We start from the raw sequence: 115,343 nt of genomic DNA on the forward strand, positions 1-115,343 counted from the left end.
CGCTCGCACATGCGGGCATCCGGGCGATCGAGTCCGATCTCGCGGAGCTCATCGTCCAGCTCGCGGACGACACCCCCTCCCACATCCTGGTCCCCGCGATCCACCGCAACCGTGCGGAGATCCGCGAGATCTTCCTGGCGGCGATGCCGGATCTCGATCCGTCGATCACCGACGACCCGGCCGAGCTCGCGGAGGCGGCGCGCCGCTTCCTGCGCGAGAAGTTCCTGGACATGCCCGGCTCGGTCGCGATCTGCGGGGCGAACTTCGCGGTCGCCGAGACGGGCACGCTGGTGGTCGTGGAGTCCGAGGGCAACGGGCGGATGTGCCTGACCCTGCCGCGGACCCTGATCTCCGTGGTCGGGATCGAGAAGATCGTCCCCACCTTCCAGGACCTCGAGGTGTTCCTGCAGCTGCTGCCCCGTTCCTCGACCGGAGAGCGGATGAACCCGTACACCACCCTGTTCACGGGCGTGCACGAGGGCGACGGCCCCGAGGAGTTCCATCTGGTGCTGCTGGACAACGGGCGATCGTCGGTGCTGGAGGACCCCGAGGGGCGCAGCGCCCTGCATTGCATCCGCTGCTCGGCCTGCTTGAACGTGTGCCCGGTCTATGCGCGCACGGGCGGCCACGCCTACGGCTCGACCTATCCCGGCCCGATCGGCGCGATCCTCTCCCCGCAGATGACGGGCATGAGCGGCACCGACGACCCGAACTCGACGCTCCCCTACGCCTCGAGCCTGTGCGGCGCCTGCTACGACGTGTGCCCGGTGAAGATCGACATCCCCGAGATCCTCGTGCACCTTCGTGCGAAGGACGTGGACCGGCGCCGCGAGGCGCGCGGCGAGTTCCACGGCAGCTGGGACCTGGCGCTGAAGGGTGCGAGCCGCCTGATGTCCTCCCCTCGCGCCTACGACCTCGCCGTCCGCTCGGCGAAGCCGCTGTCCTCGCTGCTGCCCGGCGCGAACATCGGACGGCTCCCGGGGGCCCTGCCGATCATCCCGGGCTGGACCGACCACCGCGATCTGCCCAGTCCCCCGCAGTCCTTCCGGTCCTGGTGGGACGAGCGCGAGAAGGAGCGCGTCGCTCGGGGCCCGGAGGGACCGGCGTCCGACGGGCCCGGCGAGAACGGCCGCGCACGGTCGGCCGACGGACCCGCCCCGGACGGTGACGCCTCGGCCGCCGGCACCCCCGACGGGGAGGAGCGGCCGTGAACGACTGGACCGATGCCCGCCCCGCCCGCACGCCGGGGATGAGCGCGAAGGACGAGATCCTCGCCCGCGTTCGCACCGCGCTCGCGGCCCCGCGCCGCGATGCGGTGACCGGCGCCGAGGACGTGCCCCGCGACTACCAGCGCTCCGATGACAGGCAGGAGCTCGGCACCGCCCCGGAGAAGGTGCGCGACGTGCTCGTCCAGCGGCTCCAGGACTACACCGCGGTGGTGCACCGCACCACGGCGTCGGAGCTCCCGGCCGCGATCGCCGCGGCGCTCGGCGACGCCGACTCGGCGGTGGTCCCCGCCGGTCTGCCGCCCGAGTGGATGCCTCCGCCCGGCGTCGCTGTCACCGTCGACGACGGCACCGCCTCGCCCCGCGAGCTCGACGGGATCGACGCCGTGCTCACCGGCTGCCACACCGCCATCGCGCTGACCGGCACGATCGTACTGCGGGGCGACGACCTCGGCGGCAGGCGCGCGATCTCGCTGGTCCCGGACCGGCACGTCGTGGTCGTCGAGGCCGAGCAGGTCGTGCTCGGGGTGCCGCGCGGCATCGAGCGCATGGCCGAGGATCCCCGTGCCGCGTGGACGATGATCTCCGGGCCGAGCGCGACCAGCGACATCGAGCTCGACCGTGTCGAGGGCGTCCACGGCCCCCGCCGTCTCGAGGTCGTGCTCCTCGAGCCCGAGCCGACACCCGAGCCGGAGCCGTCGCCCGCACCCGCACCGGAGCCCGGCCCCGACGCCCCCGCCCGCCCTCCGGCCGACAGCGGCCCCACCACCCCCACCTCCCAGGAGAGCAGCCGATGACCACTCCCCTCACGCCCGCCGACCTCGGCTCCCCCGCAGACGCTCCCGGGGACGCGGGCCGTGCCGCCCGCGATCGCGGCGACCTGCTGGTCCTCGTCGCCGGGGACTACCGCGCCGAGATCTCCACCGTCGGCGCGACGCTCGAGTCCCTCACCGTCGGTGGTCGGAATCTCGTGCTCCGCAGCCCCGAGGAGGGGCCGATGCTGTTCTACCGGGGCGCGATCGTGGCGCCCTGGCCGAACCGGATCGGGGACGGCACCTACGTGTGGGACGGCGAGGAGCTGCGCACCCCGCTCAGCGAGCCCGAGCGCGGCAACGCCCTCCACGGGCTCGTCTCCTTCCAGTCCTTCACCCCCGCGTCGGTGGACGAGGACGAGGTGGTGCTGCGCACCGAGCTGTTCCCCACCCCCGGCTATCCCTTCCACCTGCTGCTCACGGTCCGCTGTGCGCTCTCCCCCGAGGAAGGGCTGACCACCACGGTCACCGCCCGGAACCTCGGCCGGAGCGATGCCCCCTACGGGGTGTGCCCGCATCCCTATCTCGTCGCCGGCCCCGAGCCGCTGGACGAGTGGTCGCTGCAGGTCGCGGCGGGAACGGTGCTGACGGTGACCGAGGATCGGCTGCTGCCCACCGGCACCGCGCCGGTCCCGCCCGGCGATCCCTTCGACTTCTCCGCTCCGCGCGTGCTCGGCGACCTGTTCATCGACCACGCCTTCACCGACCTCACCCGGGACGCGGAGGGGCGCCTGGAAGTCGCCGTCACCGCTCCCGGCGGCACCGGGGTGGAGCTCACCGCCGGTCCCGAGTGCCCGTGGCTCCAGATCCACACCGGGGACCGCCCGGAGCCGGAGCACCACCGCCGCGGCCTCGCGGTCGAGCCGATGACCTGCCCGCCGGACGCCTTCCGCAGCGGCACCGACGTGGTGCGCCTGGCCCCGGGCGACGAGCACGCCGCCTCCTGGAGCATCCGCGGCTGGTGACCGGCTGATCGGCGCGGCCGGCCCGACGGCGGGCGGGGGACGCCGCGCCGGCGCGCCGCACGAAGCGCGGCCCAGGACAGGACGAGGGCCCGTGACCGTCATGGTCGCGGGCCCTCGTCGAAGGCGTCGGCGGCTCACGGCCGCCGGGCGGGGATCACTCCCCGTGGGCCTCCTCGTACGCCTTGCGGATCGCGCCGGAGATCCGGCCGCGATCGGGGACCTCGTAGCCCGCCTCACGCGCCCACTCGCGGATGCGCGAGGAGTCGTTCGAGCTCGCACGGGAGCCGGAGGCGGTGCCGCGGGTGCGGCGACCCCCGACGCGGCGCGCCTTGCCGACCCACCCGCTCAGCTCCTCGCGGAGCTTCTCCGCGTTCTCGGCCGTCAGGTCGATCTCGTAGGCGACGCCGTCCAGGGCGAAGCTCACCGTCTCCTCGGCCTTGTCACCGTTGATGTCGTCGATGAGCTCCACGTAGGTCTTCCGTGCCATAGGGGTTCTCCCTCGCTGGTGGTTTCCGGACTTCATCATGAACACATGGGGTGTTCACGATATCGCCCAGTATCCATTACGAGGCCGGTCATTTCAATCTGATTACGGGGCGTGTGGACGAAGGGGCATTCCTCGTCACTCGCGCCGCCGTCTCAGGGATCTTTCCGGGGCTGCTTCCGCTCGAGCAGCTCCTGCTCCGCCTGGCGCTCGGCCTCCCGCTCGCGGCGGTCGGCCCGCAGCAGCGAGCGGATCACGAACCAGAACAGCAGCCCCACGCCGATCGAGGGCAGCAGCGCACCGGCCTCGAACCAGAACCCGGAGTCCATCTCAGGCCCCCGGCTTCACGAGCGGGAACAGGATCGTCTCGCGGATGCCGAGCCCCGTCAGGGCCATGAGCAGGCGGTCCACGCCCATGCCCATGCCTCCCGTCGGCGGCAGCGCGTACTCCATCGCCTCGAGGAAGTCCTCGTCCAGGCGCATCGCCTCGTCGTCGCCCTGGGCGGCGAGCTCCGCCTGCTGGGCGAAGCGCTCGCGCTGGATGACGGGATCGACCAGCTCGGAGTAGCCGGTGGCGAGCTCGAAGCCGCGCACGTACAGGTCCCACTTCTCGACCACGCCGGGCGTGCTGCGATGGGCGCGCACCAGCGGGCTGGTCTCCACCGGGAAGTCGCGCACGAAGGTCGGCTCGTGCAGGTGGTCGCCCACGCGATGCTCGAAGAGCTCCTCGACGAGCTTGCCGTGGCCGTACTTCGGGTGGTCGAGGTCCAGCTCGAGCGAGCGGGCGATCTCCCGCAGGCGCGCCGGGGTGGTCTCGGGGGTGATCTCCTCGCCGAGGGATTCGGAGAGCGAGCCGTAGACGGTGATCTTCGCCCATTCCCCGGAGAAGTCGTATTCGGTGCCGTCGGCGAGGGTGACGACCTGGGAGCCGGTGGCGGCCTCGGCGGCCTCCTGGATCAGCGACTGCGTGAGCTCGCCGATCGAGTCGTAATCCCCGTAGGCCTGGTAGGACTCGAGCATCGCGAACTCGGGCGAATGCGTGGAATCGGCGCCCTCGTTCCGGAAATTGCGGTTGATCTCGTAGACCTTCTCGAGCCCGCCCACCGCGGCGCGCTTGAGGAAGAGCTCCGGCGCGATCCGCAGGTACAGGTCCAGGTCGAAGGCGTTCATGTGGGTGACGAACGGCCGTGCCGCCGCACCCGAGGGGATCACCTGCAGCATCGGGGTCTCGACCTCGACGAACTCCCGGCCGCGGAAGGACTCGCGCAGGGAGTGCATGACCTCGGAGCGCAGGCGCACCGCGTCCCGCGCCTCCTGGCGCACGATCAGGTCGACGTAGCGGCGGCGCACCCGCGACTCCTCGGAGAGGTCCGCGTGGAGCACCGGGAGGGGGCGCACCGCCTTCGCGGCCATCTGCCAGGAGTCGGCGAAGATGCTCAGCTCGCCGCGACGGGACGCACCGACCCGGCCGTGGAAGAAGACGTGGTCGCCGAGATCGACGTCGGCCTTGAGATCGGCGAGGCGCTCCTCGCCGATCACGGCCTGCGAGGCCATGATCTGCAGACGCTCCCCGGCGCCGTCCTGGAGGGTGACGAAGGCGAGCTTGCCCGTGTTGCGCTGGAAGACGACGCGACCGGAGACGCCGACCTCGTCGTCCGTCTCCACGCCGGCCTCGAGGTGGCCGTACTCCGCGCGGACCTCGGCGATCGTGGCGGTCACGGGGACGGAGACGGGATAGGGCTCCTCCCCGCGCGCCAGCAGGCGCTCCCGCTTGGACCGTCGGACCGCGATCTGGTCGGAGCTGTCGGTCACCTCGGAGGCAGGGGGGTTCTCGCTCATGGCTGCGATTGTCTCATCACCGCGCGCGTGACGTCCTCAGGGATCAGGGTGCTGTCGCCACCGCCACAGCGGCATCCAGCAGCCGGGTGCCCTCGACGCGTCCGGCGAGCACGACGAGCACCTCGCCGCGGTGGTCGGGGCCGGCGGGCTCGAGGGTCGCGGGGTCCAGGGCGAGCGCGTAGTCCCAGTCGATCTCCGCCCGCTCCCGCGCGGCCTCCAGCGCGTCCTGGATGCCGGCGAGGGAGGGGGCGGCCGCGAGCGCCGCGGCGATCGTGCGGGACAGGGCCAGGGCCTGCTCCTTCCCGGCCGCGGAGAGATAGGCGTTGCGGCTGGAGCGAGCGAGGCCCGTCTCCTCCCGCTGGATCTCCACGGGCTCGATCCGCACGGGCAGGTCGAGGTCGGCGACCAGGCGCTGGATGATCGCGAGCTGCTGGGCGTCCTTGCGCCCGAACACGCTCAGGTGCGGGTCCGTCAGGCGCAGCAGCTTCGCGACGACGGTGACGACGCCGTCGAAGTGGCCGGGCCGGGCGGCGCCCTCGAGGACCGTGCCGGCGCGGCCGGCGCTCACCGAGACCGTCGGCGGCATGACGGGGTACATCTCCTCCACGCCCGGGGCGAAGACGAGGTCGACGAGCCCGTCGACGAGGGCGAGATCCGCCTCGAGGTCGCGGGGATAGGCCTCGTAGTCCTCCCCCGGTCCGAACTGGAGGGGGTTGACGAAGTCGGTGAGGATCACGTGGTCGGCGAGCTCGCGGGCTCTCTCGACCAGGGCCAGGTGCCCGGCATGGAGGGAGCCCATGGTGAGCACTGCCGCGACCGTCCCGTCCATCGCGGCGCGGTGCTCGCGCAGCGCGGACTTGGTGGTGACGAGCGTGGTGCGCGGGGTGCTCTCGGGCACGGCGGGGTCCTTCCTCAGCTCTCCTCCGGGGGCGGGGCCGCCTCCAGCAGCGCCCGGATCGTCTCCCGGTCGCCCTCGGGGAGTCTCGCACGCGCGAGCGCCGCGAGGGCGAGGGCGCGGTAGGTGTCGCTCACGTCGCCGGGCTCGAGCGGGGCGGCGGTCGCGTCGAGATCGGCGAGGGCGTCGAGGTGGGCGGCGACGGTGCCGGCGTCCCCGCGGACCACCGGTCCGGTCAGCGCCCCGTTCCCCCGCTGCAGCGACTCCTCGAGCGCCGCCTCGAGCAGCGGGCGGAGGTAGGCGCCGGGGTCCTCGATGCCGAGCCGGGCCAGCGCCCTGCGGGACTGGTCCACGAGGACCACGAGATGGTTCGCGGCGTGGGCGAGGGAGGCGTGGTAGAGCGGGCGGTCGCCCTCGGCGATGACGACGGCCTCGCCGCCCATCTCCACCACGAGCGCGGCGGCGACGGGCAGGAACTCCTCGGTGGCGGTGATCCCCATCGGGCATCCGACGAGCCGGCGCAGGTCCGTGCGGGTGCCGGTGAAGGTCATCGCCGGGTGGATCGCGAGGGTCGCGGCGCCGGCGCGGGCGAGCGGGGCGAGCACCTCGGTGCCGTAGCGGCCGGAGGTGTGGACGACGAGCTGCCCGCCGGGGGCGAGGCCGGTCGCGGCGATCCCGCTCGCGAGCGGTCCGAGCTGGTCGTCGGGCACGGCCAGGAGCAGCATCTCGCTGCGCTCGACGAGGGCGGGGACGTCCAGCAGCGGCACACCGGGCAGGAGCTCGGCGGCCCGCTCACGGGAGGCGTCGGAGACGGCGTAGGCGCCGGTGAGCGCGTGCCCCTCGGCGCGCAGCGCGGCGCCGAGGACGGCGCCGACGCGTCCGGCGCCGATCACACCGATGCCGAGGCGGGGCGGGGTCATCGGGTCTCCCGCCCGTCGGGGCGCGGGCCGGGGGCGGATGCGGCGGGCCGCTCCTGCTCGGGGGCGTTCCCGGGGGCGGCGCCGGCTGCGATGCCGGTCGACCGCGCGGCGGTGCCGACCGGCGCGAGCGCGGGGCGGGGCCAGCTCTCCCGGTCCCGGTAGCGGCGCAGGGTGCGGGCATCGGCGGCGAGCACGGCGTGCACGGCGAGGGCGTCATCGCGGCGCAGGTTCTCCAGCAGGAGCGAGTCCCCGGCCCCTTCGACGTGGAGGTCCAGCACGCCGAGACGGCGGGCGAGCGGGCCGTCCTCGAGCCTCAGCTCCTGGATCCTCTCGCGGGGGACGATGCTGAGCTTGCGGGACACGAGGCCGCTGCGGTGCACGAGCGCACCCGACAGCAGGATGCTCACCTCGGTGCGGCGGGCGATCCAGTACCAGCGCACCGGGGTGCGCAGCCCGGGCAGGTCGCGGGCGCGGGCGGTCAGCAGGTGCTCGAGGGTCGCGAGATCGTCGTCGGTGCCCAGCGGCGCGCTGAGCCGGCCGAGGGTCTGCCGCAGCTCCTCGCGGGTGCCGACCGGGAGCACGCTGGTCGCGCCGTTCTCGTCGTCGTCATCGATCCCGGCCACGGTCGCGGAGACGGCGGTCCAGCCGGGGCCGCGCCACAGGAAGGGTCGGCGCAGGTCGAAGCGCTGGATGCGACCGGCGGCGATGTTGTCGGTGCGCGTGTTGGCCAGGCCCCGCCGCATCCGCAGCCCACGCTCGCTGAAGCGGGAGACGAAGCCCCAGCCGGAGTCGATCCGGCCGAAGACGTACTTCGGCACCGCGATCGCGGTGGGTGCCAGGGCGACCAGGATCGCGATCGAGAAGCCCTCCTGCCACAGGGCGAGGAGCACCGCGACGACCACGCCGACGACGCTCATGACGATCCCGGTGAGGAATCCGAGGTCCCGCACGAGGGAGCGGACGAGCCGCTCGGTGGGGATCCTCGCGATGAGCTCGCCGTCGGTCACCCCGTCGTACAGGACCTCCTCGAGACGACCGCCGCGCTCGCGCGCGACGTCGCCGGAGTCCTGATGGCCCGCCGCGGCGGAGGAGCCCGCGGTCGGGCCGCCGGCGAGGGCTGCGCGGGCCTCCGCGCCCGTCTCGTCGGCCGGAGCGCCCTCGACGGAAACGGCGGAGGAGCTCGCGGCCGACGTCCCGGCCGCGACCTCGAGGATGCCCAGGCGCAGCTCCTCGGCGCGGGCGGAGGAGACGTACTCGATGTCGAGATACGACTCGCCGCCGCCGGCGACCTCGACGCGCACCTTCGCCAGCCCCAGCAGTCGGGCCAGCAGCGGGCGCTCGATCGAGACGGACTCGATGCGTGCCCGCGGCGCGTACTCGCGGGAGCGGCTGATCATGCCGCTGTGGACGGAGACGCCGTCCTCGTCCACCGCATAGGTGGTGAACCACCAGCTGAGGGCCGACAGGATGATCGCCACGAGGACGACGACGAGCAGGATGCCCAGTCCGATCAGCGCGCGACGGATCGTGAACTCGTTCGCCAGCTGGGCGATGTTCTGGGCGGTGAGCACCGCGATGATGCCCACGACGACCTTCCAGCCGGTCACCAGCGGCGTGATCGGATGCGTGCGGTGGCGGGGCGCTCCCGGGACGGGATCGGGATCGGGATCGGGGCCGGGGGCGGTCACAGCGCCGCCATCAGCTCGACGCCGCGCGCGGTGAGCAGGGCGCGCAGGCGCTCGGCCTCGTCCTTCGGCAGGCCGGGCAGGGTGACGCCGGCGCCGTCATGGGCGGTGCTGAGCGTGAGCTTCGCGAGGCCGTAGCGGCGGTCCACCGGCCCCTCGTCGATCTTCACCGACTGCACGCGGCCGTAGGGGATCGTGTGCACGGAGCGGAACATGATCCCGAGGGCGACGGTGAGGTCCTCCGCCCCCTCGCGATAGCCGATCGCCCGCACCCGTCGCGGGGTGAGCGCGAGGCCCTGCACCACCAGCACCAGCGGCACGATGGCCGTCAGCCCCAGCCACCACCACCCGGTCAGGACCGCCGCGACGATCGCGCCGATGGTCAGCAGCACCCCGATCAGGTAGCCGGGGATCCCTGCGAGATAGCGGGCCGGGACGAGCTTCGGCGAGACCGGCTGCAGACCCTGCTCGCCGAGTCGCGCCCCGGCGGCGTCCGAGACCTCGGTCGGCGGGGCGTCGTGGGGCATCGCCGTGGGGAGCGGCGGTCGGGCATCGTGCGCGGAGGAGGTCATGGGGACATCGTGTCATCCCGGACCGGAGGCGCTGTGCGACGCTCGGCGCTGTCCGCCCCACCGAAGGTCGGTCCTCGCCCGTGCCCCGCTCCGCCGACCGACAGGTCGCAGGCCCGTCTCCCGGCGGAGTCGGAGGGCGCGGGGCGAACGGTCAGGACCCGGCTTCCGCGCCTTCGGCGGAGCCGTCGCCGTCGGGTGGGAGCTTTCCCCATCGCTCCACGATCACCCCGAGCACACCCAGCACGATGCCGGAGACCGCGGCGGCGGCGGTCGGAAAGATCGCGCCGAGCAGGTCGCCGGTGCCGGTGATCAGCAGGAAGAGCGCCTGGCCGGCGAAGAACCCGCCCATGATCGCGCCGGTGTAGGCGCAGGCCCGGGCCAGCAGGACCGTGCGATAGGCGGTGGGCAGGTCGATCTGGTGACGGCGCGGTGCGTAGGAGGGCTTGTCGCGACGCTCCTCGCTCTCCTGGAGGTAGCGGCGCATCGGGAGGCCGTAGGCGAGCAGCACCGCGGCCAGGGCCAGCAGCACCAGGGTGGTCAGCCAGCCCGCGATCGGGAGGGAGTGGCCTCGGGCGGCGAGGGTCTCGAGCATCTGGGCCCCGAAGCCCGCACCGATCACGAGGATCAGCACGAGCACCGGGATGTTCAGGGGCCTCACGACTCCGCCGCTCCCTCCCCCGTCCGGGAGGGCGGGTCGTCGAAGCCCTCGAGGGCCGGGCCCGGGCGCAGGTCCTCGCGGTCCGCGGCGCGGGCGAGGAGCGCCTGGACCGGTCCGTGGCCGGGCAGCTCGGCGGCGGGGTCCGCGGCATGCCAGGGGCCGAGCACGAAGGCGCGCTCGTGGGCGCGGGGGTGGGGCACGGTGAGGTCGGGGTCCTCGCTGCGCCAGTCGCCGTAGGCGATCACGTCGACGTCGAGGGTCCGCTCGCCCCAGCGCACCAGTCGCTGCCGTCCGGCGGCCCGCTCGGCGCGGTGGGCCAGGGCAAGGAGGTCGTGGGGACCGAGCTCGGTGGTCACGCCGACCACGGCGTTGAGATAGGCGCCCTGGCCGTCCGGCCCGCCGACGGGGGAGGTCTCGAGCACGGGCGAGGTCCAGGCGATCTCGGTGCCCGGGTGGGAGCCGAGCACATCGAGCGCCCCGCGCAGATACGTCTCGCGGTCGCCGAGGTTGCTGCCGAGCGCGAGCACGGCGAGGACGGGGCGCGCGTCGCGCTCGATCGCGACGGCCACCCCGCCGACGGGCAGTCCGACCGGGGCGGCGGGCTTGTGCACGCGCACGCCGACGCGGCGCACCAGCGGGTGGCCGGTCTCCTCGAGGATCCTCTCGGCGATCCGCTCGGCGAGGGTCTCGACGAGGTCGTGGGGGCCGGCGCCGATCTCCTCGTGCACGGCCGTGACGACCTCGGCGTAGTTCACGGTGCGGGAGAGGACGTCGGTGCGGCCGGCCGCGGCGGTCGAGAGGTGCAGGACGACGTCGACCGCGAACTCCTGGCCGATCTCCTTCTCCGCGGCGAGGACGCCGTGATGGCCCCAGGCGCGGATGCCGGTGACCTCGATGCGGTCCAGGCGTCCGATCGACGCCGGCGCGGAGCCGTGATGCGCGCTGCCATCGTGCGGGTTCATCGGTGCCTGCTCCGACGCAGCCGGTCCCCGACCCGCACCGCGGCGAGGTTGGAGGGGACCTCGTGGACGCGCACCGCCCAGGCGCCGTGCTCGGCGCTGTAGGCGCTGATCGCGGCGGTCGCCGCGTCGCGGTCCACGCCGAGGGCGCTGACGAAGCGCTTGCGGGAGGCGCCGATGAGGACGGGCAGGCCGTGGGAGGCGATCGCGTCCCAGTCCGCCAGCAGGTCCCAGTTCTGCTCCCCCGTCTTGGAGAAGCCCAGGCCCGGATCGGCGACGAGGAAGCGGTCCTCGATCCCGGCCTCGCGCAGCGTGCTGAGGCGGTCGCCGAGCTCGGCGGTGCTGTCGTGGGCGACGTCCTCGTACCGGGCGAGGTCATTCATGACGTCGCTGTGGCCGCGCCAGTGCATCGCGATGAACACCGGCGGGGTGCCCAGACGCGTGCGCAGCTCGGCGACCTGCGCGCCCATCCGCACGTCGGCCTGGCCGGCGGAGACATCGTTGACGATGAGGGCCCCGCCCGCGATGCTCGCGGCGGCGACGGAGGCGCGCATGGTGTCCACGCTGAGCACGACGTCCTCGGCGGCGAGGGCCTCGACCACGGGGATCACCCGGCGCAGCTCCTCCTCCTCGGGGACGCGCGGGGCCCCGGGGCGGGTGGACTCCCCGCCGATGTCGATGATCGCGGCGCCCTCGGCGACCAGGCGGCGGCCGTGGGCGATCGCGTCGGGGGCGCTGTCGTGCTCCCCGCCGTCGGAGAAGGAGTCGGGGGTGACGTTCAGGACCCCCATGACGAGGGTGTCGTCCCCGCCGAGGCGGTCCGGCAGTCCCTCGGGTCGGCGCACGGGGATGGTCACGACCTCACCGTCCGTTGATCAGGGCCATGGCCTCGCCGCGGGTGCTCGGGTTGTCCCGGAGCATGCCGCGCACGGCACTGGTGATGGTGCGGGCCCCGGCCGCGCGCACGCCGCGCATCGACATGCACATGTGCTCCGCCTCGATCACGACGATGGCGCCGGCGGCGCCGAGCTCGTCCATCAGCGCATCGGCGATCTGGAAGGTGAGCCGCTCCTGCACCTGCGGGCGTCGGGCGTAGACGTGGACCAGGCGGGCGAGCTTGCTCAGCCCCGTGACGGCGCCGCCGCCGGGGATGTACCCCACGTGCGCCATCCCGTGGAAGGGCAGCAGGTGGTGCTCGCACATCGAGTGGAAGGCGATGTCGCGCACGAGCACCAGCTCCTGGTGCTCGATGTCGAAGGTCGTCGACAGCGGCTCGTGCGCGTCCTGGTCCAGCCCCTCGAAGACCTCGGCGTACATCCGCGCCACCCGCGCGGGGGTGTCCAGGAGGCCGTCGCGGCCCGGGTCCTCGCCGATCCCGGCGAGGAGCTCCCGCACCGCCGCCTCGACCCGGGGCCGGTCCACCGCCATCTCAGCGCTCCGTCTCGTCGTGGTCGCCGTAGCCGTAGCCCTGGCCGGGACCGGGCTGGCCGGAGCCGCCGGGGGCACCGCCGTGCGGGGCGCCGGGGATGCCGGGGCCGTCGCCGCCCGGATGGGGCAGCTCGGGGGCGCCGGGCTGCAGCGGCTCGCCCGCGTCGTGCTCCTCGGTGCCGGTGCCGGTGGTGGTCGAGCCGACCGACGGCGCCTCGAGGGAGGGGCGCTCCTCGCTGGAGACCCACACCTCGCGCGGCGGCAGCTTGGTGACGTCCGCGAAGATCGCGGCGAGCTCGTGCTCGTTCAGCGTCTCCTTCTCCAGCAGCTCCTCGACCAGGCGGTCCAGCACGTGCCGGTTCTGCACGATCACGGACCAGGCCTCGTCCAGGGCGTTGTCCAGGAGCGTGCGCACCTCCTGGTCCACGATGCTCGCGGTCTCGCCGGAGAAGCGGGGGCCCTGCCCCTGCTGCATGCCCACGAACACCTCGTCCTGGTCGCCGGAGAGGGCGACCTGGCCCACGGCCGCGCTCATGCCCAGCTGCATGACCATGGTGCGGGCGATCTTGGTGGCGTTCTGGAGGTCGGAGCTGGGGCCGGTGGTGACGTCGTGGAAGATCGACTCCTCCACCGCGTAGCCGCCCATCGCGTAGGCGAGGCGGTCCAGCAGCTCGTTGCGGGACTGGTAGTTGCGGTCCTGCGTGGGGACCACCATCGTGTAGCCGCCGGCCTGGCCGCGCGGCAGGATCGTCACCTTGGTGACCGGGGCCGAGTTGTTCATCGCCGCGGCGACCAGGGCGTGGCCGCCCTCGTGGTACGCGGTCATCTGGCGCTCGCGCTCGGTCATCACCTTGGAGTACCGCTGCGGTCCCATGGAGACGCGGTCGATCGCCTCGTCCAGGGCGCGGTTGTCGATGATCTGGTTGCCAGAGCGGGCGGTGAGCAGCGCCGCCTCGTTGAGCACGTTGGCGAGGTCCGCACCGGACATGCCGATGGTGCGCTTGGCGACGGCCTCGAGGTCCACGTCGTGGGCCAGCGGCTTGCCCTTGGCGTGCACGCCGAGGATGTGCAGGCGGCCCTTGAGGTCCGGGGCGGTCACCGCGATCTGGCGATCGAAGCGGCCCGGGCGCAGCAGCGCCGGGTCGAGGATGTCCACGCGGTTGGTGGCGGCGATGAGGATGACGTTCTGGTTCTCGTCGAACCCGTCCATCTCCACGAGCATCTGGTTCAGCGTCTGCTCGCGCTCGTCGTGGCCGCCGCCCATGCCGGCGCCGCGGTGGCGGCCGACGGCGTCGATCTCGTCGATGAAGATGATCGCCGGGGAGTTCTCCTTCGCGGTGTTGAACAGGTCGCGCACGCGGCTCGCGCCGACGCCCACGAACATCTCCACGAAGTCCGAGCCGGAGATCGAGTAGAAGGGCACGTTCGCCTCGCCGGCGACGGCCTTGGCCAGCAGCGTCTTGCCGGTGCCGGGCGGGCCGTAGAGCAGCACGCCCTTGGGGATCTTCGCGCCGACGGCCTGGTAGCGGCCCGGGTCCACGAGGAACTGCTTGATCTCGTCGAGCTCCTCGACGGCCTCCTCGGCGCCGGCGACGTCGGCGAAGGTGACCTTCGGGGCCTCCTTGTTGAACAGCTTCGCCTTGGACTTGCCGAACTGCATCGCCCGGCCGCCGCCCTGGGCGTTCATGATGAGGAACCAGAACAGGCCGATGAAGATCAGCAGCGGCAGGAAGGACAGCAGCAGAGTGGACCACCACGAGCTGGTGGCGATCTCGTCGGTGTAGCCGCCGGAGGGGGCGGACTCCTCGACCGCGGAGACGATCGACTCGCCGCGCGCGTCGACGTAGGCGAAGCGCACCCGGGTGCCCTTGTTCTCCTCGCCGTCGGTGAAGTCCTCGGTCAGGACCAGGTCGACGCGCTGCTGGTTGCCGCCGATGATCTTCGCCTGCTCGACGGTGTCGCCCTGCAGCAGCTCGAGGCCCTGCTCGGTGTCGATCTGCTGGTAGCCGTCACGGCCCAGCAGGGAGAACAGCGCCATGCCCAGCAGCAGCGCGACGACGATCCAGAGGGCGACGGAGGTGAAGGGGCGGCGCTTCCTGCCGCCCGAGCCGCGGCCCGTGCTCTTGGGGGAATCTGCCACCGGTTCAGTCCTCGTAGACCGAGCGTGCGAGGACGCCCACGTAGGGAAGGTTGCGGTAGTTCTCCGCATGGTCGAGCCCGTACCCGATGACGAACTCGTTGGGGATGTCGAAGCCGACGTACTTCACGTCGATCTCGACGCGCGCGGCCTCGGGCTTGCGCAGCAGCGTCGCGATCTCCACGGACTTCGGCCCGCGGGAGCGGAGGTTGGCCAGCAGCCACTTCAGGGTCAGGCCCGAGTCGATGATGTCCTCGACGATCAGGACGTTGCGCCCGGTGATGTCGCCGGAGAGGTCCTTGAGGATCCGCACCACGCCCGAGGACTTCGTGCCCGAGCCGTAGGAGGAGACCGCCATCCAGTCCATCTCGACCTTGAGGTCGATGGAACGGGCGAGGTCCGCCATCACCATCACCGCCCCCTTGAGGACGCCCACCAGGATCGGGGGCTCCTCGGCGTAGTCCGCGGCGATCTGCGCGCCGATCTCGGCGAGCCGGTCACGGATCTGCTGTTCGTCCAGCAGCACGCGGTCGACATCGGGGTGGGGGTGCGTCTGGGGCACGCGGATCTCCTCCAGGTGATGTGGTGGGTGCGTCCGCCGCGGCTCACGGAGCGGGACGGCGCCACACCAACAGGCCGTCACGGCGAGCGACCTCGATCCTACCCGGAACGGGCACCGCTGCCTGACCGTGCCATGAGACGACCAGCGCATCCAGCGCGAGCACCTGCCTGCGCAGCAGCGATTTCGTGGATCCACCTGCGTCACCTGCATCGATTGCGCGCTGAGCGGAACGGGAGGCGTCGCGCAGCACGCGGGTGCGCACGGGGGCGGGGACGGCGGCGAGGGCGTGGACGTCGAGGTGCAGCAGGTCGCCCTCCTCGGCGAGCTCCCCGGCGTCGCGGCGCAGGGCGGGCAGCAGCGCCCGCGCCTCCTCGTCGAGATGGTCCACATCAGGGCGGACCAGGTCGGCGCTGCGGGCGAGGTTCTCGTCGATCTGCTCCCCGAGGATCTCGCGCAGCAGCGGCAGGGCCCGGTGGCGCACCCGCGAGCGCAGCAGCTCGGGATCCGCGTTCATCGGATCCTCCCACCACTCGAGGTCGTGGAGGGTGCAGATCTCCTCGGTGTCGGCGCGTCGCAGGGCCGTGGTCTCGTCCCGGCCGGTGCCGAGGAAGGGGCGCAGCAGGTGGCCGCGGCTGCGGCGGATCCCGGCGAGCGCCCGGGGCCCCGCGCCGCGGGCGAGGGCCATCAGGACCTGCTCCGCCTGGTCGTCGAGGGTGTGGCCCAGCAGCACGGCGAGCGCACCGCGCTCCCGGGCGAGGTGCTCGAGGGCGTCGTGTCGGGCGGTGCGGGCGGCGTTCTCGAGACCGCCGGGCGTGGCGAGGTCGACGGACGGCGTGAGCACGTGCGCCTCGGCGCCCAGCCGCTCGGCCTGCGCGGCGGCGCGCGCGGCGACGGAGGCGGAGCCGTCCTGGAGCCCGTGGTCGACGATCGCGGCCTCGGTCGCGAGCCCCATCCGCTCCCCCACCCAGCAGGTGGTCGCCAGCAGCGCGAGCGAGTCGGCGCCCCCGGAGACGCCGACCAGCAGGCGCGGGGAGAGGTGGCCGGAGCCGGTGTCGTCGGCGAGCTGCTCGAGCCGCTCGGCGAGGGCGGCGCGCACGGCGCGGCGGGCACGGGCGACCACGGGAGGAGGGCCGGCCATCAGTCGACCTGCACCATCTCGGCGGCGACGTCGTCGACCGCGGCGCGGGCGGCGTCCGCGTCGGCTCCGTCGAAGCCGTGGACCACGATCGAGTAGCCGACGGTGCGACCGTCGGGGAGCACGGTCACGCCGGCGAGGGTCGCGGCACCGCCGAGATAGCCGGTCTTGCCGCGCACCTGCCCGGCGGCGGCCGGGTCGTCGCCGTGGCCGAAGCGGTCCGCGAGCGTGCCCGAGAGCGCCGCGACGGGCACGTCGTAGAGGATCTGCTCGAGGGCGGGCACCTCGCCGGAGGCGACCTGGGCGAGCACCGCGGCGAGCAGCGCCGGCGGGACCCGGTTCTCCCGCGAGAGGCCGGAGCCGTCGCGGAGGTCGAGCCCGGCGAGGTCCTCCTCGGGCAGTCCCATCTCGGCGCCGAGCTCGCGGATCTCCGCCTCGACGGCGGCGGCGGCGCCGGCGGGGGTGGTCTCCTCGCCGCGGGAGAGCGCCACCAGGTGCGCGAGGAGCTCGGCGGTGGTGTTGTCGGAGATGAGCAGGGTGTGGCGCACGATCTCCGAGAGCGGCTCGGAGGAGATCTCCGCGGCGGGCGCGCCCTCCGGGGCGGCGGCCGCGGTGATCCCGCCGGTCACCTCGAGGCCCTCCTCGCCGAGCAGCTCGGCGAAGCGCCGGGCCGCGTCGCCGGCGGGATCGGTGGACTTCGGGCCGTACTGCTCCCCGTCGAGCCATCCCTCCTCGAGCGCGAGGGAGGCGGTGGGCGTGACCCAGCCGCCCGCCGTGCCGTTGTCGCCCCAGGCCGGGTTCGCCCCGCCCACGAGATACGAGTCGTCCAGGGCGAGGGAGACGGCGGTGGTCCCCTGCTCGGCCGCCAGCGCCGCCGTCTGCGCGGCGAGCTCGCGCAGATCCTCCTCGGTGAGGGTCATGTCACCCTCTCCCGCCAGGGTCACCACGCCGTCCTGGACGGTCGCGCGGGTGACCAGCACCTCATCCCCCGTGTACTGCCGCAGCACGGCCGCGGCGGTGAGCAGCTTGAGGGTCGAGGCGGGCACGAGGGCGCTGGACGAGTCCCGCTCGGCGAGCACCTGGCCGTCCTCGGCCGCGACGACGCTGAAGGCCAGGCCGCCGCCCACGACGGGCAGCTCCGCCTTCGCGGCCATGCGCTGCTGCAGGTCGGCAGGGTCGACCGGGGAGGGCGAGGAGCCGACGGGGGCCACGGCCCCGGCCGGATCGACCCGCTCCCAGTCCTCCGCGACGGCGCGGGGGCCGGAGCCGGGGTCCTCCTCGGCGCTGCGCACGGTGAGCACGCCGGGGAAGGCGTCCATCAGGTCGCCGAGGACGTAGAAGCTCACGGGCAGTGCCGCGCACATCACGACGGCGACGGTGCGCCACATGCGCTCGGTTGCTCGAAGGGCCATGCCACCACGATATGGTGTCCCGGTCATCGGAAGCGGCCCCTGGGGCCGGAGGAATGAAGTGGCCCACGGGGCCGGAGCAATGGAGCGGCTGTCGTGGAATTCGACGTGACCATCGAGATCCCTCGCGGGAACCGGAACAAGTACGAGGTGGACCACCACAACGGGCGGATCCGCCTGGACCGGATGCTCTTCACCGCGACGCGCTATCCGGACGACTACGGCTTCATCGAGGGGACCCTCGGCGAGGACGGCGACCCGCTGGACTGCCTGGTCCTGCTCGAGGAGCCGACCTTCCCGGGCTGCCTGATCCGCTGCCGCGCGCTGGGCATGTTCCGCATGCGCGACGAGGCCGGCGGCGACGACAAGATCGTCGCGGTGCCCGTGGGCGATCGCCGTCAGGTGCGCCGCCAGGAGCTGACCGATGTCTCGGAGTTCCACCGTCTGGAGATCCAGCACTTCTTCGAGGTCTACAAGGATCTCGAGCCGGGCAAGAGCGTCGAGGGCGCGCACTGGGAGGGCCGCAGCGACGCGGAGGCGGAGATCCGCCGCTCCTACCAGCGTGCGGTCGGCACCGAGCACGCCAACGAGTTCACGCAGGAGGTCTGAGCGCGGTCCGTCCGCGCAGGACGCACGACGACGGGGCCGGTCCTGAGGGACCGGCCCCGTCGTCATGTGCGGGCGGGGCCGCGGGCGCGACGCCCGGGCCTCCCGCTCAGCGCCGGGTGAGCTCGCCCTCGAGGCCCTGCGTCCCCTGGCCGAAGATCTCGAGCATCGCCTCGACCACGGAGCGGGCCACGACGCGGGCGCCGAGGCCGCCGAGGACCGCGCCGATCCCGAAGGGCACCAGGCGTGCGAGCCACAGACCGCCGGTGCGCGCGACGACCCGACGCCGCACGTACTTGTTGACCTGCTTGGTGACGAAGCCGGGCAGGAGGCCCCCGCCGCCGAGGACCGAGTTCCAGCGCATGCCCTGCCGGCCGAGCGCCTTGCCGATGATCTCGGCGCCGCGCTCGCCGCCGAGCACGCCCAGCAGCACGAGACGTCGGGTCTCGCGGTCGGTCATGTCGACGCCGTGGATGTCGGCGGCGGCGAGGGTGAGGAAGGCGCAGGACTCCGCGAAGGAGAGGCCCTCCCCCACGGTGAGGCCGATCGCGGCGGCGGTGCCGAGGCCCGGCAGCGCCGCGACGCCGCCGATGCCGGCGCCGGTCGCGGTGGTCAGCGCGGTGAAGCGCGTGGTGACCTTCTCCAGCAGCTGACGGTCGCTCGCCTCCGGGTGCTTGGCGCGCAGGTGCTCGACGTAGGTGCGGGCCAGCGGCGCCTGGACCTTGAGCGCGGCGTCGATCAGCGAGAGCCAGCGCTCGTCGAGCTGCTCGTCGAGGGTGCCCTCCTCGAGGGGGAGGTCGTCGGGTCGCGTCGCGGCGGCGCCGTGGTCGCGCGGGACGGGCTGCGGGGAGTTCGTGGCCACCTGGGCCTCCATTCGTCGGGGTCCTGAACAGGGCAACGGTATCGCGCACGGGGCCGCGCTCCTGGACGGCGGGTGCGCACGGTGGGCGCCCGGCCCCCGGTCGGCTCCCCGCCCGACGGGGACGGGGCGACACCGCGAGCGCCGGACACCCCCGGCGCGGACCGGGCAGTGCGGAAGGGGCGGCGCGGACGGGGCGGCGCGGACGGGGCGGCGCGGCGCCTCAGCGGCGCAGCACGACCTCTCCCTCGCCGAGCTCGGTGATGTCGCCGCTCAGGCCCAGGCGGCGCACGGCCTCGCCGAGGTCGGCGTAGTGGTGGACGTAGCCGGCCTCCACGAAGGAGCGCGCCACCATCCGGTCGTGGCAGAGGGTCCCGCCCAGGTGGTCCGTCTCGTGCTGGAGGATCCGCGCGGTCCAGCCCACGTGCTCCTCGTCGACCTCGCGCAGGGAGCCACCGGGCAGCAGCTCCAGGGCGCGCAGGCGCACCCGGCGCGAGCGGGGCACGATCGACTGCCAGCCGTCGACCGAGAGGCAGCCCTCGAAGGCGAAGACGGTCTCGTCCCCGACCGGCTCGACGACGGGGTCCAGCAGGGCGCGCAGCGCGAGCGGGCGGCGCTCGAGCAGCTCGTCCTCGGGATCCTCCCCGTCCTCGGCGGCGAAGGGGTCCTCGACGACGTAGAAGCTCATCGGCAGCCCGATCTGCGGGGCGGCGAGACCGACGCCGGGGGCGTCTCTCATCGTCACGGTCATGGCGTCCGCGAGCTCTGCCAGGAGCGCGGGCTCGAGGCGGTCGCGGGCGGCGACGGCGGTGCGGCGGAGGGCGGGATGCCCTGCCTGCACGATGCGCAGCGGGGCGCCCTCGCGGGGGCGCCGGTCCAGGATCTTCCGGGTCAGCTCAGCAGTGTCCACCACCCCAGTATCCCGTGCCCGGCGCTGTGCACGGGAGTGCGCCGGGCCGGGTCCTGCCGAGCAGCGGACGCGGCGGAGGGACGGTCCGGTCGAGGCGCGGCCGGGACGACGGCGCGCCGCTGGCGGCAGGGCGGACCGGGAGGGTGAGACGTGCGATACACTCTGCCGTGCCGGTGCGATGGAGCACCCCCGAGGAGCTCCCCGAACCGGTGTCACAGTCACTTCACAACGGATCGTCCGGCACGTACCTGCCGGTGAAGGAGAACCACCATGGCAACAGTCACGTTCGACAACGCCTCCCGGGTCTACCCGGGCCAGGAGCGCCCCGCGGTCGACAACCTCAACATCGAGATCGGCGACGGCGAGTTCCTCGTCCTCGTCGGCCCCTCGGGCTGCGGCAAGTCGACCTCCCTGCGCATGCTCGCCGGTCTCGAGGAGATCGACGCGGGCCGCATCCTCATCGGCGATCGTGACGTCACCGACGTCCCGCCGAAGGACCGCGACATCGCCATGGTGTTCCAGAACTACGCGCTGTACCCGCACATGACGGTCGCCGACAACATGGGCTTCGCCCTGAAGATCGCCGGCACCCCGAAGGCGGAGATCCGCAAGCGCGTCGAGGACGCCGCGGCGATCCTGGACCTCACCGAGTACCTCGACCGCAAGCCGAAGGCGCTCTCCGGCGGTCAGCGCCAGCGTGTGGCCATGGGCCGTGCGATCGTGCGCTCCCCGCAGGTGTTCCTGATGGACGAGCCGCTGTCGAACCTCGATGCGAAGCTGCGCGTCTCGACCCGCACCCAGATCGCCTCGCTGCAGCGTCGTCTCGGCGTCACCACCGTGTACGTCACCCACGACCAGACCGAGGCGATGACGATGGGCGACCGCGTGGCCGTCCTCGACCGCGGCGTGCTCCAGCAGATCGACTCCCCGCGCCGCATGTACGACCACCCGAACAACGTGTTCGTGGCCGGCTTCATCGGCTCCCCCGCCATGAACCTGCTCGAGGAGAAGCTGACGGACCAGGGCGTCCAGTTCGGCGGCGCCGTGCTGCCGGTGGACCGTGCGACCCTCTCGGACACCGACCAGTCCACCGTCACCGTGGGCGTGCGCCCCGAGGACCTCGAGCTCGTCGGCGACGAGCAGGGCATCGCGGTCGAGGTCGACGTGGTCGAGGAGCTCGGCGCGGACGCGTTCATCTACGGTCGCCGCGCCGGCAGCGACGAGACCGCCAAGCCGTTCATCGCGCGCGTCGACGGCCGCCGTCCCCCGGCCAAGGGCGAGACCGTCTACTTCCGTCCCAAGGAGGGCCACCTGCACCTCTTCGACGCGAAGTCGGGCAAGCGCCTCGGCGACTGAGCACCCCCGCTCCGCACGACGGGCGTCCGGCTCCGGCCGGGCGCCCGTCGTCCGTCCCGGGCGGCTCCGTCATCCGTCCACGGCGGGCTCGTCGTCCGTCCCCGGCGGGCTCGGCGCCGCCGCCCCCGTCGGCCCCAGGACGGTTCCCGGCGACCTCGGGGCCGCGACGACACGAAGTCCCGAGCCGTGATCTTCCCGTCGGACCGACGTGAAATGTGGAAGCGTATGGGCCTGGCCCTCGCGCTCGGGAGAGAATGGACCCATGGCACCCCTGGAGATCACCGCGTCCCGTGCAGACCCTGCACTGCTGGATCTGCCCTGGGAGACGCCGCTGGAGCAGTGGCCCGACGAGATCCTGGCCGCGCTCCCCCGCGGCATCTCCCGCCATGTGGTCCGCTTCGTCCGGGTCTCGGGGCGGGTGCTCGCGCTCAAGGAGATCAACCACCACCTCGCCCAGCGCGAGTACGACACGCTCAAGGTGCTCGGCCGGATCGGCATCCCCTCGGTCGAGCCCTTCGCCGTGGTCTCCGGTCGCACGGGCCGCTCCGGCGAGGCGCTGGACGCCGTGCTGATCACCCGCCATCTGCAGTTCTCCCTCCCCTATCGGGCCGTGTTCAGCCAGGTCTCGCGCCAGGACACCGCCCAGCGCCTGCTCGACGCGCTCGCCGTGCTGCTGGTGCGGCTGCATCTGGAGGGCTTCTACTGGGGCGATGTGTCGCTGTCGAACACGCTGTTCCGCCGTGACGCGGGGGCCTTCGCCGCCTACATCGTCGACGTCGAGACCGGTTCCCTGCACGAGACGCTCACGACCGGGCAGCGCCACTACGACCTCGACCTCGCCCGCACCAACATCATCGGCGAGCTGATGGACCTGCAGGCCGGCGACATGATCGACCCCGAGGTCGACCCTGTCGAGATCGGCGACGACCTCGTGGCCCGCTACGAGGAGCTGTGGGAGGCGCTGACCTCCTCGGAGCGCTTCTCCGCCGACGAGCGCTGGCGGGTCTCCGCCCGGATCGAGCGGCTGAACAAGCTCGGCTTCGACGTGGGCGAGCTCGAGATCACCACCGACCTCGACGGCACGACCCTCTCGATCCGCCCGAAGGTCGTCGACGCCGGCCACCACTCGAGGCGCCTGATGCGCCTGACCGGCATCGACGCCCAGGAGAACCAGGCGCGTCGACTCCTGAACGATCTCGACCAGTTCCGCGCGGACACGGAGCAGCAGGCCGAGGAGGAGGAGTTCGTCGCCCACGAGTGGCTCAAGGACCAGTACGAGCCCGTGGTCCGGGCGATCCCCCGGTCGATGCGCTCGAAGCTCGAGCCGCCGGAGTTCTTCCACGAGGTGCTCGAGCACAAGTGGTTCCTCTCCGAGCAGGCCGGCGTCGACGTGAGCCTCGACGACACCGTGCGGCACTACATCCTCAACGTGCTCATCCACCGGCCCGACGAGAAGTCGCTCGTGACCACGGAGACCTCGGCCCTGCCGATCGTCGAGGCCTGAGCGGGCCGGGAGGAGACCGAGACGAGACGTGGCTGCGTCGGAGCGGCGCCGGCATCCCCGGCTCGACAACCTGTCCCTGCGCGATCAGTTGGGCGTGGACCGGCTGGGGCGCCGGCTCGTCCAGATGATGATCGGGCTGACCGGCTTCGGGCTGTCGCTGGCGATGCTGCTGCGCTCGGGGCTGGGCGGCGCGCCCTGGGACGTCTTCCACGCGGCGCTCGCCGAGCGGCTCGGCGCGACCGTGGGGTCGATGAGCATCGCGGTGAGCTTCGTGCTGCTCCTGCTGTGGATCCCGCTGCGCGAGCGGCTCGGGATCGGCACGATCGCGAACGCGATCTGGGTGGGGGTCAGCATCGACCTCGGGATGCTGATCCTGCCGGAGGCGAGCTCGCTGCCCATCGCGATCGCCCTCATGCTGCTCGGCGTGGTGGTCAACGGGATCAGCGGCGCCGTCTACATCGGCGCGCAGCTCGGTGCGGGCGCCCGCGACGGGCTGATGACGGCGCTCAGCCGGGTGCTCTCCCGGCCCGTCGGGCCGGTGCGGATCGTGCTCGAGGTGATCGTGCTGGTGACCGGATGGCTGCTGGGCGGACCGCTCGGGCTCGGCACCGTCGTCTACGCGATCGCGCTCGGCCCCGTCATCCAGCTGGTGCTGCCCCACATGCTGATCCCGGTCCGCTCGGTGCGGGGCAGGGAGCCCGGCGCCGCGCTCTGAGGCGCGCGGGCCGGGGCTCTCGGGCCAGGCCGGGACTCTCGGGCCGGGCCGGAAGGGTCAGGCCAGCCCGTGCTGGTCCCGGACCCCGGAGATCTCGTAGAGCGCGATCGCGGCGGCGACCGAGGCGTTCAGCGACTCGGAGCGCCCCGCCATCGGGATCGAGACCACCTGGTCGCTGGTCTCCCGCGCGAGGCGGGAGAGGCCCTTGCCCTCGGCGCCGACGACGAGCACGGTCGGCTGGGTGCCGAGCTCGAGCTCGCGCGAGGTGACGTCGCCGTCCGCGTCGAGGCCGAGCACGAACACGTCCTGCTCCTTGAGCGCGGCGAGGGTGCGGTTGAGGTTCGTGACCTGGGCGACGCGGACGCGGCCGGCGGCGCCCGCCGCGACCTTCCACACGCTCGCGGTCATCGACACGCTGCGCCGCTCCGGCAGGATCACGCCGTGCGCGCCGAAGGCGTCGGCCGAGCGGAGGATCGCGCCGAGGTTGCGGGGATCGGTGATGCCGTCGAGCGCGACCAGCAGCGGCGGCTCGAAGCGGTCCGCGGCGATCTCGAGCAGCTCGTCGACCTCGGCGTACTCGTAAGGCGGGATCGTCAGCGCCACACCCTGGTGCACCGAGTGGTCGGTCATGCGGTCGAGGTCGGTGCGGGTCGCCTCGACGACCGGCAGCGCCCGCGCCGCGGCCAGGCGCATGATCTCCCGCACCCGCTCGTCGGCGTCGATCCGCACCATGAGGGTCAGCTGGGTGGCGGGGATTTCCTCCCGCAGCGCCTCCAGCACCGCATTGCGCCCGGCGACCTGGTCGCTGCCGGGCGCCTTGCCCTTGGCCTTGGGCCCGCCGCGTCGTCCCGCGGCGCCGGAACCCGAGCCGCCGGAGTACTTCTTGTGGTTCGGGCGCTCCTCGGCCTTCGGGGTCGGGCCCTTGCCCTCCAGCCCCCGTCGGCGCACACCGCCGGAGCCGACGGTCGCGCCCTTCTTGCCCTTGCGCACCGCGCCGCGGCGCGAGCTGTTGCCTGCCATGGATCGTCTCCTCAGTCCTGCTCAGTCTCGGGTCTCGAGGGTCCAGCGGGCGCCGCCCTGGCCGTCCTCGATGCGGATCCCGGCGGCGGTCAGCGCATCACGCAGCGCATCGGCCCGGGCCCAGTCCTTCTCGGCGCGCGCCGCCTCGCGGGCGGTGAGCTGCGCGGAGATCAGTGCATCGAGCGCTGCATGCTCCGCCCCGGCGGCGCCTGCCTCCCCGCCCCACTGCTCCCCCAGCGGGTCCAGCCCCAGCACGTCGAGCATGGCCCGCAGACGGCCAAGGCCCTCGGCGACCTGGGCGCCGTCCGCCCCGCCGCGCGCGGCCAGGAGCGTGTTCAGCGCCGCCTGCTCGCGATGGATCACCGCGAGCGCCTCGGGGACGGAGAGGTCGTCGTCCATCGCCGCGACGAACTCCTGCGGCAGCTCGACGGCGCGCAGCTCGGCGTCGGCCGCGGCGATCGGGTCCTCCTGGAGCTGCTCGGCGGCGCGGCGGGCGGTCGCGGAGAACCGCTCCCACACCGTCTCCGCCTCCCGCATCGCGGTGGTGTTGTACTCGATCGTCGCGCGGTAGTGGCCGCCGACGAGGGCGAGGCGCACCGCCGCGGCGGGGTGCTCGCCGAGCGCATCGGCGGCGGTGACGAAGTTGTCCAGGCTCTTGCCCATCTTCAGCCCGTCGACCGTGACCATGCCGGAGTGCATCCAGCGCTGGGCGAAGCCGTAGCCGGCGGCGTGGGACTGCGCCTGCTCGTTCTCGTGGTGCGGGAAGCGCAGGTCGAGCCCGCCGGCGTGGATGTCGAAGGTCTCGCCGAGGTACTTGCGGCTCATGGCGGAGCACTCGAGGTGCCAGCCCGGGCGGCCGCGGCCGAAGGGCGTGTCCCAGGAGGCGGTCTCCGGCTCGGTCGCCTTCGCCGCCTTCCACAGGGCGAAGTCGCGGCGGTCGCGCTTGCCGGGCTCCATCTCCTCGCCCGCGTCCTGCATGTCCTCGAGGGACTGGCGGGTCAGCGCGCCGTAGGCGGGCAGGGAGGCGACGTCGAAGTAGACCGAGCCGGCGCCGTCGGCGTAGGCGTGGCCCCGCTCGATCAGGCGCTGCATGAGCTCGATCATCTCGGGCACGTGCCCGGTGGCGCGCGGCTCGTAGGTGGGGCGGCGGTTCCCGATCCGGTCCAGCACGTCCTGGAACTCGCGCTCGAAGCGCAGCGACCAGGCGAACCACTCGGCGCCCGCCTCGGCGGACTTCACGAGGATCTTGTCGTCGATGTCGGTGACGTTGCGGACGTGCGCGACCTGGTAGCCGCTGCGCTCGAGCCAGCGCACCAGCACGTCGAAGGAGAGGAAGGTGCGCAGGTGCCCGAGGTGGGGCGCGCCCTGCGTGGTGGGACCGCAGACGTACAGCGACACCGCCCCCTCGCGCACCGGGGTGAACGGTGCAGTGGTGCGGGTGGCGGTGTCGTGCAGGTGGAGAGTCACGTCCCCAGGGTACTGCCTGGTGGCGCCGTCTCCGCTCAGCCGGTTCGACCGGCGCGCGCGGTAGGGCCGATCGGACCCCGGGCGGTCACTCGGTGCGGGCGCTGACCTGCTTGCCGTAGAGCTCCTCGAAGGTGTCGTCGTAGGAGACGGCGTTGCTGCGGCGCTTGCCCTGGACGGCCTGGACCGCGGACTGGGCGGTCTCGATCGTGGTCTCGGGGGCCTTCAGCTTCCTGGAGACCAGGAAGGCGACGAGACCGGCGATCGCGCCGAGGAGGATGAACACGCCGGCGACGATGAGGAACGAGCCCCAGGCCGGCAGCCCGAGCGCCTGCAGGCCGGTCGCGGCCGCGAACAGCAGCATGACCCAGGCCGACAGGAGGAGGAACAGCAGCACGGCGGCCATCGCGGCGATGATGCCGACCTTGATGCCGAGGGCCGTGATCTCCTTCTTGGCGATGTCGATCTCGTGATGGACGACGCCCAGGAGCTCATCGCGGATGGACTGGACGAGCTCGCCGATGGACCGCTGGGTGGGCGGCGTGCTCGGGTCGTTCGTGGTGTTGATCATGATCGGAGCCTATCGCAGGGTGTGGGCGTTTCTGTGTCGGATCGAGCCGGATCGAGGGAGCGGGCCGAGGGCTCAGTCCACCGAGATCCGCTTGCGGCGGGTGGTCTCGGGGCGGGGGCCGGCGGCGGTGGTGCGGCGCGCCACCAGGGAGGGGGCGACCGCGACGTCCCGGAAGGGTCCCTCGTGGCCGGAGACGCGGTCCACCAGCATCTGGGCCGCCAGGGCGCCGAGCCGCTCCGAGTTCGGGTCCACGCTGGTCAGCTCCGCGACGCCGGAGGAGGCGAGCGAGGTGTTGCCGTAGCCGGCGACCGCGAAGGCCTCCGGCACGTCGTAGCCGGCCTCGCGGGCCGCGGAGAGCACGCCGACGGCGGTGACGTCGTTGGCGCAGGTGACCGCGGTGGGGACCTGGCTCCCGCGCAGCAGCATCGACCCGGCGGTCTGGCCGACCTGCTCGGTGAAGTCGCCCGGCTCGACCCGGGCCGAGTCCGCCAGGCCGTGGCGCGCCATCGCGGCGCGGAAGGCATCGGCGCGCTCGCGGGCGACGGCCGCGCCGACCCCGCCGACGTGAGCGATCTCGCGGTGGCCGAGGCTCACCAGGTGGTCGACCAGGAGGCCCTGCCCGACCTCGTCGTCGATGCGGACCGTGTCGATCCGGCCGACGAGCTCCTTCGAGCAGCCGATCCCGACCAGGGGTCGGTTGCCGGTGGCCTCGAGGACCTCGTCCATGTCGGCGAGGTCGGAGACCATCAGGAAGCCGTCCACGCCGAGGTGGACGAGGTTCTCGATCGCGTCGGTGTCCACGGCGACCGGGTACTCCGGCAGACGCCGACGGGTGGGCACGACGACGGCGGTGCGGCCGGTCGCGGCGAGCTCGATGCGGATCGAGCGGACGAGGTCGGAGATCCAGGTGTTGCGCATGGTGTTCACGAGCACGGCGACGACGCCGCGGTGCTCCGTCTCCCCGCTGAGCTCCTCGAGCGGGAAGTGCAGGCGCTCGGCGGCTTCGCGCACGCGCTCCACCATCCGGGGCTTGATCTCGTCGGCGCCGCGCAGGGCGCGCAGCGCGACCGCGCTGGAGATCCCCAGCGAGTTCGCGACGTCGCGGAGGGTGCCGCGGGAGGCGCCGTCGGCGTCGAGCTCGGCGGCGGTCGACTCCACGTCCTCGACCATCTGGCCGGTCGAGCCGTCGTCGGCCTGGGCGGCGGCCGCGTCGTTGTGGGGGTCCAGGGAGCTGTCGGAGGAGGTGGCGTCACTGCTCATGGCCTCCATTGAACCGCATCGGCGGCGGCCGCGGCGGCAGGTCCGCGGCAGCAGTCGGTGCGGTATGGCTCACCCGGCGCGGGCGGCGCGGGGGATATCCCCCGCGCACGCGGACGGCGGGCCCGGTGGGACCGGTCGCGAGGGCCCGTCTAGGGTCGAGCCATGGACGAGACGAGCGAGAGGACCGGGGCGCCCGCCCGGTCCCGGATCTCCCCCGCCGCGCTGGCCTCTGTGGTCGTCGGCGGGGTGCTGAGCCTCACCTGGTGCGTGGCGAGCATCGTCATGCTCGTGACCGGGCTGGGCGCCCTTCCCGCCCTGGGCAGCGGGCTGCTGCTGCTGGTCCCGTGGCTGCTGCTGATGCAGGTCGCGGTGCGGATCGAGCGGCACCGCGCGGTCGCGGTGCACGGCATCGGGGTGAACATCCCCGCCCGGCGCCGCTCGCTGCGCCGCGGTGCGGCCGGCTGGCTGCAGGACCGCTGGTTCGAGCTCGGCACCGGCGGGTTCTGGCGCGGGGTCCTCCACCACCACCTCGCGATGATCGTGGCCGGGGCGTTCCTGCTCGTCGCCCTCGCGATGCTGTGGCTGGGCTGGTCCGGCTGGGAGCTCGCGCTGCTGCACGGCCCCGTCCGGATCGGGAGCCTGGAGATGTCCCGCTGGGTCCTCGCCGTGCTCGGCACCGCGGCACTGGCTCTCTGCGCGGTGCTGCTCGCCCTCGGCGCGCTCGCCGACCGTGGTCTCGCCCGCGGCCTGATCTCCGGCTCCGAGGAGGAGCTGCGCGAGCAGGTGGCGGACCTCGCCGAACGGCGTCAGGGCGCGGTCGACGCCGCCGCCCAGGAGCGGCTGCGCATCGAGCGGGACCTGCACGACGGGGTGCAGCCGCGCCTGGTGAACCTCGCCATGACCCTGGGCCTCGCCCGCACCGCGATCCGCACCGACCCTGACCGGGCCGAGCGGCTCGTCGGCGAGGCGCATGCGGAGGCGAAGGCCGTGATGACCGACCTGCGCCAGCTCGCCCGCGGGATCCACCCGGCGGTGCTCACCGACCGGGGCCTGGATGCGGCGCTCTCCGCCCTCGCCGCCCGCTCCCGCATCCCCGTCGACCTCGACGTCTCCCTGCTGGGGCCGGCGCACGCCGGGCTGGACCGGGAGCGGGAGGGCGTGGCCTACTTCGTGGTCGCCGAGGCGCTGACCAACATCGCCAAGCACGCGGAGGCCGAGCAGGTCTCCGTGAGCGTGCGCCAGGACCCGCACGCGCTGCGGGTGCGGATCGAGGACGACGGGCGCGGCGGCGCGCGGGTGCGCCGCGACGGGCTCTCCACCGGCCTCGCCGGGCTCACCGACCGGGTCCGCGCGACCGGCGGCGTGCTCGGGATCAGCAGCCCCGTCGGCGGCGGCACCGTGCTCGAGGCCGTCCTGCCCACCGGCGCGCCGTCCTCCGGCGCCGCTCCCCTGCGACCGGCCCTGTCCGCCGACCTGACCGCCGTCCCCCTTCCGCGCCCGACCGACGGGACCGGGACCCGAGACCAGACCCTGGAGGTCCCCCGATGAGGATCGTGATCGCCGACGACGCCGTGCTGCTGCGCGCCGGGCTCGAGAGGCTCCTGACCGACGCCGGCCACGAGGTGGTCGCCGCGGTGGGCGACGCGGCGGGCCTGCTCGCCGCCGTCTCCCACCACCGGCCCGACCTCGCGGTGATCGACGTGCGGATGCCGCCGACGTTCACCGACGAGGGCGTGCGGGCCGCGGTGCTGATCCGGCAGCAGGATCCCGAGGTGGCGCTGCTGGTGCTCTCCCAGTACGTCGAGGAGCGCTACGCCTCCGATCTCATCGCCGACTCCTCGCACGGCCTGGGCTACGTGCTCAAGGACCGGGTCGCGGACGTGGAGGAGTTCCTCGGGGTGGTGGCCGACGTCGGCGAGGGCGGGACCTGGCTGGACCCCGAGGTGGTCCAGCAGATCTTCGTCCGCTCCCGCCGGCGCCGCACCCTCGAGGCGCTCACCCCGCGGGAGCGCGAGGTGCTCTCCCTGATGGCGCAGGGCCGCTCGAACCAGGCGATCGCCGATGCGCTGTTCGTCTCCGCCGGAAGCGTCGAGAAGCACATCTCCTCCCTGCTCACGAAGCTGGACCTGCCGCCCGTGGACGGCGAGAACCGACGGGTCATGGCGGTGCTGCGCTATCTGGAGTCGGAGGACCGGACGTGAGCACCGTGGACCGCGGGCCCGCCGCGCGCAGCGATGCCGCGTCGGACGGCGGCGCGCTGCGGGAGGTGGACGCCGCCGTGGTGGGCGACGGCGCCTCGGGGGCGGGGCGCGGCCTGCCCCCGGAGCGTCGGTACGACCCGCCGCGCCGGCTCACGCCCTCCCGCGAGCGCGACCGCCCCTGGCGGCGGGGCGTCGTCCTCGCCGGCGGCGCCGTGATGCTGGTGGTGATCCTGTTCCTGGCCGCCTCGACGGCCTTCACCTGGTGGAACGGCCGCGCCTACCAGGACGTCCCCGCGACCGCGGGTCTCGGGACCCCCTCCTCGCTGCAGCTGACCAGCACCCTCGGCGATGTGCGGGTGCTGCCCTCCGAGGAGGTCGACGAGGTGACGCTCTCGCTCGTCACCCCGGGCACCACGGTCCCGTCGCCGGCCGGGGAGCAGGTCCGCGCCCGTCTCGAGCGCGGCGGCACGGGCTCCGCCGTGGCCATCGCCGTGAGCCAGCCCGAGAGCTACTCCACCTGGCCCGGCCTCGACGACACCCGCGACGTGCTCGTGCTGGTCCCGGTCGGGCACGAGCTGGACCTCGACCTCCGCACCGATGTGGGGGACGTGGTCGCCGAGGGCGACTTCGGCTCCCTCGCGGTGCGCTCCGACGTGGGCGACGTGCACCTGGGCACCACGAGCATCGCGGAGGACGTCACCGTCTCGACCGAGGTCGGGGGGATCGAGGCCGACCTCGCCGCCCCCGGCCCTACGGCCGTGGACCTCTCCTCGACCCTCGGGGACATCTCCCTGCAGCTCCCCGCGGAGGCGAGCGGAGCGGTCGGGGCGGTGACCGAGCTCGGCGACGTGCGGATCGCGGTCGGGGGCACCTCGACGTGGCAGGTCGAGACGCGCAGCTCGCTGGGCGAGGTCACCGTGGACCCCGCGCTCCGCGGCTCCGAGGCGGAGTCCGCGGGCACGCTGACCGCCGTCACCGAGACCGGGGACGTCACGCTCACGCGCTGACCGTCCCCGGGCCCGGCGTCCCTCAGGACTTCCCGGACATCCCCTGCTGGATCAGGTCCATCACCGAGGCGTCGGCGAGGGTCTGGGTGTCCCCCACCTGGCGGTTCTCGGCGACGTCACGCAGCAGGCGGCGCATGATCTTGCCCGAGCGGGTCTTGGGCAGCTCGGTGACCACCAGCACCCGCTTCGGCTTCGCGATCGGGCCGATCTCCTTGCCCACATGGGCCCGCAGCAGCTCGGGGACCTTCTCCTCGCCGCCGGCGGTCGCGATCTCCTCCTCGCTGCCTCCGCGCAGGATCACGAAGGCGACGGGAGCCTGCCCGGTGGTCTCGTCGTTCGCGCCGACCACCGCGGCCTCGGCGACCCAGTCGTGGCTGACCAGCGCGGACTCGATCTCCATGGTCGAGAGGCGGTGGCCGGAGACGTTCATGACGTCGTCCACGCGGCCCAGCAGCCAGATGTCGCCGTCCTCGTCGCGCTTGGCGCCGTCGCCGGCGAAGTAGAGGCCCTCGAAGCGGGACCAGTAGGTCTCCTTGAAGCGCTCCGGGTCGCCCCAGATGCCGCGGAGCATGCCGGGCCAGGGCTTGTCGAGCACGAGATAGCCGCCCTCGCCGTTCGCGACCGACGTCCCGCTCTCGTCCACGACGTCCGCGCCGATCCCGGGCAGCGGCACCTGCGCGGAGCCGGGCTTGGTGGCGGTGATGCCGGGCAGCGGCGAGATCATGATGCCGCCGGTCTCGGTCTGCCACCAGGTGTCCACGATCGGGCAGCGGTCCCCGCCGATCACGCGGCGGTACCACATCCACGCCTCGGGGTTGATCGCCTCGCCGACGCTGCCGAGCAGGCGCAGGGAGGAGAGGTCGTGCTTCGCGGGGATGTCCTCGCCCCACTTCATGGCGGTGCGGATCGCGGTGGGCGAGGAGTAGAACAGGGTGACCCCGTGCTTCTCGACGATCTCCCACCAGCGGCCCTGGTGCGGGGTGTCCGGGGTGCCCTCGTAGATCACCTGCGTGGCGCGGTTGGCCATCGGGCCGTAGACGACGTAGGTGTGCCCGGTGATCCAGCCGACGTCGGCGGTGCACCAGTACACGTCGGACCTCGGCTTGAGGTCGAAGACGTTGCGGTGGGTGTACGCGGCCTGGGTGAGATATCCGCCGGTGGTGTGGACGATGCCCTTGGGCTTCCCGGTGGTGCCGGAGGTGTAGAGGATGAACAGCGGGTGCTCGGCCTCCACCGGCACCGGCGCGTGCTCGGTCGAGGCGGTCTCCCTCGCCTCGTGCCACCACACGTCACGGCCCTCGGTCCACTCCACGTCCCCGCCGGTGCGGCGCACCACGAGGACCTTCTCGACGGAGTCCGCGCCGCCGGCGAGCGCCTCGTCGACGGCGGGCTTGAGCGGGAGCTGCTTGCCGCGGCGGTTCTGCCCGTCGGCGGTGATCACCACGCGGGCCTCGGCGTCCTCGATCCGGGAGCGCAGCGCGTCGGCGCTGAAGCCGCCGAAGACGACGGAGTGGGGCGCGCCGAGGCGGGCGCAGGCGAGCATCGCGAAGACGGCCTCGGGGATCATCGGCAGGTAGATCGCGACGCGGTCGCCGGTCCTCACGCCGAGGTCGACGAGCACGTTCGCCATGCGGGAGATCTCGTCCTTGACGTCCGCATAGGTGAACGTGGCGTCGGAGCCGTCCTCGTACTCGGCCAGCAGTGCGACCTGCTCACCGTGGCCGGACTCGACGTGGCGGTCCACGCAGTTGTAGGCGACGTTGAGGGTGCCGTCGGCGAACCAGCGCGCGAAGGGCGGGTTCGACCAGTCCAGCGTCTCGGTGAAGGGCGTCTCCCAGCTCAGCAGGCTCGCGCGCGAGCGCCAGAACGCGAGGCGGTCCCGCTCGGCCTCCTCGTAGAGCGAGGGGCGGGCGACCGCGTCCTGCACGAACTCGGTGGGCGGGGAGAAGGTGCGGGTCTCCTGGGAGAGGTTCTCGATCCCGGTGACGGCCTCGTCAGTCATGAACACTCCTGCTTCACGGGCCCCGGGGCGACCGGGGCGGATGGACGCGAACACCGTATCGCAGGAGATGCACGTCACGCTCACGACGGTCATGGGCGGACCGACGCCCTCCCGGCCGGGCCGACTACCGTGGGGGACCATGGCCCCAGACCCCTCCGTCGCCCCCGCCCTGCTCGCCCCGGCGCAGCTGCGTCGTCTCGAGATGCGCAACCGCATCTGGCTCGCCCCGATGTGCCAGTACATGGTCGAGGAGCGGGACGGCGTGCCCACCGACTGGCACCTGGTGCACCTCGGCGCGCGGGCCGCGGGCGGCTTCGGGATGATCGTCACGGAGGCGACGGCGATCTCCCCCGAGGGACGCATCAGCCCCCAGGACACAGGGCTGTGGAACCGCGAGCAGACCGAGGCGTGGCAGCGGATCACCTCGTTCTGCCAGGCGCAGGGCGCCCGCATCGCCGTGCAGCTCGCCCATGCCGGCCGCAAGGCCTCCACCTGGCCGGCCCTGCCCCGCTACCGCGCGCGGCGCGGCACGGTGCCGGAGTTCGCCGCGGGCTGGCGCACCGTCGGCCCCACCCCGGAGCCCTTCCCGGGGCTGGACGCGCCCGATGCGCTGGGGAAGGAGGAGATCGCCGGGGTGGTCGCCGACTTCGTCGCCGCGACCTGCCGGGCCGAGGAGGCGGGCTTCGATGCGGTCGAGCTGCACTTCGCCCACGGCTATCTCGTCCACGAGTTCCTCTCGCCGCTGGTGAACACGCGCACCGACGAGTACGGGGGCGACGGGCCGGGACGGCGCCGCCTGGCCCGGGAGATCGCCGCGGCGGTGCGCGAGGCCTGGCCGGCCGACCGTCCGCTGATCGTGCGCATCAGCGCGACCGACTGGATCGACGGGGGCTGGGACATCACCCAGTCCGTCGAGCTCGCCCGCGAGCTCGAGGAGGTCGGCGTCGACGCGCTGCACGTCTCCACCGGCGGTGCCGTCATCGCGGACATCGCGGTGGGCCCCGAGTACCAGGTCGGCTTCGCCCGGACGCTGCGCGATGCCGTCTCGATGCCGGTCGCGGCCGTCGGCCTGATCACCGATCCGCACGGCGCCCAGGAGGTGCTCGAGCGCGGGGACGCCGACTTCGTGGCCGTGGGCCGGGCGGCCCTGCGCGAGCCGGGCTGGCCCCAGCGCGCCGCGCACGAGCTGGGGGTGCGCGATCCCGCGCTCTACCCCGGCGCCTACCACCGCGGCTCCTGGTGAGCGGCACGGCAGGTCGACGATGATCCTCGTGACCGGGGCGAGCGGCGGCGTCGGCACCGCGCTGTGCCTGGAGCTGGCCGCGCGCGGCGAGGACCTCGCGCTCACCGCCCGGGATCGGGGCAGGCTCGAGGCGCTGGCCGAGCGGGTGCGCGCGGCGGGCGGCACCGCCACGGTCCACCCCTGCGATCTGCGGGACCAGGAGGCGGTCGCGGAGCTCGCCGCGGAGGTGCTCGCGCTGCACGGGGCACCCTCCGCCGTCGTCTCCCTCGCTGGCCACTCGCTGCGCCGCTCCCTCGCCGACACGATCGGGCGCCCGCACGACCTCGTGCGTCTCACGGGTACGAACATGCTCGGCCCGGCCGCGCTGCTGCTCGCCCTGCTCGCGCCGATGAGCCGCGCCGGCGGGGGACGGCTCCTCGTGGCCACCAGCGCCTCCGCCCGGATCCCGACCCCGGGCTGGGCCGCCTACGGCGCCTCGAAGGCGGGGATGGACGCCTGGCTGCGGGCGATCCGGCCCGAGGCGGAGCAGGCCGGGGTGCGGATCACCGTGGTCGAGCTGCCGCTGGTGGCGACCGCGATGGCCGCCCCGACCTACGGCGACCGGCCCCGGGGAGCGCTCACGCCCGCGCAGGCCGCCGCCCGGGTGCTGCGGGGGCTGGACCGCGCCCCGGCGATGGTCTCCCCGCCCTGGGCACGGCTCGCCGCGGTGCTCTCGCAGGCCGCACCCGCCCTCGCGGCCCGTGGTGCGGGCACCGGGGCGGAGGTCGCACGGAGGCTCGCCGCCCGCACCTCCGCTCCGTGCGGCCGCGAGGGGCAGGGCCGGGGACCCGGCGGGCAGGGCCGCGCCGACCAGGAGCGACGGCGATGAGGCACCGGACGCCGGCCGGGCTCCGGGGCAGCGGGAGGGCGGCCCGGGCCCGGGCCTCCCTCCCCCGCGCTCCCCTGGCCCTGCCCGCCCTGGACGTCGGCGCCGCGCTGCGCGCGCGGGTCGGGGCGAGGCCGCGCGCCGTGGTGCTCGTGGACCGTCACGGCACGCTCACCGGAGGCGAGCTGCTGGACCTCGTGCGTCTGCACCGCAGCGGCACCGCCACGGCGGACCGCGCCGGACTCGCCGCCCTGCCGGCCGAGGCCTCGCTGCGCCAGGTGCTCGCCGCGGTGCTCGCCGGCCCCGAGATGCTGGAGCTGCGCTCGAGCGGCTCCACCGGTGCTCCCCGGCCGCAGCGGCGCGGTCCCCTCTCCCCCGCGCAGCTGCTCTCCCTGGTGGACCTCGCCCGTCGGATCGGGCTGCGGCCGGGCCGGGTCACGGCCTGCGCGGCGCCGGGGGTGCACGGCCACGGACTGGTCGCGACGCTGGGCGCCCTCGCCCTCGGCGCCCCGCTCGTGGACCTCACCCATCTGCCCGCCGCGGAGCGCGTCGCCCTGCTGCACCGCACCTCGCCCGCGCTGCTCACCGGGGTGCCGGTGCACCTCGCGGACCTGCTGCGCGCGGACCGGGAGCTCGGCGGCGGGCGTCCGCTCGCGATCGACCGCGTCGTCGCGGGCTCCGACGCGCTCTCCCCCGTGCTGCGCGCGGATCTCGCGCGCCACTTCCGAGCCCGGGTCCACGACGTCTACGGCACCACCGAGACCGGCTCGCTGTGCGTGGACGGTCGCCCTCTGCACGGCGTGCACCTGCGGGAGCTCGACGGGCTGCTGTGCGCCCGCACCCCGTTCACGGGCGGTCGGGAGCTGGTCACCGACCGCGGGGAGATCACGGCCGATGGGAGGGTGCGGGTGCTGGGCCGGGCGGACGGCTCGGTCTCCTCCGGCGGGATGCTCCACGACCCCGCCGCGACGGTGCGCCTGCTGCGCTCCGCTCCCGGCGTCGCCTCGGCGCGCCTGCAGGTGGTGCCCGATGCGCGCTTCGGCGTGCGGACCCTCGCCGAGGTGGTCCTCGCCCCGGCCGCGGCGGACGCGGTGCCGCCGAGCGCCGAGGAGCTCCGGACCCTGGTGCGGGACCGGCTGGGCGCCGCGGCGGTGCCCCGCGAGGTGCGGATCCTGCCGCCGGGCGCGGCGAGCGCGGCGCCGTCGGGACCCCACGGCGAGGGGCCCGCGCCGTCGGGAGAGGGCCCCTCAGCCCCCTGGGGCCCCGGCGGGCCGATGGACGTTCCGCTCAGCAGTCCGGGACGCTGACCGGCACCGCGGTGACCGCGAGCCCGCCCATGGCGGTCTCCTTGTAGCGCTCGGACATGTCCTTGCCCGTCAGCCGCATCGTCTCGATGACGGTGTCGAGGGAGACGAAGTGCTCGCCGGTGCCGCGCAGCGCGAAGCGCGCCGCGGTGATCGCCTTGACCGCCGCCATCGCATTGCGCTCGATGCAGGGCACCTGCACCAGACCGCCGACGGGGTCGCAGGTCAGGCCCAGGTTGTGCTCCATCGCGATCTCGGCGGCGTTCTCGACCTGGGCGGGCTTGCCGCCCATCACCTCGCACAGCGCCGCGGCCGCCATCGAGCAGGCCGAGCCCACCTCGCCCTGGCAGCCCACCTCGGCGCCGGAGATCGAGGCGTGCTCCTTGTAGAGCGAGCCGATCGCCCCGGCGGTCAGCAGGAAGCGCACCGCGATCTCGTCGGGGTCCACGCCCTCGATGTAGTTGGTCGCGAAGAAGAGCACGGCCGGGATGATCCCGGCGGCCCCGTTGGTCGGCGCGGTGACGACGCGGCCGCCGGCGGCGTTCTCCTCGTTCACGGCGAGCGCGGCGAGGGAGACCCATTCGAAGGAGTTCATGGGCAGGCGCGCCGGGTCCTCGGCGGAGAGCGAGTCGTACCAGGAGGCGGCGCGGCGCTTGACCTCGAGCCCGCCGGGGAGGATGCCCGGGGTGCGGATGCCGCGCTGGATGCAGTCGTCCATGGTGCGCCAGATCCTCAGCAGGCCCTCGCGGATCTCCTCGTCGTCCCGCCACTGCCTCTCGCGCAGCAGCATCGCGTCGGAGATCGAGATGCCCCGGTCCTCGCAGACCCGCAGCAGCTCGGCCCCGGTGGTGAAGATGGTGCGGCCCTCGTCCTCCGCGGCGACCTCGGCGATCGAGCGGTCCATGTCCGCCTCGTCGACGACGAAGCCTCCGCCGACGGAGAACATCGGGCGGCGCACGAGCTCGGCGCCGTCCGAGTCCTGGGCGATGAAGGTCATCCCGTTGGAGTGCTGGGGCAGGAAGGTCAGCGGGTGCAGCACGATCGAGGAGGGTCGCAGCGACACCTCGAGTCGGCCGTCGAGCAGCAGCCCGCCCTCCGCCTCGATCCGCTCGACGCGCTCCCTGCCCGCGACCGGGTCCACGGTCTCCGGATCCGAGCCCTCCAGGCCCATCACGATCGCGGAGAGGGTGCCGTGCCCCTCGCCGGTCGCGGCGAGCGAGCCGTACAGGTGGACCTCCACCTCGGCGACCTGGGGACCCGTCTCCGGGTCCGCGAGCACCTCGTGCGCGAACTGCGCCGCCGCCCGCATCGGCCCCACCGTGTGGGAGCTCGACGGGCCGATGCCGATCTTGAACATGTCGAACGTGCTGATGCTCACCGCAGTCCTCCTCGACGTCCTCGTCGTGTCGGTCGTGCCCGCCGCGCATGCGGGCGGGCACTGCGTGCCGTGACCGGGAGTGCTCTCCCCCGACGCGTCACGGTACGACGATCATCGTCCCCCGTGCCGTCGCGGGCCGCGGCTCGGCGCGCCGGAGCGGCCGCGGCCGCCCGCGCGTCCGGTGCCCCGGCCCTGGCCGGAGTCCTGCCCGCGTCCCGTGCCGCCGGAGTCCCTGCCGCCGCGGCCGGTGGCGCCGGAGCCCTTGCCGCCGGACCCCTTGCCGGCTCCGGAGCCCTTGCCCGCACCGCGCCCGCCGCCGCGAGCACCCTGCGCCCCGCCTCGTCCGGCGCCCGCGCCCTTGCCCCGGCCGGGAGCGACGCCGCGCCGCGGTCCCCCGCGGCGCTCCTGCGGCGGCTCCTCCTCCCAGGAGGCTCGGCGCTCCTCGTTCGTGCGTCGCGCCTCGGCCTTGCGCTCGTCGGCGCCGCGGGAGCGGGAGAGGTCGAGCTTGCGGGGCGCGCCCTTGTACTTCACGCGGGCGGGGTCCTCGACGGGCTCCCCGGCCGGGGTGCGGCCGCCCAGCTCCTCGAGCACGGGGTGCTCGGCGTCCTCGACGTCCTCCGCCCAGCGCGGCTCGACCTCCGCCTCGCCCAGGATCCGACGGGCCTGCCGGGTCTGATGGGGCAGGGCGAGGGTGACCACGCTGCCGGCGGCGCCGGCGCGGGCCGTGCGGCCGGAGCGGTGGACGTACTCCTTCACGTCGTCCGAGGGGTCCACGTGCACCACCATCGTGACGTCGTCGATGTGCAGGCCGCGGGCGGCGACGTCGGTCGCGACCAGCACGGGGAAGGCTCCCTGGCGGAAGCCGGCCAGCACGTTCGTGCGCAGCCCCTGCTGCTTGTTGCCGTGCAGGGCCGCGGCGCCGATCCCCACCTCGACGAGCTCCTGGGCGACGCGCTCGGCGCCGAGCTGGGTGCGGGTGAACATCAGGGTGCGTCCCTCGCGGGCGCCGAGCTGGGCGGTCACGGCGCGCTTCGCGGCCGGGGCGATCGCCAGGACGGTGTGGTCCATGGTCTTCACCGCCGCGGTGACCGGAGTGGTCTCGTGGCTGATGGGGTCGACGAGGAAGGTGTCGACGATGTCCTCGACCTGCCCGTCGAGCGTCGCGGAGAAGAGCATCTTCTGGGTGCCCATCGGGACGGCGGCGAGGATGTCGCGCACGTCGGGCAGGAACCCGAGGTCGGACATGTGGTCGGCCTCGTCGATCACGGTCGACTCCACCAGGTCCAGCTGCAGCGCGCCGCGCTCGGCGAGGTCGATCAGGCGTCCCGGGGTCGCCACCACGATGCCGACGCCGCGGGCGACGGCGTCGGCCTGCTTCTCGATGTTCATGCCGCCGGAGACCAGCTGGGCGGAGATCCCGACCGCGCGGGCGAAGGGGTGGATCGTGTCGACGACCTGCACCGCGAGCTCGCGGGTGGGCACGAGCACCACGCCGAGCGGCCGACGGCGATGCACCTTGCGGCCGCGGAAGCGGGAGGTCATCGCGAGGGTGAAGGCGAGGGTCTTGCCGGAGCCGGTCTCCGCGCGGGCGAGCACGTCGCGGCCCGCGAGGGCGTCGGGGAGGATCGCGGACTGGATCTCGAAGGCGCGCTCGAGCCCCTGCGAGGCGAGCACGCCGAGCAGCTCGTCGGGCAGCGCCATGTCCTCGAACCGCTCCGAGAGATGGGCGGAGCGGCGGCGAGCCTTGGGCATGGTGATCCTCCTGACGACGACGTGCACTCCCATCATCCAGCATCTCGCACTCATGGGATAATGGGAGCGATGTTGCGCACTCTCATGACCTCGAAGATCCACCGGGCCACGGTCACGCAGGCGGACCTGCACTACGTGGGCTCGGTGACGATTGACCCCGTCCTCACCGAGGCCGCGGGTCTCGTCGAGCACGAGCAGGTCACGATCGTGGACATCGCCAACGGCCACCGCCTGACCACCTACGTGATCGAGGGCGAGCGCGGCAGCGGCGTGATCGGCATCAACGGGGCGGCGGCGCACCTGGTCTCCCCCGGCGACCTCGTGATCATCATGGCCTACGGACAGCTGGACGCGGCCGAGGTCGCCTCCCATCACCCGCGCGTGGTCCACGTCGACGAGGACAACCGCATCGTCGCGATCGGCGAGGACGGCGCGCAGCCCGTCCCCGGCATGCCCGATCAGATCGACGGCCGCACCTCGCACGGCATCCGCTGAGCCCTCGTCTCCGCGGCGTCCGGCCGCACGGTCCCGGAGGCGGGCACGGGTTCGCGCCCTCCCCGTCGGCCGGTGTCCGACCCGCGAACGCAGGAAGCCCCTTTCCGCCCCGCCCTATAGGATCGGTGCGGTGACCTCCTCCTCGCCCCGTCCTCCCCGGTGAGCGGCGTCCTCGCGGGCTTCTTCATCGTCTGGTCCATGATCGGCGTGGGCTGGGTGGTGGGACGCACCGGCGTGCTCGGCGCCCACGGCCGCTACGTCCTGAACCGCACCACCTTCTTCGTCGCCTCCCCCGCGCTGGTCCTGGTGGGGCTGCTCGGCTCCGATGTGCGCTCCGTGTTCTCCCTGCCGATGCTGGTGGCCGGGCTGTCCGGGCTCGGCACGGGCGCGCTGCTCATCGCCGGGGTGGCCCTGTTCACGAAGCGGCGCGGCGCGGATCTGGTGGTCACCGCGATCAGCGGCTCCGTCGTCAACGGCGCGAACATGGGCTTCCCGATCGCCGCCTACGTGCTCGGGGACATCTCCCACGCCCTGCCGGTGATCCTCTTCCAGCAGGCGGTCTACACGCCTCTCTATCTCTTCGTCCTGCACCGGGTCACGGAGAAGGACGCCCAGGGCGCGGCCGGGGTGCTGCGCAGCATCGTCGCGAACCCCGTCATCATCGCCTCGGCCATCGGGCTGGTGCTCGTACTGATCGGGGTGAAGGTCCCCGGGGTGGTGCTCGAGCCGGTCCAGTCCCTGGCCGACATGGCGATCCCGGCGATGCTGCTGGCCTACGGGTTGTCCCTGCACGGCTCGCGCCCGCTCGCGAAGGACGACGGATATCGCGGGCTGATCGCCGTCGCCTCCGGTGCGAAGCTCCTCGCCATGCCGCTGATCGCGCTCGGGATCGGACTGCTGCTGGGGATGCGGGGCGCCCATCTGTACGAGGTCGTCGTCATGGCGGCGCTGCCCACCGCGCAGAACGTGTACGTCGCCGCCGCCCGCTACCGCGCCTCGGAGAACCTCGCCCGGGACACGGTGCTCATCACGACGATCGGGACGGTGCTCGTGCTGCTGCTCATCTCCGCGGTGCTCGACGTCTGATCGGGCGGGTCCCTCCGCGACGGGCGCGCTAGGATGGCACGGTGACGGAACGGCTGCTGCTTATGCAGCCGCGTCGGACAAGGCCCGCGACCGTGTCGCGCTCCTGAGGGAGCGCCCGGCCACGACGAGGCACCGACGCGGCTCCCCTCGCCTGCGCGAGGGTTTTTTCATGTCATGAGGCCATCACCCCACTGCCTGACCCACTGCCTGGCGGCCCCGGCCGCACTGATCCTTCGGAGGACGATCCACCCATGAGCGAGGCACCCCACCGGTACACGGCCGCGATGGCGGACGAGATCGAGCTGCGCTGGCAGCAGCGCTGGGACGAGGAGGGCACCTTCCACGCCGACAACCCCGTCGGCGAGCTGCGCGGCACCGCCCCCTCGCTCGAGGAGGCCACCGCCGCCGCCACCTCCTCGTCCGAGAAGATGTACATCATGGACATGTTCCCCTACCCCTCGGGGTCGGGGCTGCACGTCGGCCACCCGCTGGGCTACATCGCGACCGACGTGGTCGCGCGCCACCAGCGCATGCTCGGCAAGAACGTGCTGTACACGATGGGCTACGACGCCTTCGGCCTGCCCGCCGAGCAGTACGCGGTCCAGACCGGCACCCATCCGCGCACCACCACCGAGGCGAACGTCGCGAACATGCGCCGCCAGCTGCATCGGCTGGGCCTGTCCCATGACGCGCGCCGCTCGCTCGCGACCACGGACCCCGAGTTCGTGAAGTGGACGCAGTGGATCTTTCTGCGCATCTTCGACTCCTGGTACGACCCGGACGCCCCGAACGCCGACGGCGTGACCGGGCGCGCCCGGCCGATCGCCGAGCTGCGCGAGGAGCTCCGCGCCGGCACGATCGATCCCTTCGCCCTCGCCGACCGGCAGGGCCTGGAGATCCCCGCCGCCTGGCAGGGCCGCAGCGCCGCCGACGTCCCCGGCGCCTCCGATGCGGAGATCGCGCAGCTGGCCGACGGCTTCCGCCTGGCCTACATCTCCGAGACTCCCGTGAACTGGTGCCCCGGACTCGGCACGGTGCTGGCCAACGAGGAGGTCACCGCCGAGGGCCGCTCCGAGCGCGGCAACTTCCCCGTCTTCACCCGTCGCCTGCGCCAGTGGAACATGCGCATCACCGCCTACGGCGACCGCCTGATCGACGACCTGGACCGGGTGGACTGGCCCGAGTCGATCCGCTCCATGCAGCGCAACTGGATCGGCCGCAGCCACGGCGCCCAGATCAGCTTCCCCGTCGCCGGTCTCGCGGACCACGAGGACGCCGGCTTCGACGTCTTCACCACGCGCGCCGACACCCTGTTCGGCGCGACCTTCTGCGTCCTCTCTCCCGAGCACTCCCTGCTGACGGACGTCTCCGCCCTGCCGGAGGCGTGGCCCGAGGGCACGCACGAGGCCTGGACCGGCGGCGCCGCGAGCCCCCGCGAGGCCGTCGCCGCCTACCAGGCGCGCGCCGCCTCGCTGGACGAGGACGAGCGCACCGAGGAGGGCCGCGAGAAGACCGGCGTGTTCACCGGCCTGTTCGCGACCAACCCCATGGACGGCCGCGAGCTGCCCGTGTTCACCGCCGACTACGTGCTGATGGGATACGGCACCGGCGCGATCATGGCCGTGCCCGCCGAGGACGAGCGCGACTTCGCGTTCGCGGACCGCTTCGAGCTGCCCGTGATCCGCACTGTCCGCCCGCCGGAGGACTTCACCGGCGGGGCCTGGACCGGCGAGGGCGAGAAGATCAACTCCGCCTCCGCGGAGCTGGATCTGAACGGCCTGGACAAGGAGGAGGCGAAGGCGCGCGCCACCGCCTACGCCGAGGAGAAGGGCTTCGGTCGGGCCCGCACCACCTACCGCCTGCGGGACTGGCTGTTCTCCCGGCAGCGCTACTGGGGCGAGCCCTTCCCGATCGTCTACGACCCCGCGGATCCCGAGACCCCCATCGCGCTGCCGGAGTCGATGCTGCCGGTGGACCTGCCGGAGGTCGCGGACTTCTCCCCGAAGACCTTCGACCCGATGGACGCCGACACCGAGCCGCAGACCCCGCTCTCGCGCGCCGAGGACTGGGTCGAGGTGGAGCTGGACCTCGGCGAGGGGCCGAAGACCTACCTGCGCGAGACCAATACGATGCCGCAGTGGGCGGGTTCGTCCTGGTACCACCTGCGCTACATCGACCCCACCGAGGACGAGGTCCTGGTGCGGCCCGAGAACGAGAAGTACTGGCTGGGCGCCCGTGAGGAGGGCGGCGTCGGCGGCGTGGACCTCTACGTCGGCGGCGTGGAGCACGCGGTGCTGCACCTGCTGTACGCGCGGTTCTGGCACAAGGTGCTCTTCGACCGCGGCGACGTGACCAGCCAGGAGCCCTTCCACCGCCTGTTCAACCAGGGCTACATCCAGGCCTACGCCTACACCGACTCCCGCGGCGTGCACGTGCCGGCCGAGGAGGTCGTCGCGGAGGCAGACGGCACCTTCACCTACCAGGGCGAGCCGGTCACCCAGGAGTACGGGAAGATGGGCAAGTCGCTGAAGAACGCGGTCGCGCCCGACGACATGTACGAGGAGTACGGCGCGGACACCCTGCGCGTGTACGAGATGTCGATGGGGCCGCTGGACCTCTCCCGCCCGTGGGAGACCCGCGCCGTGGTCGGCTCGCAGCGCTTCCTGCAGCGCCTGTGGCGCCTCGTGATCGACGAGGAGACCGGGACGCTGACCGTCTCCGACGAGCCGGCCGACCTGCCCACGAAGCAGGCCGTGCACCGCGCGATCGACGGCGTGCGCCGCGACATGGACCGGATGCAGTTCAACACTGCGATCGCGAAGCTCATCGAGCTGGTCAACCACCTCACCAAGCAGCTCACCTCGACCGGAACCGTGCCGCGCGAGGCCGTGGAGCCGCTGGTGCTGATGGTCTCGCCGCTGGCCCCGCACCTGGCCGAGGAGCTGTGGGTGCGCCTGGGCCGCTCCGGCGGGATCTCCCGCGTGGCGTACCCGGTCGCGGACCCGGAGCTGCTGAAGGCCGAGCAGGTCACCTGCGTCGTCCAGGTCAAGGGCAAGGTCCGCCACCGGATCGAGGTCGACCCGGAGATCTCCGCCGAGGACCTCGAGGCCGCCGTCATGGCCGAGGACCGGGTCAAGGAGCTGCTCCAGGGGCAGACGGTGCGCAAGGTGATCGTCCGCGCCCCGAAGATCGTGAACATCGTGGTCTGAGACCGGGCGACCGACGGCCCCGTCGCTCCCTGGAGCGGCGGGGCCGTCGCATGTCCGGACGTGGTCGTGGTCGTGGCCGTGGCCGTGGTCGTGTCGGGCTCGGGCTCAGGCTCGGGCTCGGGCCGAGGGCCTGCGACCGTTCCTCCACATCCGGCCGTCGTCCACATCGAGGCCCGGCCCCGGGCGGCACGGACCGAGCGATCCCTAGCCTCGCGCCATGGACACCTTCTGCGGATGCAACACCGAGACCCTGGACGATCTGGCCAAGCGGGTGCGCGAGGGCGCGCTGCGCCTGATCCAGCTGATCGAGCTGCTGCGCGAGGCCGCCGAGTCGGTCGACTGGACCGGTCCGGACGCCGACGCCCACCGTCACCGCACCGCGACGATGGCCGAGCACGGCCTCGCCGCCGGCGCCGACCTGCGCGCGAAGGCGCTGGAGCTGAGACGCCATGCGTGGGAGCAGGAGCGGGCCTCGGAGCTCGACCCCGGAGCCGCGGTGCGGGCCGAGCTCCCCGGGGACGGGGCCGGTGAGGGGATCTTCGCGGATCCCGGCCGCTGGCTCGGCGGTCCGATGGCGCCCTCGGACCCGCTCGACCCGCTGCCCGGTCTCCGCGGGCCGCGCGGCCTGCCGACGCCGCCCGGGGGATGGGGCCCGTGGATCGGAGGGCCGATGGCTCCGGCGGACCCGACGACCCCGCTGCCATCGCTGCCGACCCCGTCCGGCGGCTGGGCTCCGTGGATCGGCGGGCCCTTCATGCCCTCCCCGCCTCCGCCCATGGTGTCGGGGCCGCTGCCCGAGGGTGAGCAGTTCGCACTGGATCCGGAGATCGTCGCCGAGGCGCGTGGCGACCGTGAGCTCGCCCTCGGCTCCGTCCCGGTCGCCGGTCACATCCAGACCGCGCTCGGCCTGCACGAGGAGGTCGGGCACCTCAACGATCGCCTCGACGAGGCGGCCGGCGGCACGGTCTTCGAGCCCCTGGCCCGCGTGGCGCGAGTTCCCCACACCGTGACCGAACCGGTGCTCGGCGAGGGCTCCACCGCCGGTCAGCTGGCGGAAAACCTCGATCGGAGCTGGGCGAACGTCCTCCAGACCGGTTCCGAGGTGACCGCTGCCGTCGGCGAGGGCGACCTCGCCGCGGCCGCGCGCGCCGGCGAGCGCGGGCTGTTCCGCAGCGCGGAGAACTCCGCGGATCTGCTCACGATCTCGCCGATCCCGGCCTCTGCGGAGTCGGGCGCGGATTTCCTCGGCGAGGGGGCCGACGCGGTCCGCGGGATCAGCCCGGAGGCGGCTGCCGGGCTGGAGAGTGCCGAGGCCACGGTCCGGGAGGACGTCGAGGGCCTCACGGACTTCCGCGAGACTCTCACCGACGGGGAGACCTGGTACGACGCACGCCGTCGCTACGCGCCGATGCCCTGGGACCCTCAGGGCTGACACGCGGGACAGAGCCGTGCATCTCCGTCGTGACGCCCCGGCTCGGCATGGGGAGCAGTCCCCATCGACCGCTGCGACGCAGCACGGCATGATATTGCGCCATGACCTTCCAGGGTGCCGACACCGATCAGTTGCGAGCGACCGCCACCGCCTTCGAGCGCGGCGCCACCTCGCTCGAGACGCTGCTGACCACCCTGTCCGGTGTCGTGAGCGCGGTCGACTGGCAGGGACCGGACGCCGACCGCTTCCGCTCCGACTTCGAGCGCCTCGTGCAGCAGGCCGACGTGACCGCATCGGACGTCGCCGAGCGTGGTTCCCGACTCGAGCAGGAGGCCGAGGAGCAGGATGAAGCGTCGTCCGGCGGCGGTGCGGGTGCCGATGCCGGACCGGGCGGCCCGACCCCTCTCGACCGGATACGCCGGATCTTCGGTGGCCTGTCCAGCTCCGACGGGACCTCGGATGCCGAGGAGAAGTTCCGGGAGGTCTCGAAGGAGATCTTCAACAAGGTCGCGGACAAGGTCGGCGACTCTCGGGAGCTGCCCACCTGGGCGCGGCGACTGACGAAGGGAGTCGCCGCCGGAGTCAACGTGTACCCCGAGATGGAAGAGATGTACCAGCACCTCGCCGCGGGCGAGACCGGCCTTGCGATCGGCGATGGCTTCGAGATCGTCTGGGGTGCTGCTCCCCACCCGGTCGCGGCTCTCGGATCCATGGCGAACGAGGAGTTCACCGGTCCCGGCGAGGACGCCACCTCCCCCTTCGAGAAGTGGGGACAGATCCAGGAGGAGAGCTTCGGCGCGCGCTACGGCGAGAAGGTCGGGGGCGACATCTCGCACCTGCTGGGTTTCGAGGACGAAGGCACGATGGACAACCTGATCACCTCGGGCGGCGGAGTCGCCGGGTGGACGACGTTCTCGGCCTTCGGCCCGACAGGTTTCCTGAACCAGGCCAGCGGCGTCTGGAACTCACGGGACTGACGAAGTCCGAGATCGCTTGACCGAGCACGACGAGGTCCCGGTGCAGGGCTGAGCCCGCACCGGGACCTCGATCCCGCAGAGAGGTGCCGAGGTCATTCCTCCCGGGATGCAGGGACGTCGTCCTCGACAGACGTGCCGAGCACGAGGCCGTCGCCGTCGGACGCGGTGGTGACCGTGACCGTCTGGCCGTCCTGCACCTGGCCGCGCAGGATGAGGCGGGCGAGGCCGTCCCCGATCTCCTTCTGGACCAGGCGCTTGAGCGGCCGCGCCCCGTACATCGGGTCGAAGCCCTCCTCGGCGAGCCAGCGCGTGGCCGCCTCGTCGACCTGCAGCTCGATGCGCCGTTCGGCCAGACGCTCCGCGACCTCCTGGATCTGCAGGGTGACGATGCTGCCGAGCTGCTCGCGGGAGAGCGCGTCGAACAGCACGATGTCGTCGAGCCGGTTGAGGAACTCGGGCTTGAAGGAGGCGCGCACCACCTGCATCACACGGTCGTGCTTCTCCTGCTCGGTCAGCGCCGCATCCTGCAGAGCATGGGCGCCGAGGTTCGAGGTGAGGATCAGGATCGTGGAGCGGAAGTCCACGGTCCGGCCCTGTCCGTCGGTGAGCCGGCCGTCGTCGAGCACCTGCAGCAGCACGTCGAACACGTCAGGGTGCGCCTTCTCGATCTCGTCCAGCAGCACCACCGAGTAGGGGCGTCGCCGCACCGCCTCGGTGAGCTGGCCGCCCTCGTCGTAGCCGACATAGCCCGGGGGCGCTCCGACCAGCCTTGCGACGGTGTGCTTCTCGGAGTACTCCGACATGTCGATGCGGATCATCGCCCGCTCGTCGTCGAAGAGGAACTCGGCCAGCGCCTTGGCCAGCTCGGTCTTGCCCACGCCCGTCGGACCCAGGAACAGGAACGAGCCGGTGGGACGGTTCGGGTCGGAGATCCCGGCCCGGGCCCGTCGCACCGCGTCGGAGACCTCGGAGACCGCACGCTGCTGCCCGATCAGTCGCCTGCCGATCAGCTGCTCCATCTGCAGCAGCTTCTCCGTCTCCCCCTGCATCAGGCGCCCGGCGGGGATGCCCGTCCAGGCGGCGACCACCTCGGCGATGTCATCGGGGCCGACATGGTCGGCGACCATCGGCCGCTCGTCCTCGCCCTCTGCGCGGCCCTCCTGCTCCTCGGCCTCGCGCAGCTGCTGCTTGAGAGAGGGAATGTCGCCGTAGAGGATCTTCGAGGCCGCGGTGAGGTCGCCCTCGCGCTGCGCTCGGTCGGCCTGCATCCGCAGCTGCTCGAGCTGCGCCTTGAGGTCGCCGACCAGGTTCAGCCCGGCCTTCTCGCGCTCCCAGCGGGCGGAGAGCTCCTGCATCGCCTCGGTGCGGTCGGCGAGCTGGGAGCGGACGGAGTCCAGGCGGGCCAGAGAACCGGGGTCGTCGCTCCCGTCGAGCGCGAGCTCCTCCATCTTCAGCCGGTCCACCTGGCGCCGCAGGATGTCCAGCTCCTCGGGGGAGGAGTCCAGCTCCATGCGCTGGCGCGAGGCGGCCTCGTCCACCAGGTCGATCGCCTTGTCCGGCAGCTGGCGCCCGGCGATGAACCGGTCGGAGAGGGAGGCCGCGGCGACCAGTGCGGAGTCGGTGATGGTGACCTTGTGGTGCGCCTCGTACTTGTCCTTCAGACCGCGCAGGATCGTCACGGTGTCCTCGACGCTCGGCTCCCCCACCAGCACCTGCTGGAAGCGGCGCTCGAGCGCGGGGTCCTTCTCGATGTTCTCGCGGTACTCGTCCAGCGTGGTCGCGCCGACCATGCGCAGCTCGCCGCGGGCGAGCATGGGCTTGAGCATGTTGCCGGCGTCCATCGAGCCGTCGCCGGAGCCGCCCGCGCCGACCACGGTGTGCAGCTCGTCGATGAAGGTGATGATCTGGCCGTTGCTGGTGCGGATCTCGTCCAGGACCGCCTTCATCCGCTCCTCGAACTCGCCGCGGTACTTGGAGCCGGCGACCATCGAGGAGAGGTCCAGGGAGATCAGGCGCTTGCCGCGCAGGGAGTCGGGCACGTCACCGGCGACGATGCGCTGGGCGAGACCCTCGACCACGGCGGTCTTGCCCACGCCGGGCTCGCCGATCAGGACGGGGTTGTTCTTCGTGCGGCGGCTGAGCACCTGCACGACGCGGCGGATCTCGGCGTCGCGTCCGATCACCGGGTCGAGGCGTCCCTCGCGGGCCTGCTCGGTGAGGTCGATGCCGAACTTCTCGAGGCTCTGGAAGGTGCCCTCGGGGTTCTGGGAGTCCATCTGATTCATGCGGTCATCTCCTGGGGTGAGTGTGCGGACGGCATCGCGGAGAGCTCGTGGGGTGGCGCCGACGCTGCTGAGCAGCCTCGAGGCCGCGTCCTTGCCGAGTGCGATGCCGATCAGCAGATGCTCGGTGGACAGGTAGGTGCGGCGGGCGGAGTCGGCCTCGTGGCGCGCCGCCTCGAGGGCGTCGTAGCCGGTGCCGACGAAGGTGGGCGAGGACTCCGCGCCCCCGCCGGAGACGCGCGGCAGGGAGTCGATCGCCTGCTCCGCGCGGCGGATCACGTCCAGGGGATCGGCGCCGACGGCCTCGAGCGCGGCGCGGGCGATCCCGTCGACCTGCCCGGCGAGCGCCCACAACAGGTGCATCGAGCTGATCTGGGGGTTGCCGAGCTCGACGGCCTTCTCCGCGGCCGCGGTCACGGCCTCCTGCGAGCGGGTGGTGAACTGGAACTCCACGGTGCTCCTTCTGCTGTGCGGGCCCTTCCGGGCGATGGTCTCGGGATGATCATCCCTGCTCGATGGGGTCAACGTCGACAGGGTTGAGTCTATTCCGCTCAACCTTGCGGGTGTCGAGCCGCGCGGGTGGCCCGTCCGTCCACAGATGGCCCGGCACCCCGGTGCGGGCCACGCCTCCCCTGTAGCATCGACCCGGAGCCGCGCACCGTCCGTCCAGGGGAACCGACGCCGACGGGGGCGTCGGCCCCCGCCCGCATCCCCGCACCTCCTCCAGAGACCGAGGCCTCCATGTCCCAGCCCCCGTACCCGCCGCAGGGCGGCCAGTACATGCCCAACGGTCGCCCGCGGCCGGGAGCGACGCAGTCCGCGCCCGGGGCCCCGTCCTTCCAGCAGCAGCCGCGCTACATCGACTACGGCAATCCCCGGGCCTACGACACCTCGGTGCGCCCGGCCTCGGGGCTGACCGCCGCGCGCTTCGCGCCGGCGCAGATCCAGCGCCCCGACCAGGCCCAGCCGCAGTCGGCCTGGTCCACCCAGACCCGACGGATGCAGGAGGTCTCGCAGAACCCCACCCAGCTGCCGACGGTGAGCATCCTGGTGTGGATCTCGCTGATCGTGCTCGGCTTCGCCCTGCTGCTGGTGCTGGGCTACTTCTTCCTCGAGTTCGTGCTCACCGCGAGCTCGAGCCCGGCCTGGTGGCCGGTGACCGCCTTCCTCGCCGGGATCTCCCTGGTGGTGATCGGCCTGGTGATGTTCCTGGCCGACCGATGGGACCCGCAGCCCTTCCCGCTGCTGCTCATCGCGGTGTTCTGGGGCGCGGCGATCGCGGCCTTCGGCAGCTACTGGATCAACTCCCTCAACAGCATGCTGGTCTACATCGTCACCGGCAGCGAGGCGGCCGTGAACTTCGCGGGCCCGGTGATCAGCGCACCGCTGGTGGAGGAGACCACCAAGGGCGCGGGCCTGCTCGTGCTGATGCTGCTGGCGCGCCGCTACTTCAACGGCCCGCTGGACGGACTGATCTACGGCTCCCTGATCGGCGGCGGATTCGCCTTCACCGAGAACATCATCTACTACACCCGGATCCTCGAGGAGGCGGGCGGCTACGGCGTGCTGTTCCTGTTCCTGATCCGCGGCGTGGGGAACATCTTCGGCCACGCGATCTACACCGCCTGCACCGGCATCATCGTCGGCTTCGTGGCCCGCAAGTGGGGCACGATCATGGGCTTCCTCGTGTTCATCCCCGCGCTGATCCCCGGCATGCTGCTGCACGCGGCGTGGAACTTCACCGCCGGCCTCGGCGGCGGCCTCGGGATGACGGTGCTCATGTACGGCGCGAAGTTCCTCCTCTCCTGCTGCTTCCTGGTGTTCATCGTCGTGCTGATCTGGGACGAGTCCCGGCTGACCCGCGTGCGCCTGGGCGACTACGCGAACCAGGGCTGGCTGACCCACGAGGAGGTCGACATGCTCGCGACCTGGAAGGGACGCCGCGAGGGCAAGCGCTGGGCCACCCAGATCGGCGCGAAGCCCGTGATGAAGAGGTTCATCCGCGAGAGCGCGGACCTCGCCTCGATCCGCCAGCGCCTCCTGGCCGACGGCGCGAACCCGAAGGTCGTCCAGATCGAGCGGAACCTCCTGCAGCGCCTGACCAGCAACCGCCAGGAGCTGCTCTCCCACGCCCGCTGAGCAGCGCCGTCACGACCAGGGCACAGCCCTCACGCCACAGGCCCCCCCCGATCACCGGGGCGGGGCCTGTGCCGTGAAGGACGACGGGTCAGCGCTCGTCCTCGCTCCAGGGGTGCTGGTCGCGGCCGCGCAGGCGCTCGAACTGGCGCCGCTCGCGCTTCGTGGGACGGCCGGTGCCCCGCTCACGGCGGGGCGGCGCCGCGGCGAGCTGCGGGACCGGCTCCGGGCTGTGGTCCTCGTAGGCCTCGCGCGCGATGGGGGCGCCGACGCGCTTGGTGAGGATCCTCGTGACGACCACGATCTTCTCCCGGCCCGGGGAGCGCACCCGAAGCTCGTCGCCGACGGAGATCCGCTGGGCGGCCTTGACCGGCTCGCCGTTGCGGCGCACATGGCCGCCGCGGCAGGCGGCCGTCGCGGCCGAGCGCGTGGGCATCAGCCGGGCGCTCCACAGCCACACGTCCAGACGCACCGACGTCGGGCCCGACGAGGCCCCGGTCCCGGAGGCCGGGCCCGCTCCCCCGTCGCTCATGCCGCGTGCGGCGTCCGCACGAGCGGCCACGGGTCGTGCGCCTCGAGCTGGGCGGCGAGGGCGAGCAGGAGCGGCTCGTCGCCGGGCCGCGTGGCGCCGAGCTGGACGCCGAAGGGCAGCTCCACGCCGTCCACCGCTTCGCGGTGCAGCGGCACCGAGAGCGCGGCGGTGCCGAGCATGTTCCAGGTGCTGGTCCACGGGGTGAAGGCGCACTGGGCGGCGAAGTCGTCGGCGCCGTCGGCGAGCTGGAGCGTCTCCGGGAACGCGGGCGGGGCCGCGAGGGACGGGGTGAGCACCGCGTCGAAGGAGGCGAAGTCCTCGAGGGTGCCGCGGGCGAGGGCCTGCACCCCGCTGAACGCGGCGGCGAGGTCGACGCCCGTGCATGCCCTGCCCTGCTCGCGCAGCCAGCGGGTCAGCTCCAGCAGCTGCACTTCCTGCACGGGCTCGAGCGGGATGCTCGCCGCGCCGACGGTCCACAGCGGCATGAAGGCGGTCCACTGCTCCGGGGTGAACGGGGCGGGGATCTCCTGCGTGCTGTGCCCGAGGTCCTCCAGCAGGCGCACGGCTCGCTCGAGGCCGGCGAGCGCGGCCGGGTGCACCTCGGTGTCCGCGGCCAGCGGCTCGCGCAGCACGCCGATGCGCAGCCCCTGCGGCGCCGCGCCCTGCTCGAGCCGTGCGAGATAGCTCCCCTCGTGGGCGGGGGCCGGCATGAAGTCGCCGGGGCGGGGCCCGGCGATCAGGTCGAGGCCCGCCGCGAGATCGCGCACCTCACGGGCGAGGACCCCGTCGGTGACCAGCCCCATCCCCTCGCCGCCGTACGGTCCGGGCGAGACGAGGCCGCGGGACGGCTTCAGCCCCACGATCCCGCAGCAGGCGGCGGGGATCCGCACCGAGCCGCCGCCGTCGGAGCCGTGGGCGATCGGCACGATGCCGCTGGCGACCGCGGCGGCGGCGCCGCCGCTGGATCCTCCGGCGGTGCGTCGCAGGTCCCAGGGGGTGCGGGCCGGCGCGCCGGTCGCGGGCTCGGTGTAGCAGGGCATCCCGAACTCGGGGGTCGTGGTCTTGCCGACGGTGAGGGTGCCGCCGTCGAGCAGACGCTGCGCGACCCCGTCGGTGCGCGTGGCCATGTTCCCGCGCAGCGCCGCGCTGCCGGCCTCGAAGGGGGCGCCGGCGAGCTGGGTGAGGTCCTTGATCGGCATCGGCACCCCGAGCAGGGGGTGGCTGCGGGAGAGCTCCTCGAGGGCGCCGTCGGTGCGGGCCGCCTCCAGGTGCTCCCCCGCCTCGCGGGCCTGGGCGAGGGTGAGCTCCTCGAGGACGTGGGCGAAGGCCCCGACCTCGGCGCCGACGGTGCGGGCGCCGTCGAGCGCCGCCTCGGCGAGGGTGACGGGGTCGATCTCGCCGGAGCGCAGGGCCGCGGCGGTGGAGAGGGCGCCGAGCGGCGCATCCGTCGGCCCGGAGGCGCCCCGAGGCGCTCCCGCTCCCCCGTCGGCCCCCTGGACCGCGCCCGCCGGGTCTTCGGGCTGCGGAGTCGCGGCGGTCACCGCCTGACCCCGTCCTGGGCGCCCTGCTCGAGACCGGCCCGCACGTGGTCGAGGATCCCGTCGACGGCCTCGCTGATCTGCTCCCAGGTGAGCTCGAAGTCGCTCTCGTCGCCGTACCAGGGATCGCGGATGCCGGTGTCCGCCACGGGCTCGGGGGCGAAGTCGCGGACCATGCGCAGCGTCTCGGCGGCCCGGTCGGCGCCGAGCACCGAACGGATCGGGTCGACGTGGTCGTGGTCCAGGGCGAGCACGAGATCCGCGCTCCTCAGCTCCTCGGGATCCATCCGTCGGGCCCGGTGGCCGGAGGGGTCGATCCCGTGCTCGCGCAGCAGCGCCCCGGCGCGCGGATCGATCGGGTTGCCGCTCTCCCAGCCGGTGGTGCCGGCGGAGGCGATCTCCACCTCCCCGGCGAGGCCCTCCGCCTCGACGGCCTCGCACAGCGCGTACTCGGCCATGGGCGAGCGGCAGATGTTGCCGGTGCAGACGGTGAGGATGCGGTAGGTCAACGTCACTCCTGTCAGGTGGTCGAAGGGGTCGTCCCGGGGTCCTCCAGCAGATCCGCGTACTCGGGATGACGCTCGATGAAGCCGCGGACGAACCAGCAGGTGGGGCGGACCTTCAACCCTCGGGCGCGAGTGTCCTCGAGGGCGAAGCGGACGATCGCCGAGCCGATCCCGCGCCCCGAGCGATCCGGGGCGACGACGGTCGAGCGCAGGTCGCGCACCTCGTCCTCGTCCTCGAAGGCGAGGACGGCCACGACGGTCTCGCCCTCGAGGGCGGCGAAGCGGTCGCGATCGTCGTCGTGGACCAGGCGCACCGCGCCCTGGTCGGCGGAGGTCTCATCCATGCCGGTCACGGTACACTGCCGCTCATGCCCTCGCCCCTGATCTGGCACATCACCGAGTCGGCCGCCTGGGAGGCGGCGGTCCCGGAGGGCGTCTACACCCGCGCGACCCGCGGCAGGGACCTCGCCGAGGAGGGCTTCCTCCACGCCTCCTGGCCCGAGCAGGTCTCGAAGGTCGCCAAGCGCATCTACCCCGACCGCCCCTCGGACCTCGTGATCCTCGAGATCGACGTGGGCCGGGTCGAGGCGGCCGGCATCGCCGTGGACATCGAGGCCGACGTCGACGGGAAGGGCCGCGGCTACCCGCACATCATGGGGCCGCTCCCGGTCAGCGCGGTGGTGCGCCTGCGGCGCACCAAGTGGATCGGCCGGGAGTTCGTGGTCGTCGCCTGACCCGGCCCGTGCCCGCCCCGGCGCCTGCCCCGACGCGCGCCCTGCCCGCGCAGGACTGCCCCGCCCGCTCCGTGCGGGCGTACCATCGGGCATGGCCAGATCACGTCGCTCCGCGAAGTATCTCGACATCCATCCGGAGGATCCGCAGCCCCGCCTGATCGAGCAGGCGGTCGCCGCGCTCGAGGAGGGCGGCCTGATCGCCTATCCGACGGACTCCTGCTACGCGCTGGGCTGCCGTCTCGGGGACGCGGACGGCCTCGAGCGGATCCGTCGCATCCGCCAGGTCGGCAAGGACCACCACTTCACGCTCGTCTGCGCGGACTTCGCCCAGCTGGGGCAGTACGTGCTGGTCTCCAACCCGACCTTCCGCCTGGTCAAGAACGCGACCCCGGGGCCGTACACCTTCATCCTCCCCGCGACCCGGGAGGTGCCGCGCAAGATGGCCCATCCCAAGAAGCACACCGTCGGGGTGCGGATCCCCGATCACCGGGTGGCCCATGCGCTGGTCGAGGCGCTCGGCGAGCCGATCCTGTCCTCGACGCTGCTGCTGCCCTGGCAGGAGGACCCGCCCTCGGAGGGCTGGGTGGTGCAGGATCTGCTGGGCGAGCAGGTCGACGTGATCATCGACTCCGGCGAGGTGGGGATCGAGCCGACCACCGTCGTGGACCTCACCGGGTCCGAGCCCGTGATCGCCCGTGAGGGCGCGGGGAACGTCGACCGGATCTGATCGGCGAGCTCCCGCCCCGTCCGTCCGACCCCGCACCGGCCCCTCCTCGCGGCTCCCCGCCGCCTCGCCGCGCCCCGACCCCGGGATCGTCAGCCCTGCGCCGCGGTCCGGCGGGTGGAGAGGACCCCGGAGAACGCGAGGATCCCCAGCGCGTAGATCGGCACCAGCCACAGCGCGTAGCGCAGCGTCAGCGCGTCCGCGAGCGCGCCGACGAGCGGCGGGGTGAGGAAGAAGCCGAGCCGCGCGAACCAGCCCACCACCGTGATGCCGACGCCGGAGGGCACGCCCGGGAGGTTGTCGGCCGTGCGGAAGGCCGCCGGGAACAGGGTGGCGATCCCCCAGCCCGCCGCCGCGAAGCCGAGCAGCGCAGTCGCCGGGCTGGGCAGCAGCAGGGCGATGCTCATCCCGACCAGGGCGATGAGGGCGCCGACGCGGGCGGTGACGCGGTCGCCGAGCCTGTCCACGATCGCGTCGCCGGTGAAGCGGCCGATCGTCTGGGCGCCCTGGAGAGCGACGAAGGCCATGCCGGCCAGGAACGGGGTCGCCTCGAAGGTGGAGCGCATGAACAGCGCGCCCCAGGTGTTTCCGGCGTCCTCGGTCGACCCCGCGAACACGAGCACCATGCCCAGCGCCGCCACGAGCCCCAGCGAGCGCAGGCCCATCCCCGCGATGCGCCGCCCCGCGGGCGCGACCGGCGGCACCTCTGCGGCGGAGGCGGCCGACGGACCCGCCGGGGAGTCGCTCGACGCCCCACCGGCGCCGTCCGTCGCGGCGGCCGGCGCGCGCTCGGTCGAGTCGTCGCCCGGGAGCAGGAACCGGTAGGAGCCGAGCACGAGCGCGCCGAAGACGATCAGGCCCGCCACGCCCTGCGCCCACAGCGGCAGTCCGACCTGTGCGGCGGCCGCGCCGAGCAGCCCGCCGAGGACCGCGCCGAGCGACCACCAGCCGTGGTAGCTGTTCATGATGGAGCGCCGGTAGCGGCGCTCGACCCGCATGCCGTGCGCGTTCATGGAGATGTCGGTGAGCGCGTCGGCGGCCTGGGCCAGCAGCAGCGCGGCCGTCAGCCACAGCCAGGAGCCGGAGACGTAGATCGCCAGGTGAGAGGTCGAGGCGAGCAGCTGGAAGGCCACGGAGGTGCGGGCCGAGCCGAAGCGGGACATGAGCCGGGCGGCGAACAGCCCCGCGAGCAGTCCGCCGAGCGGCCCCAGCCCGACCGCGAGGCCGAAGGCGGTGTTGCTCAGCCCGATCGACTCCACCAGCTCGGGATACCGCGGCAGGATCGCGCAGAAGGAGGCACCGTTGAGGAAGAAGATCAGCGAGACCGCCCGGCGCGCGAGCATCGCGTCACGCGGCACGGCGGGGCGGAGGGCGTCGTCGGCCGACGGGGAGTGAGCGTTCACGATGCACCATTGTCCGTCACGACGGGGGCCGCGTCACGTCGGGTCCTCGCAGGGGGTCTCCCGGGCGGTCGGGCCGGGCAGGAGCGTCCCCGGACACGACCGTGCCCGGCCGCCGCGAGGGCTGCCGGGCACGGTGGAGAATGAGGAGCGGGGGCTCAGGTGAGGAAGCGCGGCACCAGGTCGAAGGTGACGAACAGCGCCACCAGGCACATGGCCAGGCCCGCGATGAAGGTCGCGGCGGTGAACAGCGCCATCACGTAGAGGCCGGCGACGAACAGGCCGAACAGCACGAGGAACAGCACCGCCGACAGGACGACGTTGTTGCCCTTCGAGGTCATGTTCTCGTTCTCATGCACTCGCGCGCGGCTCGTGTCCGCGACGTGCTCGTTGCTCATGCTGCCTTCTTTCCTGACTCTGCCGGTCCGCGACCGGCGGTGCGGCGTCCACGGCGCCCGTCATCAGGCGCGGGCGACCAGGACCATCCTAGACCAGTGCGCGGCTGCTCGCGGCCACGTCCCGGTGCCGGATCGCGGTGAGCAGGCTCTCGAACACTGCGGCGCCGGCCTCGCCGTCGATCTCGGGATGCCACTGCACCCCGATCACGCCGGTGCCCGAGGCGGCCTCGACCGCGAGCGGGAGGCCGCTCGCGTGCCGGGCGACGATGCGCAGGTCGCCGCGGACCTCGCGCACGCCCTGGTGGTGGAAGGCGGTGACCCGGGCCGAGGTGCCGAGGGCGAGGGCGAGGTCACTGGCCGCGTCGATCTCGACGTCGACCGCAGTGGGGGCGAGCCCGGTGGTCGGGTGGGCGGGGACGTCCTCGGGCAGGTGGCGGTGCAGCCGGCCGCCCTCGGCGATCGTGATGATCTGCAGGCCGCGGCAGATCCCGAGCACGGGCACGCCGACCTCTCGGGCGGTGCGGTAGAGCGCGGTCTCGAAGGCGTCGCGGGCGGGGTCCGGGGTCATGTCGGTCCCGAGCGCGTCCTCGCCCCAGGCCGCAGGGTCGAGGTCGGTGCCGCCGGTGAGGACGAGGCCGTCGAGCTCGGCGAGCTCCTCCTCGGTCCAGGGGTCCTGCGGGGAGAGGATCACGGGCCGGGCGCCGGCCTCGCGCAGTGCGCGGACGTAGTGCTCGTTGACGACGACCGCGTCGTGACCCTCCCAGGCGCCGGACATCATGGTGCGGGTCCCCGCGGTCACGCCGATGAGCGGGCGACGAGTGCGCTGCGCCATGATGTTGTCCTTTCCGCAGTGGAGCCGGGTCACGTGCCGCCGATCGGCGACAGGACTCAGTCCACCCCGCGGCAGCCCCTCCCCGCGAGCTGTGTGGCGGAATGTGACGGCGGCTCAGCGAGCGGGCACTCCGGCGTGCTCCTCGATCGCCCGGCGGTAGTAGCCGCGCAGCTGCTCGCTGAGCACCGGCCAGGTGCGCTTGCGCACGGACTCCAGCGCCGCCGTGCCGAAGGCCTCGCGCTTCGCGTCGTCGAAGAGCAGGTCCGCGGCGCGGTCGCGGAGCTCGTCGAGCATCCCCGGGGTGTACAGCCAGCCGGTGCGGCTCGGGGTGACCAGATCCACCGGTCCTCCGCGGCGCGGTGCGATGACGGGCAGGCCGGAGGCCATGGCCTCCTGGATCGTCTGCCCGAAGGTCTCGAGCTCGCCGGGGTGGACGAAGAGGTCGGCGCTGGCGAGGTGCGCGGCGAGGTCCGTGCCGGAGCGGAATCCGGCGAAGCGCGCCCGGGGCATGTCGCGACGCAGGGCGTCCCGCTCAGGGCCGTCGCCGACGATCAGCAGGCGCACCCCGGGCATGTCGTGCAGCACGCGCAGATCGGCGACCTGCTTCTCGGGGGCGAGCCGGCCCACGTAGACCACGAGCTTCTCCTCCGGCTCGGCGTAGCGGGCCCGGAGCTTCGCGCTGCGCAGCGAGGGGGAGAACAGCGAGGTGTCCACGCCGCGCCGCCACAGGTGGACCCGCTCGATCCCGTGCTCGAGCATCTGGTCGCGGGTCGCGGTGGACGGGGCGAGGTTGAGGATGGCGCGGTTGTGCACGTCGCGCAGCAGCTGCCAGGAGGCGTTCTCGAGGAAGGGCATGCCGTAGCGGGCCGTGTAGCCGGGGATGTCGGTCTGGTACACGGCGACCGTCGGCACCCCGGCCTTCTGCGCCGCGACCACGGCGCGGCCGCCGAGGATCATCGGCGAGGCGAGGTGGATGACGTCGGGCGCGAACTCGTCGATGCGACGGCGCAGGGTGGCGGCGCTGGTGGTGGCGATGCGCACCTCGGTGTAGCCCGGCATGGGGGCGGAGGCGATGCGGCGCACCCGGACCCTGCGTCCGCAGGAGGTGCGCAGGTGCTTGTCGGCCCCGGGCCACTTCGGGGCGATGATCCCGAGATCATCGCCCGAGGCGGCGAAGTGGTCGACGACGCGGAGCACCGAGTTGGTGACCCCGTTCATGTGCGGCAGGAACGATTCGGCGACGACGAGGATCCTCACGCCCCCGATGTTCCGCCGCCCGGGTCTCCGCGGCGCCACGGGGGCGTGACGTGTCGTCGACCAGGCGGTGAACTCTCGCCCCCGCCCGAGGGCCCGGACGCGGGGTCCCGACCGGCTCCGATCAGGACCCCGCGGGGCTCAGCGGCGCGCCGGCCTCACAGCCGGGAGGAGGCGAGGGCCGCGCCCTCCACGAGCGAGGCGAGCTTCGCCCAGGCGATCTGCGGGTGGATGCGCCCGCCGAGTCCGCAGTCGGTCGAGCCGATCACGCGCTCGGGGCCGACGATCCGCGCGAAGCGCTCCAGTCGCTGGGCGACCAGCTCGGGGTGTTCGACGACGTTGGTGGCGTGGGAGACGATGCCGGGGACGATCACCTTGTCCTCCGGCAGCTGGAGGTCCTGCCACACGGTCCACTCGTGCTCGTGGCGCACGTTGGCGGCCTCGAAGGAGTAGTACTTCGCGTCGATCTCGAGCAGCAGCGGCGCGATGTGGCGGAACTCGATGTCGGTGGTGTGCGGGCCGTGCCAGGAGCCCCAGCACAGGTGGAAGCGGGTCTGCTCGGTCGGCACGTTCACCAGCGCCCGGTTGACGGCGTCGACGCGCTTGCGGGTGAACTCGACGTAGTCGGCGACGGAGGGCTCGGGGTTGATCTGGTCCCAGTTCTCGGCGATCGACGGGTCGTCGATCTGCACGGTAAGACCCGCGGCGGCGATCGCCTCGTACTCGGGGCGCATCACCTCGACCCAGGCGTCGAGGAAGGCGTCCTCGTCGCCATAGTGGTCGTCGTTGATGCGGGAGCCGGAGCCCGGGGACAGCGCGGCGAGGTAGCCGTTCGCGAAGCCGGCGGAGTCGAGCGCGGCGCGGAAGTTCGCCACGTCCTGCGCGACCAGCTCGCGACCGGTGTCGGAGTAGGCGATCGCGGAGGTCGCGGCGGGGAAGGTGGGCTGGGAGCCGACGGTGACGCCCGAGGTCGGGTCCTGGTACGCCTCCGCGAAGAGCGTCCAGTCCCGGCGATCGGGGAAGGTGGTCAGGCGCACGTTCCCGGGGGTGGAGCGCACCGGCTCGGAGGAGAAATGGTCGCTGCCCGTGATCTCCAGGCCGCTGACCCGGTCGAAGATGTAGGACCACCAGGAGCCGTAGTTCACGGCCGAGCCCATCAGGTGCCCGTACTCGCCGTCGTTGGGGATCGAGATCCCGATCTCGCGCTGCTTCGCGACGACGTCGAGGACGGCCTGGCGCAGCACCTCGCGGAACTCGTCGGTGGGGGCGGGGGTCAGTCCGTCCTCGCCGACGGGGCGGGCGGCGTTGGCGGCGATGAGCTCCGGGCTGCGGGGCAGGGAGCCGGCGTGGCTGGTGAGGATCTCGGTCATGGGCCGAGCCTAGGAGCAGGGGCGGCCCGGACACGAGCCGGGCCGTCACAGCAGTTCACGAACACGCCCGCCCGGGCCGCGGGAGCGGTCCGGGCGGGCGAGGGGCGGGATCGGCCGAGGTCAGTCCAGCGGCCAGGTGGGCACCAGGTTGCGGTCGCCCCAGGCCTGGTCGATGCGACGCACCGGCGGCCAGTACTTCGACTGGATCCGCATCTGGGCGCTGTCGTGGACGGAGTCGTCCTCGGGCGCGGTCCAGGAGCCGGGGTAGACGGCGATCTCGCGGGAGTAGGGGTGGGTCCACTCCCCCGTCGCGATCGACGAGGCCGTGTGCGGCGCGTTCACCAGCGGGTTGTCCTCGGCGGGCCAGGTGCCGGCGAGCACCTCGTCGGCCTCCTTCGCGATCATCAGCATCGCCTCGACGAAGCGGTCGATCTCGGCGAGGTCCTCGGACTCGGTGGGCTCGACCATGAGCGTCCCCGCGACGGGGAAGGACATGGTCGGGGCGTGGAAGCCGTAGTCGATGAGGCGCTTGGCGACGTCGTCGACGGTGATCCCGGTGCGCTCGGTGAAGGGGCGCAGGTCCACGATGCACTCGTGGGCGACCAGCCCGTTCTCGCCGGTGTACAGGATCTCGTAGGACTCGGAGAGGCGGCGGGCCATGTAGTTCGCCGCGAGCACCGCCGAGGCGGTGGCGTGGCGCAGCCCGTCCGGCCCCATCAGGCGGATGTAGGTCCAGGTGATCGGCAGGATCGACGGCGAGCCGTAGGGCGCCTGCGAGACGGGCGCGCCGCCGTGGACCTGCTCCCCCGCCCCGGCGACCGGGTGCGACTCGCGCTGGATCTCGGGGTGACCGGGCAGGAACGGCGCCAGGTGCGCCTTCGCCGCGACCGGGCCGACGCCCGGGCCGCCGCCGCCGTGCGGGATGCAGAAGGTCTTGTGGAGGTTCAGGTGGGAGACGTCGCCGCCGAACTCGCCGGGACGCGCCACCTGCAGCAGCGCGTTGAGGTTCGCGCCGTCGACGTAGACCTGGCCGCCCGCGTCGTGCACCAGCTCGCACACGGTGCGCACCTCCTCCTCGTACACGCCGTGCGTGGAGGGGTAGGTGATCATGATGGCGGCGAGCTCGTCGCCGTGGTCCTTGATCTTCTGCCCCAGATCGTCGAGGTCGATGTTGCCCTTCGCATCCGAGGCGACGACCACGACGCGCAGGCCCGCGTTCACGGCGCTGGCGGCGTTGGTGCCATGGGCAGAGCTCGGCACGAGGCACACGTCGCGGGAGGACTCGCCGCGGGAGGCGTGATACGCGCGGATCGCCAGCAGGCCCGCGAACTCGCCCTGCGAGCCGGCGTTGGGCTGCAGGGAGACCGTGTCGTAGCCGGTCAGGTCCGTCAGCCAGGTCTCGAGCTGGGTGATGAGGTCGAGATAGCCCGTCACGTCCTCGGTCGGCGCGAAGGGATGGATCCCGTTGAACTCGGCCCAGGTGATGCCGGCCATCTCGGTGGCGGCGTTGAGCTTCATCGTGCACGAGCCCAGCGGGATCATGCCCCGGTCCAGCGCGAAGTCCCGGTCGGAGAGGCGGCGCAGGTAGCGCATCATCGCGGTCTCGGAGCGGAAGGAGGAGAACACCGGGTGGCGCAGGAAGGGGTCCTCGCGCACCAGGCCGTCCCAGCCGGCGCCGGAGCCGACCTCGGCGAGCTCCTGGCCGGGGGTCGGGGCGTGCGGGGCGAAGGCCGCGGCGATCGCCTGCAGGTCCGCGGCGGTGATCGTCTCGTCCAGCGACAGGTGGACCACGTCGTCGCCGAGCACGCGGACCAGGAACCCAGCCTCGCGCAGGGAGGCGGCGATGTCGGTGGCGGTGCCGGTGGCCCGCACCTCGAGGGTGTCGAAGAAGGACTCCGCGACCAGCTCGAAGCCGCTGCGGCGCAGGAGGTCGGCGAGGGAGGCGGTGCGGTCGGCGACCGTGCGACCGATCCGGGTCAGGCCCTCCGGGCCGTGGTAGACGGCGTACATCGCGGCCATCACGGCCAGCAGCACCTGCGCGGTGGTGATGGAGCTGGTGGCCTTGTCGCGGCGGATGTGCTGCTCGCGGGTCTGCAGGGAGAGGCGGTAGGCGGGGTGGCCGTCGGCGTCGCGGGAGACGCCAACCAGGCGGCCGGGCAGCTGCCGCTCGAGGCCCTTGCGCACGGCGACGAAGCCGGCGTGCGGGCCGCCGAAGCCGAGCGGGATGCCGAAGCGCTGGGTGGTGCCGACGGTGACGTCGGCGCCGAGCGAGCCCGGGGAGGCGAGCATGGTCAGGGAGAGCAGGTCCGCGGCGACGATCGCGACGGCCTTGGTGGACCTGACCTCGGCGATGACGTCGCGCGGGTCCCAGATGCGGCCGGAGGCGCCGGGGTACTGGATCAGGGCGCCGAAGTAGTCGCCCTCGGGGGCGCCGTCCGTGCGGAAGTCGACCTCGCGCAGCTCGATGCCGAGCCCGTCGGCGCGGCCCTGCAGCACCGCCTTGGTGGCCGGCAGCGCGTCGGCGTCGACGAGGAAGACGTTCCCGTTGCGCTTCGCGGTGCGGCGGGCGAGCATCAGCGCCTCCGCCGCGGAGGTCGCCTCGTCGAGGGTGGAGGCATTGGAGACGTCCATCCCGGTGAGGTCGCAGACCATGGTCTGGAAGGTCAGCAGCGCCTCGAGACGGCCCTGCGAGATCTCGGGCTGGTACGGCGTGTAGGCGGTGTACCAGGCGGGGTTCTCCAGCACGTTGCGCTGGATGACGGCGGGGGTGTGGGTGCCGTGGTAGCCGAGGCCGATCAGGGAGCGGTGCACGATGTTGCGGTCCGCGAGGGCGCGGAGCTCCTCGAGCGCGGCGGGCTCGGTGATCCCGTCGGGGACGGAGGTCGCGTCGAGCGCCTCCTCGTCCAGCAGGATCGTGGAGGGCACCGCGGCCCGCAGCATCTCGTCCAGGGACTCGTAGCCCAGGACCTCGAGCATGTGGCGCTGGGCGCCGGGGTCGGTGCCGACGTGGCGGCGGACGAAGGAGTCGTGATCGAGCGCAGGCGTTGCGGTCATGAAGGCGTGTCCCTGAGGTTCTACGTGGAGGTGCGGGGTCGTGGCCTGGGCGCGGGGCGGCCCGGCACCGGGCCGCCCCTGCATGCTCAGGACTGGGTGAGGGCCTTGTACTCCTCAGCGCTCAGCAGGTCGTCGGGCAGCGCCTCGAAGCTGGCCTTGATCAGCCATCCCTCCTCGAAGGGCGAGGAGTTCACGAGCTCGGGCTCGTCGACGACGGCCTGGTTGGTCTCGGAGACGGTGCCGCTGATCGGCGAGAAGAGATCGGAGACGGACTTGGTCGACTCGATCTCGCCCATCTCGGTGCCGGAGGTGATCTCGGAGCCGGCCTCGGGCAGGTCGACGTAGACGACGTCGCCGAGCTGCTCGGCGGCGAAGTCGGTCACGCCGATCACGGCGACGCCGTCGGACTCGACGCGGACCCACTCGTGGTCCTTGCTGTAGAGGAGTTCTGCGGACATTTCTCTGGTCCTTCCTGGGGACGGTCGGGGAACTCGGAGCCGCTCAGCCGCGGCGGTAGAAGGGCGTCTCGACGACGCGGACCGGCAGGTCCTTGCCGCGCACGTCGACCACCAGCTCGGTGCCGACCTCTCGGTGGGAGGGGTCGATGTAGGCCAGCGCGATGGGATGGCCGAGGGACGGCGAGAGCACGCCGGAGGTGACGGCGCCGATCTCGTTCCCCTCCCCGTCGCGGACGGCGGAGCCGGCCCGGGCGGCCCGGCGGCCCTCGGCCGCGAGGCCCACCAGGACGGGCAGTCCCTCGGTCTGCGCCGCCTCGGTAGCCTCCCGGCCGACGAAGTCGCCCTTGGAGGAGAGCGCGACGATGCGGCCCATGCCCGCCTGGGCGGGCAGCAGGTCCCGGCTCAGCTCGTTGCCGTACAGCGGCATGCCGGCCTCGAGGCGGAGGGTGTCGCGGCAGGCGAGGCCGCAGGGCACGATCCGATCCCCGCCGACGGCGGTGAGGGCCTTCCAGAGCTCCTCGGCGGAGTCGTCGCCGACGTACAGCTCGAAGCCGTCCTCGCCGGTGTAGCCGGTGCGGGCCACGAGCAGGTCGTCGCCGCGCCAGGTGCCCTCGGCGAAGCGGTAGTACTTCATCGAGGTGATGTCCTCGGCGGTGACGCCCTCGACGCCGGAGTCCTCGGCGGCCAGGAGGTCCAGCAGGATCTGCTCGCTGGCGGGGCCCTGCACCGCGATCAGGGAGGTGCGGTCCGAGGCATCGTCGACCTCGACGTCGAAGTCCTTGGCGCGGGCGCGGATCTCCTCGGCGTCGACGACGGCGTTGGAGGCGTTGGCGACGACGAGGAAGTGGTCCTCGGCGAGGCGGTAGACGATCACGTCGTCGATCACCCCGCCCTGCTCGGTCAGGAGCAGGGTGTACTTCGCCCGGCCGACGGCCACGGCGGAGAGCTTGCCGGCCATGGCATGGTCGAGAGCCTCGCCCGCCTGCGGCCCGCGCAGGTGGATCTCGCCCATGTGGCTGAGGTCGAAGAGGCCGGCGCTCTCGCGCACCGACCTGTGCTCGGCGAGGTCCGAGTCGTAGCGGACCGGCATCCGCCAGCCCGCGAAGTCCGTGAACGTCGCTCCGAGCGACTCGTGCACCGCCTCCAGTGCCGTGCTGCGAAGGTCCTGGTCGACCATGGTGCTCCTACTCGTCCGGGGACTGCGTGAATGTCCGTCCTGACCGACTCGCGAGGCCCGGTGCGGGACCGGGCACCGACACTCGGCGGCACACCGATGTGCCGCAGGCTCACCATACCGAACCCGGACACGCCTCACGGTCCTCGTCGCACCCCGTTGCCACGGTGACGCGGGATCCCGGCGGGCGCGACGGGCCCTGGTGCTTGTACCGTGGTGGTCGTGACGAAGGAAGGCACCGCCGAGTGGCCCGTCCGGATCCGCAGTCCCCGACTCGTGATCCGGCCGCCGGGCGACGCCGACCGCACTGCGCTGATCCGGCTGATGACCGACCCGGTCACCCGCGAGTACCTCGGCGGCGCGGTGGACTACGCCTCCCGCCAGGCGCTCGAGCTCTCCCCGCTGGGCATCACCTGGGGGCGCTGGGTGCTCGCCCTGGCCGAGGACGACACGATGATCGGCTCGATCACGCTGGACTACGACCGCGGGGAGCTGGAGCTGTCCTACGCGCTGCTGCCCGAATGGACCGGTCTGGGCTACGCCGCGGAGTCCTGCATCGCGCTGCTGGACTGGGCGCGCCGCGAGCTCGAGGACGAGGTCGTCATCGCGATCAGCCAGACCCGCAACAAGCGCAGCGTGGCCCTGCTTCGCAAGCTGGGGTTCACGGTGCGCAAGGGGCTCGAGGAGTTCGGCACCCAGCAGCTGCTGCTGGAGCGCTCGCTGCGCGAGCCGCTGCCCGCCCAGGAGGCGCCCCTGCAGACCGCGGAGGACCCGCCGCCCCCGACGCGCCGCTGAGGGCACCGCGCTCAGCCGCGTCGACGCTCAGGTGCGTCGGCGATCAGCCGCGTGCGACGGGGCAGCTCATGCAGCGCGGACCTCCCCGACCGCGCCCCAGCTCGTCGCCCGCGAACTCGAGCACCTCCACACCCCGGGCGCGCAGATAGTCGTTGGTCGCCGCGGCCCGCTCGTAGGCGATGACCCTCCCCGGTGCGAGGGCGAGCACGTTGCACCCGTCGTCCCACTGCTCGCGCGCGGCGGCGTAGGCGTCCAGCGGCGGGGTGAGCACCCGCAGGGAGGGGACCCCGAGCCCGCGGGCGAGCACGGCGTCCATCTCGTCGGCCGGTCGCGCCCGGGAGACCAGCCGGTCGCCGAGCCGCTCGATCTCGAAGGTCTCCAGCGCCGGCAGGGGCCCGAAGCGGAGCATCGACTCCTCGTCGACGACGGTCGTGACGGTGTCCAGGTGCATCATCGCGCGGCGGTGGGGCAGCGCGATCGCGATCACCCGGTCCACCGCGTCGTCGGCGAGGAGGGCGGCGGCGAGGCGCTCGACGCCGACGGCGCTGGTGCGCTCCGACATCCCGATCGCGACCGTGCGCGGGGACAGCATCATCACGTCGCCGCCCTCGACGCTCGCCGCCCCGGCGCCGTCGCGGCCGAGCAGGCGGCGCGGACCGCCGGGCCCGGCGAAGCGCGGATGGTGGCGGTAGACCATCTCCAGGTGGAGGCTCTCCCGCCGCCGGGCCGAGCGTCGCATGGCGCCGACCGAGACCACGTCGCCGATCCAAACGGAGGTGTCGCGGGTGAACAGGTGGTTGGGCAGCGGGTCGAGCACGAGGTGCTCCTCCCCCACCCGCTGCAGCGCGATCGAGCGCGGCTCCGCCCCGAGCGACCTCAGCTCGCCGACGGTGATCCCGCCGATCAGCACGTCCGCGAGCGCCTCGGCCTCGAGGTCGGCGAGCCCTCCGCGCAGGTCCTGGACGGCGATGTCGCCGAGCACGGCGGGGTCGAGGGCGCGGGCGAGCAGGTGCTCCCGCAGCCCCGCGTCGCGCACGATGTCGACGAGCAGGTCCCGCAGCTGGAGGACCTCGACCCCCTGGTCGCCCAGGAGGCGGGTGAACTCGTCGTGCTGCGCCTCGGCGCGGTCCCGCCACAGCACCTCGTCGAAGAGCAGCTCCTCGCGGGTGTCCGGGGTGAGCCGCTCGAGCTCGCGGCCGGGCCGGTGGACGAGGACGGTGCGCAGCGGCGAGATCTCGTCGTGCACCCCGTGGGCGCCCGCGGCGGGGGCCGCCTCCGGGGTCGGGGCCGTGCCGGTGCTGCTCATGCTGCGCTCTCCTCGCGGGTCGACGTCCTCGTCGTGCCGGACGCTAGCAGAGCATCCGGGCGGGAGGATCGATACGCTGGGAGCACCCGTCACCGTCATCCAGGAGGATCCGTGTCCGAGCTGTCCATCCCCACCACCGCCCTCGCCGACGGCACCGTCTTCCCGCTGATCGGCTTCGGCACCTCCGGTATGAAGGGCACGGGCGGCGCCGACGCGGTCGCGGCGGCGCTGCGCGCCGGCTACCGGCTCGTCGACACCGCCGCCCAGTACGGCAACGAGGCCGCCGTCGGCCAGGGCCTGCGCGACAGCGGCCTGGACCCCGACGAGGCGCTGATCACCACCAAGATCGCCGGCGGCGACCAGGGCCGGGAGGAGGCCCGCGAGGGCCTGCTCGGCTCGCTGCGCCGCCTGGGCCTGCCCCGCGTGGCCCTGACCCTCATCCACTGGCCGAACCCGTCGCGGGGCCTCGCCCTGGACACCTGGCGCACCCTCGTCGAGCTGAAGGAGGAGGGCCTGACCCAGCACATCGGCGTCTCGAACTTCCGCCCCGAGCAGCTGCAGCAGCTGATCGACGAGACCGGCGTCGCGCCCGAGGTGAACCAGATCCAGCTCTCCCCCGCCCTGCAGCGGCGGGAAGCCGTCGCCTTCCATCGCGAGCACGGCATCGTCACCCAGGCCTGGGGCCCGCTCGGCGGCCGCGAGGGCCTCGGCGAGCAGTTCGCGCTGCGCCGCGTCGCCGAGAAGCACGGCGTGAGCACCTCGCAGATCTCGCTGCGCTGGGCCGTGGACCAGGACATCGTCGTGATCCCGAAGTCGCAGGACCCGACCCGCCAGCGCACCAACGCGACGCTCGAGGGGATCTCCCTGGACGACGAGGACCGTGCGCTGCTGGCCTCCCTCGACCTCGGGGAGGACGCCGCCTGGGACTCCCGCGAGCACGAGGAGTGGTGAGCACGGCCGCTCCCTTCGTCCCGGGACCGGAGCACCGTGAGGTCGTCTTCCTCACGGGCTCCGGGCTCAGCGCCCGCACGGGACTGGGCACCTTCCGCGGCCCGGAGGGCCTGTGGGCCCTCGAGCCGGAGACCGAGCAGGCGATGCACGCCTCCCTGCTGCCGACCTCGCTGCCGCAGCTGTGGGCCGTGTGGGGGCGGATGGCCTCGATCGCGCTCGCGCACGGCCCCACTCCGGGGCACCGGGCGATCGCCCGCCTCGGTGCGCCGGTGATCACCCAGAACGTCGACGGGCTGCACCAGGCCGCGGGCAGCGAGGTCGTCGCCGAGCTCCACGGCAGCGCCCTGCACGCGGTGTGCCTGGGGCGGCGCTGCGACTGGCGGGCGGTGCTCGCGCCGGGCGAGGGATCCTCCCCCGAAGGCCACGGCGTGCCCGGTCACTGCCCGCGCTGCGGGGAGCCGACCCGCCCGGACGTTGTCCTCTTCGACGAGCAGCTGCCCTCCGCGGAGCTCGAGCTCGCCATGCGCCTCGCGCAGCGTGCGGATCTCTTCGTCGTCGTCGGCACCAGCGGTGTCGTCTTCCCCGCGGCGCAGCTCGCGCCGCTGGCCCGGGAGCACGGGGCGACGACGGTGCTGGTCGACATCGCTCCGCCGCACGGCTCCTCCGAGCTGTTCGACCACGTCCTGGCCGAGGACGCGCATGAGGTGCTGCCCGCCTGGGAGCGGCGCGTCCACCGCGTCGGCGGGACCTCGTTCCTCGATCCCTTCGGCGCCTGAGCGCAGCGGTCCCGGCAGGCGCGCGCGACCCGCGAGGCCAGGGGCCCCGCGGGTCGTCGTCTCCGGATCAGATCCAGATCGCCGGGTCGGTGTGCTCCTCGGGATGCGCCGCACCGACGCGGACCGTCGCCGGGATGCCGACGGCGGTCGCCCGGGCCGGGACGTCCTTGACGACCACGGCGTTGGCCCCGACCTGGGCGCCCTCGCCGAGCGTGATCGGGCCGAGCACCCGGGCACCGGCCCCGATCACCACGCCGTCGCCGACCGTGGGATGGCGCTTGACCCGCTCCATCGACCGGCCGCCGAGGGTCACCCCGTGGTAGAGCATCACGTCGTCGCCCACCTCGGCGGTCTCGCCGATCACGACGCCCATGCCGTGGTCGATGAAGAAGCGCCGGCCGATCGTGGCGCCGGGATGGATCTCGATGCCGGTCACCGAGCGCGCGCCCTGGGCGAGGACGAGGGCGGGCAGCTTCGCCCCGCGCGCCCAGAGCCGATGCGCCACGCGGTGGGTCCAGATCGCGTGCAGCCCCGGGGAGGTCAGCAGGATCGCGAGGTCGTCGGTCGCCGCAGGGTCGCGGCGGTGCGCCGCCGCGAGGTCCTCCCGGACGCTCGCGACGACGCCCATCACCCGGTCCAGGGCGGCCATGGCGTCCTTCCTCAGTCCGCGTACTGCGCGAACAGCGGCGTGGAGAGGTAGCGCTCGCCGAAGGAGGGCACGATCACCACGATGGTCTTCCCGGCGAACTCCTCGCGGGCGCCGACGCGGGCGGCGGCCTCGATCGCGGCGCCGGAGGAGATGCCCACCAGCAGGCCCTCGCCGCGTGCCACGGAGCGGGCCCGCTCCATCGCGGTCTCGGCGTCGATGTCGAGCACCTCGTCGTAGACCTCGCGGTCCAGGATCGAGGGCACGAAGTTCGCGCCGATGCCCTGGATCTTGTGGGGGCCGGGCTGGCCGCCGTTGAGGATCGCGGACTCCTCGGGCTCGACGGCGAAGACCTTCACCTCGCCCTTGCGCTCCTTGAGCACCTGGCCGATGCCGGAGATGGTGCCGCCGGTGCCGATGCCGGCGACGACCGCGTCGACCTCGCCCTCGGTGTCCGCCCAGATCTCCTCGGCGGTGGTGCGGCGGTGGATGTCGAGGTTCGCGGGGTTGTCGAACTGCTTGACCTGCACCGCGCCGGTCTCCGCCGCGATCTCCTCGGCCTTCTCGACCGCGCCCTTCATGCCCTTGGCGGCCTCGGTGAGGACCAGCTCGGCGCCGTAGGCGCGCAGCAGCATCCGCCGCTCCTTGGACATCGACTCGGGCATGGTCAGGACGACCTTGTAGCCGCGGGAGCCGCCGATCATGGCCAGCGCGATGCCGGTGTTGCCGGAGGTCGCCTCGACGATGGTCCCGCCGGGCTTCAGCTCGCCGGACTGCTCCGCGGCGTCGATCATGGCCACGCCGATGCGGTCCTTGACGGAGTTGGCGGGGTTGTAGAACTCGAGCTTGGCCAGGACGGTCGCGCGGACGTCGTCGCCCAGGCGGTTGAGCTTCACCAGCGGGGTGCGGCCGACAAGATCGGAGACGTTCTCGTAGACGGGCATGCGGTACCTCCTCGTCGGGCCCCGCACGGTGCGGGGCCAAGGGTTTCTTGTGTCGATCATAACGGGGCGAGGCGTGAAGGGTCCGGGAGTTCGACGGGCGACCCACGGGACGCCGACGAGAGCGGCTGACGGGAGCGGCCGCGGAGACTCCCGGGGGTTCTTCCGGGGGTCGACGGGAGGAGGGGCGCGACACCAACGGAAGCCGTCCCCCTTCCCGCCGGCCGAGCCGTTACGGTCGCCTCATGTCCACGTCGCGTCCGTACTCCGCCGCTCTCGACGCACCCCGCACCCGCCGTCCCTCGAGGGCCGTCCTGCTGCTGCTCGGGCTCCTGGCCGTCCTCCTGCCGGCGGCGCTCGCCCCCGCGCCCGCGCGCGCCGAGCCGCCGGCCTCCGTCGAGGTCACCGACACCACCCGCTCCGTGGACCCGGAGATCCTCGAGCACCGCCTCGCGGAGATCGACTTCCGCACCGAGGTGCGCCTGGTCGTGCTCATCCTGGACGTCACCGAGCACGACCTGGACCCGGCGGACGACAGGGCGCTGAACGACGCGGTGCTCGACCACGCCCGCAGCTCCGACCCCTCGCTGCTCTCCGCCGACGGGTCGCACTGGGCCGACGGGACGGTGATCCTCGCCCTGGACCCCGAGAACCGGTTCCTCGGCAGCTACGGCGGGGAGGACGTGAAGCTCACCGAGGAGCAGTTCGCCGACGTCCAGGACGCCATGCGCGACCCTGCCCGGGACGGGGACTGGGACCGGTCGGTCGAGGCCGGCGCCGAGGAGTACGCCGCGCTGCTGCTGCGCCCCTGGTGGCAGCATCCCGCCGTCCTGATCGTCGCCGGCGCCGTGCTCGTCCTCGCCGGCGGCTGGGTGCTGATCGTGCTGGGGCAGCGGCGCGGTGCCCGGGAGAGGGCGGATCGCACGCGCATCCGCCATGACGACGTGCTCGCCCGCCGCGCCCTCACCGATGCGGCAGGGCGCACCCTGCCCGACTCCTCCCCGTATGCGCAAGCCGTCGTGCGGGATCACGAGCGGTACACGGAGACCTTCGCCGAGGCGGAGCAGCTGCGGGAGCAGGTGCCCACGGCCGAGGAGCGCTCCCGCTCCTGGGGGCTGCGCGGCCGGGACCGGGACCTGGTGCGCCGCTGGGAGGACGAGGTCGAGGCACTCGATGCGGCCGACGACCGGATCCTCGCCGCCGCGGACCTGCTGCACCGCATGGGCGGCTGGCGCGGCAGCTGGGAGCTGGAGCTGCTGCCCCTGCGCGACTCCCTGAAGAGCCTCGGGACGGTGCGCGGAGAGCGCGGGGCGATGTCCGGGACGGAGCAGGTGCTCGCCGACCGACTGCTGGACCTGGGCGAGCACACCGAGCAGGAGATGACCGCCCTGACGGCGCGGCTGGAGGCCGACGGGATCGACCCCGACTCCGCCCTCGAGGAGCTCGACACCCTCACCCGGGAGCTCTCCGCCGCGGTCGCGGCCCTGACCCGGGCGCGGATCGACGCCCAGGCGGAGGACGACGAGGAGCGAGCCCTGCTGCAGGAGGAGGCGGAGGGCCGCGGACGACGCTACCGCTCGCTGCGCGCCCTGCGTGCGGAGCTCGAGGGGCGCGACGGGAGGAGCCCCGTCGCGGGCGAAGGCTCCGAGGACTTCTGGCGGCTGAGCCCCGTGGCCTGGTACTCCTCCTGGCACGGCTCCTCGGGCCAGGCGCTGTCGGAGCACCGGAATCCCACGACCTCGAGCTCGTCGACCTCGAGCGTCTCCGGCTTTTCCCCGAGCAGCGGCGGCGGGTTCTCCGGCGCGGGCAGCTCGAGCCGCTTCTGAGCCGGCACCGGGCGCGCCCGCCCTGGCGCGGGCCGCGGACGAGGACGGGCCCGTGACCTGCCTGCGCAGGTCACAGGCCCGTCCCTGGGCAGGAGCGGTCAGTAGACCATCCCCATGAACTCGCGCACGCGCTGGAGGGTCTCGTCGGCCTCGGCGTTCGCGCGCTCGTTGCCGGTGCGCAGCACCTGCATCAGGTAACCGGGATCCTGCTCGAGCTCGGCGCGGCGGGCGCGCAGCGGGGCGAGGTGGGCGTTCAGGGCCTCCGCGGTGAAGATCTTCAGGGTGCCCGCGCCGCGGTCGCCGATCTCCTCGGCGATGTCCTCGGGGGTGCGGCCGGTGGACTGCGCGGCGATCGTGAGCAGGTTCGCGACCTCGGGGCGATCCTCGGGGTCGTAGGTGATCTGCCGGTCGGCGTCGGTCTTGGCCTTCTTGATCTTCTTGAGCGTCTCGGCCTCGTCCATCCGCAGCATGACGGTGTTGCCCAGAGACTTGCTCATCTTGTTCTCGCCGTCCAGCCCCAGGATCGTCGGCGACTCGGAGAGCAGCGCATCGGGCTCGGGGAAGTACTCCTCCCCGCCCGCGTAGCGCTCGTTGAAGCGCCGGGCGATGACGCGGGTCTGCTCGATGTGGGGCAGCTGGTCCTTGCCGACGGGCACGAGGTTGCCGTGGCAGAAGAGGATGTCTGCGGCCTGGTGCACGGGATAGGTGAGCATGAGCCCGCCCATCGCGGACTTCCCGGCGGCGGCCAGCTCGGCCTTGACGGTGGGGTTCCGCTCCAGCTCCGGCTGGGTGACCAGCGAGAGGAAGGGCAGCATGAGCTGGTTCAGGGCGGGCACCGCCGAGTGGGTGAAGATCGTGGCGCGCTCGGGGTCGATGCCGACGGCGAGGTAGTCGGTGAGCAGCTCGCGCACCGAGCCCTGGATGTCGCCGAGGATCTCGCGGTCGGTGATCACCTGGTAGTCGGCGACGATCACCCAGGTCTCCACGCCGGCCTGCTGCAGGCGGACGCGGTTGCGCAGGGAGCCGAAGTAGTGGCCGATGTGCAGGGCGCCGGTGGGCCGGTCACCGGTGAGCATGCGCAGGCCGCTGGGGTCGCTCTCGATCTTCTGCCAGATCGCGTCGCTGCGCCGCTGGGCGGCGTCATAGCTGGAGGGGGCGATTTCGGGGGTCACATCGGCGACGGTATCGGTCATGCCCACCATGCTATCGGCGCCCGCGCGCCCCTCCGACGCGACCGACGACAACCGGATCGTCGGGTGCCTCACCAGGCCAGGGAGAGCACCAGCACGGCGATGGAGAGGAGCAGCATCCCCAGACAGCTCACCCAGAAGGCGGGACCGAGGAAGCACGCCCGCAGGTGGGAGGCGGCGGCTGCGAGGAAGTAGACGACCCGGACAGGACGGCAGCACAGCCCGGAAGTCAGCGGTGAGCCGATTGGTGAGCTCGGAGAACAGGGTGGAGGGATAGCGGCCCGTCACGAGGATCGCGACATAGGACCGCGACAGCTCGGGGTGCGCGAACAGGATCCCAGGAAGGGATCGACCAGCCCGAGCATGGCGTCCGCGACGTCCAGCGCACCATACCCGGTGGTCTCCGGCTCGTACCCCGCGACCTCCGGGACGGCAGCGTCGTGCGGCGATCACCCGCCGACTCGTCCCTGCGCGCTGTGCGTGCCGTGTTCCAGGCATCGGACCTCCCCGACCGTGGTGAACATGTTCAGTGAGCACGTCCACCGAGGTCAGTGCGACCCGAGATGATCGCACATCCGGACGGAGGAGCCGGTTTTCCTCGGCTCCCTTCCAGGGATGGAAGTCAGGTGATGAATACCGTGCCGTGCGGCGTTGCCGGGGTCGCTCGCGGCGTCCGACCGGAGCGAGGAAGCCCCCGGTCCGCGGCCCGGGTCAGGCTTCGGGGGCGGAGCCGGTGGAGCCGCGGACGACGAGCTGGGGCCGCACCACCACCAAGGTGCGGGAGGGGCGACGGGACTCCTCGCCGCCACTGAGCGCGGCGCGCACGGCCGCGCGAGCCAGGGCGGGCACGGCCTGGCGCATGGTGGTCAGCGGCGGGTTCGTCAGGGCCGACCAGAACACGTCGTCGTAGCCGACCACGGAGACGTCCCCCGGGATCGCCAGGCCCATCGCGCGCACAGCCTCCAGGGCGCCGGCGGCCATCACGTCCGACCCGCACATGATCGCGGTGGCGCCGCGGGCGACCAGGTCGCGGGCGGCCTCGTAGCCCCCGGCGTAGGAGAAGTCGGTGTAGGAGACGGGGCGCTCCTCGCGGTCGCTGTCGGCGGAAGCCTCCTCGAAGACCCGCACCTTCTCGCGCACCGGCCAGGTGCGCTCGTCCCCCACCGCGAGGCCGATGCGGTGGTGGCCGAGGTCCTCGAGGTGCTGCAGGGTGGCGCGCACGGCGTGCTCGTCGTCGGTGGACAGGTAGGCGGCGTCCAGGTCCGGGCGCACGCCGTTGACCAGCACCAGGGGCCTCCCGGCATCGGACACCTCGCGGTAGTGGTCGATGGGGCCACCCTCCTGGGCGTGGTGCCCGGAGACGACGATGATGCCGTCCACCCCGATCGACAGGAAACGCTGCAAGATCTCTCGCTCGCGTTCAGCGGTCCGGGCACGCATGGCCACCAGGCAGTCGGCCCCGCGCGCGAAGAGCTCGGCCTCGATGCGCTCGGCCCATGAGGTGAAGACCTGGTTGTCGAGGTCGGGCACCAGCACACCGACCAGCGGCCCGGAGCGGGTGGCGGCGGTGCCGACCTCCCGCCCCAGCCGGCGGGCCGTCTCGATCACGGAACGCCTGGTGGCCTCGTTGACCCCGGATCGCCCGTTGAGCACCCGGGAGACCGTGGCCTCGCTCACACCGGCGGCCTTGGCGATGTCGATGAGTCGCGCCATCACACCCATCCTCCCCGGTCACGAGCGTCACCGCGCCGTGTCCGAATCGTGTCCTGCAAGTTCTTGCTAATTCTTGCACAGGACGGCGGCAGGATCTATATTTTCTCCCAATCCGCACGGCCACCGACGGCCAGGTGCACCACGATTCGAAGGAGAAGACGTGCAGATCCGTCGCAAGAACTTCCTCGCCCTGAGCGGCATCGCCGCCACCACCGGTGTCCTCGCCGCCTGCGGCGGCAGCAGCGACTCCGGTTCCGACAGCTCCTCCGGCGCCTCGGACGCGGGCGGCTCCTCCGAGGGCGCGGCGCCCGAGCGCGCCGATGCCGACCTCGTGATCTGGACCGACGAGGTCAAGGCCGGCGCCCTCGAGGGCCCGGCGCAGGACTGGGCCGAGGCCAACAACCTCACCGTCGCGGTGCAGATCGTCGCCGACGACCTGCAGGGCAACTTCATCACCGCCAACCAGGCCGGCAACGGCCCCGACATGATCGTGGCCGCCCACGACTGGATCGGGAACCTGGTGCAGAACAGCGCCATCTCCCCGGTGCAGCTGCCCTCCGGCGCCTCCGACGCGATCGCCCCGGTCGGCCTGGAGGCCGTGACCTACGACGGTCAGACCTACGGCGCCCCCTACGCCGTGGAGACCCTGGTGCTCTACGCGAACAACGAGCTCACCGACGTGCCCGAGCCCTCCACCGTGGAGGAGCTGGTCGAGGCCGGCAAGGCCGGCGGCGCCGAGAACGTGCTGTCCCTGCCGGTCGGCGAGGAGGGCGACGCCTTCCACATGCAGCCCTTCTACACCTCCGGCGGCGGCTACCTCTTCGGCGAGGACTCCGAGGGCAACCTCGACCCCTCCGACGTGGGCGTGGGCCAGGAGGGCTCGATCTCCGCGGCCGAGAAGATCGTGGAGCTCGGCGAGCAGGGCGTGCTGAAGACCTCCATCAGCAACGACAACGCGATCTCGCTGTTCACCGACGGCAACGCCGCCTACCTGATCTCGGGCCCCTGGGCCCTGGCCGACATCCGCACCGCCGAGGTCGACTTCACCATGAGCCAGGTCCCCGGCTTCGAGGGCATGGACCCGGCGGCCCCCTTCGCCGGTGTCAACGCCTTCTTCGTCGCCTCCAGCGGCGCCAATCAGGCCTTCGCCCAGCAGTTCGCCGCCGACGTGGTCTCCTCCCCCGACATCGCCGAGGCGATGTTCCCCGGCAACGAGCTGCCCCCGGTGAACCTCGAGCTGCAGGAGAAGCTCTCGGGCGAGTACCCCGAGGTCGTGCGCGTGGCCGAGTACGCCGAGGGCGCCTCCCCGATGCCCGCCATCCCCGAGATGGCCGCCATCTGGGAACCGCTCGGTCAGGCCGAGGCCAACCTGGTCGGCGGCGCGGACGCCGAGTCGACCATGACCTCCGCCGGCGAGCAGATCTCCAGCCAGATCGGCTGACCCTCCCTCCGTCACGGAGCGGGCAGCACGCCCGCTCCCCCGGCTCCCCCGGACGGGGTGCGACATCACGGCGTCGCACCCCGTCCGACCGGCCTGCCCGGTCACCCCCGCCACCCCGTGAAAGGCCCCGTCGCCATGTCCAGCCCCCTGCCGCCCGTGCACCGCGAGCGCAGCACCTCGATCCCCGCGGTCCTGGTGCGCATCATCGTCCTCGGCGCCGTCCTCGCCGTCACCGCCTTCACCGTGCCGCTGATGATCCAGCAGCAGCAGTGGATGTGGCTGGCCGTGATGGTCCTGGCCGCGATCGCGATCTTCGTCATCTACTCCACGAAGCGCTTCATCCCCGGGAAGTACCTCTTCCCCGGCACCTTCTTCCTCGCGGTCTTCCTGATCACCCCGATCATCCTCACGGTGGGCTACTCCTTCACCAACTACGGCGACGGCACCCGCGGCACCAAGGAGCAGGCGGTGAACTCGATCATCGCCAACTCGGTGGTCCAGACCGACGACTCCACCTGGTACAACATGTCGGTCGCCACCCAGGGCGACCCCGTGGAGGGCCCCTTCACCCTGTTCCTGGTGGACCCCGCCACCGGCACCGTCTACTCCGGCGACGAGGAGACCGAGCTGGCCCCGGTGCCCTCCGCCGACGTCACCGTCGAGAACGACTACGTCACCGAGGCCTCCGGCTACACGATCCTCGAGGCGCGCGAGGTCAACGACGCCTACAACGCGCTGCAGGAGGTCGCCGTCCCCGTCGACGAGAACTCCGCGGTGCGGGTGCAGGGCGCCAATCAGGCCTACGTGGGCACCACCCTGCTGACCTACGACGAGGCCGCCGACACCATCACCGACACCCAGACGGGCGCGGTCTACACGGTCGGCACCGTGGGCGACTCCGAGTACTTCGTGAACGAGAACGGCGAGCGCGCCTTCAGCCAGTCCTGGCTGCAGAACGTGGGCTGGTCCAACTACCAGCGCCTGTTCACCGACTCCAACATCGCCGGCCAGTTCCTCGCCGCCTTCGCCTGGACCCTGGTCTTCGCCCTCGGCTCGGTGGCGCTGACCTTCGTGGCCGGCTTCGCCCTGGCGCTGATCCTCAACGACGAGCGGCTGAAGGGCCGCCGCCTGTACCGCTCGATCCTGCTGATGCCATACGCGGTGCCGGGCTTCATCGCCCTGCTGGTGTGGTCGAACTTCTACAACCAGGACTTCGGCCTGATCAACACCACCCTCGGCATCAACGTGAACTGGCTGGGCGATCCGACGATGGCCAAGATCGCGGTGCTGCTGACGAACCTGTGGATGGGCTTCCCCTACATGTTCATCGTCTCCACCGGCGCCCTGCAAGCGATCCCCGGTGACGTGATGGAGGCGGCCCGCATCGACGGCGCCAGCCGCTTCCAGACCACGGTGAAGGTGGTGACCCCGCTGCTGCTGGTGGCCGTGGCCCCGCTGCTGGTGGCTTCCTTCGCCTTCAACTTCAACAACTTCAACGCGATCGAGCTGCTCACCGAGGGCGGTCCGTTCCTGCCGGGCGAGTACACCCGCGGCGGCACCGACATCCTGATCTCGATGATCTACCGCATCGCCTTCGGCGGCTCGGGGGCCGACTTCGGCTTCGCCTCCGCCGTCTCCGTCGCCCTGTTCGCGCTGACCGGCGTGCTCGCGGCGATCCAGTTCCGGTTCACCAGCGTCCTCGAAGACGTCAACTGAGAGGCGGCCCGATCATGAGCACGCAGACTTCGCAGCAGACCTCCGTCACCGCGCAGCGGCGGATGCCCTTCGGCCGCTGGATGGCCGAGGTCGGGTGGCGCCACGTCGTCGGCATCCTCGCCGTCGCCTTCGCGGTGTTCCCCATCCTGTTCATCGTCTCCGCCTCGGTGAACCCGCTGGGCACCGTCTCCAGCTCCGGCCTGATCCCCAAGGCCTTCTCCCTGGTGCACTACGAGTCCCTGATCGCGGGCGATCGCGGGCCCTTCCTGCGCTGGTACGCGAACACGGTCATCGTGTGCGGCACCGTCGCCCTGGTGCAGGTGTTCCTCTCCACCCTGGCGGCCTACGCCTTCAGCCGCCTGCGATTCGCCGGTCGCCGCATCGGCCTGCTCTCGCTGCTGCTGGTGATGATGTTCCCGGCGTTCCTGGCGATGATCGCGGTCTACTCGATGGTCTCCGGGCTGGGCAAGGCGATCCCCTTCCTGGGTCTGGACTCGCTGCCGGGCTACATCATCGTGCTGCTGGGCGGCTCGCTCGGCCAGGTGTGGCTGATCAAGGGCTTCTTCGACACCGTGCCCAAGGAGCTGGACGAGGCCGCCATCATCGACGGCTGCTCCCACTGGCAGGTGTTCACCAAGATCCTGCTGCCCACCCTCACCCCGATCCTTGCCACCACCATCCTGCTGGCCCTGGTGGGTGTGCTCTCCGAGTTCCTGCTGGGCTCGATCTTCCTGACCAGCAACGACACCAAGACCCTGGCCGTGGGCCTGTACGGGATGCTCGAGGGCGACCGCTCCAACAACCTGGGCGTCTTCGCCGCCGGCTCGGTGATGATCATGGTGCCGGTGATCATCCTGTACCAGTTCCTGCAGCGCTACATCGTCGGCGGCTCCACCGCCGGCGCCGTGAAGGGCTGAACGGACCCTCCCGATGAGCGATCTCCCCTCCCCCGCCCCGCAGCCGGTCGATCCCGCGATCGAGCCCAGCGGCGTGCCCCTGACCGAGCAGCCCCACCACGACTCCGGCCCGTCCTTCGTGCCGGGTCCGCGGGCGGGCCTCGGCCAGGAGGCCACGCTGCGGGTCTGGGTGCCTGCCGCCTATCCGGCCCGCACCCTGGCCCTGCGGTCCGTGGTGGACGGGGAGATCCTCACCGGGGACCTCACCCCGCGTCCCGCGTCCGACGGCACCGGCACCTGGTGGGAAGCGACCCTGACCGTCGCGAACCCGGTCGTGCCCTACCGCGTCGCCGTGCTCGCCGAGCCCGGTGCCCGCACCGCCTCCGGCGCCCCGGTCCCCACCTACGCCTGGCTCACCGCCGCCGGCCTAGTGCCCTGGGACGTCTCCGACGCCACCGACTTCCGCCTGGTCGCGCACGAGCCGGCCCCGGACTGGGTGGACGACGCGATCGTCTACCAGGTCTTCCCCGACCGCTTCGCCCGCAGCTCCCGCATCCCCGAGGACGCCGAGGGCCGCCCCATCCCGGAGGACCTGCCCGCCTGGGCGGTGCCGATGCGCTGGGACGAGGAGCCCGCGGTGCGCGGCGACCTCACCGGCGCCCAGTACTACGGCGGCGACCTCGACGGGATCATCGAGCGCCTGGACCACATCGCCTCCCTCGGCGCTGACACCGTCTACCTCACCCCGATCTTCCCCGCCGGCTCCGTGCACCGCTACGACGCCTCCACCTTCGAGGCGGTCGATCCGCTGCTCGGCGGCGAGGAGGCCCTGGTGCGGCTCTCGAAGGCGCTGCACGCGCGCGGTATGCGCCTGGTGCTGGACCTGACCACCAACCACACCGGGGACACCCACGAGTGGTTCCGCGCCGCCCAGGCCGATGCCGGGAGCGAAGAGGCCGGGTACTACCTGTTCACCGAGCACCCGGACCGCTACGTGAGCTGGCTGGACGTGCCGAGCCTGCCCAAGCTCGACCAGCGCAGCGCCGCCCTGCGCGCTCGCCTCACACGCGGCGAGGGCTCCGTGACCGCGCGATTCCTCGACGAGCCCGTGCTCGCCGACGGCTGGCGCATCGACGTGGCCAACATGACCGGCCGCCACGGTGCTGTGGACCTCACCCGCGAGGTGGCCCGCGAGATGCGCGGCACCCTGCGCCGAGTCCGCGCCCGCACCGGCCGGGACACCTGGCTGGTCGCCGAGCACGGCCACGACGCCACCGGGGACCTCGACGGCGACGGCTGGCACGGCACTATGAACTACACCGGCTTCACCCGGCCCCTGTGGGCCTGGCTGGCCGAGCCCGGCAGCGCCCTGAACTGGCTGGGACTGCCCATGACGACGCCGCGGCTGCCCGGCGGTGCCGTCTCCCGCAGCCTGCGCGACTACAACGCGCAGATGCCCTGGCCCTCCCGCCTCCACTCCCAGAACCAGCTCTCCAGCCACGACACGCCCCGCACCCGCACCGTGGTCGGCGAGCGCGGCCGCCAGCTCACCGCCGTCGCCGCCCTGGCGGCCCTTCCCGGGGTGCCCACCGTCTTCGCCGGGGACGAGCTCGGCGCCGAGGGCCTCACCGGGGAGCACGCCCGCACCCCGATGCCCTGGGCCGCCATCGACGCCCTCTCCGAGCAGGCGGGTGATCCCGGGGACGCCGATCTTCCGGTCGATGCCGAGGTGCTGGAGGCCACCCGCACCCTGCTGGGCCTGCGCCGCGAGCACCCGGCCCTGCGCCGCGGCGGCCTGCGCTGGCTGCACACCGGGGACGACGCCCTTGTGCTCGTGCGCACCCACCCGGACGGCGACATCATCGTGCACCTGGCCCGGGACGCCCACGATCCCGTCGCCTTGGACCTGCGGTCCCTGCCCGGCGTGACCGGTGCCCATCCCCTGGCGGCCGTCGGCGGCGCCACCGCCGCCGCGGACGGACCGCTGCTGCACCTGCAGGCCACCGCGGCCGGCGCCACCGTGCTGGCTGCTGAAACGACCACGGAACCGACCTCTGTCTGAGACTCCACGAATCCTCCGGGCCGGCACTCCCCGTCGGCCCGGCGCCCCGCACCGCCCCCCCCCATCGGAAGGACACCATGACCACCACCTCCTCGCCCGCCCCCGCGACCGCGCAGCCGGAGGCCGGCGCCCCCGAATGGTGGCGCGACGCCGTGGTCTACCAGGTGTATCCCCGCTCCTTCGCCGATGCGGACGGCGACGGCATGGGCGACCTGCCCGGCGTCACCTCCCGCCTGCCCTACCTGCGCGAGCTCGGCGTGGACGCCCTCTGGCTCTCGCCCTTCTACACCTCCCCGCAGCGCGACGGCGGCTACGACGTGGCCGACTACTGCGACGTGGACCCGCGCTTCGGCTCCCTCGCCGATGCCGACGAGCTCATCGCCTCCGCCCATGCGATGGGCCTGAAGGTGATCGTGGACATCGTCCCCAACCACTCCTCGAGCGAGCACGAACTGTTCCAGCAGGCGCTGGCGGCCGGGCCCGGCTCCCCCGAGCGGGACATGTACGTGTTCGCCGACGGCCGGGGGGAGCACGGCGAGCTGCCGCCGAACAACTGGACCTCGATCTTCCACGGCGAGGCCTGGACCCGCGTCACCGAGGCGGACGGCACGCCCGGGCAGTGGTACCTGCACATCTTCGACACCTCCCAGCCGGACTGGAACTGGCAGAACCCGCGCGTGCACGCCCTGTTCCGGGATGTGCTGCGGTTCTGGCTGGATCGCGGGGCCGACGGGTTCCGCGTGGATGTCGCCCACGGGATGGTCAAGCCCGAGGGGCTGCCGGACGCCGCCGTCAACGCCGAGGGGCTGCTGGACATCCCCGAGGGAGAGGTGCCGATCTACTTCGACAACGACGGGGTGCTGGAGATCTACCGCGAGTGGCGGCCGATCCTGGACTCCTACGAGGGCGAGCGGATGATGGTGCTGGAGGCCTGGATCCCCGAGCACCGGCTGCCGCTGTACATCGGCCCCGAAGAGGCGCACCAGTCCTTCAACTTCGGGTTCCTCCAGGCCACCTGGGGCGTGGAGACGATGCGGGCGGCGATCGAGAAGCCGCTGGCCCTGGCCGATGCCGTGGGAGCGCCCACCACCTGGGTGCTGTCCAACCACGACGTGATCCGGCACGCCACCCGCTACGGCTTCCCGCCCGGCTACCGCTTCGGCGAGGGGCTGGGCCGCGAGGAGACGCCGGACGCGGCGCTGGGCCTGGCCCGCGCCCGCGCGGCGACGCTGCTGATGCTGTCCCTGCCGGGCGCCGCCTACCTGTACCAGGGCGAGGAGCTGGGCCTGCCGGAGGTCGCGGAGATCCCCGACGCGCTGCGAGAGGACCCCGCCCATCTTCGGGCCGGGGTGCCCGGCCGCGACGGCTGCCGCGTGCCGCTGCCCTGGCGGGCGGACGCCCCGGCGCACGGCTTTTCCCCCACCGGCGAGAGCTGGCTGCCGCAGCCGGAGGAGTTCGGGGCGCTGGCGGCGGATGCGCAGGAGGGCGTGCCCGGGTCGACGCTGGAGATGTACCGCGCCGCGATCGCGCTGCGCAGGGAGCACGGCCTGGGCCGCTCGGACGCCCCGGTGGAGTTCCTCGAGGACCTGCCCGAGGGCCTGCTGGGCCTGGTGCGCGGCGAGGTGGTGGTGCTGGTGAACACCTCGGAGCAGGAGCTGCCCCTGCCCGCCGGACCGGACGGCCTCGACCTCGCGGACGCGGAGGTGCTGGTCGGCTCCGCCGAGCCCGTGCCCGGCCGGCTCCCGGCCGACGCCGCCGTGTGGCTGCGTCGGCGCTGAGCCGCCGCTGCGCCGGGGAGGAGCAGCACTGACGCCGCCGGCGGATCGCCGGTGAGTCGCGGTGCTCACGTCCGGCCGCGCAGGGCCCGTCCCTGCGCGGCGGGAGCCCGCCTCCCCGCTAGGATCGCGCTCATGCGCTCGCCCTCCGCCCCGGTCGATCCCGGGTTCGACGTCGTCGTCCTCGGCGCCGGCCTGAACTCCCTGAACCTCACCATCGCCTTCCACGCCCAGTACGGGATGCGCTGCACCACCGTGGTGCGCACCCCGGTGGCGATGAACGAGCGCACGGTCACGACGGACCTCGTCACCCTCGGCGCCGACGCGAGCGACGAGGACCTGCGCGATGCGCTGATCGACCTGGCCGCCCAGCGCCCGGCCGGCCGGCCGGCGCTGCTGCTGACCAACGCGGACTCCCTCATCGAGCTGATCGATCGCTTCCGCGCCGATCTGGAGCCGCACTACCTGCTCGCGCAGGTCGACGCCCAGCTGCTGTCGCGCCTGGCGGACAAGGCCGAGTTCGCGGAGATCTGCGATGAGCTCGGCATCGACACGGTCCCCACCGTCATCGTCGACTTCTCCCGGGCCGGGGAGCCGGACTGGAACGGGCACGAGGAGCTGCCCTGGTCCTATCCCGTGGTCGGCAAGGCCGCGAACACCGCCGAGTACCACCACGTCGACTTCCCCGGGAAGAAGAAGGTGTTCTTCCTCGAGTCCGCCGAGGAGCAGCGGGCCCTCGTGCGGTCCCTGCGGGAGGCCGGCTTCACCGGGCGCTTCCTGTTCCAGGAGCTGATCGAGGGGGACGACACCGCGCAGCGCTCGATCACCGCCTACCGCTCCAGCCGCGGGAGGGTGACGCTGCTGTGCGCGGCGCAGGTGCTGCTGGGCGAGCACACCCCCGAGGCGCTCGGCCGGCCCGCCGCGATGGTCACCGGCGACTTCCCGAGCCTCACCGCCGCCGCGGAGCGCTTCCTGGACCATGTGGACTACGTGGGCTTCGCGAACTTCGACGTGAAGGTCGACCCGCGCACCGGCCGGGAGTGCTTCTTCGAGATCAACCCCCGCATCGGCCGGAACAACTACTACGTCACCGCCGCGGGCGAGCCGGTGGCGCGGCACGTGGTCGAGGACCGGGTGCACGGACGCGACATCGCCCAGGTGCGCGTCACCCGGCCGATCCTCTACACGATCCTGCCGCTGCGGCTCGTGCTCTCCTATGTGCGCGATCCCGCCCTGCGCGAGCACGTCCGAGGTGTGGCGCGGCGCGGGCTGCGCAACCCCTTCCGGTACCGTCCTGAGGGCCTGTGGATGCGCGCCTACTCGGTCGTCTCCGGCCTGAACTTCGTGCGCAAGTACCGCGCCGTGTACCCGCGCCCCACCGACACCGGCTTCTGAGCGTCCCGCCCCGGCGCTCCTCGCTCCCCCGCACGACCTCTCCCGCACCGCGCACGACCGACAAGGACCCCTCTGATGCCCGACACCCCGCCCCGCCCCTACACCGCCGTGTCGACCCCCGAGGTGGACCTGGTGCTGCTCGGCGGCGACATCGGCATCTACGCCCTGGCCCGCGCCTTCCACGAGAAGTACGGGATCACCTCGACGGTCGTGACCCGGAAGGTCGCCGGCCCCGTCGCGGACTCCTCGATCCTGACCACCGTGGAGCTCGGCATGGCCGCCTCCGAGGAGGACATGATCGCGGCACTGCTGCAGGTGGGGCGCGACAAGGCCGCCCGCCCCGGCGGCACCCGCCCGGTGCTGCTGGCGAACGCGGACTTCCTGGTCGCGCTGCTGGCCGCGCACCGGGACGAGCTCGGCGAGCTCTTCCACCTGCCGCTGCTGGACGACGACGTGCTCGAGGCCGTCGCGGACAAGGCGACCTTCTCGCAGATGTGCTCCGAGATCGGCGTGGCCACCCCGCGCACCGTCGTGCTCGACTTCGAGGGCGGCACGGCGCCGGAGGTGCCGGAGCTGGACCTCGGCTGGCCCGTGGTCGCCAAGGCCTCCCGCTCCTCCGCGTACAACGCCGTCTCCTTCCCCGGCAAGCGGAAGGTCTTCGAGATCGCGGACCGCGCCCAGCTGCTCGACCTCGTCGGCCGCCTCACGGAGGCCGGCTACCACGACCGCTTCGTGGTCCAGGAGATGATCCCCGGCGACGACACCGCGATGCTGTCGGTGACCGCCTATGTCGACACCCAGGGCCGGGTCACCCTGCTCGGCGGGGCGCAGGTGCTGCTCGAGGAGCACACCCCCGGCGCCCTGGGGAACCCGGCGGCGATGTTCACGACCGACCTGCCGGAGGTGTTCGAGCAGTCGGTGCGCTTCCTGCACCACTCCGGGTACCGCGGCTACGCGAACTTCGACGTGAAGATCGACCCCCGCGACGGGGTCGGGAAGTTCTTCGAGGTCAACCCCCGCATCGGCCGGAACAACTACTACATGACCGCGGCCGGGGCGAACGTCGCGCTGCCCGTGGTGGCGGATCTCGTCGAGCAGCGCGAGATGGAGCGGCTGGTGCCGCGCGAGGAGATCCTCTACTCGATCGTGCCGTGGCCGCTGCTGCGCCGCTACATCATCGACCCGGACCTGCGCACCCGGGTGCGGGAGATCGGGAAGCGCCGCACCGTGCACCCGCTCGCCTACGGGGTCGAGGGCGCGAGGCGCCGCTTCTACGTGCTCGCCGCGAAGATGAACCAGGTCAAGAAGTTCCTCCAGCACTACCCGCGCCCGTCGGCCGACGGCTTCTGAGGAGCAGGCGGTCGGCGCGGTCCGGTCGACTTCTCCGCGCGCCCTGCCTAGGCTGATCGGCATGAGCGAGAACGTCACCGAATCCGACGAGACCTTCAGCCTGACCTCCTCTGCCACGCCGGACGGGACGGTGGTCGCCCCGCCGCAGCTGGTCGAGGCCCTCGGCGGGCAGAACCTCTCCCCCGATCTCGCATGGAGCGACGCTCCCGAGGGGACGCGGTCCTTCGCGATCACCTGCTACGACCCGGACGCCCCGACGGGCTCCGGGTTCTGGCACTGGGTCGCCTGGGACATCCCGGCCACGAGCACGTCGCTGCCGCAGGGCGTGGCCCGCGAGGACGCCGGCTCGCCGATCCGCCAGGCCGTGAACGACTTCGGGAACGTCGGCTACGACGGGCCGGAGCCGCCCGCCGGCGCCCCGCACCGCTACCAGTTCTCGATCCACGCCCTGCCGGTGGAGACCCTCGGCGTCGAGCACGGGGCCGCCAACGTCCAGGCGCGCTTCGCGATCTTCACCCAGCAGCTGGCGTCCACGTCGCTCACGGCCCGTTACCAGGTGACGGGCTGACGCACTAGGGGGAAACTCTCCGCGACGCGTCGGGCGCGCCCGGTTCTGGCCCCTGGGCACCGGTCATAGGCTCGGAGCATGAGCACGAGGACCAGGCACGACCAGGCGTCGGAGGCAGGATCAGACCACGGTCTGACCCCTCTCCTCCGCTCGGCGGAGGCGCTCGGCGCGACCACGTGCGAACCTCGAGGGGTGAACGTGACCAGGATGCGCCCGAGCCCCTATCAGGACGCCGAGCCGGCCCGTCCCCTGCGAGTGCTCCTCACCACGGACTGGTGGGAGCCGGTGGTCAACGGGGTGGTCGCCTCGGTCCAGACCCTGCGCCGCGAGCTGCTCGCCCTGGGCTGCGACGTGCGGGTGCTGACGCTGTCCCAGGGCATCCGCACCCGCAGCGAGCAGGGCGTCTACCGCATCGGCTCGGTCTCCGCCTCGATGGTCTACGACCGCGCCCGGATCGGCATGCCCGCCAGCCGCCGCGTGCTGCGCGAGATCCTGCGCTGGCGACCGGACGTCGTCCACTCCCAGTGCGAGTTCTCGACCCATGTGTGGGCGCGCCGCATCGCCCGCACCCTCGCCGTGCCGCTGGTGCACACGTACCACACGATCTACGAGGACTACACGCACTACTACTCCCCCAGCCGCTCCGTCGGCCGGAAGGTCGTGGAGACCTTCTCCCGCCGGGTCCTGGCGGGGACCGACGCCGTCGTGGTCCCGACCGCGAAGGTCCAGCGGATCCTCACCGGCTACGGGGTCCGCTCCCCCGTCCACATCGTGCCGACGGGCCTGGACCTCGAGCGCTTCCGCCCCGCCGCGAGCGAGGCCGAGCACGAGGACGTCCGGGCGCTGCGCCGCGGGCTCGGCATCTCCCCCGAGCAGCGGGTGATCGTCTCCGTCTCGCGCCTGGCCAAGGAGAAGAACCTCGAGGAGGTCCTCGACATGGTCGCGGCCGCGGACCGGGCGGACACGGTGCTCGTGCTCGTCGGCGACGGGCCCTACCGCCCCGAGCTCGAGGCGCACGCTCGGGCGCTCGGGATCGCCGACCGGGTCCGCTTCGCGGGCGTCGCGGATCCCGCCGAGGTGCAGCGCTGGTACCGGATCGGCGAGCTGTTCGTCAGCGCCTCCCTCAGCGAGACCCAGGGCCTGACCTTCATCGAGGCGCTCGCCTGCGGGCTGCCGCTGCTGTGCCGCCGCGACCCGTCGCTGGCGAGCGTGGTCGTCGAGGGGCGCACGGGCTGGCAGTACGAGGACGCCGAGCAGTTCTCCGCCCACCTGTCCACGCTGCTGGACGGTCCGCGCCGGCGCGAGGAGATGGCGACCGCGGCCCGTGAGCACGCGCAGGCCACCTGCGGGGCGCAGGACTTCGGTCGTCACGTGCTCGAGGTGTACCGCCAGAGCCTGCGCCGCAGGCCCGCGCGGATCATCTCGCGCCCGGTCGTGACCGCATGAGCACCACGACCGGGACGATCCCGGCGGTCCGCACCGCGCCGACGCGCCCGGCGACCCCTGCCCGCCGCGTCGCCGTCCGGCCGGTCCCCGCACCCGTCGCCCGCCCGGGCTCGGTGCAGGCCCCGGCCGCCCCGGCCCGCCCCGGCGCCGACCGGATCTCCGGGACCGGCGGCGGGGAGGCGGGGATCCGACGGGACCCGCTGCGGATCGCCGCGCGGCTCTCCCCGCTGCTCGGCCTCGGCCTCTCCATCGCCCTGGTGGTCTGGGGGCTCGACACCGGGGTGCTGCGCTCGCTCACGAACCTGCAGGCCTTCATCGACTCGCTCGGCGCCTGGGGTCCGCTCGCCTTCTTCGTGGTCTCCGCCGCCTCGGTCGTCTTCCCCATCGTCCCCGGCGGCCTGCTGGTGATCGCGGGGCCGGTGCTCTTCGGCGCCGTCGAGGGGACCGTGCTGAACTACCTCGCCGTGTGCTCGGGCTCCCTGCTGAACTTCCTGATCGCGCGGCACGTGGGCCTGGGCCTCATCGAGCGGATGTTCCGTCCGCGCACGGTGGAGAAGTTCCTGGGCTGGACCCGCAGCGCGCACTTCACCCGCGCCTTCGCGCTCGCGATCGCGCTGCCCGTCGCGCCCGACGACCTGCTGTGCTACATCGCGGGCACCACCCGCATGACGTGGCGCACCTACGTCGCGATCATCCTGCTGTGCAAGCCGTGGGCGCTGATCGCCTACGGCCTCGGCGTGAGCGCGTTGCTGCTGCGCTTCCTTCCCTGGTGAGGAGTACTCCCCGATGCTCATGAGCTCCCGCGCCGCGAGGCGCCGCCGTCGGCCCCTCGAGGCGGCCGGCCGCCGACTGGACCGCATCGCCCGCACCGTCCTGCCCGGACGCCATCCCCGTCGCGGGGTGCGCGGCGACGAGCCGCTGCGCGTGCTGCTGCCGCGCGGCCTCGCCTCGCTGGCGAAGGAGTCCGGGATCGGCGCCGCGATCCGCCATCAGGAGACCGCCGTGCGGGCCCTCGGCCACGAGGTGGTCACCAACCCCCTGCGCCCCTTCGACGTGGTGCACCTGAACACCCCGTTCCCGGACACGCCGCTGCTCGCGCACTGGGCGCGGCTGTGGCGTCGGCCGGTGCTGATGTGGGCGCACTCGACCGAGGAGGACTTCCGCGACTCCTTCCCCGGGGCGAACCGCGTCGCGCCGCTGTTCCGTCGCTGGATCGCGCACCTGTACCGCCGCGGCGACCTCGTGGTCACCCCGAGCGAGTACTCGCGCGGGCTCATCTCCCGGCCGGAGTACGGCCTGCGCGCCCCGGTGCGGGTGCTCTCCAACGGCGTGGACACGACCTTCTTCCGCCCCGGTCCCGGAGCGCGGAGGCGGCTGCGCGAGCAGCTGGGCCTCGGTCCGGAGGCGCGCGTGGTGGTCAGCGTCGGGATGCAGCTGGTGCGAAAGGGGATCCTCGACTGGGTGGAGGTGGCGAGGCTGCTGCCGGAGGTGACCTTCGTCTGGTACGGCCGCACCGATCCACGCATGCTCACCCGGGACGTCGAGCGGGCGCTGGCCTCCGCGCCGCCGAACGCGCTCTTCCCCGGCTACGTGCAGGCGGAGCAGGTGCGCGAGGCGTACTGCGGGGCGGACGCCTTCTGCTTCCTCACCAAGGAGGAGACCGAGGGGATCGTGCTGTGGGAGGCGCTGGCCTGCGAGGTGCCGGCGCTGGTGCGCGCGATCCCGATCTACCGCGACGGGATGCCCGACGGGGTGCTCACGCACCAGGTCGCGGGCGACGGCCCCGACTTCCCGGGACGCGCGGCGGAGAAGCTCGCTGCCCTGCTGGACGGGGAGCTCGCCGACCTCCGCCGGGCGGGACGCGAGGCGGCCGAGGGCGTGGACATCCAGCAGATCGCGCGGACGCTCGGGACGCTGTACGAGGAGGTCGGGGCGCAGCCGCACCGGCCTGCTCCCGGGCGGGACGGCTGAGGCCGGGCCGCCCGGGCGCGGGTCCCGGCCGAGGCCCGGCGACGTCGGCCGCTCGCTCGGCGCGGGCGAGGGAGGCTCGGTGCCGGCTGCTCAGCGCCGGTGGCCGGGCCGCCAGACGACGAGCGCGCCGCTGCCGGAGCTGCGGCGGGGACGCTCGCCGCGACGCAGGGCGCTGATCTCCCCGTCGCGGTCGGCGGTGAACACGCGGCGCTGCGCGGGGCTCATCGACTCGAGGGTTTCGCGCACGCGCTGCAGCTGGTCCTGGAGTGTCTGGACCTCGTCCTGCAGCTCGAGGATCCGCTTGATGCCGGCGAGGTTGATGCCCTGGTCCTGGGACATCGCCTGGATCTCCCGCAGCCGCATCACGTCGCGGGCGCTGTAGCGGCGTCCCCGGCCGCGGGTGCGCTGCGGGACGACCAGGCCGAGCCGGTCGTACTGGCGCAGGGTCTGGGGGTGCATGCCGGAGAGCTCGGCCGCGACCGAGATGGCGAAGACCGGCGCGCGCTCGTCGAGACGGGACGAGGAGGCCATCGGGGAGCTCCTTCCGGGATGCGGAGATGGACGGGTCGGGACGGGCGCGGCGGCGGGCGGCGCCGATCTCCGAACGGACCGGCCGGAGACCTCCGTCCGGCCCGTTCGGCTTCGGTCAGCTGGCGGCGGCCGCGGCGAGCCCGGCGCGCGGGTCCTCACCCTCGAGCGCCTCGCGGAGGTCCTCCACGGCCTTCTTCGCCTTCCCCTCGACGTGCGAGGGGACCGCGACCTGGATGGTGACGTGGAGGTCGCCGGTGCGCTTGGAGGTCTTCAGGCCCTTGCCGCGCACGCGCAGGGTGCGACCGGAGGGAGTGCCCGCGGGGACCTTCACCGAGACGGTGCCACCGTCCAGCAACGGGACGGACAGGGTGGTGCCGAGCACCGCCTCGTCGAAGGAGACGGGCACCGTGATCTTCAGGTTCGCGCCGTCGGCGCTCCACACGGGGTGCTCCTCGACGTCCAGCGTGAGCAGCAGGTCCCCGGCCGGGCCGCCGCCGGGGCCGGGCCGGCCCTTGCCGCGCAGGCGGATCTTCTGCCCGTCGTGGACGCCCGCGGGGATGCGGGCGGTGACGGCCTTCCCGTCGACGGTCAGCCGGATCTCGGTGCCCAGCGCCGCGTCGCGGAAGGAGATCCTCGTGTGGGCCGAGATGTCCTGGCCCTTGGAGGGGCCGGGCTGGAAGCCGGCCGGTCCCCCGCCGCCGAAGCCGCCGCCGGCCTGGCCGCCGAACATCTTCAGCAGGTCGTCGAGGTCGGGGTTCGCGCCGCCTCCGCCGCCGGCGGGGTAGCCGCGCGGGGCGCCGTGGCCGCCGCCGAACATGGAGGAGAAGATGTCCTCGAAGCCGGCGGCCCCGGGGCCGCCCTGGCCGGCGGAGAAGCGTGCGCCGCCGGAGCCCATGGCGCGGATCGCGTCGTACTGCTCGCGCTGCTCGGGGTCGTTGAGCACCGAGTAGGCCTCGCCGATCTCCTTGAACGTCTCCTCCGCCTTGGGGTCGTCGGGGTGGCGGTCGGGGTGGTACTGCCGGGCCTTCTTGCGATAGGCCTTCTTGATCTCCTGCGCGTCGGCGTCCTTGGAGACGCCGAGGACCGCGTAGAAGTCCTTGTCGAGCCAGTCCTGTCCGGACATCAGCGTCTCCTTCCGGGAGCCTCAGGTACTTCTGCGTCGTTCGTGGTGTTCGTAGGGTTCGTGGTGTTCGTAGGGAATGAGCCGGGGCGGGGCGCAGCACGCGATCGTTCATCGCGTAGCCCGGCTGCATGACGAGCGAGATCGTGGCGGTCTCGACGTCGTCGGCGTCCTCGTGCATGAGGGCCTCGTGGAGGTTCGGGTCGAACTCCTCGCCCACCGCGCCGAAGCGCTTCAGGCCGTGGGAGCCGAGGATCTCCTCGAGCTTCTGCGCGATCGAGTGGAAGGGCGTGCCCTCGGCGATGTCGCCGTGCTGGCGGCCCAGCTCCACGTCGTCGAGCACCGGGATCAGGGCGGCCAGGACGCGGCCCACGGCCGCCTCCTTGCTCACCTCGGCGGACGCCTCGATCCGGCGGCGCGAGTTGACGTACTCGGCCTGCTCGCGCTTGAGCTGCTCGGTGAGCGCGGTGACCTGGCCCTCGAGCTCGGCGACCCGTCCGGCGTCGGCCGGGGCGGAGGCCCCGCCCTGGCCGGCGGCGGCCTGCTCGAAGAGCGTCGCCGCCTCGGCGTCGATCGGGTCGACCGGCTCCTGCGAGCCCTGCCCCTCGGAGGCGGGGGCGTCCCCGGAGGGACGGACCGAGCCGTCCTCCGGGTTCACCTTCCGCTTGTCGGTGAAGGAGAACCGCGGCTCGCCCTCAGGGCGCTGAGCGTCATCGGGGTGGCTCTGGTTCTCGGTCATCACTTCTTCTCCTCGTCCTCGTCCACGATCTCGGCGTCGACCACGTCGTCGTCATCGGACGACGGCGCCTCGGTGCCCTCGGGAGCGCCCTCGGCGCCCTCCTGGGCCTGGGAGTAGATCGCGGTGCCGACGGCCTGGAGCGCCTCGTTCAGCGCGTCGCGCTTGGCCTCGAGGTCCTCGGTGGAGGCGTCCTCCTTGGCCAGCTCGTCCTTCGCCTCCTTGATGGCGTCCTCGGCCTTCGTCCTGTCGCCGTCGGAGATCTTCTCCTCGTTGTCCTTCAGCAGCTTCTCGCCCTGGTAGACGAGCTGCTCGAGGGTGTTGCGGGCGTCGGCGTTCTTGCGGCGCTCCTCGTCCTCGGCGGCGTGGGCCTCGGCGTCCTTCACCATGCGGTCGATGTCCTCGTCGGACAGGGCGGAGCCGCCGGTGATCTGGATGGACTGCTCGTTGCCGGTGCCGCGGTCCTTCGCGGTCACGTGCACGATGCCGTTGGAGTCGATGTCGAAGGTGACCTCGATCTGCGGGATGCCGCGCGGGGCCGGCGCGATGCCGGTCAGCTCGAAGGTGCCGAGCATCTTGTTGTCCCGGGTGAACTGACGCTCGCCCTGGAAGACCTGGATCGCGACGGAGGGCTGGTTGTCCTCGGCGGTCGAGAAGACCTCGGAGGTCTTGGTCGGGATGGCCGCATTGCGCTCGATGAGCTTGGTCATCACGCCGCCCTTGGTCTCGATGCCGAGGGAGAGCGGGGTGACGTCCATGAGCAGGACGTCCTTGCGCTCGCCCTTGATGACCGCGGCCTGGAGAGCGGCGCCGACGGCGACGACCTCGTCCGGGTTCACGGACTTGTTGGGCTCCTTGCCGCCGGTGAGCTCCTTGACGACCTCGGTCACCGCGGGCATGCGGGTCGAGCCGCCCACGAGGACCACGTGGTCGATGTCGGAGACCTTGATGCCGGCGTCCTTGATCACCTGGTGGAAGGGGGCCTTGGTGCGCTCGAGCAGATCGGAGGTCATGTCCTCGAACTGCGCGCGGGTCAGCTTCTCGTCCAGGTGCAGCGGGCCGTTCTCGGTCATCGAGAGGTACTGCAGGGAGAGGGTGGTGGAGGTGGAGGAGCTGAGCTCCTTCTTCGCCTGCTCGGCGGCCTCCTTCAGGCGCTGCAGGGCGATGCGGTCCTTGCCCAGGTCCACGCCCTCCTTGTTCTTCACCTGCGAGATCAGCCAGTCGACGATCTTCTGGTCCCAGTCGTCGCCGCCGAGGCGGTTGTCGCCGGCGGTGGCCTGGACCTGGATGGTCGAGCCCTCCTCGTCCTTGCTCACCTCGAGCAGGGAGACGTCGAAGGTGCCGCCGCCGAGGTCGAAGACGAGGATCTGCTCGTCGTCGTTGCCCTTCTCGAGGCCGTAGGCGAGGGCCGCGGCGGTGGGCTCGTTGATGATGCGCAGGACGTTCAGGCCCGCGATCGTGCCGGCGTCCTTGGTGGCCTGACGCTCGGAGTCCGAGAAGTAGGCCGGGACGGTGATCACCGCGTCGGTCACGGACTCGCCCAGGTAGGACTCGGCGTCCTTCTTGAGCTTGCCGAGGGTGCGGGCGGAGATCTCCTGCGGGGTGTACTTCTTGTCGTCGATCTCCTGGGTCCAGTCGGTGCCCATGTGGCGCTTGACGGAGGAGATGGTGCGATCGACGTTGGTGACGGCCTGGCGCTTGGCGACCTCGCCGACGAGGACCTCGCCCTGCTTCGAGAAGGCGACGACCGACGGGGTGGTGCGGGAGCCCTCGGCGTTCGCGATGACGGTGGGCTGGCCGCCCTCGAGGACGGCGACGGCGGAGTTGGTGGTGCCGAGATCGATTCCGACGACACGGGACATGGGTGCCTGCCTTTCTGCGACGGATGCGCCGCGCGGGATCTTCGCTGCCGACCAGCGGTCGACGGCAAGACTTGAGCTGTACGGACTCAAGTAGAGAACCCACGATCGACGATGTCAATCTGAGAAGGTCCGTTCTTGAGTGCATCCGACTCAACTCTGATCCGATCAGGTTCATTCCCGGCATGGCGGGCCGTGATGGAGGCCACATCTGTAGGTTCTCGACAAGTTGGCAGTAATCTCATCGATCTGTCAGTGGCGTGTCAGTGGTCTCATCGATGTGTCAGTAGACGACGATGGGGACGTGGGCGCGAGCGGGACTACCCTGCGGTACTGCACTGTCGTCGGCGACGAGGTCGCGACGACGTGGGAGCAAGCGCGAGCCGATCTGATCATCGAAGGACTCCCCGTACGCGTGCCGCCCACCTATCGGGGTCAACGCAGCTACCCGGGCCTGTTCTGGGCCGCGACCAATGATCGGACCCTGGTATACGAGAGCCTGCTCGAGCTGGATCGACTATGGCTGGCGGACTTCGACCCCGGCACCGTGGGGATCTGTACGCAACCGTTTCAGATCGCGGGGCGCGACAGTACTGGTCTCCGTGCGCACGTGCCTGACCTGCTGCTCGTCCACTCGGATCACTCGGCCACGGTGGTCGACATCAAGCCCGCTGCGTTCCTCGAGAAGCCACGGGTTCGTGCTCAGTTCGAGTGGACGCGGACGCTGTGCCACAGCAAGGGCTGGTCCTACGAGGTCTTCACCGGCGGCGACCCCATCGTGCTCCGCAATCTGAAGCTCCTCGCGGTCGGCCGCCGTCCCGACCGGCTGCCCAACGGGGACCTCGTCGAGGCGCGGGCAAGGTTGGGCGAAGAGGGGATCACGCTGGGCAAGGTACTTGCCCGCAAGCCGTTGACCTGCGGTGAATCGGCATGGCGGGTCGCCGTATTCGCGCTCGTGTGGTCCGGCGAGGTCTCGCTCGACCTCCGCCGCCCCTTGAGCAGCAAAACGGTCCTCCAGGCGACATCGGAGGTGAAGGTGTGAGCGCCGAAAGCCTGGATATATCGGTAGGGGCGCGGCTCTGGTACGAGGGCGCCGCCTGGACCGTGGTCGAGCTCGATGGATCGAGCGCTCTGCTTCGCGCCGGAGACCAGTTCAAGAAGGTCCATGCACCCTCGCTTGTCGGCACCGCCGAATCGCTGGATCTTCCCACCGTTCAGGACGCTCGGGCCGAATTGGACGCCGTCGTGCTCGCTTCCCTGAACACCAAGCAGCGCGAGGAGGTCTACCGGGAGGCGAAGGTGTTCGACGAGCTGGTCCTCGCGACCGCCGAGTCTCCCGTCAACGACAGGTACGAAGCCGCAGCTGACGCGCTCGGGATCTCGGTGCGCACGGCCTACCGTCGCGGCCAGCGTTACGCAGAACAGGGAATCGTCGGACTCGTTGACACCCGACTCCTGCAACCGCACCGGTCGACGGTGGACCCGGAGTGGGACTCGGCATGCCGGGAGGCACTCGACAGCTATCGGGACCAGTCCAATCCCTCGATGAAGTCCGTGCTGAACAAGACGAACGCGCTCTACCTCAGCCGGCGCCCGCAGGGCACCGTTCCCTCCCGAGCAGTGGCCTATCGCCGACTGCGAGAGTTAGACAAGGGCCGGTACACCTTCGGGGCGGCGAAGCAGCGGCGCTCGGTGGCCGAGCGCCCTGACGGTGTGCTGGGTCGACTGCGAGCGGACCGGCCGGGCCAGTACGTGGTCCTCGACACCACTCCACTGGACGTGTTCGCCATGGAGCCGGTCACGGGCCGGTGGATCAATACCGAGCTGACGGTGGCGATGGACCTGTACTCGAGGTGCATTCTCGGCCTCATCCTCCGTCCGATCTCGACCACGGCGCAGGATGTCGCGGCGGTCATGTTCCAGGTGGTCACCCCGCAGAGCTGGGGCCCACCGAGCGACGAAGACGTCCCGGGGCCGTACGTCGGGGTGCCGGAGACGCTGCTGGCACAAGAGACAGGTGCGTTGCCGGACACGATCGTGGTCGATCACGGCAAGGTTTATCTCTCCCAGCGCACCCGGGCGGTGTGCCAACGGTTGGGGATCAATATCCAGCCCGCGATCCCTCACAAGCCGACAGACAAGCCCACGATCGAGCGGTTCTTCCGCACCTTGCGTCAGCAGCTGCTCGAGCACCTGGCCGCGTACAAAGGCCCGGACATCTACTCCCGCGGCAAGAACATCGAGGACCAGGCGTTCTACTACGTGCCCGAGCTGGAGACGATCATCCGCGAGTGGGTGGGCATCTACCACCACACCCCACACCAGGGACTGTGCGATCCGCTGCTGCCGAAGGTGGAGCTGTCGCCGGCGGAAATGTTCGCCCGCGGCATGGCCACCGCCGGAGTGCTACGACTCCCCGCGAGCGATGACCTACGGATGGAGTTCCTCGACGTCGCCTGGCGGTCGATACAGCACTACGGCGTCGAGATCGACGGGCGCCGCTACGACGGGCCCGGACTCAACCTTCACCGCGGCACCCGGTCACCGTACGGAGGTGCGCATGCGGGCAAGTGGTCGATCATGATCGACCGCGACGACGTGCGCACCGTCTACTTCCAGGACCCCGACACCCGGACCTGGCACGACCTGGAGTGGGAGCACGCGCCCGGCCTCGACGCACCACTCAGCGCCGAAGCCGCCGCCTTCACCCGAAAGCTCAGCCAGCAGACCAACCGACACGTCGATGCCGGAGCCGCGCTCGATGACCTGCTGGAGCGATACAGCAAGGGGGAAGTCACCAGCCGCCGCGAAAAGAACCTCGCCCGCCGCCTTGCCACCCAACCAGCCAAGGACAACGCCGCGCCGGCTGCCGGTGACGTACCGGCGGTGATCGACCTGTCCGCCCATCTCGAGCGTCGCCGAGCCCAGGCCCAGGTCGCGGACGATCTGGATGTGTTCGAGCGGTATTACGCCGAACATCCCGACCAGGGCGCCTTCGAGGTGTTCGACGAATGACCCCGGCTCAGAACCGGTGGGCGGAGTGGCTGCGGGAGAACGAGCCAGCCCGGTACAACCTAGCCACGAAACAGGGCTGGGACGCCTTCGTCCACGCTGCGCCGCGCGCGCCGCTGGAGCGGTTGTCCCGGGCTGAGCTGGACCGGCTCGGCATCGAGGAGCGGGAGGACTACGACGACGCCCGCGCCGTATGGAACGCCAACCCCACCACAGTGCACACCGCTCAGCTTGCCCGCGCCTACGGCGTGATGAACCAGGTGATGGCCTCCAATCAGCGAGACAGCGACCGACTGCGCGGAGCGGTCGTAATCGATGCCGCCCCAGCGCTGGGCAAGACCACCATCGCCACCCGCTACGCCCGCGACCTCCACCGCAAGATCCTGCGACGCCACGGCCCACGCACCCCAGAGGGTCATCAGCGGCTGCCGGTGGTCTATCTGCCACTCAGCGCAGGCACCACCTTGAAGGGGCTCAATCAGAAGCTGCTGCGTTTCTACGGGCACCCGGCCGCGAACCGATCCACCCGCACCGAGCTCGGGTCTCTGGCGGTCGACTGCGTCCAGGCCTGCCGCACCCAGCTGATCATCATCGATGACCTGCACTTCATCGACTTCAAACACCGCAACGGCCACGAGGTCTCCAACCACCTCAAGGGCCTGGCGAACGAGATGCCTGTGACCTTCATGTACGTCGGGGTGCGGCTGCGGGAGAAGAAGTCCTTCGACGAGGGCCTGTTGGGCGAGGACGCCGTCTATGCCCAGACCTCCCGGCGTGCGACCCGCTGCGACATCGCTCCCTTCACCCACGCCACCACGGCCGGGGCCCGGGCCTGGAGCGCGCTGCTGGCCGCGCTGGAAGCGCACGTGATCCTCGCCGACGCTCACCCCGGGATGTTGACCGACCACGCGAAGCTGCTGGCCGGGCGCACCCAGGGCTGCATCGGCTCGCTGACGAACCTGCTGGACCGGGTCTGCTACCTGGCCATCGCCACCGGCACCGAGACCATCACCCGCGAGCTCATCGCCCAGGTCACGATCGACAATGCAGCCGAACTCAGCGCCAGCACCGCCTGACCCACGGCCGCGCCCGCGGGTGATCCCCGGCGGCTACGATCTCGACACTCCGCCCATCCACATCACCCCGCTCCCGGGAGAATCTGCGGTCTCGTGGCTGCGCCGTGCCGCTGTGCGCTACCAGATCAGCCCCCGCAACGTCCTGCGCGCCGGCGGTGCCACCCGACAGATCTCCTCCACCCGAGCCGCCACCACCCGCATCACCTCGCCACGGAATACCTACACCGCCCGTCTGGGTCTGACGGCCGAAGAACGCCAGCAGTTGCGAGATCGCACCGACCTCGGGCAGGCTCTGGACTCCTACGCTCGCGTGTACCAGCACTCCGACGCCCGGAGCGCAGGAACATCCAGCCGCTTCTGTCCGGCCTGCCTCGCCGTCGAAACATCCATCTGGGACAAGGACTGGACGAATCCGCTGTTGGCAGTCTGCCCCGACCATGACCTGCTACTGCTCGACCGCTGCCCAGCCTGCCAGGCCGTGCCCTACGCCAGCCCCGCCTGGCTCAGCGAGCCGCTCGAGCTATGGCGCTGCACCGCCCGCACTACCGCGCCTCCAGGGACCGGGCGTCGCGTGCGGCTCTGGTGCGGCCACGACCTGCGTACCGCACCGGCCGCGAGCGCCACCGATGAGCTGGCTCGAGCACAACGACTGCTATTCGACCTCGCTCACGACCCCGACGACCCGATCAAGCTCTGCGGGATCACGGTCACTCGCCGGATCGGGTTCGATGCCATGGTCGAACTCCTGGCCGCAGCCCTCCACGACCGCGGCGCCCGCTTCCTCGACCTGTCCGAACCCACCTCCGAGATTGCCTTGGGACTGGCCGACACCCTCCTCGTCTTCGAGAGCGCCGATCCCGGCGAAGCCGGGGACCGTCTCCAGGAACTGGTGCTGCCCACCGGCCGCCAGGCCCCTATCACACTGAACGCGGCGACGAGCTCGGCGAAGAATCCGCTGCTCGGGGCGTTGCAACTTGGCCACCATCGCAAGCACCTGAGCGCGACCAGCCACCTCGTCTATCGCACCGGCGCCACCCACCCCCGCTACCCGTTGCCACTGAACGCACCCCGCACCGCCGAGCATCACCTGGTGCTGCCCGAACACGCTACGACCGGACGCCCTCTGACCCTCGCGCGCATCCCTCAGGTGATCTGGCCCGGCACGCTACCCGGCCTCGACGAGTCTGATCCGATCGCCCGCGCCGAGATCTCTCTGCTACTTGCCCACCTCGGCACGACCCGCCCCTGGTCCCACCTCACCCTCGACCTCTGCCTCCCCCGCACCTTCCACACGGCTCTCGCCCGGAGAATCCGCACCCGACGTGCCCACGGCACCTGGACCACCCTGCTGGCCCGCCTCGACGAACTGCACGAGCGTCTCCAGGCGCACCCGCCGTGGCCGAACTACCGACACCGCCGCATCCTCGCCGACGACCTGCTTCTCCTCGACCGAGCCCTCGCAATGGCCGACTCCGACCAGCGAAGACCTGAGCTCGCGATCCAGCGGCGCTTCTGGGAGCTCTTCACCGGCGGCGACGCCATCTTCGCCCCACACCCCCTCACCATCCCCGCCGACCAGCATGCCCACTGGAGACAGCAACGCCACGAACTCGACGACAAGCAGATGGAGCTCTTCGAAACGGCGTTTCAGATTCTCGACCGCTCCAGTCCTCTGCTCCTCGGTAGACCCCTGAGCTGGCAGCCACCTTGAAGCGGAGCCTTCACCTACCACCCCACCCCACCGGACGGTGCGATCATCACCTTCGACCCGCTCCCCTACCTCCTCGCCAACAGCGCGCTGACCCTCCTCGACCAGCAACCCCGTGACGGCACCCGCGCTGCCGCGGCGCAGACCGCTCTCACCCGCCGTACTGGCCAGCCAGGCGCTCTCGAAGCGAGAACGGCTGACCACTGGGCCGGCCCCACCGCCACCCTCTACACCGACCTCAACAGCATGACCCCGATCCCCGACCGCTCAACTCTGCCCTCCCTGCCCTTCCAGAATCGCTACGGCACCTGCTTCCCAGCAGGGCGCCACGACGCGCTCGGTGACCCGACGTCAGTCTTGACCTGAGCGGGCATCGGTCCCGTCATGCGCGTCTTGATCGTGGCGGCGGTAACTTGCCTGGCGGAGAAGGATGTACCCGCCGCCGATGAGGAACCCCGCTCCCGCGACGATCAACACGAGGAACCCCCTCTGGGCCCCGTACGTGACCGAGAGGTTCGACGCGAGGGGCGCACTCACGCCTACTCCGACGCTTGTGCCGCTGGCCAGCACTGTCATCATCGTGACCTGGAATCGATTGGAGACGACCCTTCGCGCCCGCCCATACGCTTCTGCGAGCACGGGCGAGAGCCACAACCCGACAAAGGCGCACAGGACTCCGGTTGCCACGATGCCCATCGACGGCCAACCGATGGCAAGCGCACCGAGTGCGACGAGAGCCGCGCCGGCGGCGACGATGATCCACGTGCCTCGGAGCCGGTCAGGCGTCTGAGCCCACACGACGCCACCCGCGATGCTGCCGATTCCCACCAGGCCGTAGATCACTCCGACCATGGCAGGGACTCCGAGGACGGCAAACAGCGAGTTCACGGTGGCCTGCGTAGCACCGAAGACAAGCCCCACAGAGATCGCGATCAGGATCGCGGCCAAGGCGAGCAGAACGGGCCGCTGACCGGCGTGAGCGGGGAATACGGGCTCGAGGCCCTCTCCTCCGATTCCCCGCCGACTACCTCCAATGGTGACGACGCGCAGCGGAACCAGCCGGACGAACCCAAGGTGCACGACGAGCCCGACTCCCGCCAAGCCGACGAGCGCTGCGCGCGGCTCGATGGCGACGAGTAGCGACGACGCAATCACGGGTGCAATGACGAAGCCTGCCTCGTCAGAAGCGGCTTCCCACGCCATCGCCGATCTGGAGCCCGGCCCGTCCAGCTCGCCGGTCTCGACTCTCCGGATCCAGGCGGCCCGAGCAAGGGAGCCAATCGACGGATTGCACAGCCCGACGACGAATGCGAGTGGCAAGAGCAACGGCGAGTCGTTGAGGTTGCCGAACTGCGCGGCCAGCCCGAGCAGTGCAGCGGACTGGACGGCCGCGATCGCACCCACCACTGGACGCGCGCCGAGGCGGTCGACGAGCAGGCCCACAGCCGCCCCACTGGCTGCCGTACCTAATGCAGAAAGGCCCACCGCCGAGCCCGCCTGTACCAAGCTGCCGCCGCCCACGGGAATCGCGACCAGGAGCAGCATCGGGGCCATCGCGGTCGGCAACCGGCCGAGCAGGCCGAAGATCATGAGCGGCGCGCCGCCAGCTCGAAGTAGATGCAGCAGACCTTGCGTGTCGGAAGCGGGCATCACGGCTCCATCCATGGTGAGGAGGCGCACTCCCGACCTCGCCGTGCGCTGTGATGCCCTCTGGAACCGAGCCTACAGCCCCGGGTAGGTTCCGGCTCCCACTCGCTTCTTCCGTGGGGAAGCGGTGTTCGACCGTGACGTGCTCAGCCACGCTGTGACCACGAATCACGTGGCGGCCAGCAAGCGGCAAAGCGCACCGGCCTCTCGTCAATTCGTCATTAGCTCGTCGTCGTGAGATATCAGGAGACGTCGTGTGCCCGGGGTCAGGAACAACACACCACACGCGAGCAGCGGGAGCCCGGTCATCAGGAGGAAGGCCCACCGGACGTTGAGGATGCTGGCGAGCAAGCCGACCAGAACGGGCGTCAGGACATACGCGGGGAGCTCGCCCATCTCGAGCATGGTGCGTGCCTCGCCATTGGTGGTGCCTGGCTGAGCCGAGGCCAAAGTGTTGACCAGGGGGCCGAAGAATGCGGTGCCGGCGCCGAGCACGAGAAGCGCGATCACACCGGGGACCAGAAGCCCGGAACCGACGCCCAGGAGCAGCGCGAAAGTCGTGACAACGACCGAGGCCAGAGTGATTGCTCGCCAGCCGACGCGGGCGACGATCGTGCCGATGAACAGCAGACAGGCGCTCTTCGTCGCCATCACCAGTACGTAGCCGAGTGATCCCAGCGCTGGGTCCCCGCCCGCGGTCCTGGAGAGGTAGATCCCTGCCCATTGAGCAGCGGCGCTGTCGATGAAGCTCGCCAGCAGTGACAGCCCGCCCAGCAGGAGGAGTGGCCCGGTGAACCGGCTCCGGAGTCGTCGGCAGAGCGGCTCGCTTTCTGTGGTCGGAGCTTCTTCTTCGGGGAGGGCTCGGAGCGAGATCAGTAGCGCTATCGCCAGCATGCTGTTTGTGATCGCGAACTGGTGCGACGCGGGGATGTCCTGGCGGATTGCTGCCCAGGACAGGGCACCGCCGATGAGCATTCCGATGCTGTATAGCGCGTCGAAGCGGCCGAAGATGATCCGCCCCAGCTCTCGCTGATGCACGAGGATCAGGGCTCCCGATGTCGTCCCGAGGATCTTCGAGGCGATCATCCAGAGCGTCAACGAGGCGACGAGTGCCGGCAACGTCGGCGACAGGGCGACCAATGGCCCCATGGCCAGGACGACGCTCGCGGTCACTATCGTCATCTTCCGGGTGCTGGTCCGACCGATCAGGACCACGATGATCGCGAGCCCGACGATTTCGCCGCAGGTCGCAATGGTGCTGGCCAGACCCCAACTGGCGTCGGTGGCGTCGAGCGCTTCTTTGATCTGCGGGATACGGCCCACCCAGCTTCCGAGTGGGAAGCTCAACGTGAGGTAGACGAGCCCCAGGGAGAAGCCGCGGAGCGGGCGGACATCGCGTGAGAACGAGCCTGCGGGCACGGTGAGCCTCCTGGTGAACCATGAGGCCGCCCCATGCAGGCGCTCTTGCGTGCGATACCGTCACGCTACTCAGGCAACGGGGTGGGCTGTCAAGCAGCCTCCGCGACCCGACATGCTCGCCCTGGAGCTGCTCATGGGCGTCGTCTCCATAGCGCGCTCGGTCCGGGCATCCCTGGGGGCGTCTCAAAGGGTGACGGTCTCAAGCGATCAACGCATCACTACGGAAGTGAGCGCACGGTGGTGTCTACTTGGACCATGATGATGCGCGAGTCCCCGTTCTCAGCCATCCCTTCGGAGCAATGGGTCACCGGCGATGCTCTCTGCTTCGCGGTGCGCGATGCTAACCTCGAGATTTCATCGAGGTGTGGTTTCGACTGGTGGACGGCATAGAGAAAGGTGCTCCTGAACTGGGATGATACGGGTTGTTCAGACTCGTAGCCATCCACTGGAAGGAGCACCTTTCAGGTGTCCCACCCTACCTTGTTCTTCCACCCCTGCCCGCGCGTGGACATCGCCCCGGTTCCAGCGGTCTCGCATGCGGGCGCGGTGCTGCTGACCGACGCGATCCACGCCACCGGCCTCGCCTCTTCGCTGCGTGAGGTGCTGGATCCTTGGACGAAACCGCTGGCAGAGCATCACGCTGCGAAGATCCTGTTGGACCTGCCGATGACTCTCGCAGTCGGCGGAGAGGTCACCCGTGACACCGACCTACTGCGGTGCGAACCGGGCCTGTTCGGCGATGTCGCCTCGACCCCGACGATCTCCCGCATGATCACTACGCTGGCCGAGAAGGGACTGCGGGCACGTTTCGTACGTAGGGCCTCTCACCCATCGAAGGGCGAGCGTCCTACGAAGGTGTCGCCGCCACTTGCTCATGCTTCTCACCGTCAATAACACCGGCGACACGGCGTTCAACGCTCGTCGACATCACTGCAGACCTTCCCAGTAAGCGAAGCCGAGCTGAACGATGACGATCGTGTAGATCACGCAGCCGACGAAGATGACGACCGAGGCAATGAGCGCGCCGATGCCGAGCTTCGGCGTCCCGGTGCCGCGACTGAGGCGGATCCCGTTCCAGGCGCAGACGGCGGCAGCGATGGCGAGGACCGCCATGAAGTGCGGGAGCACGATCGCTCCGACCACGGCCAGCACGTTCATGATCAGCGAGGCGATGATCCAGCCGCGACCCGAGCGCCGCGGCCGGTGGGGCTGGTCGGCGTCGACCGGGGCGGCCGACGCGGCAGTGGCCGGGCTCGAACTGTTCTTGTCGCTCCAGAAGTCGGGCGTCTCGCGCCCGGTCTCGGCGTGTGCGGGGTCGGTCATGGTTCTCTCCTTCGTTCCGAGGGTTCGGTTGTGGGTGTGGGTCAGGTGCGGGCGTCGGCGCGCTCGAGCACGACGGTGTTCGCGGCTGCCAGGAGCGTGCTCAGCAGCAGACAGGCGGCGATGATCGCGGCGATCACGCCGGTGGTGATGTCTCCGGTGTCGGCGAAGGTCGCCGTGCCCATCTGGGTCGCTCTCGACAGCGCCGCGTACGGGCTGATGAAGATCGCGGCATCAAGACCGACGACGAGCAGGAAGGCCGAGAACCCGGCCCCGAGGAAGGCGACGGCGACCGGTGGGGCGAAAGAGCGCATCTGCATCGACAGCCAGGACTGCAGCACGGCGACGGGAACGCTGGCGAGGATGATGAGCAGGGAGATCGCGAGGTACTCCGGCGGCAGGAAGCCGGGCAGTCCGAAGCCGATCTTTCCCAGCGCCACGGTGGTGACCACGGCGATGACCTGCATGATCGCGGCCAGGACGGAGATCACGGCAGCCTTGGCGATGACGATCGGCAGCGACGGCGTGGGTCCCGCCATCAGCGCATTCCAGTTGCTGCCGCGGTGCTCGGCTCGCCAGACCAGCGAGGCGAGGATCGCGATGCCCACAGAGAGTGGGAAGAGGCCGTAGAAGACGATCGAGCGCATCCACAGCGTGTGCCAGCCGTCTTCGAGGCCGCGGCCGTCGATGAGGGTCATGATCGACCCGGTGGCCACCAGCACGATGGGCAGCAGGACGACGACGGCCCAGCTCAGTGAGCGCTTGAGCTTCGAGAATTCTGCAGCGAGGGCGTTCATCTCAGGCCTCCTGACGGTCGAACGAGCGGGTGAACAGGGCGAAGATCGCGGCCGCGACGACAGCGAGGCCGAGGACGCTGAGATAGGACGGCGCGAAGCCGGCCAGCTGACCGTCGACGTAGCCGGCGGCAGCCGAGAGCGCGTAGTAGCCCCACGGGGTCAGGTGCGCGATCCACGTCGGCACGGCCGTCGAGATGAGCGCGACGACGGCACCGAGCAGTCCGAGGCCGATGCCGACGAGCTGGTTCTCGACCCGGGCTGCGAGCACGACGTGCAGCGCCAGCAGCGCGAGACTCACGACAAGCAGACACGCGGTCAGGCCGAGCCAGCGTCCAGCCGGCCACGGGGCATCGATACCGACGGCGAGACCGACCGCGGCGAACGCGGCGCTGACGAGCACGGTGGCCCCGGCCACGAGGAGCCCGAGGGCCAGCAGCTTCGCCCGGCACAGACCGCCAGGCGTCACTCCCGACGTCGCCGACATCAGCCATCCGCCGCCCTGGTGCTCAGCGTCGACGAGACGGCTCGCGACGACCGCCAGCAGCAGGGGTGCGGCGAGGGTGAATCCCGACCCCATCCCCATGAGCAGCGTGTTCCATGACGATGCGCTGGTGCGGTCGAAGTCGGGGTTGAATACGGCGGCGTAGAGACCGATGCCGGTGACGACGGCGAAGAGGACGGTGACGAGGAGAACGACGTGCAGGTGCCGCATCTTGGCGAACTCGTTGACGACGATGGCGCTCACAGTCCGCCTCCTGCCGTCAGGCCCATGAAGACGGACTCGAGCGTCTGCTCATCGCGCCGGACGCCGTGGACGCCGATGCCCTCGGCCACCAGACCCGTGACGATGCCGGCTGTCGCCTCATCGCTGTCGACGCCGGCCAGTCGGACGGTCGCATCCTCCAGGCGTGCGCCGTGAGCACGGGCGAGCATGGACTGCGCGCGGCGCGGATCCGAGCAGTCGATGAGCAGGTCGGGGGTGGCAGCGCTGAAGAGCTCGGCTCGGGTGCCTTGGAAGATCATCCGGCCCTGGCTGAGGATGCCGAGGACCGTGGCGGTCTTGTCGACCTCGCCGAGCAGGTGGGAGGAGACCATGACGGTCACTCCCCCATCGGCGAGGCGGCGCAGCAGCTCCCGGATCTCCTCGATGCCGGCGGGGTCGAGGCCATTGGTCGGCTCGTCGAGGATGAGCAGCTTCGGCTGCCGGGCCAGAGCCATGGCGATGCCCAGGCGCTGCTTCATGCCCAGCGAGTACTCGCGCACTCGCTTGCCCATCTGGTCCTGCATCCGCACGGTCTTGACCGCGAAGTCGACCTGGGCGTCGTCGAGGCCGAGCAGGCGCTGGACGATGCGCATGTTCTCCGCACCGGTCAGGTGCGCATACCCGGGTGGGGACTCGATGAGCGAGCCGATGCTGCCCAGCAGCTGCCGCCGGGTGCTCCGGTTCATCGGCTGGCCCAGCACCTCGACCTCGCCGCCGGTGGGGCGGATGAGCGAGAGCAGCATCTTCATGGTCGTCGACTTGCCCGAGCCGTTGGGCCCGAGGAAGCCGTAGACGCTGCCTTCGGGGATGCGCAGGTCGAGACCGTCGACGACGGTTCTGCCGCCGTAGACCTTGGTGAGGTTCGAAGATTCGACGATGAAGGACATGCCTCCACCCTCGCGAGGATTGACGGCGGTGTCGTCTGCCGAGGCGACTATCTTCGGCTAGTCGATTCGCACTACGCCGGGCTGGTTCCAGCTCAGGTGGCGGGCGGGACCAGGCCGAGGCGGTGTGCGAGAACGACGGCTTGGACCCGGTCGCGCAGCTGGAGCTTGGTGAGGATGCGCTGCACGTGCACGCGCGCGGTGTTCTCCGAGATGACCAGCTCCGCAGCGATCTCCGCGTTGGACAGTCCCCGACCTGTGCACACGAGCACCTCCCGCTCACGCGCGGTGAGCTCTTCGAGCCGCTCGTCCGGGGCAGAACCTCCGGCCGCAGGACGCTGCGCTGCGAAGCGGTCGAGCAGACGCTTCGTCGTCGACGGCGCGACGACGGCATCGCCGGCGTGCACATGGCGGATGGCTGCGGCGAGCTCCTCGAGCGGGGCGTCCTTGAGCAGGAAGCCCGAGGCCCCGGCCTGGATCGCGTCGTAGGCGTGCTCGTCGAGATCGAAGGTCGTCAGCACCAGCACCCGCGGCCCGCCAGCCTCGCGGATCCGCCGTGTGGCTTCGACGCCGTCCATACGCGGCATCCGCACGTCCATGAGCACGACATCGACCTCAAGGTCGGCCAGCATCTCGAGCGCAGCCTGGCCGTCTTCGGCATCGGCGACGACCTCGAACTCCGGACGGGTGCTCAGCACCATGCGGAAACCGGTGCGGTACATCTCCTGGTCATCGACCAGCATCAGCCGGATCGGTGCGTCATCGCTCATCGCTCATCTCCGATCGGCAAGACGGCGTGGACCTTGAACCCGCCATCGGATCGGGGGCCTGCCTCCAGCGATCCGCCGTAGGCGCTGGCCCGCTCCCGCATGCCGACGAGGCCGTGTCCGGTCGTCCAGGGGACCTCAGCCGCGCTGCCGGTGGCCGCCGGAGAGCCGTCGTCGACGATGCGCAGCGAGAGCTCGGTCGCGGCATAGGAGAGGGTCACCGTAACCACGCTCAGCAACGGCCCGCCGTGCTTGCGCGCGTTCGTCAATGACTCCTGCACGATCCGATAGGCGGCCAGATCCAGACCCGCTGGCAGCGCGACCGGCTCCCCTTCAATGTGGAGGTCCACGCGCAGGCCCGTCTGCCGTGTCTCTTCCACTAGTCGGTCGAGACGGCCGAGGCCAGGCTGCGGAGACCGCGACGCGCTGCTGTCGTCGCGGAGCACATCGAGCATCCGACGCATCTCCCCCATCGCATCGCGCCCGGTGTCACGCACCCGCTCCATCGCGTGTCCGGCCTGCTCAGGACTCGAGGCCACCGTCTGCGCCGCACCATCAGCCATGACGACCATCGTGCCGAGGCTGTGCGAGACGATGTCGTGGATCTCGCGGGCGATGCGCGCCCGTTCCTCGGCCGCAGCGATCGCCTCTCGCGCATCGCGTTCGCGCGCGAGTTGATCGGCGCGCTCCTGCAGAGCCTCCGTATGCCCGCGGCGCGATTGCGCCAGCAGCCCGAGGGTCGCAAGGAAGAATCCTGCGAGGACCAGGACACCGACCTCGCCGATCCGCACATACTCCTTCGCCAACAGCGGCTGCGCCGCGACCACGACCCACAGACCCGCCAGCGCTGCAGCCAAGAGGGCGGTCCGCCACCCAAACCGGGCTCCGACGAAGTAGAGCAGCAGACCGAGAACTACCAGAGGCGCGGGCGAAAGCCCCACGCCGAGCACCACATATCCCCACGCTCCGGCGTAGACGAGAACCGGGACGACCCACGGACCCCTGCGGCGGAACACGTACGCCGTGCACAGCGCCGACGACAGCACCAGGGCGACGATGAGTAGAGGAACCGACAGGACGCCCAGCCCGACGTGCTGGACCACGAGGTTCATCGAGTCGTACAGGAACAGCGCCATCGCGACCGCGACGCTGATGACGGTCGCATGCCGCTCGGCCCACAGGCCGAAAGGCGTTCCCGCAAGGGCAGCACGTCGGCGGCTTGTCGACTGGACTGTCCTCGTCACGCTCATACCACCTGATTTTACGGTGGTGCCTGAGCTCGAAATCAGTCGGTGCCGCGGATCTGCTCGAACTCCGCCTCCGCGGTCTGCGCCTCCTCACGGAGCAGGTCAACGAGCTGCTGTGCCGTCCGAGCGGGGTCCTCGGCCAGCAACTCGGCCGCACGACCGGCGGCGTATTTCTTACCGGCGTGGTTGATGCCGGCATTGAGTTCGCGGTCGGTGAAGAGGTCCTGAACTGACATGGTGCCCATGGCTCAACCGTACGTCGGCACTCCTGGTGTCGACCATCGACCACCCGTCGCGACGCCACCTAGAATCGTGGCCATGGATCACGAACCGGCCTGGATGGACGCTCTGACACCATCCGACCGCGAGGCCTGCCTTCGCGATCTCGAAGCGGCCGCGGGCACCGACCGCTTCGACGAAGTGCAGCGTTCGTGGGTGGTGTCATAGCGTCGAAGCAACACTCCCGGTCGGCGGGGGTCTGATCGGTGGAGTGTGCGGATGGCGCGGGTGGGGTTGTCGTTCAGTGACAGGTCGGAGATCTCGACGGCCTCGAAAGCGGGCTGGTCGGTGCGGAGGATCGCCCGTCACCTGGGGCGTTGCCCGTCGGTCATCTCGCGGGAGCTTCACCGGAACTCGACGAAGACCCGCGGCTACCAGGCCGTGACCGCAGACGTCAGAGCGCAGCGTCGGCGGGCTCGCCCGCAGCAGCGGAAGGTCGCGGGGGATCCGGTGCTGCAGGCGAGGGTGGACGCCGACCTGGCCGCGTCGTGGACGCCGAACGAGATAGCGGGCCGGTTGCGTCTGGAGGCGACAGACCCGACCGTTGAACGCATGGCGAACTCTCCTGACGCACGCGGCCGAACCGTCTCCGGTGAGGCTATCTACCAGTACATCTACGCAATCCCGAAGGGTGAGCTCGCCCGCAAGGGCATCTTCCTGCAGTCCAAGCGGACCAAGCGCCGACCACGTACGACCGGGCGGACGCGCGGTGGCCCAATCGTAGGTATGGTCCCGATCGCGGAGCGAGGTGAGGACGCCGCCCAGCGTCGGGTGCCGGGGCACTGGGAGGGTGACCTGATCATCGGGAAGAACGGCACCTCGTGCGCGGCGACGCTGGTGGAGCGGATGAGCGGGTTCACCGGGCTGCTGGCCCTGCCCACGGAGACGTTGCCGAGGAAGCACGCGAACCCGATCAAGCGTCTGACCGCACTGGCACACGCTCTGGCCGCCGACGGCCTGGTACCGGACGCCGGCCAACTCGCTCATGAGCGTCTGCACGGCGTACTGAACGGTCTTGCCGCTCAGCACCCGAAGGAGCTTGCCAAGGCTCAGGAGGCGGTGCTCACGGTGGCCGGAGGAACTGTTCGCGGTCATCACGGTCTGCGTACTGATGACACCTGGTCCGAAGATGCCGACGATCGGGCGATCCAGGAGGCGTACCGGCACGGAGCCCGGAACATCACCCCGGACGTGGCACGCACCTACATTGACCACCTCGCCGAAGATGCCGACGACGAGGACGTACTGCGAGACGCCCACGTGCGCGTGGCTGCACTGGCGATGCTTCCGCAGACGCGCCCGAAGCTGGACGAGGCCGCAGACGCGCTGTCAGCCGAGTGGCTTAGCCTCGAGATTTCACGGGGGTGCGGTCTTGGAGGGTGGACCTGATAGCGAAAGGCGCTCCTGGCCAGGGATAATACGGGTTGTCGAGACTCGCATTCATCCACTGGAAGGAGCACCTTTCAGGTGTCCCACCCTACCTTGTTCTACTACCCTCGTCCGCGCGTCGACATCGCTGAGGTCCCGGCGGTCTCGCACGCCGGCGCGGTGCTGCTGACCGAAACGATCCACGCCACCGGCCTGGCCGCTTCACTGCGGGAAGCGTTGACGCCGTGGACGAAGCCGCTGGCCGAGCATCACGCCTCGAAGGTGCTGCTGGATCTCGCCATGACGCTCGCGGTGGGCGGGGAAGTCGCCCGCGACACTGACCTGCTGCGGTGCGAACCGGGCCTGTTCGGTGACGTCGCCTCGACGCCGACGATCTCCCGCATGCTCACCACACTCGCCGAGGACACACCTGCCGTGATCGAGGCGATCTCGACAGCCCGTCGGACCGCGCGTGAACGGGCCTGGGCCCTGGCCGGGAACGCATCCCCCGCCGAGGGCGTCAGTGCGAAGGACCCGCTGGTCATCGACCTCGACGCCACCCTGATCAATGTCCATAGCGAGAAAGAGCAGGCCGCCCCGACGTTCAAACGCGGCTTCGGCTACCACCCCTTGTGCGCGTTCCTCGACCACGGCCAGACCGGGACCGGTGAACCGCTGGCAATCCACCTCCGCCCCGGCAACGCCGGCTCCAACACGGCCGCTGATCACATCAGCGTGACGCGTGAGGCTCTTGCCCAGCTCCCACCGGGTCTGCTTTTCTCCGGTGGACGGGGCTCGAAGAAGATCCTTATCCGCACCGATGGGGCCGGCGGCACCAAGGACTTCATCCAGTGGCTGAACACACGGCGGCTGGCCTACTCGGTCGGGTTCTCCCTCCCCGCCAACACCCCTGACCTGCTGAAACGGATCGATGAGGCGAAGGCGTGGACTCCCGCCTATGACGGTGATGACGACGGGCTCCGCGACGGGGCGTTCGTGGCGGAGCTGACCGGGCTGCTGGACCTTTCCGGCTGGCCCGAGGGGATGCGGGTGATCGTGCGCAAGGAGCGTCCTCATCCTGGGGCGCAGCTGCGGATCACCGATCACGAGGGCATGCGCATCACCGCATTCGCGACCAACGCCCCACGCGGACAGCTGCCCGTCCTGGAGCTGCGGCACCGCCGCCGCGCCCGGTGCGAGGACCGGATTCGTAACGCAAAGGACATGGGCCTGCTGAAGTTTCCGCTGCAGTCCTTCGCGCAGAACCAGCTCTGGTGCCAAGTCGTCCACCTCGCCTCCGAGCTTGTTGCCTGGATGCAGACCATCGCCTTCACCAGTGACGACGCCAGGAAGTGGGAGCCCAAACGGCTTCGAGCGCGGTTGTTCGAGGTCCCTGCGACCCTGGTGCGCCGCTGCCGGCACAAGGTCCTCCACCTCGCCCAGCACGCTCCCGAAGCCGTGAGGGTCCTGAGCGGCGTCAACCGGCTCCGCACCGCCGTCGCGCAGACCTGAGTGGCGAGCCCACCCGTCCCTACGACCCCCAGCACCTTCTCGGGAGTGGAACCCGACCGCCCGCAACGGACACTGCGCCGATCTGTCACGCCCGCATGCCAGAATCAGCAGCTGAACGCCGGCAACGACGCCGAACGCCCCCGCTCACCAGCCCGACGAAACATCGAGGCTAACCCCGTATCGCCGGGCCACTCGCTCGTGATCCCCGTCCGCGAGATCACGACCTGGTTCGATGCCACGCTGGAAGAGTGGGAATCAGCTCTGCGCATCGTTGCCGCCGTAAAGGAACAACTCGACGAGGCCCTCGCGCCCGATGGCTATAACGTCGGCTTCAATGCGGGGCAAGCCGCAGGTCAGACGGTCTTTCACGCACACATTCATGTGATCCCGCGGTTCGCGGGTGACGTAGAGAACCCTGTTGGCGGAGTGCGACATGCGGTCGTCGGGCGCGGTCATTACGACGCTGGCTGACCGGTCGCGCGCTAGGCACGGGGCAGAACTGGCTGCCGCGGACGAGGGCGCTGTGTCCATCTCGAGGAATCTGACAACTTAACGAGAACCCGCGCACTTGCCGCGCTTGTTACGCCGCAGGTCAGATAGCTCTGCTCCTGACAGATCGCGCGAGAACCTACATCCCCTGTAGGTTCTCGCCCAACTTGGCCAGTTCTCACTCTCTTGGCCAGTGCATGCCAGATTTATCGCCGAGCTGTCAGACGGGCGCGATGGCCCTGTCGGTGGATGCGAGGAACCGTCGCCGCGGGCTCCCCCAAAGCCCAGCTCGCATGGTGGCTCGGACGAGGAAACGCATGGACTGGAAGAAGTCGACCTAGGCATACTCGAGTGCGTACTGCCCACTCGGCCCGTGAGCAGAGACAAAACATTGCCGTCGAGGGAGCCTGCATGCCTGACATCACCGCTGATCTGGTCGCCGAACTCGTCGCCCGCCACGTTCCTGCGCTTGCGGGGTTGCCAGTGACGCCGGTGGCACGCCAGGGCTGGGACAACCGCACCTTCCGGATCCAGGACACCCATTGCGCGCGCCTGCCGAGCGCCGATGGCTACTCTGCGGGGGTCGAGAAGGAGGACCACGTGCTTCCCCTCCTCGCGCCTCACCTGCCAGTAGCGATTCCCGAAGTGGTGGCTTCAGTTCCCCCGTCATCCGATTTCGGACGCCCGTGGACCGTGCGCCGATGGCTGAGCGGCCGCACCCCTGACGAGTGTCCAGATCTGGACCGCACCCAATTCGCCCACGACCTCGGAGTCGCCCTCCGTGCACTGCGCGAGGCTCCGACCGACGGCGGACCGTGGGCCGGGCGCCATACCTACTTTCGCGGCTGCCACCCCAGCGTCTACGCCGATGAGGTGCAGCGCACGCTGACCCGCGAGCTGCCGGTGGACGCCACGCAGTGCCGCGACCTGTGGCTGAACGGTCTCGACTCCGCCTGGGAGGGAGAGCCGGTCTGGTTTCACGGCGACATGGCCGTCGGCAACGTGCTGGTAGACCGCGGCAGACTCAGCGCCGTCATCGACTTCGGCCAGTGTGGCGTCGGCGATCCTGCCTGCGACCTGACCATCGCCTGGACCTACTTTCGAGGCACGGAGCGTCAGGTCTTCGCCGAGGCTGTCAATCTGGACGCGGACACTTGGCGTCGCGCCCGGGCGTGGGCGCTGTGGAAGTCACTGATCCAGCTGGAGAGTCCGGGCGATGCGCTGCACTCGATCCACAACGATGCGCTTCTCGAGATCCTCGCGGACCCAGTGGTCCGCTGACGAGGCTTGGCGAGTCCGCACCGCTGAGGAATCTGACAACTTAGCGAGAATCGGGGCACATGGTCTGTGCCTCACACCGCAGGTCACAGCGCCTCGCCTATGACAGATCGCGCGAGAACCTACAACATCTGCAGGTTCTCGACAAGGTGGCAGTGACCTCACCGATCTGTCACTGGCGTGCCTGGATCACGGATCGTGTCGTGAACCAGGGCATCGATGACGGTGCGGCCTTCGAGACGGGTCCGACGCCTCCAGGCCCGGCAGCTCCGCGCAGCCCTCGGCTCTCATCTCGTCGAGGAACGCCAGGATCGACGGTTGCGCGGGTCGAGCTCGCCGCGAAGAGAACTGAGGCCGGGCGGAGCGTCTCCTGGTCCTCGCACAGCTGCTCGTTCTCAGCCTTCGATCGCTTGATCTCGGGAGGCCCTGCGCTGGTGACACCCGGACTGGTCCCGTGGTCGACATCGTCCAGCGCCGGACAGCGCCGCACGGGCCCCCACGGGACGCCGTCCTGCCAAGCGGCCGCGACCACTGCACCTGGATCTGCACCACTGGATCAACGACGGACTGATGGTCGTGTTCTTCTTCGTCGTGGGCCTCGAGGTGCGCCAGGAGTTCGCACACGGGGCTCTGCGGGACAGCAGTCGCGCCCGCCTGGCGGCGATCGCGGGCGTCGCGGGTGTGGCGGTGCCTGCGCTGGTGTACGTCCTGGTCGTCGGCGCGTCCGGCGGCGAGGGGCTTCGCGGGTGGGGGGCGGTCGTCGGAACGGACACGGCGTTCATGCTCGGTGCTCTCGCGATCGTCGGCCCCCGGCTTTCCGGGCAGCTGCGCGTCTTCCTCCTGACCCTCACGGTGGTCGACGACTTCCTTGCGGTGTCGATCATCGGGGTGTTCTACAGCGACGAGATCCGACCCGTCCCGCTGCTGGTCGCCCTCGGCTGCCTCGTCGCCCTGTGGCTGGTGGGCCGTTCCCGGCAGTGGAGTGCCGCTCCGTACGTGGGGATCGTCATCGTGCTGTGGCTGGCGACTCTGTCCTCCGGCATCCACGCCTCGCTGACGGGCATGATCGCCGGCCTTCTGATCCCCGCCTACCCGACGCAACGGCACAAGGTGGTCGCCGCCCGGCAGCTGTTCCGCGACTTCTGGCAATCCCCGAGCGCTTCCTCGGCGCGTGCCGTCGGACGGGGGCTGTCCAAGGGCGTGTCGGTCAACGAGCGGTTGCACGAGTACCTCCGTCTCCCCACGGCGTTGCTGGTCGTGCCGATCTTCGCTCTGGCCAATGCCGGGGTCGACCTGGGCGGCGGAGTGGTCGCCGACTCGCTGGGCTCGCCTGTGACGTGGGGCCTCATCGCGGGGCTCGTGCTCGGCAAGCTCCTCGGAATCGGGATCGCGACGCTCCTCGCCGTTCGGATGGGCGCAGGCCGACTGCCGGAGGGGGTCGGAATGGGCAGCGTGTTCGGCGGGGCAGCACTT

99 protein-coding genes and 3 pseudogenes (2 of these 102 running past the window's edge) are annotated in these 115,343 nt (G+C 71.8%); 47 read left to right on the forward strand and 55 right to left on the reverse strand.

The genetic code is table 11. The features are described from left to right. The 3 genes in view from DS079_RS00275 to DS079_RS00285 are tightly spaced (each overlapping or abutting the next) and all read left to right on the forward strand, a layout consistent with a single transcriptional unit that may run on beyond the window. Positions 1-1,211 carry the 3' portion of a lactate utilization protein B gene (locus tag DS079_RS00275; RefSeq protein WP_126984345.1) on the forward strand. Its footprint begins 427 nt before the window's first position, so only the last 1,211 of its 1,638 coding nucleotides appear in the window; the start codon falls outside the window, past its left edge; the stop codon is at positions 1,209-1,211. Further along, positions 1,208-2,023 carry a LutC/YkgG family protein gene (locus DS079_RS00280; protein ID WP_126984346.1) on the forward strand — a complete coding sequence of 272 codons (816 nt, stop codon included), beginning with the start codon at positions 1,208-1,210 and terminating at the stop codon, positions 2,021-2,023. Before DS079_RS00275 ends, DS079_RS00280 begins: the two co-directional genes overlap by 4 nt. Beyond that, the gene (locus tag DS079_RS00285; protein WP_126984347.1) at positions 2,020-3,003 is read left to right on the forward strand and encodes an aldose 1-epimerase family protein; all 984 of its coding nucleotides are present in this window, start codon (positions 2,020-2,022) and stop codon (positions 3,001-3,003) included. The genes DS079_RS00280 and DS079_RS00285 overlap by 4 nt, the downstream gene beginning before the upstream one ends. Before the next feature lie 154 nt (positions 3,004-3,157). On the opposite strand, the gene DS079_RS00290 is transcribed toward DS079_RS00285, so the two are convergent. The 15 genes from DS079_RS00290 to DS079_RS00355 all read right to left on the reverse strand — a co-directional run bounded on the left by DS079_RS00290 (position 3,158) and on the right by DS079_RS00355 (position 17,689). After that, complete coding sequence (locus tag DS079_RS00290; protein WP_010551050.1) at positions 3,158-3,490, reverse strand: histone-like nucleoid-structuring protein Lsr2; 333 nt, start codon at positions 3,488-3,490, stop codon at positions 3,158-3,160. Positions 3,491-3,642: 152 nt separating this feature from the next. Beyond that, entirely contained in the window at positions 3,643-3,816 is a 174-nt protein-coding gene (locus DS079_RS16985) for a hypothetical protein (protein ID WP_010551049.1), read from the reverse strand. Between the two features lies 1 nt (position 3,817). After that, the gene (lysS, locus tag DS079_RS00295; RefSeq protein ID WP_053917545.1) at positions 3,818-5,326 is read right to left on the reverse strand and encodes a lysine--tRNA ligase; all 1,509 of its coding nucleotides are present in this window, start codon (positions 5,324-5,326) and stop codon (positions 3,818-3,820) included. A gap of 43 nt (positions 5,327-5,369) precedes the next feature. Continuing rightward, positions 5,370-6,224 carry a pantoate--beta-alanine ligase gene (gene panC / locus DS079_RS00300; protein WP_164736049.1) on the reverse strand — a complete coding sequence of 285 codons (855 nt, stop codon included), beginning with the start codon at positions 6,222-6,224 and terminating at the stop codon, positions 5,370-5,372. Between the two features lie 14 nt (positions 6,225-6,238). Further along, entirely contained in the window at positions 6,239-7,141 is a 903-nt protein-coding gene (locus DS079_RS00305; RefSeq protein ID WP_126984348.1) for a Rossmann-like and DUF2520 domain-containing protein, read from the reverse strand. Next, entirely contained in the window at positions 7,138-8,829 is a 1,692-nt protein-coding gene (locus tag DS079_RS00310; protein WP_126984349.1) for a PH domain-containing protein, read from the reverse strand. Before DS079_RS00310 ends, DS079_RS00305 begins: the two co-directional genes overlap by 4 nt. Continuing rightward, a complete protein-coding gene (locus DS079_RS00315; protein ID WP_126984350.1) occupies positions 8,826-9,398 on the reverse strand; it encodes a PH domain-containing protein in 573 nt (190 codons plus the stop codon). Before DS079_RS00315 ends, DS079_RS00310 begins: the two co-directional genes overlap by 4 nt. Before the next feature lie 151 nt (positions 9,399-9,549). Then, the gene (locus tag DS079_RS00320) at positions 9,550-10,056 is read right to left on the reverse strand and encodes a DUF3180 domain-containing protein (protein WP_126984351.1); all 507 of its coding nucleotides are present in this window, start codon (positions 10,054-10,056) and stop codon (positions 9,550-9,552) included. Then, a complete protein-coding gene (gene folK / locus DS079_RS00325) occupies positions 10,053-11,018 on the reverse strand; it encodes a 2-amino-4-hydroxy-6-hydroxymethyldihydropteridine diphosphokinase (RefSeq protein WP_126984352.1) in 966 nt (321 codons plus the stop codon). The genes DS079_RS00320 and folK overlap by 4 nt, the downstream gene beginning before the upstream one ends. Beyond that, the gene (gene folP / locus DS079_RS00330) at positions 11,015-11,872 is read right to left on the reverse strand and encodes a dihydropteroate synthase (protein WP_126984353.1); all 858 of its coding nucleotides are present in this window, start codon (positions 11,870-11,872) and stop codon (positions 11,015-11,017) included. The genes folK and folP overlap by 4 nt, the downstream gene beginning before the upstream one ends. 4 nt (positions 11,873-11,876) lie before the next feature. Continuing rightward, positions 11,877-12,443: a GTP cyclohydrolase I FolE gene (folE, locus tag DS079_RS00335; RefSeq protein WP_053917552.1), complete on the reverse strand. Its 567-nt coding sequence runs from the start codon at positions 12,441-12,443 to the stop codon at positions 11,877-11,879. Between the two features lies 1 nt (position 12,444). Then, positions 12,445-14,583 carry an ATP-dependent zinc metalloprotease FtsH gene (gene ftsH, locus DS079_RS00340; RefSeq protein WP_126984354.1) on the reverse strand — a complete coding sequence of 713 codons (2,139 nt, stop codon included), beginning with the start codon at positions 14,581-14,583 and terminating at the stop codon, positions 12,445-12,447. 4 nt (positions 14,584-14,587) lie between these two features. After that, the gene (gene hpt, locus DS079_RS00345) at positions 14,588-15,142 is read right to left on the reverse strand and encodes a hypoxanthine phosphoribosyltransferase (protein WP_010551038.1); all 555 of its coding nucleotides are present in this window, start codon (positions 15,140-15,142) and stop codon (positions 14,588-14,590) included. A 43-nt stretch (positions 15,143-15,185) separates the two neighbouring features. Continuing rightward, positions 15,186-16,280 carry a tRNA lysidine(34) synthetase TilS gene (gene tilS / locus DS079_RS00350; RefSeq protein WP_126984355.1) on the reverse strand — a complete coding sequence of 365 codons (1,095 nt, stop codon included), beginning with the start codon at positions 16,278-16,280 and terminating at the stop codon, positions 15,186-15,188. Next, on the reverse strand, positions 16,280-17,689 hold the full coding sequence (locus tag DS079_RS00355) for a D-alanyl-D-alanine carboxypeptidase (protein WP_241237498.1): 1,410 nt from the start codon (positions 17,687-17,689) through the stop codon (positions 16,280-16,282). The genes tilS and DS079_RS00355 overlap by 1 nt, the downstream gene beginning before the upstream one ends. Positions 17,690-17,782: 93 nt before the next feature. Between DS079_RS00355 and DS079_RS00360 the strand changes: the two genes are divergently transcribed. After that, positions 17,783-18,295, forward strand: coding sequence for an inorganic diphosphatase (locus DS079_RS00360; protein WP_010551035.1), 513 nt, complete (start codon positions 17,783-17,785; stop codon positions 18,293-18,295). A gap of 106 nt (positions 18,296-18,401) precedes the next feature. Here the strand turns inward: DS079_RS00360 and DS079_RS00365 are convergent, their stop codons facing one another. Further along, complete coding sequence (locus DS079_RS00365; protein ID WP_241237499.1) at positions 18,402-19,154, reverse strand: hypothetical protein; 753 nt, start codon at positions 19,152-19,154, stop codon at positions 18,402-18,404. A 220-nt stretch (positions 19,155-19,374) separates the two neighbouring features. Beyond that, positions 19,375-20,061, reverse strand: coding sequence for a peptide deformylase (locus DS079_RS00370; protein ID WP_126984357.1), 687 nt, complete (start codon positions 20,059-20,061; stop codon positions 19,375-19,377). A 270-nt stretch (positions 20,062-20,331) separates the two neighbouring features. Between DS079_RS00370 and DS079_RS00375 the strand changes: the two genes are divergently transcribed. The 3 genes from DS079_RS00375 (at position 20,332) to yczE (ending at position 23,636) form a co-directional block, all read left to right on the forward strand. Then, the gene (locus DS079_RS00375) at positions 20,332-21,417 is read left to right on the forward strand and encodes an ABC transporter ATP-binding protein (protein ID WP_062949645.1); all 1,086 of its coding nucleotides are present in this window, start codon (positions 20,332-20,334) and stop codon (positions 21,415-21,417) included. A gap of 262 nt (positions 21,418-21,679) precedes the next feature. Then, the gene (locus DS079_RS00385; RefSeq protein WP_126984359.1) at positions 21,680-22,921 is read left to right on the forward strand and encodes a DUF4032 domain-containing protein; all 1,242 of its coding nucleotides are present in this window, start codon (positions 21,680-21,682) and stop codon (positions 22,919-22,921) included. A 28-nt stretch (positions 22,922-22,949) separates the two neighbouring features. Further along, positions 22,950-23,636: a membrane protein YczE gene (gene yczE, locus DS079_RS00390; RefSeq protein WP_126984360.1), complete on the forward strand. Its 687-nt coding sequence runs from the start codon at positions 22,950-22,952 to the stop codon at positions 23,634-23,636. 57 nt (positions 23,637-23,693) lie between these two features. On the opposite strand, the gene rlmB is transcribed toward yczE, so the two are convergent. The 4 genes from rlmB to DS079_RS00410 form a co-directional block, all read right to left on the reverse strand. Then, the gene (rlmB, locus tag DS079_RS00395; RefSeq protein ID WP_126984361.1) at positions 23,694-24,656 is read right to left on the reverse strand and encodes a 23S rRNA (guanosine(2251)-2'-O)-methyltransferase RlmB; all 963 of its coding nucleotides are present in this window, start codon (positions 24,654-24,656) and stop codon (positions 23,694-23,696) included. A gap of 21 nt (positions 24,657-24,677) precedes the next feature. Next, positions 24,678-26,123: a cysteine--tRNA ligase gene (gene cysS, locus DS079_RS00400; protein ID WP_126984362.1), complete on the reverse strand. Its 1,446-nt coding sequence runs from the start codon at positions 26,121-26,123 to the stop codon at positions 24,678-24,680. 85 nt (positions 26,124-26,208) lie between these two features. Then, entirely contained in the window at positions 26,209-26,691 is a 483-nt protein-coding gene (locus DS079_RS00405; protein WP_062949637.1) for a phage holin family protein, read from the reverse strand. Positions 26,692-26,763: 72 nt separating this feature from the next. Next, positions 26,764-27,951, reverse strand: a complete 1,188-nt coding sequence (locus DS079_RS00410; RefSeq protein ID WP_010551026.1) for a LacI family DNA-binding transcriptional regulator — start codon at positions 27,949-27,951, stop codon at positions 26,764-26,766. A gap of 162 nt (positions 27,952-28,113) precedes the next feature. Between DS079_RS00410 and DS079_RS00415 the strand changes: the two genes are divergently transcribed. From DS079_RS00415 to DS079_RS00425, 3 genes are read left to right on the forward strand one after another with little or no spacing between them, the layout of a single operon-like run. Further along, positions 28,114-29,499, forward strand: coding sequence for a sensor histidine kinase (locus tag DS079_RS00415; protein WP_126984363.1), 1,386 nt, complete (start codon positions 28,114-28,116; stop codon positions 29,497-29,499). Further along, the gene (locus DS079_RS00420) at positions 29,496-30,152 is read left to right on the forward strand and encodes a response regulator transcription factor (RefSeq protein WP_062949631.1); all 657 of its coding nucleotides are present in this window, start codon (positions 29,496-29,498) and stop codon (positions 30,150-30,152) included. The genes DS079_RS00415 and DS079_RS00420 overlap by 4 nt, the downstream gene beginning before the upstream one ends. Next, a complete protein-coding gene (locus tag DS079_RS00425) occupies positions 30,149-31,159 on the forward strand; it encodes a DUF4097 family beta strand repeat-containing protein (protein WP_126984364.1) in 1,011 nt (336 codons plus the stop codon). Before DS079_RS00420 ends, DS079_RS00425 begins: the two co-directional genes overlap by 4 nt. Positions 31,160-31,181: 22 nt before the next feature. Here DS079_RS00425 and acs read toward each other — a convergent pair whose 3' ends face one another. Further along, entirely contained in the window at positions 31,182-33,161 is a 1,980-nt protein-coding gene (acs, locus tag DS079_RS00430) for an acetate--CoA ligase (protein ID WP_126984365.1), read from the reverse strand. A 139-nt stretch (positions 33,162-33,300) separates the two neighbouring features. Between acs and DS079_RS00435 the strand changes: the two genes are divergently transcribed. From DS079_RS00435 to DS079_RS00445, 3 genes are read left to right on the forward strand one after another with little or no spacing between them, the layout of a single operon-like run. Continuing rightward, positions 33,301-34,404 carry an NADH:flavin oxidoreductase/NADH oxidase gene (locus DS079_RS00435; RefSeq protein WP_126984366.1) on the forward strand — a complete coding sequence of 368 codons (1,104 nt, stop codon included), beginning with the start codon at positions 33,301-33,303 and terminating at the stop codon, positions 34,402-34,404. A 19-nt stretch (positions 34,405-34,423) separates the two neighbouring features. After that, positions 34,424-35,272 (forward strand): SDR family NAD(P)-dependent oxidoreductase, encoded by an 849-nt coding sequence (locus DS079_RS00440; protein ID WP_126984367.1) that lies wholly within the window; start codon positions 34,424-34,426, stop codon positions 35,270-35,272. Continuing rightward, positions 35,269-36,576, forward strand: coding sequence for an AMP-binding protein (locus DS079_RS00445; protein WP_126984368.1), 1,308 nt, complete (start codon positions 35,269-35,271; stop codon positions 36,574-36,576). Before DS079_RS00440 ends, DS079_RS00445 begins: the two co-directional genes overlap by 4 nt. Here the strand turns inward: DS079_RS00445 and DS079_RS00450 are convergent. Continuing rightward, a complete protein-coding gene (locus DS079_RS00450) occupies positions 36,557-37,951 on the reverse strand; it encodes an L-serine ammonia-lyase (RefSeq protein ID WP_126984369.1) in 1,395 nt (464 codons plus the stop codon). The two genes, DS079_RS00445 and DS079_RS00450, sit on opposite strands and share 20 nt — an antisense overlap. A 111-nt stretch (positions 37,952-38,062) precedes the next feature. Then, positions 38,063-39,703: a DEAD/DEAH box helicase gene (locus tag DS079_RS00455; RefSeq protein WP_126984370.1), complete on the reverse strand. Its 1,641-nt coding sequence runs from the start codon at positions 39,701-39,703 to the stop codon at positions 38,063-38,065. Between the two features lie 69 nt (positions 39,704-39,772). On the opposite strand from DS079_RS00455, the gene panD reads away from it, so the two are divergent. The 5 genes from panD (at position 39,773) to DS079_RS00480 (ending at position 46,902) form a co-directional block, all read left to right on the forward strand. Next, on the forward strand, positions 39,773-40,198 hold the full coding sequence (panD, locus tag DS079_RS00460; protein WP_062949619.1) for an aspartate 1-decarboxylase: 426 nt from the start codon (positions 39,773-39,775) through the stop codon (positions 40,196-40,198). A 159-nt stretch (positions 40,199-40,357) separates the two neighbouring features. After that, a complete protein-coding gene (locus DS079_RS00465) occupies positions 40,358-41,284 on the forward strand; it encodes an AEC family transporter (RefSeq protein WP_126984371.1) in 927 nt (308 codons plus the stop codon). 251 nt (positions 41,285-41,535) lie between these two features. Further along, positions 41,536-44,493 carry a leucine--tRNA ligase gene (gene leuS / locus DS079_RS00470; RefSeq protein WP_126984372.1) on the forward strand — a complete coding sequence of 986 codons (2,958 nt, stop codon included), beginning with the start codon at positions 41,536-41,538 and terminating at the stop codon, positions 44,491-44,493. A 217-nt stretch (positions 44,494-44,710) separates the two neighbouring features. Continuing rightward, entirely contained in the window at positions 44,711-45,925 is a 1,215-nt protein-coding gene (locus tag DS079_RS00475) for a hypothetical protein (RefSeq protein ID WP_126984373.1), read from the forward strand. A 101-nt stretch (positions 45,926-46,026) separates the two neighbouring features. Continuing rightward, entirely contained in the window at positions 46,027-46,902 is an 876-nt protein-coding gene (locus DS079_RS00480) for a hypothetical protein (RefSeq protein ID WP_126984374.1), read from the forward strand. Between the two features lie 92 nt (positions 46,903-46,994). On the opposite strand, the gene clpB is transcribed toward DS079_RS00480, so the two are convergent. Next, a complete protein-coding gene (gene clpB / locus DS079_RS00485; protein ID WP_126984375.1) occupies positions 46,995-49,637 on the reverse strand; it encodes an ATP-dependent chaperone ClpB in 2,643 nt (880 codons plus the stop codon). A 288-nt stretch (positions 49,638-49,925) separates the two neighbouring features. Here clpB and DS079_RS00490 point away from each other — a divergent pair, with 288 nt between their 5' ends. Beyond that, the gene (locus tag DS079_RS00490; protein WP_126984376.1) at positions 49,926-51,323 is read left to right on the forward strand and encodes a PrsW family intramembrane metalloprotease; all 1,398 of its coding nucleotides are present in this window, start codon (positions 49,926-49,928) and stop codon (positions 51,321-51,323) included. An 88-nt stretch (positions 51,324-51,411) separates the two neighbouring features. Here DS079_RS00490 and DS079_RS00495 read toward each other — a convergent pair whose 3' ends face one another. From DS079_RS00495 to DS079_RS00510, 4 genes are read right to left on the reverse strand one after another with little or no spacing between them, the layout of a single operon-like run. After that, positions 51,412-51,852 (reverse strand): RNA-binding S4 domain-containing protein, encoded by a 441-nt coding sequence (locus tag DS079_RS00495; protein ID WP_126985047.1) that lies wholly within the window; start codon positions 51,850-51,852, stop codon positions 51,412-51,414. After that, positions 51,849-53,393, reverse strand: coding sequence for an amidase (locus DS079_RS00500; protein ID WP_241237500.1), 1,545 nt, complete (start codon positions 53,391-53,393; stop codon positions 51,849-51,851). The genes DS079_RS00495 and DS079_RS00500 overlap by 4 nt, the downstream gene beginning before the upstream one ends. Continuing rightward, on the reverse strand, positions 53,390-53,899 hold the full coding sequence (locus DS079_RS00505) for a low molecular weight protein-tyrosine-phosphatase (protein ID WP_126984377.1): 510 nt from the start codon (positions 53,897-53,899) through the stop codon (positions 53,390-53,392). The genes DS079_RS00500 and DS079_RS00505 overlap by 4 nt, the downstream gene beginning before the upstream one ends. Before the next feature lie 11 nt (positions 53,900-53,910). Then, complete coding sequence (locus DS079_RS00510; protein WP_053918891.1) at positions 53,911-54,240, reverse strand: GNAT family N-acetyltransferase; 330 nt, start codon at positions 54,238-54,240, stop codon at positions 53,911-53,913. 24 nt (positions 54,241-54,264) lie between these two features. Here DS079_RS00510 and DS079_RS00515 point away from each other — a divergent pair, with 24 nt between their 5' ends. Both DS079_RS00515 and DS079_RS00520 read left to right on the forward strand, forming a co-directional pair. After that, the gene (locus DS079_RS00515) at positions 54,265-54,630 is read left to right on the forward strand and encodes a DUF952 domain-containing protein (RefSeq protein ID WP_010551005.1); all 366 of its coding nucleotides are present in this window, start codon (positions 54,265-54,267) and stop codon (positions 54,628-54,630) included. A gap of 91 nt (positions 54,631-54,721) precedes the next feature. Then, positions 54,722-55,357, forward strand: a complete 636-nt coding sequence (locus DS079_RS00520; protein WP_126984378.1) for an L-threonylcarbamoyladenylate synthase — start codon at positions 54,722-54,724, stop codon at positions 55,355-55,357. 89 nt (positions 55,358-55,446) lie between these two features. Here the strand turns inward: DS079_RS00520 and DS079_RS00525 are convergent, their stop codons facing one another. From DS079_RS00525 to gcvT, 8 genes are all read right to left on the reverse strand, one after another. Further along, positions 55,447-56,757, reverse strand: a complete 1,311-nt coding sequence (locus DS079_RS00525) for an MFS transporter (RefSeq protein ID WP_126984379.1) — start codon at positions 56,755-56,757, stop codon at positions 55,447-55,449. A gap of 155 nt (positions 56,758-56,912) precedes the next feature. Further along, positions 56,913-57,152 (reverse strand): hypothetical protein, encoded by a 240-nt coding sequence (locus DS079_RS00530; RefSeq protein WP_126984380.1) that lies wholly within the window; start codon positions 57,150-57,152, stop codon positions 56,913-56,915. Between the two features lie 88 nt (positions 57,153-57,240). After that, a complete protein-coding gene (locus DS079_RS00535; protein ID WP_126984381.1) occupies positions 57,241-57,984 on the reverse strand; it encodes a gamma-glutamyl-gamma-aminobutyrate hydrolase family protein in 744 nt (247 codons plus the stop codon). A 114-nt stretch (positions 57,985-58,098) separates the two neighbouring features. Beyond that, positions 58,099-59,241, reverse strand: coding sequence for a glycosyltransferase family 4 protein (locus DS079_RS00540; protein WP_126984382.1), 1,143 nt, complete (start codon positions 59,239-59,241; stop codon positions 58,099-58,101). A 155-nt stretch (positions 59,242-59,396) separates the two neighbouring features. After that, positions 59,397-60,608: a cobalamin-independent methionine synthase II family protein gene (locus DS079_RS00545; RefSeq protein ID WP_126984383.1), complete on the reverse strand. Its 1,212-nt coding sequence runs from the start codon at positions 60,606-60,608 to the stop codon at positions 59,397-59,399. Between the two features lie 120 nt (positions 60,609-60,728). After that, entirely contained in the window at positions 60,729-63,662 is a 2,934-nt protein-coding gene (gene gcvP / locus DS079_RS00550) for an aminomethyl-transferring glycine dehydrogenase (RefSeq protein WP_126984384.1), read from the reverse strand. A gap of 86 nt (positions 63,663-63,748) precedes the next feature. Continuing rightward, positions 63,749-64,120, reverse strand: a complete 372-nt coding sequence (gene gcvH / locus DS079_RS00555) for a glycine cleavage system protein GcvH (protein WP_126984385.1) — start codon at positions 64,118-64,120, stop codon at positions 63,749-63,751. Between the two features lie 43 nt (positions 64,121-64,163). Beyond that, complete coding sequence (gene gcvT / locus DS079_RS00560; RefSeq protein ID WP_126984386.1) at positions 64,164-65,297, reverse strand: glycine cleavage system aminomethyltransferase GcvT; 1,134 nt, start codon at positions 65,295-65,297, stop codon at positions 64,164-64,166. Positions 65,298-65,516: 219 nt separating this feature from the next. Between gcvT and DS079_RS00565 the strand changes: the two genes are divergently transcribed. Then, a complete protein-coding gene (locus DS079_RS00565) occupies positions 65,517-66,089 on the forward strand; it encodes a GNAT family N-acetyltransferase (protein WP_241237501.1) in 573 nt (190 codons plus the stop codon). Positions 66,090-66,132: 43 nt separating this feature from the next. Here DS079_RS00565 and DS079_RS00570 read toward each other — a convergent pair whose 3' ends face one another. Continuing rightward, entirely contained in the window at positions 66,133-67,395 is a 1,263-nt protein-coding gene (locus DS079_RS00570) for an arginine deiminase (protein ID WP_126984387.1), read from the reverse strand. A 111-nt stretch (positions 67,396-67,506) separates the two neighbouring features. Between DS079_RS00570 and DS079_RS00575 the strand changes: the two genes are divergently transcribed. Both DS079_RS00575 and DS079_RS00580 read left to right on the forward strand, forming a co-directional pair. Continuing rightward, complete coding sequence (locus DS079_RS00575; RefSeq protein WP_126984388.1) at positions 67,507-68,346, forward strand: aldo/keto reductase; 840 nt, start codon at positions 67,507-67,509, stop codon at positions 68,344-68,346. Beyond that, positions 68,343-69,122 carry an SIR2 family NAD-dependent protein deacylase gene (locus tag DS079_RS00580; RefSeq protein WP_126984389.1) on the forward strand — a complete coding sequence of 260 codons (780 nt, stop codon included), beginning with the start codon at positions 68,343-68,345 and terminating at the stop codon, positions 69,120-69,122. The genes DS079_RS00575 and DS079_RS00580 overlap by 4 nt, the downstream gene beginning before the upstream one ends. A 67-nt stretch (positions 69,123-69,189) precedes the next feature. On the opposite strand, the gene cysE is transcribed toward DS079_RS00580, so the two are convergent. Both cysE and cysK read right to left on the reverse strand, forming a co-directional pair. Beyond that, positions 69,190-69,771, reverse strand: a complete 582-nt coding sequence (cysE, locus tag DS079_RS00585; RefSeq protein WP_126984390.1) for a serine O-acetyltransferase — start codon at positions 69,769-69,771, stop codon at positions 69,190-69,192. A gap of 11 nt (positions 69,772-69,782) precedes the next feature. Further along, the gene (cysK, locus tag DS079_RS00590) at positions 69,783-70,712 is read right to left on the reverse strand and encodes a cysteine synthase A (protein WP_062949573.1); all 930 of its coding nucleotides are present in this window, start codon (positions 70,710-70,712) and stop codon (positions 69,783-69,785) included. Between the two features lie 242 nt (positions 70,713-70,954). On the opposite strand from cysK, the gene DS079_RS00595 reads away from it, so the two are divergent. After that, entirely contained in the window at positions 70,955-72,535 is a 1,581-nt protein-coding gene (locus DS079_RS00595) for a DUF5129 domain-containing protein (protein WP_126984391.1), read from the forward strand. Between the two features lie 98 nt (positions 72,536-72,633). Here the strand turns inward: DS079_RS00595 and trpS are convergent, their stop codons facing one another. Both trpS and DS079_RS00605 read right to left on the reverse strand, forming a co-directional pair. Further along, entirely contained in the window at positions 72,634-73,728 is a 1,095-nt protein-coding gene (trpS, locus tag DS079_RS00600) for a tryptophan--tRNA ligase (protein ID WP_126984392.1), read from the reverse strand. Between the two features lie 708 nt (positions 73,729-74,436). Further along, positions 74,437-75,438, reverse strand: a complete 1,002-nt coding sequence (locus DS079_RS00605) for a LacI family DNA-binding transcriptional regulator (protein WP_126984393.1) — start codon at positions 75,436-75,438, stop codon at positions 74,437-74,439. A gap of 160 nt (positions 75,439-75,598) precedes the next feature. Here DS079_RS00605 and DS079_RS00610 point away from each other — a divergent pair, with 160 nt between their 5' ends. From DS079_RS00610 to DS079_RS00660, 11 genes are all read left to right on the forward strand, one after another. Continuing rightward, positions 75,599-76,879: a sugar ABC transporter substrate-binding protein gene (locus tag DS079_RS00610; protein ID WP_126984394.1), complete on the forward strand. Its 1,281-nt coding sequence runs from the start codon at positions 75,599-75,601 to the stop codon at positions 76,877-76,879. A 135-nt stretch (positions 76,880-77,014) separates the two neighbouring features. Next, a complete protein-coding gene (locus DS079_RS00615; protein WP_126984395.1) occupies positions 77,015-78,595 on the forward strand; it encodes an ABC transporter permease subunit in 1,581 nt (526 codons plus the stop codon). Between the two features lie 14 nt (positions 78,596-78,609). Further along, positions 78,610-79,512, forward strand: coding sequence for a sugar ABC transporter permease (locus tag DS079_RS00620; protein WP_053918813.1), 903 nt, complete (start codon positions 78,610-78,612; stop codon positions 79,510-79,512). A gap of 13 nt (positions 79,513-79,525) precedes the next feature. Then, on the forward strand, positions 79,526-81,553 hold the full coding sequence (locus DS079_RS00625) for a glycoside hydrolase family 13 protein (RefSeq protein WP_126984396.1): 2,028 nt from the start codon (positions 79,526-79,528) through the stop codon (positions 81,551-81,553). Between the two features lie 77 nt (positions 81,554-81,630). Beyond that, on the forward strand, positions 81,631-83,331 hold the full coding sequence (locus tag DS079_RS00630; protein WP_126984397.1) for a glycoside hydrolase family 13 protein: 1,701 nt from the start codon (positions 81,631-81,633) through the stop codon (positions 83,329-83,331). Between the two features lie 132 nt (positions 83,332-83,463). Further along, the gene (locus DS079_RS00635; protein WP_126984398.1) at positions 83,464-84,723 is read left to right on the forward strand and encodes a carboxylate--amine ligase; all 1,260 of its coding nucleotides are present in this window, start codon (positions 83,464-83,466) and stop codon (positions 84,721-84,723) included. A gap of 75 nt (positions 84,724-84,798) precedes the next feature. Further along, positions 84,799-86,073, forward strand: coding sequence for a carboxylate--amine ligase (locus tag DS079_RS00640; RefSeq protein WP_126984399.1), 1,275 nt, complete (start codon positions 84,799-84,801; stop codon positions 86,071-86,073). A gap of 61 nt (positions 86,074-86,134) precedes the next feature. Next, complete coding sequence (locus DS079_RS00645; RefSeq protein ID WP_126984400.1) at positions 86,135-86,641, forward strand: YbhB/YbcL family Raf kinase inhibitor-like protein; 507 nt, start codon at positions 86,135-86,137, stop codon at positions 86,639-86,641. A 207-nt stretch (positions 86,642-86,848) separates the two neighbouring features. Then, positions 86,849-88,087, forward strand: coding sequence for a glycosyltransferase (locus DS079_RS00650; RefSeq protein ID WP_126985053.1), 1,239 nt, complete (start codon positions 86,849-86,851; stop codon positions 88,085-88,087). Continuing rightward, the gene (locus DS079_RS00655; protein WP_126984401.1) at positions 88,084-88,860 is read left to right on the forward strand and encodes a TVP38/TMEM64 family protein; all 777 of its coding nucleotides are present in this window, start codon (positions 88,084-88,086) and stop codon (positions 88,858-88,860) included. The genes DS079_RS00650 and DS079_RS00655 overlap by 4 nt, the downstream gene beginning before the upstream one ends. Positions 88,861-88,873: 13 nt before the next feature. Further along, positions 88,874-90,058 carry a glycosyltransferase gene (locus DS079_RS00660; RefSeq protein WP_126984402.1) on the forward strand — a complete coding sequence of 395 codons (1,185 nt, stop codon included), beginning with the start codon at positions 88,874-88,876 and terminating at the stop codon, positions 90,056-90,058. A gap of 90 nt (positions 90,059-90,148) precedes the next feature. Here DS079_RS00660 and DS079_RS00665 read toward each other — a convergent pair whose 3' ends face one another. The 4 genes and pseudogenes from DS079_RS00665 to dnaK form a co-directional block, all read right to left on the reverse strand. After that, entirely contained in the window at positions 90,149-90,589 is a 441-nt protein-coding gene (locus DS079_RS00665) for a heat shock protein transcriptional repressor HspR (RefSeq protein WP_126984403.1), read from the reverse strand. Between the two features lie 115 nt (positions 90,590-90,704). Next, entirely contained in the window at positions 90,705-91,712 is a 1,008-nt protein-coding gene (locus DS079_RS00670; RefSeq protein WP_126984404.1) for a DnaJ C-terminal domain-containing protein, read from the reverse strand. Positions 91,713-91,857: 145 nt separating this feature from the next. Then, positions 91,858-92,448, reverse strand: a pseudogene (locus DS079_RS00675) (nucleotide exchange factor GrpE); the annotation flags it as partial. Beyond that, complete coding sequence (gene dnaK / locus DS079_RS00680; RefSeq protein ID WP_126984405.1) at positions 92,448-94,307, reverse strand: molecular chaperone DnaK; 1,860 nt, start codon at positions 94,305-94,307, stop codon at positions 92,448-92,450. The gene dnaK and the pseudogene DS079_RS00675, both read right to left, overlap by 1 nt. A 301-nt stretch (positions 94,308-94,608) precedes the next feature. Here dnaK and DS079_RS00685 point away from each other — a divergent pair, with 301 nt between their 5' ends. From DS079_RS00685 to DS079_RS00700, 4 genes are read left to right on the forward strand one after another with little or no spacing between them, the layout of a single operon-like run. After that, positions 94,609-95,346, forward strand: a complete 738-nt coding sequence (locus DS079_RS00685; RefSeq protein WP_164736051.1) for a TnsA-like heteromeric transposase endonuclease subunit — start codon at positions 94,609-94,611, stop codon at positions 95,344-95,346. Further along, entirely contained in the window at positions 95,343-97,319 is a 1,977-nt protein-coding gene (locus DS079_RS00690; RefSeq protein WP_126984407.1) for a DDE-type integrase/transposase/recombinase, read from the forward strand. Before DS079_RS00685 ends, DS079_RS00690 begins: the two co-directional genes overlap by 4 nt. Continuing rightward, positions 97,316-98,392: a TniB family NTP-binding protein gene (locus tag DS079_RS00695; RefSeq protein ID WP_126984408.1), complete on the forward strand. Its 1,077-nt coding sequence runs from the start codon at positions 97,316-97,318 to the stop codon at positions 98,390-98,392. Before DS079_RS00690 ends, DS079_RS00695 begins: the two co-directional genes overlap by 4 nt. Beyond that, positions 98,361-100,103, forward strand: a complete 1,743-nt coding sequence (locus DS079_RS00700) for a TniQ family protein (protein WP_126984409.1) — start codon at positions 98,361-98,363, stop codon at positions 100,101-100,103. The genes DS079_RS00695 and DS079_RS00700 overlap by 32 nt, the downstream gene beginning before the upstream one ends. Before the next feature lie 348 nt (positions 100,104-100,451). Here the strand turns inward: DS079_RS00700 and DS079_RS00705 are convergent, their stop codons facing one another. Beyond that, positions 100,452-101,750, reverse strand: coding sequence for an MFS transporter (locus DS079_RS00705; protein WP_164736053.1), 1,299 nt, complete (start codon positions 101,748-101,750; stop codon positions 100,452-100,454). Between the two features lie 207 nt (positions 101,751-101,957). Beyond that, complete coding sequence (locus tag DS079_RS00710; RefSeq protein WP_126984411.1) at positions 101,958-103,166, reverse strand: MFS transporter; 1,209 nt, start codon at positions 103,164-103,166, stop codon at positions 101,958-101,960. Between the two features lie 465 nt (positions 103,167-103,631). On the opposite strand from DS079_RS00710, the pseudogene DS079_RS00715 reads away from it, so the two are divergent. Continuing rightward, positions 103,632-103,956 (forward strand): annotated as a pseudogene (locus DS079_RS00715) (transposase); the annotation flags it as partial. Positions 103,957-104,093: 137 nt separating this feature from the next. Here DS079_RS00715 and DS079_RS00720 read toward each other — a convergent pair. The 7 genes from DS079_RS00720 to DS079_RS00750 form a co-directional block, all read right to left on the reverse strand. Beyond that, positions 104,094-104,489 (reverse strand): hypothetical protein, encoded by a 396-nt coding sequence (locus tag DS079_RS00720; protein WP_126984412.1) that lies wholly within the window; start codon positions 104,487-104,489, stop codon positions 104,094-104,096. Between the two features lie 41 nt (positions 104,490-104,530). Next, on the reverse strand, positions 104,531-105,283 hold the full coding sequence (locus DS079_RS00725; RefSeq protein ID WP_126984413.1) for an ABC transporter permease: 753 nt from the start codon (positions 105,281-105,283) through the stop codon (positions 104,531-104,533). Between the two features lies 1 nt (position 105,284). Next, positions 105,285-106,028, reverse strand: coding sequence for an ABC transporter permease (locus tag DS079_RS00730; protein WP_241237504.1), 744 nt, complete (start codon positions 106,026-106,028; stop codon positions 105,285-105,287). Further along, a complete protein-coding gene (locus DS079_RS00735) occupies positions 106,025-106,933 on the reverse strand; it encodes an ABC transporter ATP-binding protein (protein ID WP_126984414.1) in 909 nt (302 codons plus the stop codon). Before DS079_RS00735 ends, DS079_RS00730 begins: the two co-directional genes overlap by 4 nt. A gap of 92 nt (positions 106,934-107,025) precedes the next feature. Further along, the gene (locus tag DS079_RS00740) at positions 107,026-107,700 is read right to left on the reverse strand and encodes a response regulator (protein WP_206516119.1); all 675 of its coding nucleotides are present in this window, start codon (positions 107,698-107,700) and stop codon (positions 107,026-107,028) included. After that, positions 107,697-108,947: a sensor histidine kinase gene (locus tag DS079_RS00745; protein ID WP_126984415.1), complete on the reverse strand. Its 1,251-nt coding sequence runs from the start codon at positions 108,945-108,947 to the stop codon at positions 107,697-107,699. Before DS079_RS00745 ends, DS079_RS00740 begins: the two co-directional genes overlap by 4 nt. Before the next feature lie 35 nt (positions 108,948-108,982). Continuing rightward, on the reverse strand, positions 108,983-109,189 hold the full coding sequence (locus DS079_RS00750) for a hypothetical protein (protein WP_126984416.1): 207 nt from the start codon (positions 109,187-109,189) through the stop codon (positions 108,983-108,985). A 73-nt stretch (positions 109,190-109,262) separates the two neighbouring features. Here DS079_RS00750 and DS079_RS17555 point away from each other — a divergent pair, with 73 nt between their 5' ends. The 6 genes and pseudogenes from DS079_RS17555 to DS079_RS00775 all read left to right on the forward strand — a co-directional run. Further along, on the forward strand, positions 109,263-109,391 hold the full coding sequence (locus DS079_RS17555) for a hypothetical protein (protein ID WP_259813857.1): 129 nt from the start codon (positions 109,263-109,265) through the stop codon (positions 109,389-109,391). Between the two features lie 51 nt (positions 109,392-109,442). Beyond that, positions 109,443-110,106, forward strand: a pseudogene (locus DS079_RS17710) (IS30 family transposase); the annotation flags it as partial. Between the two features lie 584 nt (positions 110,107-110,690). After that, entirely contained in the window at positions 110,691-112,103 is a 1,413-nt protein-coding gene (locus DS079_RS00760; protein WP_126984417.1) for an IS1380 family transposase, read from the forward strand. Between the two features lie 45 nt (positions 112,104-112,148). Continuing rightward, positions 112,149-112,574, forward strand: coding sequence for an HIT family protein (locus DS079_RS00765; protein WP_241237506.1), 426 nt, complete (start codon positions 112,149-112,151; stop codon positions 112,572-112,574). A gap of 429 nt (positions 112,575-113,003) precedes the next feature. After that, positions 113,004-113,873 carry an aminoglycoside phosphotransferase family protein gene (locus DS079_RS00770; protein ID WP_164736054.1) on the forward strand — a complete coding sequence of 290 codons (870 nt, stop codon included), beginning with the start codon at positions 113,004-113,006 and terminating at the stop codon, positions 113,871-113,873. A 540-nt stretch (positions 113,874-114,413) separates the two neighbouring features. Then, a protein-coding gene (locus DS079_RS00775; RefSeq protein WP_271190675.1) for a Na+/H+ antiporter NhaA crosses the window boundary here: on the forward strand, positions 114,414-115,343 show its 5' portion. It continues 723 nt past the right edge of the window; only the first 930 of its 1,653 coding nucleotides appear in the window; its start codon is at positions 114,414-114,416; its stop codon lies beyond the right edge, outside the window.

Source organism: Brachybacterium paraconglomeratum, assembly GCF_003994255.1.
Lineage (GTDB): Bacteria > Actinomycetota > Actinomycetes > Actinomycetales > Dermabacteraceae > Brachybacterium > Brachybacterium conglomeratum.

What these genes read in the sequence shown, in the direction of transcription:
- DS079_RS00285 (WP_126984347.1), top strand. Translation starts at nt 2,020, where the DNA reads ATGACCACTCCCCTCACGCCCGCCGACCTCGGCTCCCCCGCAGACGCT.
- DS079_RS00290 (WP_010551050.1), bottom strand. Translation starts at nt 3,490, where the DNA reads ATGGCACGGAAGACCTACGTGGAGCTCATCGACGACATCAACGGTGAC.
- DS079_RS16985 (WP_010551049.1), bottom strand. Translation starts at nt 3,816, where the DNA reads ATGGACTCCGGGTTCTGGTTCGAGGCCGGTGCGCTGCTGCCCTCGATC.
- lysS (WP_053917545.1), bottom strand. Translation starts at nt 5,326, where the DNA reads ATGAGCGAGAACCCCCCTGCCTCCGAGGTGACCGACAGCTCCGACCAG.
- DS079_RS00305 (WP_126984348.1), bottom strand. Translation starts at nt 7,141, where the DNA reads ATGACCCCGCCCCGCCTCGGCATCGGTGTGATCGGCGCCGGACGCGTC.
- DS079_RS00315 (WP_126984350.1), bottom strand. Translation starts at nt 9,398, where the DNA reads ATGACCTCCTCCGCGCACGATGCCCGACCGCCGCTCCCCACGGCGATG.
- folK (WP_126984352.1), bottom strand. Translation starts at nt 11,018, where the DNA reads ATGAACCCGCACGATGGCAGCGCGCATCACGGCTCCGCGCCGGCGTCG.
- folE (WP_053917552.1), bottom strand. Translation starts at nt 12,443, where the DNA reads ATGGCGGTGGACCGGCCCCGGGTCGAGGCGGCGGTGCGGGAGCTCCTC.
- tilS (WP_126984355.1), bottom strand. Translation starts at nt 16,280, where the DNA reads ATGGCCGGCCCTCCTCCCGTGGTCGCCCGTGCCCGCCGCGCCGTGCGC.
- DS079_RS00355 (WP_241237498.1), bottom strand. Translation starts at nt 17,689, where the DNA reads ATGGCCCTTCGAGCAACCGAGCGCATGTGGCGCACCGTCGCCGTCGTG.
- DS079_RS00375 (WP_062949645.1), top strand. Translation starts at nt 20,332, where the DNA reads ATGGCAACAGTCACGTTCGACAACGCCTCCCGGGTCTACCCGGGCCAG.
- DS079_RS00385 (WP_126984359.1), top strand. Translation starts at nt 21,680, where the DNA reads ATGGCACCCCTGGAGATCACCGCGTCCCGTGCAGACCCTGCACTGCTG.
- rlmB (WP_126984361.1), bottom strand. Translation starts at nt 24,656, where the DNA reads ATGGCAGGCAACAGCTCGCGCCGCGGCGCGGTGCGCAAGGGCAAGAAG.
- DS079_RS00405 (WP_062949637.1), bottom strand. Translation starts at nt 26,691, where the DNA reads ATGATCAACACCACGAACGACCCGAGCACGCCGCCCACCCAGCGGTCC.
- DS079_RS00410 (WP_010551026.1), bottom strand. Translation starts at nt 27,951, where the DNA reads ATGAGCAGTGACGCCACCTCCTCCGACAGCTCCCTGGACCCCCACAAC.
- DS079_RS00415 (WP_126984363.1), top strand. Translation starts at nt 28,114, where the DNA reads ATGGACGAGACGAGCGAGAGGACCGGGGCGCCCGCCCGGTCCCGGATC.
- DS079_RS00420 (WP_062949631.1), top strand. Translation starts at nt 29,496, where the DNA reads ATGAGGATCGTGATCGCCGACGACGCCGTGCTGCTGCGCGCCGGGCTC.
- acs (WP_126984365.1), bottom strand. Translation starts at nt 33,161, where the DNA reads ATGACTGACGAGGCCGTCACCGGGATCGAGAACCTCTCCCAGGAGACC.
- DS079_RS00435 (WP_126984366.1), top strand. Translation starts at nt 33,301, where the DNA reads ATGGCCCCAGACCCCTCCGTCGCCCCCGCCCTGCTCGCCCCGGCGCAG.
- DS079_RS00440 (WP_126984367.1), top strand. Translation starts at nt 34,424, where the DNA reads ATGATCCTCGTGACCGGGGCGAGCGGCGGCGTCGGCACCGCGCTGTGC.
- DS079_RS00445 (WP_126984368.1), top strand. Translation starts at nt 35,269, where the DNA reads ATGAGGCACCGGACGCCGGCCGGGCTCCGGGGCAGCGGGAGGGCGGCC.
- DS079_RS00455 (WP_126984370.1), bottom strand. Translation starts at nt 39,703, where the DNA reads ATGCCCAAGGCTCGCCGCCGCTCCGCCCATCTCTCGGAGCGGTTCGAG.
- panD (WP_062949619.1), top strand. Translation starts at nt 39,773, where the DNA reads ATGTTGCGCACTCTCATGACCTCGAAGATCCACCGGGCCACGGTCACG.
- leuS (WP_126984372.1), top strand. Translation starts at nt 41,536, where the DNA reads ATGAGCGAGGCACCCCACCGGTACACGGCCGCGATGGCGGACGAGATC.
- DS079_RS00475 (WP_126984373.1), top strand. Translation starts at nt 44,711, where the DNA reads ATGGACACCTTCTGCGGATGCAACACCGAGACCCTGGACGATCTGGCC.
- DS079_RS00480 (WP_126984374.1), top strand. Translation starts at nt 46,027, where the DNA reads ATGACCTTCCAGGGTGCCGACACCGATCAGTTGCGAGCGACCGCCACC.
- DS079_RS00490 (WP_126984376.1), top strand. Translation starts at nt 49,926, where the DNA reads ATGTCCCAGCCCCCGTACCCGCCGCAGGGCGGCCAGTACATGCCCAAC.
- DS079_RS00495 (WP_126985047.1), bottom strand. Translation starts at nt 51,852, where the DNA reads ATGAGCGACGGGGGAGCGGGCCCGGCCTCCGGGACCGGGGCCTCGTCG.
- DS079_RS00510 (WP_053918891.1), bottom strand. Translation starts at nt 54,240, where the DNA reads ATGGATGAGACCTCCGCCGACCAGGGCGCGGTGCGCCTGGTCCACGAC.
- DS079_RS00515 (WP_010551005.1), top strand. Translation starts at nt 54,265, where the DNA reads ATGCCCTCGCCCCTGATCTGGCACATCACCGAGTCGGCCGCCTGGGAG.
- DS079_RS00520 (WP_126984378.1), top strand. Translation starts at nt 54,722, where the DNA reads ATGGCCAGATCACGTCGCTCCGCGAAGTATCTCGACATCCATCCGGAG.
- DS079_RS00530 (WP_126984380.1), bottom strand. Translation starts at nt 57,152, where the DNA reads ATGAGCAACGAGCACGTCGCGGACACGAGCCGCGCGCGAGTGCATGAG.
- DS079_RS00535 (WP_126984381.1), bottom strand. Translation starts at nt 57,984, where the DNA reads ATGGCGCAGCGCACTCGTCGCCCGCTCATCGGCGTGACCGCGGGGACC.
- DS079_RS00545 (WP_126984383.1), bottom strand. Translation starts at nt 60,608, where the DNA reads ATGACCGAGATCCTCACCAGCCACGCCGGCTCCCTGCCCCGCAGCCCG.
- gcvP (WP_126984384.1), bottom strand. Translation starts at nt 63,662, where the DNA reads ATGACCGCAACGCCTGCGCTCGATCACGACTCCTTCGTCCGCCGCCAC.
- gcvH (WP_126984385.1), bottom strand. Translation starts at nt 64,120, where the DNA reads ATGTCCGCAGAACTCCTCTACAGCAAGGACCACGAGTGGGTCCGCGTC.
- gcvT (WP_126984386.1), bottom strand. Translation starts at nt 65,297, where the DNA reads ATGGTCGACCAGGACCTTCGCAGCACGGCACTGGAGGCGGTGCACGAG.
- DS079_RS00570 (WP_126984387.1), bottom strand. Translation starts at nt 67,395, where the DNA reads ATGAGCAGCACCGGCACGGCCCCGACCCCGGAGGCGGCCCCCGCCGCG.
- cysE (WP_126984390.1), bottom strand. Translation starts at nt 69,771, where the DNA reads ATGGCCGCCCTGGACCGGGTGATGGGCGTCGTCGCGAGCGTCCGGGAG.
- cysK (WP_062949573.1), bottom strand. Translation starts at nt 70,712, where the DNA reads ATGCCCGTCTACGAGAACGTCTCCGATCTTGTCGGCCGCACCCCGCTG.
- DS079_RS00595 (WP_126984391.1), top strand. Translation starts at nt 70,955, where the DNA reads ATGTCCACGTCGCGTCCGTACTCCGCCGCTCTCGACGCACCCCGCACC.
- trpS (WP_126984392.1), bottom strand. Translation starts at nt 73,728, where the DNA reads ATGACCGATACCGTCGCCGATGTGACCCCCGAAATCGCCCCCTCCAGC.
- DS079_RS00605 (WP_126984393.1), bottom strand. Translation starts at nt 75,438, where the DNA reads ATGGCGCGACTCATCGACATCGCCAAGGCCGCCGGTGTGAGCGAGGCC.
- DS079_RS00615 (WP_126984395.1), top strand. Translation starts at nt 77,015, where the DNA reads ATGTCCAGCCCCCTGCCGCCCGTGCACCGCGAGCGCAGCACCTCGATC.
- DS079_RS00620 (WP_053918813.1), top strand. Translation starts at nt 78,610, where the DNA reads ATGAGCACGCAGACTTCGCAGCAGACCTCCGTCACCGCGCAGCGGCGG.
- DS079_RS00625 (WP_126984396.1), top strand. Translation starts at nt 79,526, where the DNA reads ATGAGCGATCTCCCCTCCCCCGCCCCGCAGCCGGTCGATCCCGCGATC.
- DS079_RS00630 (WP_126984397.1), top strand. Translation starts at nt 81,631, where the DNA reads ATGACCACCACCTCCTCGCCCGCCCCCGCGACCGCGCAGCCGGAGGCC.
- DS079_RS00635 (WP_126984398.1), top strand. Translation starts at nt 83,464, where the DNA reads ATGCGCTCGCCCTCCGCCCCGGTCGATCCCGGGTTCGACGTCGTCGTC.
- DS079_RS00640 (WP_126984399.1), top strand. Translation starts at nt 84,799, where the DNA reads ATGCCCGACACCCCGCCCCGCCCCTACACCGCCGTGTCGACCCCCGAG.
- DS079_RS00645 (WP_126984400.1), top strand. Translation starts at nt 86,135, where the DNA reads ATGAGCGAGAACGTCACCGAATCCGACGAGACCTTCAGCCTGACCTCC.
- DS079_RS00650 (WP_126985053.1), top strand. Translation starts at nt 86,849, where the DNA reads ATGCGCCCGAGCCCCTATCAGGACGCCGAGCCGGCCCGTCCCCTGCGA.
- DS079_RS00655 (WP_126984401.1), top strand. Translation starts at nt 88,084, where the DNA reads ATGAGCACCACGACCGGGACGATCCCGGCGGTCCGCACCGCGCCGACG.
- DS079_RS00660 (WP_126984402.1), top strand. Translation starts at nt 88,874, where the DNA reads ATGCTCATGAGCTCCCGCGCCGCGAGGCGCCGCCGTCGGCCCCTCGAG.
- DS079_RS00665 (WP_126984403.1), bottom strand. Translation starts at nt 90,589, where the DNA reads ATGGCCTCCTCGTCCCGTCTCGACGAGCGCGCGCCGGTCTTCGCCATC.
- DS079_RS00670 (WP_126984404.1), bottom strand. Translation starts at nt 91,712, where the DNA reads ATGTCCGGACAGGACTGGCTCGACAAGGACTTCTACGCGGTCCTCGGC.
- dnaK (WP_126984405.1), bottom strand. Translation starts at nt 94,307, where the DNA reads ATGTCCCGTGTCGTCGGAATCGATCTCGGCACCACCAACTCCGCCGTC.
- DS079_RS00695 (WP_126984408.1), top strand. Translation starts at nt 97,316, where the DNA reads ATGACCCCGGCTCAGAACCGGTGGGCGGAGTGGCTGCGGGAGAACGAG.
- DS079_RS00700 (WP_126984409.1), top strand. Translation starts at nt 98,361, where the DNA reads ATGCAGCCGAACTCAGCGCCAGCACCGCCTGACCCACGGCCGCGCCCG.
- DS079_RS00705 (WP_164736053.1), bottom strand. Translation starts at nt 101,750, where the DNA reads ATGCCCGCTTCCGACACGCAAGGTCTGCTGCATCTACTTCGAGCTGGC.
- DS079_RS00720 (WP_126984412.1), bottom strand. Translation starts at nt 104,489, where the DNA reads ATGACCGACCCCGCACACGCCGAGACCGGGCGCGAGACGCCCGACTTC.
- DS079_RS00725 (WP_126984413.1), bottom strand. Translation starts at nt 105,283, where the DNA reads ATGAACGCCCTCGCTGCAGAATTCTCGAAGCTCAAGCGCTCACTGAGC.
- DS079_RS00735 (WP_126984414.1), bottom strand. Translation starts at nt 106,933, where the DNA reads ATGTCCTTCATCGTCGAATCTTCGAACCTCACCAAGGTCTACGGCGGC.
- DS079_RS00740 (WP_206516119.1), bottom strand. Translation starts at nt 107,700, where the DNA reads ATGAGCGATGACGCACCGATCCGGCTGATGCTGGTCGATGACCAGGAG.
- DS079_RS00745 (WP_126984415.1), bottom strand. Translation starts at nt 108,947, where the DNA reads ATGAGCGTGACGAGGACAGTCCAGTCGACAAGCCGCCGACGTGCTGCC.
- DS079_RS00750 (WP_126984416.1), bottom strand. Translation starts at nt 109,189, where the DNA reads ATGGGCACCATGTCAGTTCAGGACCTCTTCACCGACCGCGAACTCAAT.
- DS079_RS17555 (WP_259813857.1), top strand. Translation starts at nt 109,263, where the DNA reads ATGGATCACGAACCGGCCTGGATGGACGCTCTGACACCATCCGACCGC.
- DS079_RS00770 (WP_164736054.1), top strand. Translation starts at nt 113,004, where the DNA reads ATGCCTGACATCACCGCTGATCTGGTCGCCGAACTCGTCGCCCGCCAC.